Origin of the sequence: Stenotrophomonas sp. NPDC077420, from assembly GCF_044543385.1 — a bacterium.
Taxonomy (GTDB): Bacteria; Pseudomonadota; Gammaproteobacteria; order Xanthomonadales; family Xanthomonadaceae; genus Stenotrophomonas.
Genome location: NZ_JBITVZ010000007.1, coordinates 55,522 through 168,646 on the forward strand (window position 1 = coordinate 55,522; position 113,125 = coordinate 168,646).

Here is a 113,125-nt window from a genome sequence, read left to right on the forward strand (position 1 = left end):
CTACCCGCGCGGGATCATCCACGGTGAACACCAGCGCGGCATCGTCGCGCTGGCGCAGCAGCGGCAGGCAGGCCTGGGCCAGCCAGGCCGGTGCGGTCAGGTTGACGTGCACGGCGCGCGCGAAGGCGGCCGGATCGGCGTGCTCGAACGGGGTCAGGCCGGGAAAATCGGCCGCGCAGTACAGCAGGCCGTCCAGCCGCCCCAGTTCCGACTGCAGGCGCTCGGCCAGCGTGGCGTAATCGTCCGGGGTCGCCCCTTCCAGGTCCAGCGGGTACAGCAGCGGCTCGGGGCCTGCGGCCTGCACGGCGGCGTACACCCGGTCGAGCCGGCGCGGCCGGCGCCCAAGCAGGACCACCGTGGCCCCGGCCTCGGCACAGGCCACGGCGGCCGCGCTGCCAAAGCCGCCACCGGCCCCGGCGATGAGAATGACGCGGTCGGCCAGCGACCCGGTCCCGACCCCGACGGACGGGACCGCGCTCATGGCTGCGAGGCCTCTTCGACGATGCGCTTGAGCTCGCCGGACTCGAACAGTTCCAGCACGATGTCGCAGCCGCCGATCAGCTCGCCGTTGATGAACAGCTGCGGGAACGTGGGCAGGTTGGAGAAGCGCGGCAGGTTGGCGCGGATCTCGGGCTCTTCGAGCACGTTGACGGTGCGCAGCGCGACCGCACCGGCGGCCATCAGCGCCTGCACGGCGCGGCTGGAGAAACCGCACATGGGATACTGCGGGGTGCCCTTCATGAACAACACGAGGGGGTAACGCTCCACTTCGGCTTGGATCTGCTGCATCACCGCCACCACGACTCTCCCTGCGCAACGGGGCACCCGACCTCGGCGGTCGGATAGACTCCCTGTACGTTCATTGTAATCCTACTGGCCCTGCCGCGACCCATGCCCTTCGAACTGCCCCGCCTGCCCTACGACCGCACCGCCCTGCAGCCGCATCTGTCGGCCACCAGCCTGGACCTGCACCATGGCCAGCACTACCGCGCCTACCTGGACACGGTGAACGCACGCATCGAGGGCACCGAGCTGGCCGAGCTGGCATTGGAGGACATCGTGCGGCAGAGCCAGGGCAGCCTGTTCGACGCCGCCGCCCAGGCGTGGAACCACGCGTTCTATTGGCGCTGCCTGGGTCCGCGTGCCGGCGGCGACCCGCAGGGTCGGCTGGGCGAGCTGGTCAGCCGCCACTTCGGCGACCCCAGGCGCCTGCGCGAGGAATTCGACCGGGCCGCGTTGGGGCTGTTCGGCTCGGGCTGGGTGTGGCTGGTGCAGCACCCGTCCGGGGCGCTGGCGATCCAGGCCACGCGCAATGCGGGCACGCCGCTGACCGGCCAGGGCACGCCCCTGCTGGCCTGCGATGTGTGGGAGCACGCGTATTACACCGACTACCAGAACGACCGCGCGCGTTACCTCGAGGCGTTCTGGAAGCTGGTCAACTGGGACTTCGTCGCAAGCCAGCTGCGCGATTGAAGCATGTAACGACCAACGGTCGTTACCTACCCAAAAAAGGCCATCCGCCAGGTCACGACCGTTGGTCGTGACATCACGCAGCCCGGCAGGTCACGACCGTTGGTCGTGACGTCACGCATCCCGCCAGGTCACGACCGTTGGTCGTGACGTCACGCAGCCCGGCAGGTCACGACCGTTGGTCGTGACATCACGCAGCCCGGCAGGTCACGACCGTTGGTCGTGACGTCACGCAGCCCGGCAGGTCACGACCGTTGGTCGCGACGTCACGCATCCCGGCAGGTCACGACCGTTGGTCGTGACATCACGCAGCCCGGTAGGTCACGACCGTTGGTCGTGACCTCAGGCGTCGCGCAGCGACGCCGCCGCCGGGGCGACCTGCCCGGCGCGATCCAGCTGCGCGCCCACCGCCTCAAGCGCAGCGGCCAGCGCGGCGGCATCGTCCTCGCGCAGGGTGGCGTGGCCTACCTTGCGGCCCGCGCGCGATTCCTTGCCATAGTCGTGCCAATGCCCGCCCGGCTGGGCCAGCACCGCGTCCGCATCGGGCATCTCGCCGATCCAGTTGAGCATGCAGGCATGCCCCAGCATGCGCGTGTCGCCCAGCGGCAGGCCCAGCACGGCGCGCAGGTGGTTCTCGAACTGCGAGGTTTCGCTGCCTTCGATGGTCCAGTGCCCGGAGTTGTGCACGCGCGGCGCCATTTCGTTGGCCAGCAGCTCCTCGCCGCGACAGAACAGCTCCAGCGCGAACACGCCCACGTAGTCCAACCGCTCGGCCAGGGTCTGCGCGTAGCCGATGGCCGCCTGGTACTGCGCCGGTGCCAGCCGGGCAGGCGCCACGCTGGCCGAAAGCACGCCGTCGACGTGCCAGTTGCCGGTCAGCGGCCAGGCGCGGAACTCACCGTCGATGCCACGCACCGCGACCACGCTCACCTCGCGCTCGAATGCGACGAAGCCTTCCAGGATCAGGCCGGTGCGCCCGACCTGTGCGCCCAGCGCCGCCCAGGCCGCGTCGATGTCGGCGGTCGTGCGCAGGCGGAACTGGCCCTTGCCGTCGTAGCCGAAGCGGCGGGTCTTGAGGATGCACGGCAGGCCGAACGCCTCCACCTGGGCGGCGAGCTCGTCACGGCTGCGGATATCGGCGAACGGCGGCAGCGGAATGCCCAGTTCGCGGAACAGGGTCTTTTCGCTCAGCCGATCCTGGGCGACGGCCAGCGCGTCCGGATTCGGATACACCGGCACCCGCCCGGCCAGGAACTGCGCGCTGCGCGCCGGCACGTTCTCGAAATCGAAGGTCACCACGTCGACGCGTTCGGCGAATGCGGCCAGCGCCGCCTCGTCCTCGAAGGCCGCCACCTGCAGCGGCGCGAGCTGGCCCCCGCAGGCATCGGCGGCCGGGTCGAACAGCTCGAAACGCAGCCCCATCGGGGCACCGGCCAGGACCATCATGCGGGCGAGCTGGCCGCCGCCCAGGATGCCAACGGTCTGCACGGTCATTGGCGCGGGTCGTCGTGGGCCATGACGTCTTCGGTCTGGCGGGCGCGGAAGGCGTCCAGCGCTTCGCCGATGGCCGGCTGTTCCGGCGCCAGCAGGGCGGCGGCGAACAACGCGGCATTGGACGCGCCGGCATTGCCGATGGCGAAGGTTGCAACCGGGATGCCGGCCGGCATCTGCACGATCGACAGCAGCGAGTCCATGCCGTTGAGGGCCTTGGACTGCACCGGCACGCCCAGCACCGGCACGGCGGTCTTGGCCGCGATCATCCCCGGCAGGTGCGCGGCGCCGCCGGCGCCGGCGATGATCGCGCGCAGGCCGCGCGGGCCCGCCTGCTCGGCGTAGGTGAACAGCACATCCGGGGTACGGTGCGCCGATACCACTTTCACTTCATAGGGCACACCGAGCGCATCGAGCTTCTGCGCCGCATGCTGCATGGTCTCCCAGTCGGAGCGGGAACCCATGACGATGCCGACGAGCGGCGCGGATTGGTTGGGGGTCATTGGCCGTCACCTGCCTTAAAGACGTATTCTAGCCGTCTTCCACGCACGACGAAGACCCCCATGGACCGCAAAGTCATCGATCGGCTGTGCTCGCCGCACACCCGCCAGCCCCTGTCCCTCCTCGATGCCAAGGGCCTGGACGCGCTCAACCGGGCCATCGGCGCCGGGACCGTGACCAAGGTCGGCGGCAGCCCGCAGGCCCAACCGCTGCGCGAGGCCCTGCTGACGCGTGACCGCAAGCAGGTGTTCCGCGTGGACGACGGCATTGCGGTACTGCTGCCGGAAGAAGCGATCGACACCGCCCAGATCGCCGATTTCCCGGAAAAATGAGCCCCGCTCCGCTGACGCCCCCGGCCCCGGACCAGGTCCAGGCCGACGTAGCCCGTGCGCTGGCCGAAGATATCGGCAGCGGCGATGTCACCGCCGCCCTGCTTCCGGACCGTCCGGACCGTGCCTACCTGTTGTGCAAGCAGGACGCGGTGATCGCCGGCCGGCCCTGGTTCGACGCCACCCACCGGGCGCTGGACCCGCAGGTGCGGATCGACTGGCAGGTCGCCGAGGGTGACGCGGTGCGCGCCGGCACCGTGCTGGCCCTGCTGCACGGGCGCAACCGCAGCCTGGTCAGCGCCGAACGCACCTCGCTGAATTTCCTGCAGACGCTGTCGGGCACGGCCACCACCACCGCGCGCCATGTCGCTGCGGTGGCCGGCACCGGCACGCGCATCCTGGACACCCGCAAGACCCTGCCGGGGCTGCGCGCGGCGCAGAAGTACGCGGTGCGCTGCGGCGGCGGCGACAACCACCGGCAGGGCCTGTTCGACACGGTGATGCTGAAGGAAAACCACATCCGTGCTGCCGGTTCGCTGAGCGCTGCGGTGCTGGCCGCGCGCACGCAGTGGCCCCGCTTGCCGCTGGTGGTGGAGGTGGAGGACCTGGCGCAGCTGCGCGAAGCGCTGGCGGTGGGCTGCGACCGCATCCTGATTGATGACTTCGATGCCGCGACCCGGCGCGAGGCGGTGCGCATCGCCGCTGGGCGCATTCCGCTGGAGGTGTCCGGCAGCGTGGATCTGTCCGGGTTGCGCGCGATTGCCGAGGACGGGGTGGACTGCATCTCGATCGGCGGCCTGACCAAGCACGTGCAGGCGATCGATCTGTCGCTGAAGCTCGGCGACCCGCCGTGACCTGGTACCGACCAACGGTCGGTACCTACCCTTCGTACCGACCAACGGTCGGTACCTACCCTTTGTACCGACCAACGGTCGGTACCTACCCTCCGTACCGACCAACGGTCGGTACCTACCCTCCGTACCGACCAACGGTCGGTACCTACCCTCCGTACCGACCAACGGTCGGTACCTACCCTTCGTACCGACCAACGGTCGGTACCTACCCTTCGTACCGACCAACGGTCGGTGCGTACCGTCTGTGTCGACCAACGGTCGGTGCGTACCGTCTGTGTCGACCAGCGGCCGGTTCCTGCCTTGCATTCGTGCCGGCCCCTGGTCGGCGGCTGGCCCGGTAGCGCACGACCGTTGGTCGTGCGTGCGCGCAGCGCTGCCTTCACGGGCTTCCCCTGCCGGCTCTGCGACGCTTCCCCTGCCCTCACCCGGAGTGCGTGGATGCGCCCCCTGCCCCTGCTTGCCTGCCTGTCGCCCCTCGCCCTGCTGCTCCCGGGCGTCGCCGCCGCCGCCGAAGTCTGCGACATCCCGCCGCGTTACGGCCTGAGCCCGCTCGCCATGAGCATCGTGCGGACGGCCTGCAACGAGCACCGGCTGTGGTACCGCCCCTTCATCGACGGCGACGGCCGCGCCGCCAACCTGGGCGTCAGCGAGGCCGAGCGCGAGTACCTGTCCGACGATGGCATGCCCGCCTGGCAGCGCGTGGTTGCGTATTGGCGCGACAGCGGCACCTTGGGCCCGATGGGCAGCCAACCGGGCGCCACCAGCTGCATGGCGCCGTTCGGTACGCGTTACACCGACAGCGATTGCCGCGCCTTCCTGATCGACAACCCCTGGTCGGCGGCCTTCATCTCCTGGGTGATGAGTCGTGCCGGGGTGCCTGGATTCACCCGCTCGCCGCGTCACATCGACTACATCCGCGCCGCTTACCAGAACACCGGCCCCTACCGCATGACCGACCCGGCGCAGGAAAAGCCCGCGCCCGGCGACCTGTTGTGTTATCTCCGCGGCCGCAGCGAATCGCTGAGTTACGCCGGACTGGTGCAGCAGCTCAGCGGCGGCACGGTGGCGAACTGGAAATCGCACTGCGAGGTGGTGATCGCGGCCAACATGGGCGGCGACCACACGCTGTACCTGATCGGCGGCAATGTGATGAACACGGTGGCGATGCGCAAGCTGTCGCTGGACCGCAGCGGCCGCATCCAGCTGCCGCCGGCTCCCTCCAACGACCCCTATGACATGGGTTGCACCCCCGGACGCGAAGACGAGTGCAATTTCAACCGGCAGGACTGGGCGGCCCTGCTGAAGCTGGTGGCCACCACGTCGATCGCGCCGACGTCCACCTACACGCCCCCCGCGGCGACACCGCCGGCGATGGGGCCGGCACCGGCACCGGCGCAGCCCGGTGCACCGGCCGTGCCGCCGCCGCAGAAACCCACCTTCCCGCGCGTGGTCCCGCCCAGGCCGACACCGCCGCCCCCACCGCCGCCGCAGAGACAGGACGGATCGCCGGCTTGATCCGGCGCCGGTTCGTCGCCATCTTGGTCGTTCCTGACCCCGATACCGCTCCGAGCCGCCGATGCCCAGCTTGATCCTGTTGATGATTGGCGGTGCCTTCGCCTATGCGTTCTGGAATGCATCGCGGGCTGCGGCCGAGCGCGCCATCGAGCTGGGTCGCAACGCCTGTCGTGCCGCGGATGTGCAGTGGCTGGACCAGGCGGTGCATGCCAGCAGCCTGCGCGTGTGCCGCAAGGAGAATGGCTGGCTGGGCTGGGAGCGCAGCTACCGCTTCGAGTATTCGCACGACGGCATCGACCGCCACACCGGGCGCATGGTGCTGCGAGGCGACCAGCTGGTGGCATTCGTGGGGCCATCCGCGGCGCGCATCAGCGAGATCCGGCGCGGGGTGGATACCAGCGGGGCCGAAGATGCGTGACCGCAGGTGCCGACCCACGGTCGGCACCTGCCTGCGGATGTTCTATTTGACGACGCGCAGGTGCGGGCGACCGCTGGGCTTGGGCGGGGTGTCGTCCGGGGTCGGGGTATCGTCCGGCGGCACGCTGTCGTCGGGACTCGGCTCATGGCCGGGAATGTCGTCGGGCAACGCCATGCCCTGCCCGGTCTCGCGCGCGTACACCGCCAGTACTGCCGCGATCGGCACCTGCACGGGATAGCTGGTGCCGGAGAAACGCGCCGAGAAACTCACGGTGTCGTTGTCGATGTGCAGCCGCACCACCGCGCGCTCGGCGATGTTGAGGACCACCCGACCGTCCTTCACCGCGCTGGGCGGTACCTGCACCCCGGGCATGCCGGCGTCGACCAGGATGTGCGGGGTGAGCTCGTTGTCGTTGATCCATTCCACCAGCGCCCGCAACAGGTACGGGCGGTGGCTGGTCATGCGGAAAGTGTCTTCAGTCATCATGGGGCGCCGCGGGAAGGTGACGGCTCTGGTATCTGGTTGGCTGCCGCAAGTGTACGCGCCCACCCGTGCAGCGGTCAGCAGGCACGGTGCCCCACGTAAAGCGCCGATGCAGCGAAGCCGTCTTCAGACCGGCAGCTCGCGCAGTTTCTTTTCCTGGTCGGTCAGGCTGCGGATGAAGCCGGGGTGGCGGAAGATGCGGTTGCCGTAGTCTTCGATCGACTTGCCGTCCTTGGGCAGCGGCACGTCCAGCGACTGCAGGCGCCAGATGATCGGTGCCATGGCGCAATCGGCCAGGCTCATTTCCGGATTGAGGAAGAACTTGCTGGCCTTGAACAGCGGCACGGCGCTGGTCAGCAGCTCCTTCAGGCGCTTGCGTCCGGCTTCGGCCTGGGTCTTGTTGCCCAGCTGGATCGCCTGCACCTGCGGCACCCAGTCGTGTTCGATGCGCAGCATCGCCAGCCGGATACGCGCGCGCGACAGCGGGTCGACCGGCATCAGCGGCGGATGCGGGTAACGCTCGTCCAGGTATTCGCTGACCACCGACGCCGCGTACAGCACCAGTTCGCGCTCGACCAGGGTCGGCACGGAGTGGTACGGATTGAGGTCGATCAGATCCTCGGGCGGATTCTGCGGATCGACCGGGACGAAATCATAGGTAACGCCTTTGGCGGCAAGCACCAGGCGCACGCGATGGCACAGCACGTCGTCATTCGAGGAAAACAGCGTCAGGGTGTTCCGCATGCGTACGCTCGCCGCCATCAAAGGCTCTCCAGCAGCCGATATCCGTCGACTGCATCGGCGCCGCCGGCCCATTGCCGACAGTCGTCACAGGTCCCGAGTGTGCAACTGCCCATCACAAAAGCCAATAGGCCGATCGATGTAGACACATCGATCGGCAATGCCAATCGCAGAGCCTCAGTGCACGTCCTTCCAGTACTCTTTCTTCAGCAGGTACGCCAGGAAGGTCAGCAGCGCCAGGAACAGCACCACCCACACGCCCAGCTGCTGCCGCTTCAGTGCGGCCGGTTCGCCGGCATATTCCAGGAAATTGGTGATGTCACGCACCGCTTGGTCGTACTGCCCCGGGTCCAGGGTGCCGGGCTGGGCCAGCTTCAGCCCGATCACCGGAGCGTCGGCGCCCGCGGCTTCGGGTTTGCCGTGCACGGCGTGCTGCAGGCCCTGCATCTCCCACAGCGGGTTGGGCATGGAGGCGTTCGGGAACAGCGCATTGTTCCAGCCCAGCGGCCGGCTGGTGTCCAGGTAGAACGACTTCAGGTAGGTGTAGACCCAGTCGCTGCCCCGCACCCGCGAGATCAGGCTGAGATCCGGCGGCATCTTGCCGAACCACTTCTCGGCCTCCGCCTTGGGCATGGTCACCGGTACCGGTTCGCCGATCGGCACGCCGGTGAAGTTGAGGTTGTTCATCACCTCTTCTTCGCTCAGCCCCAGGTCCTGTGCCATGCGCGAATAGCGCAGGTACTTCAGCGCATGGCAACCGGAGCAGTAGTTCATGTAGAGCTGCGCACCGCGCTGCAGCGAGGCACGGTCGCCCAGGTCGTTGCCGGCCTGCAGGGTCTTTCCGCCTTCGGCGGCACCGGCCACGGCGCTGGCCAGCATCAGGGCGGCCGCACAGGCCAGCCGGACAATCCAGTGGTCAGTCATGCGTGGTCACCCGGTCCGGTACCGGCTTGGTCCTGTCCAGCTTGGTCCATAGCGGCATGGTGATGAAGAAGGCGAAGTAGAGGAACGTGAGCACGCGCCCGACGTAGGTTTCGTGCGCGTCGGTGCCTGGACCCGACCCGATCACCCCAAGCCAGATGAAGCACACCGCGAACATGCCCAGCAGGCCCTTCGACAGCAGGCCACGGTAGCGGTAGGACTTGACCCGGGCGCGGTCCAGCCACGGCACCAGGAACAGGATGGCGATCGCCGAGAACATCACGATCACCCCGCCCAGCTTGTTGGGCACCACCCGCAGCATCGCGTAGTACGGCGTGTAGTACCACACCGGCTTGATGTGCTCGGGCGTGACCAGGCGGTTGGCTTCGGTGAAGTTGTCGTGCTCCAGGAACAGCCCGCCAAAGCCCGGCGCGAAGAAGATGATGAACGCTGCCAGCACCAGCAGGAAGCCCGCCCCTACCCCGTCCTTGAGCGTGTAGTACGGGTGGAACGGAATGCCGTCGGTGGGTGCGGTCGGCGACCAGCGGTTGCCCTTCGGCCCCTTCTTGATCTCGACCCCGTCCGGATTGTTCGAGCCCACTTCATGCAGCGCACCCAGGTGCAGCACCACCAGCAGCAGCAGTACCAGAGGCAGCGCGATCACGTGCAGCGCGAAGAAGCGGTTGAGGGTGGCATCGCTGGGCAGGTAGTCGCCCATGATCCATTCGGTGAGCCCGTTGCCGATCACCGGAATGGCGCCGAACAGCGAGATGATCACCTTCGCGCCCCAGAACGACATCTGCCCCCACGGCAGCACGTAGCCCATGAAGGCTTCGGCCATCAGCACCAGGTAGATCAGCATGCCCAGGATCCACACCAGCTCGCGCGGCTTCTGGTAGCTGCCGTACATCAGGCCGCGGAACATGTGCAGGTAGACCACGATGAAGAACAGCGAGGCCCCGGTAGAGTGCATGTAGCGGATCAGCCAGCCCCACTCCACGTCGCGCATGATGTACTCGACCGAGGCGAACGCTTCAGCGGCGCTGGTCTTGTAGTGCATGGTAAGGAAGATGCCGGTCACGATCTGGTTGACCAGGATCAGCAGGGCCAGCGAACCGAAGTAGTACCAGAGGTTGAAGTTCTTCGGCGCGTAGTACTCGCTCACATGCTTGCGGTACACCGGCATCAACCCCGGTGCGCGGGCGTTGACCCAGTCGGCGACGCCGGTGGCGGTACGGGAAAGAATGTTGGCCATGATCAGGCTGCCCCCTGCGGATCGACGCCGATGATGATGGTGCTGTCATCCTGGTAATGGTGCGGCGGCACCAGCAGGTTGATCGGCGCAGGAACGCCATCGAAGACGCGCCCGGACATGTCGAAGCGGGATTTGTGGCAGGGGCAGAAGTAGCCGCCCTTCCATTCCGGGTCGAACGGCTCGGGGCGGATCTCGGCGACCATCTCGGGCGAGCAGCCCAGGTGCGTGCACAGGCCGACCAGGACCGAGACCTCGGCCTTGATCGCGCGGAATTCCGGGTTCTGCTTGAGCACGTAGTCCGGCTGCTGGTCCTTGTTCTCCGACGCAGGATCCTTCAGCCGCCCGTCCAGTCCGTGCAGGGCGTCAAGGATGGCCTTGGAGCGCTTGACGATCCAGATCGGCTGACCACGCCACTCCATGACCAGTCGCTGGCCTTCCTGCAGGGCGCTGATGTCGGCAAGCACAGGCGCACCGGCCAGTTTGGCGCGGGCACTGGGATTCCAGGACTTGATGAACGGAACTGCTGCGAAACCGACGCCGACCGCTCCCACCACTGCAGTGGTTGCTGAAAGAAATCGTCGACGTCCAGTGTTGACTGGATCGTTTACCCCATCGTTGGCCATCCGGCACTCCGATATTGATTTAGGTAGCTTGAGGCTGCCAGTAGACCGGTGGGGGCCAGTCCACAATGAATCCTGATCGACTATAGCGGAACCTGACTCGGCGACACAATGGTGGTGAGGGCACGAGGGCCGGCCAGCGGCCGGCGCTACCGGGGCATCGTCGACGTCGGTCGCGCCGGCGGTTGGCCGGCCGTCGCGATGCGGTCGAAAGCGCCTGGGGACTACTGCGTGGACGCGGTGGCGCCGCGGTAGCGGTCGGCGAGCAGGGCCACGCGCTTCACGTAGTACTGGGTCTCGCTGTAAGGCGGCACGCCACCGTGGCGGTCGACGGCGCCTTCGCCGGCGTTGTAGCCCGCGGCGGCCAGGGTCAGGTTGCCGTTGAAGCGCTTGAGCAACCATGACAGGTACTGCACGCCGCCGCGGATGTTCTGCGCCGCATCGTACGAATCGGTGACACCGAAGCGGCGCGCGGTGGGCGGCATCAGCTGCATGAGACCCTGCGCGCCGGCGCGGCTGAGCGCGGTCGGGTTGTAGGCCGATTCGGCGTGGATGATCGCGCGCACGATCGCTTCCTCCACCCCGAACTCGCGCGCGGCGGCGGCGATTTCGGACTGGAAGGCGGTGGTGTTGAGCCGCACCGAGCCGAAGTTGACCCCCGGGTTGGCGCCACAGGCATAGCAGCGCTCGATGAAGCTGTAATGGATGGTGCGGACCTGGCCGAGGCTGGCCACCTGCGCCGGGCGTCGGCTGGTGTAGTGGCGCACGCCATCCTGCATGTAGGAATAGACCTGGCCGGACACCACGCGCCCGGCCTTGGCGCCACGCGGCGCGGGCGCCGGTGCTGCGGTCAGCACGGTGGCAGGCTGGGCCGGCGGCGGGGTCGCGATGGCGGTCGCGGTCAGTGTGGTGTCGGAACGGGCACCGTCGGCGGCCGGCGCCGTGGGGGCCGCCGCGGTGGCGACCGCTGCGGACGCCGGCGGTGGAACCGGGCGGCGCGGCGTGCTGCGGTCAGGGCGATAGCTGCTGACCACGCTGCAGCTGGCGCCGGAAACACGCTTGCTGACGTAGCTGGGAATGCCGTCGGCGCCGACACACTTGTACAGGGTGCCCGCACTGGCCGGCATAGCGGTCAGCGCAGCCAAGGCCAGCGCAGCGATCCCCAAGATCCCCTTCATGGGGCGGAGTGTCCCCGTTTCGCCTCCGTTTGCCAAGTAGTGCCACGCCATGCGCGGCAACCGCGCGTAGCGCGGCCCAGGTCCCGGGGTACAATGGACGGCTACCCGGCAGCCCTCCCCGGCTGCCTGCCCGCCCACCCGACTGGAATAAGCGCCATGACCGGGACGCCAGCTTCGACCCTGCCGACCTCGGCCGGCACCGCCGTGCCCGCCATCGACTCCCCCCGCCCCGACCTGCTGCCCCTGCCCGGTTCCCGGCCGCAGGTGGCCGGCCCGGTGCGCGGCAAGCTGTACATCAAGACCCACGGTTGCCAGATGAACGAGTACGACTCGGGCAAGATGGCCGACGTGCTCGCCGCCGAGGAGGGGCTGGAGCTCACCGACGATCCGGCCGAGGCCGACGTACTGCTGATGAACACCTGCTCGATCCGCGAAAAAGCGCAGGAGAAGGTGTTCAGCCAGCTTGGCTACTGGAAGGCACTGAAGAACAACGGCCGTGGCGTGATCATCGGCGTGGGCGGTTGCGTGGCCTCGCAGGAAGGCGAAGCGATCATCAAGCGCGCCCCGCACGTGGACCTGGTGTTCGGCCCGCAGACCCTGCACCGCCTGCCCGAGCTGATCCGCCAGCGCCGCGAATCCGGGAAATCGCAGGTCGACATCAGCTTCCCGGAGATAGAGAAGTTCGACCGCCTGCCCGAGCCCCGCGCCGAGGGCGGTTCGGCGTTCGTGTCGATCATGGAAGGCTGCTCCAAGTACTGTTCCTTCTGCGTGGTGCCCTACACCCGCGGCACCGAAGTCAGCCGCCCGTTCGAGGACGTGGTGGTGGAGGTGGCGCAGCTGGCCGCGCAGGGCGTGCGCGAGATCAACCTGCTGGGCCAGAACGTCAACGCCTATCGCGGGCCGTATGGAGAGGGCGACGTTGCCGACCTGGGCCTGCTGATCCGCACCATCGCCGAGATCGACGGGGTCGACCGGATCCGCTTCACCACCTCGCACCCGCTTGAGTTCAGCGACTCGCTGGTGGATGCGTACCGCGACGTGCCGCAGCTGGCCAACTTCCTGCACCTGCCGGTGCAGGCCGGCAGCGACCGCGTACTGTCGGCGATGAAGCGCGGCTATACCGCGCTGGAGTTCAAGGCCAGGATCCGCAAGCTGCGCGCGGTGCGGCCGGACATCTCGATCAGCTCCGATTTCATCGTCGGGTTCCCGGGCGAAACCGAGGCCGACTTCGAGAAGACCATGAAGCTGATCGAAGACGTGGGCTTCGACCACAGCTTCTCGTTCATCTACTCGCGCCGCCCCGGCACCCCGGCCGCGGACCTGGAAGACACCATCAGCGATGCGGAAAAGCATGCACGGCTGTCGCGCCTGCAGGCGCGGATCAATGAGCAGGCCGCCGCGATTTCCCAGGCGATGATCGGCACCGTGCAGACCGTGCTGGTGGAGGGACCGTCACGGCGTGATCCCAACGAGCTGACCGGCAAGACCGAGAACATGCGCTCGGTCAACTTCCCGGGCCAGGCGCGCCTGGTCGGGCAGCTGGTGGATGTGGAAATCACCGAGGCGTACAGCAATTCACTGCGTGGGCGGTTGGTGGTCGCGTAACGATCCGGTGACACGCTGGGTCAATCCAGCCGCTTGCGGAACCGCAGGATCGCCAGGGTCATCATCACCACGATGAAGGCCAGCAGGGCCAGCACTTCCGGCCACAGCTCCCACCACCGGGCGCCGCGCAGCATGATGCCCCGCACCAGGCGCAGGAAATGGGTGAGCGGCAGGATCTCGGCCACCCACTGCACGACGCGCGGCATGCCGGCGAACGGAAACATGAAACCGGACAGCAGGATCGACGGCAGGAACACGAACATCGTCATCTGCATGGCCTGGAACTGCGACTGTGCCCGGGTCGAGATCAACAGGCCCATCGACAGGTTGGCGGCGATCAGCAGGACCGCGGCCAGGTAGACGTCGAACACGCTGCCACGCACCGGCACCTGGAACAGCCACATGCCCAGCAGCAGCACCAGCGTGGTCTGGACCAGCCCGATCGCCGCATACGGCAGCACCTTGCCGACCATCAGTTCGCTGCTGCTCAACGGGGTGGCGATCAGCAGTTCCATGTTGCCGCGCTCGCGCTCGCGCACGATCGCCACGGCGGTGAACATCACCATGGTCATGGTGAGGATGATCCCGATCAGTCCCGGCACGATGTTGACCGCCGAGCGCCGCTCGGGGTTGTAGAACGCCACCACGCTGATCTGGGCGCCGGTGCCGACCGCGCCATCGCGCAGCGGCCGGTCATTGCGCAGCGGCCGGGTGTCCAGTGGCACCTGGGCCAGCTGTACCGCCGCGCTCTGCACCACGGTGTCGCTGCCATCCACCAGCACCTGCACCGCCTCGCGACCTTCGAAGCGGCGGCGCTCGAAGTCGGCCGGGATCACGATGCCCAGGCTGACCTGCCCGCGACGCAGCGCGGTCATCAGCTGCTCCGGGGTATCCACGCGCAGGATCGGGGTGATCACACCGGTGGCGGCCATGTCCATCAGCAGCGCGCGCGACGCCGACGTTCCCGCCTGGTCGGCGATGCCGGCCTGCAGGTGGCGCAGGTTGATGTTGATGGCGTATCCGAACAGCACCAGCTGCATCACCGGGATGCCGACGATCATGGCCAGGGTGATGCGGTCGCGGCGCATCTGCCGCAGCTCCTTGAGCACGATCGCCCACAGCCGGCGCAGGTTCATCGGGTGGCCCCGTCGGCCGCCGACGCTTCGCGCCCGCGCGTGGCCGAGACGAATACGTCCTCCAGGCTGGCATCGCTGCGCACCACCTCCGCCTCCTGCCCGGCTGCGCGCAACGCCTGCTGCAGGCGGGCCTGCGCATCCTCGTCGGTGTCCAGCAGCACCCGCAGCGCATTGCCGATCTGCGCCACGCTGAGTACGCCCGGCAGGCTGGCCAGTGCACGCTGCGCCTGCCGCGGCTGCGCCGCATGCACCTCCAGCGTGCGCCCTTCCAGCGCGGCCGTCAGCTCGGCGGGGCTGCCATCGGCCACCAGCACCCCCTGGTCGAGGATGGCCAGCCGATGGCAGCGCTCGGCCTCATCCATGTAATGCGTGGACACCAGCAGCGTGGTGCCGGCGTCGGCCAGGTCGAACAGCTTCTCCCAGAAGTCGCGCCGCGATTCCGGATCGACCGCGCTGGTCGGCTCGTCCAGGAACAGCAGCTCGGGTTCGTGGATGACCGCGCCGGCCAGCGCCAGTCGCTGTTTCTGGCCGCCGCTCATGGTGCCGGCCAGCTGCGCCTGGCGGTCTTCGAACCGGTACTGCTGGAGCAGGGTGTCGATGCGCTGCGCGGCCCGGGCCCGTGGAATATCCTGCACGGCAGCCAGGAACTCCAGGTTCTCGCGCACGGTCAGGTCTTCGAACAACGAAAAGCGCTGGGTCATGTACCCGATCCGCCGACGCAGGGCGTCGGCCTGCTCGGGAATGCGCAGTCCCAGCACCTCGATCTCCCCTTCGGTGGGGGTGAGCAGGCCGCACAGCATGCGGATGGTGGTTGACTTGCCCGACCCGTTTGGACCGAGAAAGCCATACACGCTGGCGCGTGGCACGCTCAGGTCGACATGGTCCACGGCGGCCACGGTGCCGAAGCGCCTGGTCAGGCCACGCGCGCGGATCGCCAGCGGCGTCGGCGCGTCCGCGTCCGCGGGCACGGGTACGTTCAAAATTCGACCCGTACCGGTGCGCCGGCGGGCAGGTCGGCCAGGCCCCTGCCCCCCGCGTCGTCCAGCTCGATCTCGGCCAGCCAGCTCATCCGCGAGACGTCATCGCCGCTGAGCGCATAGTACGGGGTGAACACCGGATCGCTGCGGATGCTGCGCACGTGCCCCGGCAAGGCTGCGTCACTGCCCTGCAGGTACACGTGGGCGGCCTGCCCGACGCGCACCTGCACCCGCAGTGGCTCAGGCAGATACACCCGTGCATGTGGACGCTCGCCGACCAGCATCACCACCAGGGGCGCGCCCACCGGTGCCTGGTCGCCCAACCGGTAGGGCAGCGCGTCGACCCGGCCCGCGCGCGGCGCGACCAGATCGAGCTTGCGCAGGGTGACTGCCTGTGCGGCGACCTGCGCCTGCGCGGACTGGAACGCAGCTTCGCCCTGGGCGACCTGCTCGACACGGGTGCCATGCTCCAGCGCCAGCAGCGCCTGCTGCGCGGCACGCACCGCACCGGCCGCGCTGCCCGCAGCGGCGCGCGCACGGTCCACGTCGGCGGCGGCCACCAGCTGTCGACGCCCGAGCGGCTGCAGGCGTGCGTAATACGCCGACGCATCCGCCGCCTCGGCCCGGGCGGAGGCGAGGTTGGCGCGCGCCTGGTCGATCTCCTCGCGGCGCGGGCCGGCGCGCAGCTCCTGCAGTGCCTGTCCGGCCTGGCTGGCCTGGGCCTGCAGCGCCTGCAGCTGGGCGGCAGTGCGGACCGGTTCCAGCTGAACCAGCGCGGCACCGGCCGCGACCTGCTGACCCTCGCGTACGCCGATGCCGACAATGGTTTCCGCTGCCGGCGCCGGCACCGTGATGCGGTCCCACTCCAGGGTACCCAGGGCACTGGGCGGCGTCGGCTGGCACGCGGCCAGCAGCCCGGCAGCGGCCAGCGCGAGCGTCCGCAGCGGCAGCAAGCGGTATATGGACATCGGCGGGCCCCGGCACGACCGCAGCACTGAGAGACCGTCACCTTGCGCAGGCCCGCGTGAAGGAGCGGTCAGTGGTCAGGAAATGATCACCCCGCGCGGACCGTTGCCGCGCCTGGGACCGGCGCGGTTATCCACATGTTTCCCGCGCAGCCGCCCACAACCGGTGTGGAAAACCCCGCCGCCCCTGTCCATTTTTTGGCCACGCGTCCAACCGCATTGCCGCACTAGGGCTGCGTGCAGCTATCCACAGGTTGCTGCACCGCTGCTGCACAGCCGCTGTGGAGAACCGTGTCGCTGTGGCGGGGCCTACGGTCGCGCGCTACCCTGTCCTTCCACCTGCTGCCGCCGCACGCAATGACCGCACTGTCCCACCGCGACTTCACCCTGGCGCCTGAAGACACCGAACGCCTGGCCAACCTGGCCGGCCCCTTCGACGAACACCTGCGCCAGATCGAACTCAAACTCGGCGTGGAGATCGCCAACCGGGGCCACGTATTCCGGGTGACCGGACCGAAGGCGGTGGCCGAAGAGGCGCAGGCGCTGATCGAGGCGCTGTACCTGGAAGCGGCCGAGACCCGCTTCGACAGCCACGCCATCCACCTGCGCCTGAACCAGGCCAACGTGGAACACGTGGTGGAGCGCAGCTACGAGGCGCAGGACGTCGCGATCAAGGTCAAGCGCGGCACGGTGCGCGGGCGCGGTGCCAACCAGGCGCGCTACCTGCACCAGATCGCCACCCATGACATCAACTTCGGGATCGGCCCGGCCGGCACCGGCAAGACCTTCCTGGCCGTGGCCAGCGCGGTGGATGCGCTGAATGAATCGCGTGTACAGCGGCTGATCCTGGTGCGCCCGGCGGTGGAGGCCGGCGAGAAACTCGGCTTCCTGCCCGGCGACCTGAGCCAGAAGGTGGACCCGTACCTGCGCCCGCTGTATGACGCCCTGTATGAAATGCTGGGCGTGGAAAAGGTGATCAAGCTGCTGGAGAAGAATGTCATCGAAATCGCGCCGCTGGCCTACATGCGCGGGCGCACCCTCAACGATGCCTACGTGATCCTGGACGAGGCGCAGAACACCACGGTGGAACAGATGAAAATGTTCCTGACCCGCCTGGGCTTCGGTTCCACCGCCGTGGTCACCGGCGACCTGACCCAGACCGACCTGCCCAAGCACGTGAAGTCGGGTCTGCGCGATGCGGTGGAGGTGCTGCGCGAGGTGGACGGGGTAAGTTTCACCTTCTTCGAGGCGCGCGACGTGGTGCGGCACCCGCTGGTGGCGCGGATCGTCGGTGCGTACGACCGGCGCGATCTGCAGCAGGTGAAGCCGGATGCGTGAGGGCGTCGTCCGGCAGTGCGTGGGACCCGCGTGGCGTGTCGCTACGGGGCGCGCGATAATGCGGGCCTCCTGTAGCGAAGCACCGGAATTGCCATGACCAAGGGCCCTGTCCGCCTTGATGTTGCCGTCAGCTATGCCCTGCCCCGGGCCGGGCTGCCGTCTGCGGTGAGTTTCCGCAAGTGGGTGGCGGCCGCGCTGAAGGGCCGCATCCGGGAGGCCGATCTGGCGATCCGGGTGGTCGATGCAAAGGAAGGCCAGTCGCTGAACCGGCACTACCGGGGCAAGGATTACGCCACCAACGTGTTGAGTTTTCCGGCTGAACTGCCCGAAGGCCTGCCCAAGGGGGTCAAGTTCCCGTTGCTGGGCGACCTGGTGATCTGCGCGCCGGTGGTGGCCAGCGAGGCACTGGAACAGGGCAAGGCGCTCAACGCGCACTACGCGCACCTGACCGTGCACGGTGCGCTGCACCTGCTGGGGTGGGACCACGAGGACGACAAGGAAGCCGAAGCGATGGAACAGCTGGAACGCGAGATCCTGGCCGACCTCGGCATTGCCGATCCCTATGCGGGCGAGCGCTGAGCCGACATGAAACCGCGCATCCTCTGCCTGGGGCTGCTGGCCCTGACCTCCGCCCCGCTGGCTGCCGGGACCGCGCCGCAGCTGGACCTGGCCGCGCTGATCGAATGCCGCCAGCGGGTGGCCGACTATGACGCGGTGGCGCCGGTAGTGGCCGACCCGCTCAAGGCCGTGGCCAACGGCATGCAGCCGCTGCCGCAGAACAATCCATTCATGAGCGAGTACCGGCTGGCCAGGCCGCTGACCGTCTTCGGCCAGGCCACCGAGTACGTGGCCGTGTCCGGCGCCAGCATCATGGCCATCCTGGACGTGGCCGACCCGCGACCGATGGCCAAGGCGCTGGCGCTGGAAGACGGGGTCGACTCCCCGGAGAAGTTCATGGCCGGCCGCGAGGTGGTCAGCCGCGACGTGACCGACCCGCGCACCGGTGAACCGATGATCGAATCGATCATCCTGAGCCTGTCCACGGTCAAGACCCACCCCGGCAAGACCCTGGCCGGCTGTACCTACAGCCTGGACCTGCCGGCGGAGGACGAGGCGCCGGCCGGCGCCCTCCCCCCGGCCGTGAACACCCCACCGGACCGGGGCTGACAGCGCCCCGCATCCTGCTAGACTTGGCTCAACGCCCGGCTCGCCGGGTGCCTTTTTTGCAGAGATGTCTGAAGACGACAGTAGTGGCTCCGTTGCGGAGCAACAAGAAAAGAAGCGCAGCTGGCTTGAACGCCTGACCTCTGCCTTCTCCGGCGAACCCCACACCCGCGACGAGCTGGTGGCGGTGCTGCACACCGCACATGACGACGGCCTGATTGCCGCAGACACGCTGCGGATGATGGAAGGCGCGATCTCGGTGGCCGAGCTCACCGTCGGCGATGTGATGATTTCACGTTCGCAGATGGTCTCGCTGCCGGTGGAAGCCCCGTTCCTGGAGCTGATGAAGCAGGTGGTCGAATCGGGCCACTCGCGCTTCCCGGTGCACGGCGACAACAAGGACGACATCCTCGGCGTACTGCTGGCCAAGGACCTGCTGCGCGGCGTGGTCGCCGACAACGGGCCGGCCAACGTGCGTGAGCTGCTGCGGCCGGCGGTGCTGATTCCCGAGGCCAAGAAGCTCAACGTGCTGCTCAAGGAATTCCGGCTGTCGCGCAACCACATGGCGATCGTGGTCGACGAGTATGGCGGTGTCGCCGGGCTGGTCACCATCGAGGACGTGCTGGAACAGATCGTCGGCGAGATCGACGACGAGCATGACGAGGCCGAAGACCATACCGCGCAGATCGCGATCCAGGCCGACGGCCAGTACGTGGTCGATGCACTGACCCCGATCGGCGATTTCAACGAGCGTTTCGGCGCTGCGTTCCCCGACGACGACTACGACACCATCGGTGGCCTGGTCACCGAGGCGATCGGCCACCTGCCCGAAACCGGCGACGAGTTGACCCTGGACCGCTTCGTGTTCCGGGTGGCGCGTGCCGATGCCCGGCGCGTGCAGGCATTCCACGTGACCGTGCTGCCGCCCGACATCTCCACCGAGGATTGACCCACGCCATGCGGCCCCTGCTGATGCGGTGGCCGTTGTGCCGCCTGTTGTTCCTGCTGGTCCTGTGCAGCCTGCCGGCGGTCGTGCTGGCCGCCCCTGCGCTGGCGCCCGTGCCCGCGCCGGTTGCGGCGCCAGCGGCTGAAACCCCGCCGCCGCGCATCGGCATCGTCACCATGCAGCCGGGCGAGATCTTCTTCGAGCGTTTCGGGCATGACGCCATCGTGGTGGTCGACCCGGTCACCGGGGCAGCCACCTCGTACAACTTCGGCTACTTCGACCCGAGCGAACCGGACTTCATCAGCCGCTTCATCCGCGGCGACATGATGTATTACCTGGTCGCCCTGCCGCTGGAGCAGGACCTGTCCTACTACCGCGACAGCGGCCGTGGCGCCCACCTGCAGTGGCTGGACCTGACCCCGGAACAGGCGCGCACGCTGGCCGCGTCGCTGGCCGAGCGCGCCCGGCCGGAAAACGCCCGCTACCGATACGACTATTACACCGCCAACTGCGCCACCATGGTCCGCGACGCCATCGATGGCGCGCTGGGCGGCAGCCTGCATTCGCAGCTGTCCGGACGCTCGCGGGGCAACACCTACCGCAGCGAGTCGGTGCGCCTGGCCTCGCCCGCACCGTGGATGTGGCTGGGCTTCGACATCGGCCTGGGCCCCTATGCCGACCAGCCGCTGTCGCGCTGGCAGGAAGCCTTCGTGCCGATGCGCCTGGCCGCGGCACTGCGCGAGGTGCGCAACAGCGAGGGCCGCCCGCTGGTGCAGGCCGAGCAGGAACTGCTGCCGCACCGGATCGCGCCGGAACCGGCCGAATTCGCGCGGCAGTGGTGGCCGTGGCTGCTGTGCGGGCTGGTGCTGGCCGCCGGCGTCGTCGCGCTGCGACGCCGCCCCCGCCTGCTGGGCGGGCTGGCGCTGCCGGTGTGGCTGTTCTGCGGTATCGCCGGGGCGCTGCTGACCTTCCTGTGGGGCTTCAGTGCGCACCACGCGGCGTGGGCCAACCGCAACCTGCTGCAGCTGTCGCCGCTGTGCCTGCTGTTGCTGCCAGGGGCGATCACCCTGCTGCGCGGTCGCCCCCCGCGACGCTGGTTCGGGGTCCTGTTGTGGTCGGTGGCGGCGTTGTCCACGCTGGGCCTGGTGCTGCACTGGCTGACCCTGCAGCCACAGATCAACCTGCAGTGGATCGTGCTGATGCTGCCGCTGCACGTGGCGCTGGCCTGGGTGCTGGGCCGTCGTGACCTGGCTGTCACGCGCCCCTGACGCAGGATGTCGCCCATGCAAAGCACGACTTCCGACAATCCTGCCTGCGTCATCAACTGCGTGCATTACGACGACCAGGGCAAGCGCCACGACATCCCGCTGGATGCCATCAGCGATGTGATCGCCAGCAACAACGGTTTCGTCTGGGTGGGCCTGTACGACCCTGCCGACGCCGTACTGCTGAAGTTGCAGGAAGAGTTCGACCTGCACGACCTGGCCATCGACGATGCGCGCAACGCGCACCAGCGGCCCAAGGTGGAGGCGTATGGCAACAGCCTGTTCGTGGTGGTGACCACCGCGCAGCGGGTGCATGACCGCATTGAATACGGCGAAACCCACGCCTTCCTCGGCCCACGCTTCCTGGTGACCGTGCGCCACGGCGCGTCGCTCTCCTACGCGCCGGTACGCACACGCGTCGAGCGCGAGCCGCAGCTGCTGACCATGGGCGCGTCGTATTGCCTGTACGCCGTGCTGGATTTCGTGGTCGACAACTACCTGCCGATCACCTCCGACTTCCGCGACACGTTGGATTCGCTGGAAAAGGACATCTTCGCCGACAGCTACCAGCGCAGCACGGTGGTGCGGCTGTATGAGCTCAAGCGCGAACTGAACAAGATGCGCATGGCGGTGGCGCCGCTGCAGGACGTGCTGGCGCAGCTGCGCCGCTACCCCGGCGAGCTGATCCCGGACGAAGTGAAGCTGTACATCCGCGACGTGCACGACCATGCGGTGCGGATCAGCGATGTGATCGACACCCTGCGTGAGATGCTCGGCACGGCGCTGAACGTGAACCTGTCGCTGGTGACCCTGGCGCAGGGCGAAACCGTGAAGCGGCTCGGCGCCTGGGCGGCGCTGCTGGCCGCCCCGACCCTGATCACCAGCTGGTACGGCATGAACTTCGCGCACATGCCCGAGCTGGACAAACCGTGGGCCTACCCGGCGATGATCGTGGGGGTGGGCGCGGTCTGCGTGGGGCTGTACTGGTGGTTCAAGCGCGCGCGCTGGTTGTGATGCGTATCGACCAACGGTCGATACCTACCGCACCCGACGCGTGACGGCCGTCGGTCACGCGCACCCGACGGGACGGCCGTCGGTCATGCGCGCCCGGCCGGCCGTCGGTCACGCGCAACCCACGAGCTGAACGTCGGCCGCGCGTACGCGCTGGGGACGGTCGTTGGACGCGCAGCTGGTAGGTGACGACCGTTGGTCGTCACCCGCATCAGGCCACGTACACCGTCTTGATGTTCATGAACTCGTGGATGCCGTGGTCGGCCAACTCGCGGCCGAATCCCGACCGCTTGCTGCCGCCGAACGGCAGCCGTACGTCGCTCTTGACGATGGCGTTGACGAATGCGGCGCCACATTCGAGCTGCTGGGCGATCCGCTCGGCGCGCACCGCATCGCCGCTCCACACGCTGCCGCCCAGCCCGAAGCTGGTGTCGTTGGCCACGCGCAACGCGTCCGCGTCGTCGCGCACGCGCAGGATCGCGGCGACCGGCCCGAACAGCTCCTCTTCGTAGGCCGGCATGCCCGGCACCACGTTGTCCAGGATCGTCGCCGGATAGCCGGCATGGCTGCCCGCTACCGGCTCGCCCCCGAGCAGAACCTTCGCGCCCTTGGCCACGCTGGCCTGCACCTGCGCGTGCAGCTCGTCGCGCAGGTCCGCCCGCGCCATGGGCGCCAGCGTGGTCGTCTCGTCCTGCGGATCGCCATACACGCGTTCGGCAGCGGCCGCCACGAACTTCTGCACGAATGCATCGGCGATCGCATCCACCACGATGAAGCGCTTGGCCGCGATGCAGGTCTGCCCGCTGTTGTCGAAGCGCGACTTCACCGCAGCGGCGACCGTCGTGTCCAGGTCGGCATCGTCCAGCACCACGAACGCATCGCTGCCGCCCAGTTCCATCACGCACTTCTTCAGCTGGTCGCCGGCATTGGCCGCGATCGAGCGCCCTGCCCGTTCGCTGCCGGTCAGCGTGACCGCCTTGACCCGCTTGTCGCGCAGCACCTCGGCAGCCTGGTCATTGTCGATGTGCAGCACGTCGAACACGCCCGCCGGCAGGCCGCCGTCGCGGCACGCGGCCAGGATCAGGTCGGCGCACTGCGGCACGTTGCTGGCGTGCTTGAGCAGCGCGACATTGCCGGCCATGAAGGCCGGGGCGAGGAAGCGGAACACCTGCCAGATCGGGAAATTCCACGGCATCACCGCAAACACGCAGCCGATCGGCTCATAGCGCACATAGCTGCGCTGGGCTTCGGTATCGATCAACTGCGGCTTCAGGTAGTCGGCAGCATGGTCGGCGTAGTACTCGCAGGCCAGGGCGCACTTCTCCACTTCGGCCAGCGCCTCGCCCTTGAGCTTGCCCATTTCGCTGGTCATCGCGTGCTGGAGTTCATCGCTGCGCGCGCGCAGCTGGGCCGCGATGCCGCGCAGGACCGCGCCACGTGACTGCAACGACTCCGCCGCCCATTTCGGGAACGCCGCCGCTGCGGCGGCCAGGCGCTGCTCGATGGCCTCGCTCGTGAGCAGTTCGTGACGGTACGTGACCAGGCCGGTCGCGGGGTTGACGATCTCAACGGTCATCGCGCATCTCCAGAAGACAGGCGACCATTCTGCGCCTGCCGCCGTGAGCCGGATGTTGCCGCGTCTGGCAGACAGGGCAACATACGCGCGACATTGCGTTTCAGCAGGCTCCCGGCCGTCAGCCCTTTTCCTGCAACGCCATCTGCATGTCGCGCTGGCGCCGCTTCCCGCTCCGCGCGGTGATGAACCAGCCAATCACCGCCGCGACCGATACCGCCAGCACCATCAAGGTGGCCAGCGCATTGATCTCCGGCTTGATGCCCATGCGTACCGAGGCGAACACCTTCATCGGCAGGGTAGTCGAGTTCGGCCCGGCGACGAAGCTGGCGATCACCACATCGTCCAGCGACAGGGTGAAGGCCAGCAGCCAGCCGGCCACCAGCGCCGGGGCGATGATCGGCAGGGTGATCTGGAAGAACACCTTCAGCCGGCTGGCGCCCAGGTCCATCGCCGCCTCTTCCAGCGAACGGTCCAGCTCCTGCAGGCGCGAAGACACGATCACCGTCACGAAGGACAGGGTGAAGGTCACGTGCGCGATCCAGATGCTGCCGACACCGCGACTGGGAAACCCGGGGATGCCCCCCATCGCCACCAGCAGCGTCATCAACGAAAAGCCCAGGATCACTTCCGGCATCACCAGGGGTGCGGTGATCAGCGCCCCGAACACGGTCTTGCCCGGGAAGCGCTTGAAACGGGTCATCACCATGGCCGCCATGGTGCCCAGCACGGTGGCCGCACTGGCGGTCCAGAACGCCACCCTCAGACTGATCCACAGCGCATCGAGGATCTGCCGGTTGTTGAACAGCTCGCCGTACCAGCGCGTGGAAAAGCCCGACCACACCGTGGCCAGCTTCGACGCGTTGAACGAATAGATCATCAGCAGCAGGATCGGCAGGTACAGGAAGGCGAAGCCCAGCCCCAGCACCGACCAGCCCAGCCAGCGATTGCGGCGGACCATGCTCATGCCAGCTTCCCTTCCAGCGCACGCTGCTGCACCCGGTTGAACAGCAGGATCGGCACCAGCAGCAGGGCCAGCATCACGATCGCCACGGCCGAGGCGGTAGGCCAGTCGCGGTTGTTGAAGAACTCGCCCCACAGTACCCGACCGATCATCAGCGTGTCCGGTCCGCCCAGCATTTCCGGGATCACGAATTCGCCCACGGCCGGGATCATCACCAGCATGCAGCCGGCGATGATGCCGGTGCGCGACAGCGGCAGGGTAATCTTCAGGAAGGCCTGCCAGGGTTTGGCACCGAGGTCGTAGGCGGCTTCCAGCAGGCGGTGGTCCAGCTTGACCAGGTTGGCGTACAGCGGCAGCACCATGAACGGCAGGTAGCAGTAGACGATGCCGATGTAGGCGGCGGTCGGCGTGTACAGGATCTGCAGCGGCGCGTCGATCACTCCGATCTTCAGCAGCAGCTGGTTGAGCAGGCCGTTGCGGTCGAGGATGCCGATCCACGCATACACCCGGATCAGGAACGAGGTCCAGGACGGCAGCACCACCAGCATCATCGCCACGTTGCGCGCGGCCGGCGACAGCCGCGAGATCACGTACGCCATCGGGTAGCCGATCAGCAGGGTGAACAGCGTGGCGATCACCGCGATCTTGATCGAACTCAGGTAGGCCAGCACGTACTGGCTGTCCCTGACCAGGGTCGCATAGTTGCCCAGGCTGAGCTTGAGCGAGAACGCGCCGTCCACGTATTCCAGCAGCCAGGTGTACGGCGGCGAGCCGACCTGGGTGCGCGCGAACGAGATCATCAGGATGATCACGAACGGCACCGCGAAGAACAGCAGCAGCCACAGGTACGGCGCGGCGATCACGCCGCCGCGCGCACCGGGAAGCCAGCGCTTCCAGCCGGCGGCGTTCATGCGGTGAGCACCACGCCGTCGTTGTCGCGCCAGTGCACCCACACGCTGTCGCCCCAGGTCAGGCCGTCGCTGGCCCAGCGCTGCGAGTTGGCGAAGTTGCTCAGCACCTTGGCCCCGCTGGGCAGGCGCACGTGGTACACCGAGTGGCTGCCGAAATAGGCGATTTCCTCGATCACCCCCTGCGCCTTGTTGGTGGCGCCCGCCGGCTCTTCCTTGCCGATCATCACCTTCTCCGGACGCAGCGCGAACGCCACCTCCTGCCCTTCATAGCCGGTGATGCCGTGGGCGACGTAGATCGGCGCCGGGAACAGCGGCGTGCGCACGGTGACGTACTCGGGCAGGTCCTCGTCGATCACCCCGTCGAACAGGTTGACCGAGCCGATGAACCCGGCCACGAAGCGGTTGGCCGGCTGCTCGTAGATTTCGTCCGGCTTGCCGACCTGCTGGATCCAGCCGGCATCCATGACCGCGATGCGGGTGGCCATGGTCATCGCCTCTTCCTGGTCGTGGGTCACCATCACGCAGGTCACGCCCGAGGTTTCGATGATGTTGACCAGCTCCAGCTGCATCTGCGAGCGCAGCTTCTTGTCCAGCGCGCCCATCGGCTCGTCCAGCAGCAGCAGCTTCGGCCCCTTGGCCAGCGACCGCGCCAGCGCTACGCGCTGCTGCTGGCCGCCGGAGAGCTGGTGTGGCCTGCGCCTGGCCAGCTGCTGCAGCTGCACCAGTTCCAGCATCTCCCCCACCCGCTTGCGGATGGCGTCCTTGGACAACCCGTCCTGCTTCAGCCCAAAGGCGATGTTCTGCTCGACGGTCATATGCGGGAACAGCGCATAGGACTGGAACATCATGTTGATCGGCCGCTGGTACGGCGGCAGCGCGTTGATGCGCTGGCCGTCCAGGTCGATGCTGCCGGCGGTGGGGGTCTCGAAGCCGCCCAGACAGCGCAGCAGGGTCGACTTGCCGCTGCCCGAGCCGCCCAGCAGGGCGAAGATCTCGCCCTTGCGCACGTCCAGGCTGACGTCATCCAGGGCGACGAAGCCGTCGAATTCCTTGCGCAGCGCGCGCACGGACAGATAGCCCGGCTCCAGGGCCGGAACGACCTCGCCTTCCGGCTTGGCTTCAAATGGCATGGGCAGCGGCTCCGGGAGCGGCGTCAGGACAGGGGTCGGACGAGTCATTTTAGCGCTCGCTGGCGGCTGGGGCGATACCGGATTTTGTCCATTGGCCTTGCTGGCCAACGTCGCACTGTACCTACCTTAGTACGAGTAGTGCTGAGGGGCCGTGAATACCGAATGCGCCACGCACTGGCAAACCAGGTACGGCCAAAATTCTGAAGGGCCCTCGCCCCAAAAACTTCCACAGCGCCACGATTACTGCATGGTGGACCGGGCGGAACTCCCGTTGGTCACCCGAGAGAAACCCTTGCCATTGCTCGCGACTGTGGCTGACACAGGGAAAGCCGTGGCTGAAACGAAAAGTGCGTTTGAAGCGACAAGTCTCATTGACTTGCCCGCATTGTTCGGCACATCTTCGGCAGGCTTACTGGCAACCCCCACCCACTTCAAAATTGGTGCGACATGACTCGAATGCCGCACAAGCAACGGACGCTCATCATGATCAATCGGAAAACAGCATCCTTCATCGTTGTCCTGCTCGCCCAATCATTCGTAGCGAATGCGAATGTTGTAGCGACGCTGGAACACCAGACCATGCCCGGGAACGTAACCATCACCGTGACATACAGTAACGGCGGCACTTCGCCCGTTTCAATTCCAGTTGTAGACATTCCAAAAACAGGAGAGGATGGAAAACTCAGAGGCGATGCTCTCCACATACGTGGCATCGATGGGTCCATCCCGCCGTATACGGGTTATCGCGTCAGTTATCCGCGAGCGGCGTTGACGCAGCGTCTTGTGATCCGACCGGGCGAGTTTCTCACGCGAACCATCATTGTCTCGAAGAACTATGATCTGCACGCAGGCATGACCTATGACATAACGCCAAGATCATTCAGACAATCAGACACGGACGCCGCGCCAGGGCGAAGCGGGAGGCTCCACGATACGGACACCATCGTACCCACCTTGCGCATCACTGCGCCGAGCGGCGGCATACCGAAGCCCGCTCCAAATGTGCAAGATGGCGAACGAATTCCCACTGAGACTGCTTGCACAATCGAGCAGTTTCTGACGGTTACCAATGCCCAAGCCGCTTCCTTGAAGACTTTTTTGATCTCACCGTTTACTACCTTTTCGGTATAAAGCGATGACAGGTACGAGTAAGCGTCAACCGCCATCGAGTATTTTGCAGACAATTTTGCAAACGAGGAGTGATAAAGAGACGCCGGCTCTCGCCGGCGCTCTGCATTGACCTACAGGCAGGTGCTGAGACTCAGCGCCCGGTCTTTACCTCGGTCCACAGGCGGGTGTACAGCTTGTCCACCTCCGGCGGGTTGATCGAGTAGGTGAACATCTTCGCGGCCACCTCGGCCGGCGGGTAGATGGTCGGATCGTTGCGGATCGCGTCGTCCACCAGCGGCGTGGCCGCGCTCACCGGGTTGGCGTAGTGGATGAAGTTGGTGTTGGCCGCCGCCACCTTCGGGTCGAGCAGGTAGTTGATGAAGGCATAGGCCGCGTCCGGGTGCTTGGCATCCTTCGGGATGGCCAGCATGTCGAACCACTGCGGCGCGCCTTCTTTCGGAATCGAATAGGCCACGGTCACGCCGTTGGCCGCTTCGGCGGCGCGGTCGCGGGCCTGGATGATGTCGCCCGACCAGCCCACCACCAGGCAGGTGCCGCCGTTGGCCAGCGAGCCGACATACTGCGAGGAGTGGAAGTTCTGCACGTACGGACGGATGCCCTTGAGCAGCTCCGCCGCCTTCTGGATCACCGCCGGATCATGGCTGTGCGGGTCTTCGCCCAGGTAATGCAGCGCGATCGGAATCATGTCGGCCGGGGTATCCAGGATCGTGATCCCGCAATCCTTCATCCTGGCGATGTTCTCCGGCTTGAAGATCAGGTCCCAGCTGTTGGCGATCTCGGTACTGCCGCCGAAACGCTCCTTGAGCATCTCCACGTTGTAGCCGATGCCGGTGGTGCCGATCATGTACGGCACGCCGTACTTGTTGTCCGGATCCTGCTGCGCGATGCGCTTCATCATCTCCGGGTCGAGATTGGCCAGGTTGGGAATCCTGCTCTTGTCCAGCGGCAGGAACACACCGGCCTGGATCTGGCGGCCGAAGAAGTTCAGCGTCGGCACCACCACGTCATATCCACTGCCACCGGCCAGCAACTTGGTTTCCACCATCTCGTCGCTGTCGAACACGTCGTAGGTCACCTGGATGCCGGTGGCCTTCTCGAAGTCCGGGATGGTGTCTTCGGCGATGTAATCGCTGTAGTTGTAGACATTCAGCACCTTGCTGTCTTCCTGCTTGGCGCCACCACAGGCGCTGAGCATTGAAACGGCAATGCCGAGGGAGAGGATTCGCAGCTTCATGGGACGCTCCACGGGTCAGTGCGGGGTGGGGGAACCGGGCAGACCGGCCTGACGGGTGCCAGCCTACCGGGCAGCCGGCTATTTTCCCAGCACGCCGCCCTCACGGCCATGCCTGATCGGGCGGCTCGGCCGGGTCACACGTTCAGCAGCAGGAATTCCCGCTCCCAGGAGCTGATGACCCGGAAAAAGGTCTCGTATTCCTTGCGCTTGACCGACACATAGGCCCGGCAGAAACGCTCGCCCAGCATCTCGCGCAGCGCCGGGCAGCCTTCCAGGCCGTCCAGCGCCTCGCCCAGCGAGCGCGGCAGGTCGTAGCCCAGCTCCTTGGCGCTGCCGCTGACCGGCGCGGTCGGCGAGCCCTGCTCGCGGATGCCCAGCAGGCCGGCAGCCAGGGTGGCGGCGATGGCCAGGTAGGGGTTGGCGTCGGAGCCGGCGAAGCGGCTTTCCACCCGCATGTTCTCCGGGGTGTCCATCGGCACGCGCAGCCCACAGGTGCGGTTGTCGAAGCCCCAGTGCACGTTGCTGGGCGACACCTCGCCGAACACCAGCCGGCGGTACGAATTCACGTTCGGGGCGAAGAACGCCATCGCCGCCGGCACGTACTTCTGCAGCCCGGCCAGGTAGTGGCCGAACAGCGGGCTGAATTCCTCGCCACCGGCGTCGCCACTGAACACATTGTGGCCGTCACTGATGCGCACCAGGCTCTGGTGGATGTGCATGGCGCTGCCCGGCTCGGTTTCCATCGGCTTGGCCAGGAAGGTGGCGTACACCCCGTGGCGCATGGCCGATTCGCGCATGGTGCGCTTGAACAGGAATACCTGGTCGGCCAGGTCCATCGCATTGGCGTGGGTGAAATTCACTTCCAGCTGCGCCGCGCCGGATTCGTGGATGAGGGTGTCCACGTCCAGCTTCATCGCGTCGCAGTAGTCGTACATCAGGTCCAGGATCGGATCGAATTCGTTGACTGCGTCGATCGAGTACGACTGCCGCGCCGTTTCCGGGCGACCGGAGCGTCCGGCCGGCGGCAGCAGCGGGAAATCCGGGTCGGTGTTCTTCTGCACCAGGAAGAATTCCAGCTCCGGTGCCACCACCGGACGCAGGCCCAGTTCGGCGTAGGCGTCCAGCACGCGGCGCAGCACGTTGCGCGGCGCCAGCTCGTGCGGCTCGCCGTGCTTGGTGTAGCAGTCATGGATGATCTGGGCGGTCGGGTCCGTGGCCCACGGCACCATGCGCACGGTATCCGGGTCCGGGCGCAGGATCATGTCCGAATCCGATGGCGAGGTCAGTTCGTAGTAGTCGTCCGGGAACTCGCCGGTCACGGTGGTGGCGAAGATGCCTTCCGGCAAGCGGGTGCCATAGTCATGCGAGAACTTGTCGGCGGGAATGATCTTGCCGCGCGCATTGCCGGTGATGTCCGGCACCAGGCATTCCACTTCTGTGATGCGGCGTTCCTTGAGCCAGCGCAGCAGCATGCTTTCCTCGGGCACCGGTGCGACCGCCGCCTTGCGTGACGACGGCTTGCGTGCCGGGGCGGTCGCCTTGCGCGACGAAGGTGCAGCTTTGCGCGGACGCGATCGGGTGGCCATGCGGGCACGTTACCCCTGCCCGCCGCGCGGGCGCAACCGCGGCCGTCACCGCCCGGCCACCTGCCGTCCACGCCGGTTGCTGGCATGCTGTGCGCATGAGCGAGTCCGCGATGAGCACGGCCGGCCAGCCGCATGCACCCAGCTGGTATGCCGACAGCGTGCCGGCGCAGCCATTGCGCCCTCCACTGCGCGCCGACCAGGCCACCGACGTGTGCGTGCTGGGGGCGGGATATACCGGCCTGTCCACCGCGCTGTCGCTGGCCGAGCGCGGCTACCGGGTAACCGTACTGGAGGCCCAGCGGGTCGGCTGGGGCGCCTCGGGCCGCAACGGCGGCCAGGCCATCGTGGGCTACGGCTGCGAGGTGGATACCCTGGAGCGGCTGGTGGGCGATGCCGAAGCCCGCCGCCTGTTCGACTACTCGCGTGAGGGCATGGACCTGCTGCGGCAGCGCCTGCAGCGCTACGCGATCGCCTGCGACTGGCGCGACGGCCATGCCAGCGTGCCGATCAACCCGCGCCAGGAGCGTGCGTTGCGGCACGGCCTGCTGGCCCTGGCCGAGCGTTACGACTACCCCCTGCAGTGGTGGGACCGCAGCACCCTGCGCCAGCAGCTGGACAGTCCGCGTTACCGGGGGGCGATGTTCGACGCTGCCAGCGGCCACCTGCACCCGCTGGCCTATGCACACGGGCTGGCGCGCGCCGCGGAAGGCCTCGGCGTGGTGATCCACGAAGCCAGCCCGGTGCTGGCGCTGGAGCGCGGCCCACGCCCCCGGCTGCGCACGGCCAGCGGCACGGTCAGTGCCAACCAGGTGGTGATCGCCGGCAATGCCTGGCTGCAGGGCATCGCCCCGGAACTGGAACGCCGGATCATGCCGGTGGGCACCTATATCGGCGCCAGCGCGCCGCTGGGGGCCGCGCGGGCGCGCGACCTGATCCGCAACGACATGGCCGTGGCCGACGTCAGCTGGGCGCTGGATTACTTCAGACTCAGCGCCGACCACCGGCTGCTGTTCGGCGGCCGCGCCAGCTATTCGGCGCTGCCGCCGCCGAACCTGCGCGGCGTGATGACCCGGCGCATGCACCAGGTCTTCCCGCAACTGGCCGATGTCGGCATGGAACAGGTCTGGGGCGGGTACGTGGACATCACCCGCAATCGCGCCCCGCATTGGGGTCGGCTGACGCCCACGGTGTATTTCGCCCAGGGGTTCTCCGGCCACGGCGTGGCAGCGACCGGCCTGGCCGGAGCGGTGATCGCCGAGGCCATTGCCGGGCAGAACGAACGCCTGGATGTCTTCGAACGCATTCCACACCGGCCGTTCCCGGGCGGACGCCTGCTGCGCACGCCGCTGCTGGTGGCGGCGATGTCCTGGTACAAGCTGCGGGATGTGCTGGGGTGAATGGAGGTTGCCACGCAGGGCGTGGCACTCCGGTTTCTAGACAGCGTTTCACAGATCCGAAGAGTGACCCTAAAGTCGTGCGTGAAGACGCCGATACTGTTTCCGACCCTCTCGGATATCGAGCGTACGCACCATGCCGGTACTGTTTCAGGGCGCTTTCGACAGCGACCCCGGTGATGACCTCCCCCAGCGGATCCTGCTGGTCGAGAACTCGCGCACGTTCACCACGATGCTGAAGGAAGCCATCGAGCAGCGCCTGGAACTGCCGGTGTCCGTGGCGACCTCGCTGGCCGAAGCCGGGCGGCTGCTGGATGAGGAACAGGGCTGGTTCCTGGTCCTGACCGGACTGGTGCTGGCCGATGGCGATCGCGACAAGGTGGTGGAATACTTCCTGTCGCGCGGCCTGCGGACCGTGGTGGTCAGCGGCGTCTATGACGAGGACCTGCGCAAGCGCGTGCTGCAGCAGCAGATCATCGACTATGTGTTGAAGAATACCCCTGGCAGCATTGATTACCTGGTGTGGCTGGTGCAGCGGCTGGACCGCAACCGGCGCATCGCCGCACTGGTGGTGGACGACTCGATGTCCGCGCGGATGTACGCCGCCTCGCTGATGCGCATGTACGGACACGACGTGTACGAAGCGGCCGACGGTGCCGAAGGCCTGAAGGCGATCGAGGCGCATCCGGCGATCCGGTTGGCGGTGGTGGACCAGGAAATGCCAGGGATGGAGGGGGTGGAGTTCACCCGTCGGCTGCGGACCCTGCGCTCGCGCGACAAGGTGGCGGTGATCGGCATTTCCGGCAATACCGACCCGTCGCTGATTCCGCGCTTCCTCAAGAACGGCGCCAACGATTTCCTGCGCAAGCCGTTCTCGCGCGAGGAATTCTTCTGCCGGGTGTCGCAGAACGTGGACCAGCTGGAGCTGATCGGCACGCTGCAGGACCTGGCCACCCGCGACTTCCTGACCGGCCTGCCGAACCGCCGCTGCTTCCTGGAACAGAGCCAGCGGCAGCTGCCGCAGCTGCAGTTGAATGGCGAACAGGTGGCCGTGGCGATGATCGACATCGATCATTTCAAGCACATCAACGACACCCACGGCCATGAGGCCGGCGACGATGCGCTGCGCGCGGTAGCGGCGACCGTGGCCGACCACGCGCGCGCCCAGGACCTGATCGCCCGCTTCGGTGGCGAGGAGTTCTGCCTGCTGGTACCGGGGCTGGAAAAGGACGAGGCGGTCGGCTACTTCGAAAGCCTGCGCCAGCGCATCGCCGCGCTGCAGGTCGAGCTGGGCCACACCACCCTGCGCATGACCGTCAGCATCGGCCTGTGCTGCCTGCGCGCGCAGGGCGATTCCCTGCATGGGCTGATCTCCGAGGCCGACCGCCAGCTGTACCTGGCCAAGGCCGCTGGGCGCAACCGGGTGTGCAGCACGGGCGTGGCCACCGCCGCGCGCGAACCCGCGCTGGTGCCTTGATCGAGATCAACGCAGGGTCGCCCTGTCCTGCCTACAGTCGTTCCCAGCAAACAGCACAGGGAACGCAGCATGGCACTTCTGGTCTGGCAGGACGACCTGAACATCGGCATCGAGGTGATCGACCACCAGCACATGCGGATCGTGGAGATGCTCAACCACCTGCACGTGGCACAGAGCAGCCTGCACACGCTGGCCGTGGCCGAGGTGATCGACGAGCTGCTGGACTACACCCTGTCGCACTTCGCCTTCGAAGAAGAGCTCATGGAAGAAGCCGGCTACCCGTTCTGCGCCGCGCACAAACGCGTGCACGAGGTCTTCGGCAAGCGCGTGGCCGAGTACCGGCTGCGCTTCCAGGCGGGCGAGGACATCACCGACGAGCTGCGCACCATGCTCTCGCGCTGGTTGTTCAACCACATCCGGGGCGACGACAAGGCCTACGCCGAATCGGTCAAGCAGCACCTGAACCAGTTCGCCCGCGACCACCAGCAGGGTAGCTGGTTGGGGCGCACGCTCAAGCGGATGTTCCGCTGACCCGCACCGGTCGCCCCAGTGCCAGCAGCGCCACGATGGTCACCGCCGCGGCCAGGCACAGGTAGTAGCCCACCGCGACCAGGCCGAAGCGCCCGGCCAGCCACGTCGCCACGTACGGGGCCGGCGCGGCACCGAGGATGCCGGCCAGGTTGAACGACAGCGAGGCGCCGGTATAGCGCACCTGGAACGGGTAGATTTCGGCCAGGAAGGTGCCGCAGGGCCCATAGGTCAGCCCCATCAGGAACAGACCCAGGGCCAGGAACGCCACCACCAGCCACGGGTGGCCAGCCTGGAACAGGGGCGCGAAAAGCACGCCGAACCCCAGGATCAGTCCACTGGCCACGATCATCGTGCGCCGGGTGCCCCAGCGGTCGCCATACCGCGCCGACAGCGGAATGCCTGCGGCGAAGAACAGGATGCCGACCATCTGCAGCAGCAGGAACTGTTCGCGGCTGTAGCCGAGCACCGTGGTGCCATGGCCCAGCGTGAATACCGTCATCAGGTAGAACAGCACGAAGGTGGCGAACGCGCCCAGCGTGCCCAGCACCAGCGCCCGCGGGTGATGCTGCAGCACCGTCAGCATCGGCAGGCGCACCCGCTCGTTGCGGTCCAGCGCGGCCTGGAACTGGGGCGTCTCATGGATGTTCAGGCGTACCCACAGCCCGACCGCCACCAGCAGTGCGCTGGCCAGGAACGGTACGCGCCAGCCCCACTGCAGGAAATCCGCATCGCTCATGGCGCGACCCAGCAGCAGGAAGATGCCGGCCGAGAGCAGGAAGCCCAGCGGTGCGCCCAACTGGGGGAACATGCCGTACCACGCACGCTTGCCCGGCGGTGCATTCTCGGTGGCCAGCAGCACCGCCCCGCCCCACTCGCCGCCCAGGCCCAGGCCCTGGCCGAACCGGCACAGCGCCAGCAGCGCCGGCGCCAGCAGCCCGATGCTGGCGTGGGTGGGCAGCAGGCCGATCGCCACGGTCGACACCCCCATGGTCAGCAGCGCCGCCACCAGCGTGGCCTTGCGGCCGATGCGGTCGCCGTAATGGCCGAACACCGCCGATCCCACCGGCCGGGCGATGAACGCCACGGCGAAGGTCGCCAGCGACTGCAGCAGGGCCGCCCCCTCGCTGCTGTCGGGAAAGAACAGGTGCGGAAACACCAGCACGGCGGCGGTGGCGTAGATGTAGAAGTCGAAGAACTCGATGGTGGTGCCGATCAGGCTGGCCAGCAGCACACGGCGGGGCGAATTGACGGCAGTGGCAACGGAAGAAGTCGACATCGTTCACAGGCAGGAAGATCAGCTGCCCGATTCTGCCATGCGCGCGCCGCCGCCCGTCGGGATGGTTGCAGACGTGACGGTTGGCCGCGCGCGGCTGCGCTACATTCGCTGCATCCGCAACGACGGGGGTTGACCATGCCACGCACCGACATGCCGCCGCACGCGCTGGACGCCTGGTGGATGCCGTTTACCGCCAATCGCCAGTTCAAGGCCGCGCCGCGCCTGCTGGTCCGCGCCGAGGGCATGTACTACCACGACATCGACGACCGCCCGATCCTCGACGGTGCCGCCGGCCTGTGGTGCTGCAACGCCGGCCACGCGCGGCCACGGATCGTGCAGGCCATCCAGCAGCAGGCGGCCACGCTGGATTTCGCCCCGTCGTTCCAGATGGGGTCGCCGTTGCCGTTCGTGCTGGCCGAGCGCCTGGCCGCGCTGGCCCCGGGTCCGCTCAACCATGCGTTCTTCACCAACTCCGGGTCCGAAGCGGTGGATACCGCGATGAAGATCGTGCTCGGTTACCACCGCCTGCGCGGCGACGGCCAGCGCACCCGCTTCATCGGCCGTGAGAAGGCCTACCACGGGGTCGGTTTCGGCGGGCTCTCGATCGGCGGGCTGCCGAACAACCGCAACGGGTTCGGGCCGCTGCTGGCCGGCAGCGACTTCCTGCGCCATACCCTGGACCTGTCGCGCAACGCCTTCAGCCCCGGGCTGCCGCAGCACGGTGCCGAACTGGCCGAGGACCTGGAACGGCTGATCGCCCTGCACGATGCCTCCACCATCGCAGCGGTGTTCGTCGAACCCGTTGCCGGCTCGGCCGGCGTGATCCTGCCGGCGCCGGGCTACCTGCAACGCCTGCGCGAGATCTGCGACCAGCACGGCATCCTGCTGGTGTTCGACGAGGTCATCACCGGTTTCGGCCGGGTTGGCAACGCGTTCGCCGCGCAGCGCTTCGGGGTCACCCCGGACCTGTTGACGATGGCCAAGGGCCTGACCAACGGCGCGGTGCCGATGGGCGCGGTGATGGTGTCCGATGCCATCCACGCCGCGTACATGCAGGGCCCGCCGGGGGCCATCGAGCTGTTCCACGGCTATACCTGGTCCGGCCACCCGCTGGCCTGCGCCGCTGCGCTGGCGGCGCTGGACACCTACGCCGCCGAGGGTCTGTTCAACCGTGCCATCGAGCTGGGCGCGTACTGGCAGACCCGCCTGCACAGCCTGCGCGGCCTGCCGAACGTGGTGGACATCCGCAATTTCGGGCTGATCGGTGCGGTCGAGCTGGCGCCGCGCAAGGACGCCCCCGGCAGCCGGGGCTTCGAGGTGTTCGAGCGCTGCTTCCGCGATGGGGCGCTGCTGGTGCGCTGCACCGGCGATGTGATCGCGCTGTCGCCGCCGTTGATCGTCGAGCCGGCCCAGATCGACCGGATCGTGGAGGTGCTGGGCGAGATGATCCGGGCCACGGGCTGACGGCGGGCAGCCCGGGTCGGCGGGTACAATGGTCGGTCACGTCCCGCCTGCGTACCCGATTGCATGGAAATCGTCGTCAAAGAAGAACTCAAGGCTTACATCGACCCGCTGACTGCCGACGAGCACGAGGCGCTGGAGCGCAGCATCCTGGCCGAAGGGTGCCGCGACGCGCTGGTGCTGTGGAACGACGTGCTGGTGGACGGGCATAACCGTTACGGCATCTGCCAGAAGCACGGCCTGCCGTTCCAGACAGTGCAGAACACCCGCTTCCAGTCGATGGACGACGTGCACCTGTGGATGATCGAACAGCACCTGGGCCGGCGCAGCGTGTCCGACTTCCAGCGCGGCGTGCTGGCCCTGCGCAAGCGCGACATCCTGGCCGAGCGCCACCGCGCCGACCAGGCGCAGCTGCAGCGCGAAAGCGATGGCGAGATCGCCGATGCCGCGCCCGACGGAGAGGAGGACAGCCCACCGTGGGCGCCGGCACCGAAGGTGAGCCGCGCCGACATGGCGCGCGAAGCCCGGCTGAGCAGCAGCCAGGTGACGATGATCGAACGCATCCACAAGCAGGCCGCCCCGGAACTGGTGGAGGCGGTCAAGAGCGGGGTGATCTCGATCAGCGCGGCGGCCGCGGTGGCCGACCTGCCGGAAGAGGAACAGCGCGCGGCCGCAGTGGCCGGCAAGGATGAGCTGAAGCAGGCCGCCAAACGCGTGCGCGAGGCCAAGCGCAAGCCGCGCAAGCCGGTGCAGGAGGTGCTGCACGGCGTCGATGGCGAGCTGGCGGTCGATCCCGGCCGGGAAGTGGAGATCGCCGAGGCGCTGGACGCGCTGGGCGAAGGCCCGGCCGAACTGCGCCGGCGGGTCGTGGCGCTGACCCTCGAAAACGACGCGCTGCGCGCCCAGTTGGCGGCGCTTCGCCTGAAGGTCAGCGACGTGGCGTAATTCGTTTTGCCGGCCAACGGCCGGCGCTACCGTCGAGCGATGAAGGCGTTACAGGGTAGCGCCGGCCGTTGGCCGGCCCTCGAGAATGCGTGTCGAGACCGTGTTCGCACCCGGATGGCTACACTTGCGGCATGAACAGCACGCCATCGGTCGACCCCCGCCGCGCCCAGCTGCGCCGCCTCAAAGGCATTGCACTGGCGATGCTGCTGGCCATGCTGGCCGGTTTCGTCGTCAGCCATCTCAATGGCGAACGTGGTATCTGGGCGTGGGTGTCGGCCTTCTGCGAGGCGGCGGCGGTCGGTGCGCTGGCCGACTGGTTCGCGGTGGTCGCGCTGTTCCGGCGCCCGCTGGGGCTGCCGATTCCGCACACCGCGATCATCCCCCACAGCAAGGACCGTATCGCCGACAGCCTGGCGGTGTTCGTGCGCGACCAGTTCCTGGAGCCGCAGGCGTTGCTGGCGCGGCTGCAGGTGTTCGATCCGGCGGCACGGCTGGGCAGCTGGCTGGCCGACCCGGAGCGCTCGAAGATGCTGGCCGACATGGCCCGGGGCTGGGCCCTGCAGGCGCTGGATTTCCTTGACGAAGCGGCGGTTCGCCGCAGCATCCAGGCGTTCGTGGTCGAGCAGCTGCGTCAATGGAACGCGGCCGCCACCGCCGGCGAGCTGCTGGGCCTGCTTACCGCCGACAACCGCCACCAGCGCGTACTGGACGAGGGGCTGACCCGCGTCAGCGAGTGGCTGGACAACGACTCGGTCAAGCAGCGCGCCTCCGGACTCATCGTGCGCTACATCCAGCGCGAATGGCCGAAGCTGGCCAGCACGGTGAACTGGGTCAAGCCGATCGACGAGATCGGCGACAGCCTGGCCGAGCGCATGGCGCATGCGGTGCTGGCCGAACTGCAGCAGATCCTGTCCGAACCGGAGCACCCGCTGCGCAGGGACTATGAGGTCTGGTTGCGCGACTACATCCAGCGCCTGCGCGATGATCCGGCGCTGGCCGACAAGGTCGAGCAGCTCAAGCAGCAGGTCATCGACCATCCGGCCGTGCAGGACTACGTGCAGGGGTTGTGGGCGCGCATCCATGCCAGCCTGCGCGCCGACCTGTCCAGCGACGACTCGGCGCTGGGCGGTCACCTGCGGCGCAGCCTGGGCAAGATCGGCCAGGCCCTGCAGGACGATCCCTCACTGCGCGAGGCGCTGAACCAGCACCTGATGGACGGGGCCGAGCGCCTGACCAGCCGCCTGCGCGACGGCGTGACAACGCATATCGCGCAGACCGTGAAGGGCTGGGACGAACGCCACCTGGTGGAGCAGCTGGAGCTGAGCGTAGGCCGCGACCTGCAGTTCATCCGCTTCAACGGCACCCTGGTGGGGGGGTTGATCGGGTTGGCGCTGCATGCGCTGACCGTCTGGATGCAGTGGTAGGGCGTCACCACCAACGCTCGTGACCTGCCGGAATCGGCACCCCATCCGGCCCGTCGGTTGACACTTTGACCGGGTGAAACTGCGATGTGGTTCGCGTATTCTGCCGCGCATTCAGGGCTGGAGTGGCCCGTCGGGGGGAACCATGCGAAGGACAATCGTGACGTTGGCGCTGTGCGCGCTGGCCTGCAATGCCCATGCCGGGCGCGTGTACAAGTGCGCGAACGGCGGCCAGACCATCTACCAGACCGTACCCTGCCCGCCCGAGCAGGACACCGGCGTGACCCGCCCGATCGTCAAAGACCCCAACCTCACCTGGGAAGAACGCACCCGCGCCCAGCGCGACCTCTACCAGGCCAGGCGCCGCATGCAGGCCGACGCCGGCCGGGGAGAGCCGCCGGTGCGCGGCACCGTGATCGACGGCGCGGCCAACCCGGAACAGTGCGAAGAACTGCGTTCCCGCCGCGAGATCAGCGAGATGTTCGGGCGCCCCGCCCCGGAGCGCATCGACGCCGACATCGCCAAGGCCTGCAGCTCCCGCTGAACGTGGCCCGCACGTGTGTCGGACAGGACTGCATCAGGCCTCGGCGCGCACCGCGTCCACCAGCGAGTGCATCTGCGCGGGCGTGCTGAAGATCCCCGGCGTGACGCGTACGCAGGCGCCGGATGCCAAGCCGTCGCGGGCCACCACGAAGACACGGGAGTGCTCCAGCATCCGCCCGACGGTGGCGGTGTTGGCCTCCAGGCTGACCTGCCCGCGCAGGCGGAACGCCGCGATGGCGCTGGACAGGCGGGGGTCCGGTGATGCCAGCAGCTGGATCCGCGCGTCATCGCGCAGCGCGTCCAGCCATTGGTTGCGCAGGCGCAACAGACGGGCGCGCTTGTTGGCCACCCCGATCTGCTGGTGCAGCGACAGCGCCGCCGGCAAGGCCATGACCGCCGCGAAGTTGACCGTGCCGGTGTGGACGCGGCTGTCGATGGCGCCGGTGTCCGCCTCGCCCATGCAGGGATCCACATCCTGCACGCGTCCGCGGCGCACGTAGAGCGCGCCCATGCCGACCGGCGCGCCAATCCACTTGTGCAGGTTGATGCCGACGAAATCCGCGCCCAGTGCGTGCAGCGGCGTGTCGACCTGGCCAATGCCATGCGCCGCGTCCAGGACCACGTCCGCGCCCGCTGCGCGGGCCAGCGCGCTGATCCGCGCTACCGGCAGCAACATGCCGTTGCGGTGACCCACCTGGGTGAGCAGCAGCAGCCGGGTACGCGGGTAGCGCGCCAACGCCTGGCGGTAGGCCTCCACGATGCCGTCGTGGTCGAACGGCTCCGGCAGCACGATGCGCTGCACCTCCACGCCCCTGCGCTCGCGCAGCCACTGCATCGCGGCGATCGCGCTTTCGTGGTCGGTGTCCGCGTACAGCACGGTATCGCCGGGAGACAGGCGCCGATAGCCGGCAATCAGCACCTGCATCGCTTCGGTCGCCCCGCGGGTCAGCGCGATCTCATCGGCGCCCACGCCCAGCACCTGGGCCAACTGCGCACGCGCATGTTCAAGCAACGGCGGGAAATCCCGTCGCCCGAACCAGGCGTTGTCGCGGTTCACCCGCGCGGTGGCGCGCTGGTAGGCCTGCAGCACCGGCCGTGCCATCGAGCCCCAGTACCCGTTGTCGAGCATGACCACCTCGTCGGTGAGGTCGTACAGCGCCGCCACCCGGGACCACCACCCCTCGTCGGCCGCGAGGTCATCGGAACTCCGCCCGGCAGCATCGGGGAGTGCGTCAAGCGCGTGCAGGTCGGCGTCGGTCATGCCGCAAGTATTGCAGCCACCGCGCGAAAAGCGGGTAGCGCCATAGCTATCGATCTTGCCGAAGCGAATGATAATGACTATCATTAGCGGATTGCTTGCTCGATACGGCGCTGCTGCGGCCGCCAGGGGCAGCACCGTTCTCCAGGGATACCCCGCCCCGTGCGGCGGCTGGGCCAAGGATGGCCACCCTCCCCTTGTCACCGGCCCCGGCCGGTGATGTTCGTTGTTCGACCCCATTGCAGGTTCCCGTGGAAAGCACGCCTGATGCCCGCTGGTTCAACCGTTTCGGCGGTCTCTTCGCCCGCCCCTGGGTGGGAGTGCTGTCGCGTTCGCTGGCGGCCATCGTCGGCGGATACGCGCTGGCGGCGACCTGTTCGATGTTCCTGGCAGTGGCCCTCCCCATCGCCCGCGCGCAGGCCGTATTGACCGGCATGCTGGTGGGGATCGTGCTGTGCGCGTGCGCGGCGCTGTGGTCCTTCGCCACGCGCACCGCGCTGCGCGCCTGGATCGGCATCGCCGCGCCTGCTCTGCTGTTCTGGGTGGGCACGCTCGCGATGGGGCCGCGCGCATGAAGAACGGCTTCCGCCAATCCATGGCCTGGCTGCACACCTGGACCGGCCTGCTGGTGGGCTGGCTGCTGCTGCTCATCTTCATGGCCGGCACCGCCAGTTACTACCGCGAAGAGATCAGCCGCTGGATGCGGCCGGAGCTGCCACGCAGCAGCGTGACCGCCGACGTGGCCGCCGCCAGCGCGGTCCGCTTCCTGCAGCACAAGGCACCGCAGGCCGAAAGCTGGAACGTGACCCTGCCCGATCCACGCAACCCGGCCATGCGCATGTTCTGGCGCAACCCCGAGTCGATGGTGAAGCCACCGGTCGAGGGCGAAAAGCGCCGTCGTGGCGGTGGCCGCTTCGGCGATGCCACGGTGGACCCGGCCAGCGGCGAGGAAGTGGCCGCGCGCGAAACCCGCGGCGGCGACTTCTTCTACCGCCTGCATTTCGACCTGCACTACATCCCGGTGCTGTGGGCGCGCTACCTGGTGGGGTTCTGCGCGATGTTCATGCTGGTGGCGATCATCACCGGCGTGATCACCCACAAGAAGATCTTCAAGGACTTCTTCACCTTCCGGCCGGAGAAGGGCCTGCGGTCGTGGCTGGACTTCCACAACGTCAGCGCGGTGATGGCCCTGCCCTACCACGCGATGATCACCTACACCGGCATCGTCACGTTGATGTTCATGTACCTGCCGCAGGGCGTGAGCATGGCCTATCCCAAGGACGAGGACGCGTTCTTCAGCGAAGCCTTCGCGCGCCTGGCCGATCCGGCCGATCCCGCCGAAGGCCGCGCGGCCCCGCTGCCGATCCAGCAGTTGCTGGACAGCGCGCGCGCCGATTGGAAGGGCGCGCAGGTCAGCGGCTTCACCGTGTTCCACCCGGGCGCGGCCAATGCGGTGATCGACATCTACCAGCGCGACGGCAAGCGTCTGTCGGTCGACACCCCGTCGCTGCGCTACAACGCGGTCACCGGCGCGCTGGTCGACACCAGCCCGGTGCCCGGCGGTGCCACCCAGACCCGCGGCGTGCTGTACGGCCTGCACCTGGCCCGCTTCGCGGATTGGGGCCTGCGCGCCCTGTTCTTCCTGTCCGGCCTGGTGGGTTGCCTGATGGTGGCCAGCGGCGTAGTGCTGTGGGCGGTCAAGGAACGCCCCAAGCACGCCAAGGCCGGCAGGATCGGCTTCGGCCTGCGGCTGGTGGATGCGCTCAACATCGGCGCCGTGGCCGGCCTGCCGATCGCGTTTGCCGCGTACTTCTGGGGCAACCGGTTGCTGCCGCTGGAAATGGCGGAGCGCGCCGACGCAGAAGCCAGCGTGTTCTTCTATGCCTGGGGCGCCGCCCTGCTGGCGGCCTTCGTCTGGCCCAAGCGGTTGATGTGGGCCTGGCAGCTGTACCTGGGCGCGGCCTTGTTTGCGCTCATTCCGGTGATCAATGCACTCACCACGCAGGCGCACCTGGGCGTGACCCTGCGCACGGGCGACTGGGTGCTGGCCGGGTTTGATCTGGTGATGCTCGCCTTCGGCGCGATGCTGGCCTATTGCGGCCTGCGCATGCAGCGTTGGCAGCCGGCGCTGAGCGCGGCGGAGAAGAAGAAGCGCCAGGCAGCCGCAGCAAACGATGCGCGCGTCCCGGCCGAGGCCGGCGCATGATGCTGCTGGCGCTTGCGTTGAATTTCTCGGCGTTCACCGCGCTGTCGCTGGCAATGGAAAAACACCAGCTGGAGCTGCACGGCAAGGCGCACGCCGGCCCCGCGCGCAGGCGCCTGTGGCGATGGCTGGGCTGGACGCTGTTGGCCATCGCCTTCGGCCTGTGCGTGGCCGACCACGGCTGGGCGGCCGGTCCGGTGCTGTGGCTGGGCGCGATGACGCTCAGCGGCCTGCTGATCGCGTTCGGCCTGTATCCCTGGCGACCGCGCTGGATTGCCCCATTGGCGTGGGCGTTGCCGGTGCTGGGCCTGGGCGCCGCCGCGCTGTAGAGCCGACTGTCAGTCGGCTGCTCTTCCGGTGGCAACGGGAACTCAAGTGCAAACCGACTAACAGTCGGCTCTACATCACGCCCCGTAACGCCTCAACTCCCACGCGCGGTGGATGCGCGGGTTGCGCTCGAAATCGTCGCCGATGGTGTCGGCCGAGATCTCGCGGCACTCGGCAAACTCCTTGATCGCGTCCTCGTCCAGCTTGAAGCGGCGGAAGTTGTTCGAGAAGTACAGCACCCCTTCCGGGCTCAACCGCGCCACGGCCGCACGCAGCAGCCGCACGTGCTCGCGCTGCACGTCGAAATCCTCGGCGCGGGCGGAGTTGGAGAAGGTCGGTGGATCGCAGAAGATCACATCGAACCGGTGCCGCTCCGCTTCCAGCCAGGCCAGTGCATCGGCCTGGATCAGCTGGTGCTGGCTGCCACCCTTGCCGTTCAGCGCCAGGTTGTCGGCACACCACTGCAGGTAAGTGCCGGACAGGTCCACGCTGGTGGTGGAGGCCGCACCGGCCACCGCCGCCTGCACGCTGGCCACGCCGGTGTAGCAGAACAGGTTGAGGAAGCGCTTGCCCTGCGCCTCCTTGGCCATGTGCCAGCGCAGCGGGCGGTGGTCCAGGAACAGGCCGGTGTCCAGGTAATCGAACAGGTTCACCCGCAGCAGTGCATCGTTCTCGCGCACCAGCACGAATTCGCCACGCTGTTCGAAGCGGCCATACTTGCTGCCGCCCTTGCCGCGCTCGCGCGACTTCAGCGCCACCTGCTCGGCCGGCACCTGGAACACCTCGCGCGCGGCCGAGAGCAGCTCATTGCGGCGGCGGCGCACGTCCACGTCCGGAATGGTGGCCGGCGCGGCGTATTCCTGCACGTGCAGGAAGGTGCGGCCAGCGCCGCCATCTTCCTCGTAGACGTCGATCGCCGCGGCATATTCGGGCAGGTCGGCGTCATACACGCGGTAGCAGGTCACCTGCTCGCGCGCCTTCCAGGTCTTGAACCTGCGGATGTTCTTGCGCAGCCGGTTGGCCACCATCTGCGCGCCTTCGCTGAGCTCGCGCGGCTGGCCCGCGTTCTCGCGCTGCGGTACGGCGATGGGATCGCACACGATCAACGCGCACTCGATGGCGCCGTTGAACAGCTGGTACTTCTTGTTGGCGCGCAGCCCGGTGGCGAACGCCAGTTCGGCGCTGCCGCACAGCAGGCTGGCCCGCCACTGCGGCACGGCGCGCTTGAGCGCGTCGCCCAGGCGGCGGTACAGCACCGCGTCGGCGGCCAGGCGTTCGTCATACGGCGGGTTGCACACCACGCAGCCGGTTTCCTGCGGCGGCACCTGCACGTCGGCCACGTCGCGCACGCCGAACCAGATCGCCTCGGCGACACCGGCGGTCTCCGCGTTTTCCTTGGCCGCGCGGATCGCATGCGGGTCGATGTCGCTGCCGTGGATGACCTGCTTGAGCGCGGCGCGCCCGGCCTGCTCGCGGGTGCGCGCCTCGGCCATCAGGGCGTTCCAGGCCTCACGATCAAAGCCCAGCCAGCGGCTCGGCGGAATGCTGCCATGGCGCTGCAGGCCTGGCGCCACGTCGGCGGCCATCAGCGCACCCTCGATCAGCAGCGTGCCGCTGCCGCACATCGGGTCGAGCAGGCCACCGCCTTCGGCGTGGATCTTGGGCCAGTTGGCGCGCATCAGCACCGCAGCGGCCAGGTTTTCCTTCAGCGGCGCCTCGTTCTGCGCCATGCGCCAGCCGCGCCGGTGCATCGGGCCGCCACCCAGGTCGATGGAAATGCTGGCGCGGCCCTTGCGCAGCGACAGGTTGATGCGCACGTCCGGGAACTCGGTGTTCACCGACGGCCGCTCCAGGCCCTGCGCGCGCAGGCTGTCGACCACGCCGTCCTTGACCCGCTGCGCGGCGAAGCGCGCATGGGTGATTTCGGTGCCCGACACATGGGCGTCCACCGACAGGGTCAGCTCGGGGCTGATGTGCTGGTCCCACGGCATCGACGACACGCCCTGGTAGAGCGATCCCTCGTCCGGGCAGTCGAACTCGGCCAGCGGCCACAGCACCCGGCTGGCCAGGCGCGACCACAGCACCACCTTCAGCGCCTGCGGCAGATCGCCCTCGGCATTGACGCCGGAAATGGTGGCGGTGGCCCGGGGCAGGCCCAGCGCCAGCAGTTCGTCGGCGAGCAGGTACTCCAGGCCCTTGGCGCAGGAAACAAAGAATTTCACGGGATCGGTATCGCAGGTCAGCAGGGAGGGGGAGCCCGCGGGCGCCGCAGGCGGCCCGGGCGCAGGCGCCAGACCGGGCATTGTACGTGACCGCGCCGCGCGGCCGCGTAGCGACGGGCCCTGCCCGGCTGGCCGAACGGCCAAGGGAAGGCAGCGGGGCGGAGCCCCGCCCTACGGGAGGGTAGCGAGCAGGGCCTCGAAGGCGTGCGCGGAGGCGTCCACGTGGTTGTTCAGGCGGTGGCCGTCGTCCACCAGCAACAGGCGGGCGGACCGGGCCTGGGCCCAGGCAATCACATCGGCGGCAGGAATCAGCTCGTCGTGCCAGGCGTGGACCACGCTGGTGGGCACGCGGGCGGCGTCCAGCGCCGGCATCGGCCCCATCCGGGTCGGCGGCACCATCAGGAACAGGCCCCGGGTCGGGACCTGCAGCGAGGCGATGGCCGAGATGTAGGCGCCCAGCGAGGAACCCGCCAGCACGACCGGGCCGTTCGCAGCGGCGGCGCTGGCGCGCTCGACCAGGCGCTGCAGGCGGGCACGGACATCGCCCACGCTGCTGACCTCACGCAGGGCATCCAGGTCGGTGTAGTCGGGGCGTTCGTGGGTCCAGCCCAGTCGCTCGGCCACCTCGGCCAGGGCGGTGACCTTGGTGGCGTCCGGGCCGCTTTCGAAGCCGTGGGAAAGAATGCAGTGGCCGCGGCTCATGCAGCCACCGCGGGGAAACAAATGTCAGCGCTCATGCCCGAATGCTAGCATCGGCACATGCCCGACCGCGCCCCGCCCCGCATCGATTCGCAGCCGCTGCCCTACGTGGCGCAGCTGGGCAGGCGCGCGCCGGAGGACATCGACCTGGTCGTGATCCACTGCACCGAACTGCCCGACCTGGCCATGGCGCGCAGTTACGGCGAACGCGTGCTGTACGCCAGTGGCAGCGGCAACAGCGGGCACTACTACATCGATCGCGACGGCAGCATCGTGCAATACGTCCCGGTCGACCGCGTGGCCCACCACGTCAGCGGCTACAACCCGCGCTCGATCGGCATCGAGCTGGTCAACACCGGCCGCTACCCGCACTGGCTGGATTCGCGCCACCAGGCGATGGACGAACCCTACCCCGAGGTGCAGATCTCGGCCTTGATCGACCTGTTGCAGCATCTGTGCGACACCCTGCCCGCCCTGCACCACATCGCCGGACACGAGACGCTGGACACCCGGGAAGAAGCCGCCAGCGACGACCCGGACCGGCGCGTGCAGCGCAAGCGCGACCCGGGCCCGTTGTTCCCGTGGCCGCGGGTGCTGGCGGCGGTCACGCTGACGCCGCTGGAGGGGTAGAGCGGGCTGTCAGTCCGCTGCCGTTGGCGTGCAGCCTGCGGGTTGACGCGGAGAGCAGCGGACTGACAGTCCGCTCTACCTGTGCCATTCGTTGACGCCTTGGGTGGCGACCGATCAGGCGCCGGTCGCGACCGGTCGGTTTGAATCGCTGACCCACCCGCTCCACGAATCGGCATAGACCCGCGCGCCGTGCAGCCCGGCCACTTCCATCGCCAACAGCAGATGGCAGGCGGTCACGCCCGACCCGCACATCACCACCACCTGCTGCGGATCATGCGTTCCGATCAGCGGCCGCAGCGCGGCCTGCAGTTCGGCTGCGGGCCGCAGGCGGCCGTCGGCCACATTCAATGCGAACGGGCGGTTCACCGCCCCGGGCACATGCCCCGCCACCGGATCCAGCGGCTCCACCTCGCCCCGGAACCGCTCGCCGGCACGCGCATCCAGCAGCCAACCGGGCGCATCGTTCAAGCGCGTGGCGATCTCATCCGCCGACGCCACCTGGTCCGTGTCGAACCGTCCCGGATAGGCCGGCAGCGGCGCCACTTCCGGCACCTCCGTGGTCAACGGCAGACCGGCCGCCTGCCACGCCGCGAGGCCGCCATCCAGCACCGCCACCTGCGTGTGCCCGATCAACCGCAGCAACCACCACGCGCGCGCCGCCGCCATGCTGCCATCGCCGCCGTCGTAGACCACCACCTGGGTATCCGGACCGATTCCCCACCGCCCCAGCGTGGCGGCGAACGCATCGCTGTCCGGCAACGGGTGGCGGCCGTGGCCGACCACGCGCATGTCAGCGAGGTCGCGGTTGACGTCCGCGCGCAGCGCGCCCGGCAGATGTCCGGCGGCGTAATCGCGCGCGCCGGACTGCGGATCGGCCAGGGAAAAACGCGCATCCAGCACGCGCGGCGCGGTACTGGCGGTGGCGCGTGCATCCAACAGGCGCGCATCGCCCTGCGCCAGCGCTTTGGACAGCGTCGCCACATCGACAAGGGGGGGCCACGGGGTCGGGTTGGCGGTGCTCATTCCAGTTGCTCCAGGCGGCGACGCAGGTTGTACAGGATGGCGGCGGTGGCGCCCCAGATGCGTTGGCCCGGCCAGCCGTATTCCAGCACGTGGCGGATGCGGCCGCGGTGGTCGATCTCGACCTGGTGCAGGTTGGCCGGGTCCATCAGGTAATCGAACGGCACTTCGAACACGTCGGCCACTTCGTCCGGCTGCGGCACCGCCACGAACGCCGGGTCGATCACCGCCACCACGGGCATCACCCGATAGCCGGTGATGGTCACGAACGGATCCAGGTAACCCAGCACCTGCACCTGGTCGTGGGCCAGCGCGATTTCCTCGTTGCTTTCGCGGAGGGCGGCGGCCACCGCATCGCGGTCGTCAGGCTCCTGGCGGCCGCCGGGAAACCCGACCTGCCCGCCGTGCTGGCGCAGCGTATCGGTGCGCCGGGTCAGCAGCACCTGCGCGCCGCTGGCACGCGGAATGATCCCGGCCAGCACCGCCGCTTCCACCGGCGGGCCGGGTGGCAGCAGGTCGGCCAGTTCGCTGCGGTTCCAGCCATCGCCGGCTGGCGGTGCGTCAAGCGGGTGCAACGCGCGCAGCAGGCGCTCGTGGCTGGCCAGCGAGCCGCCCAGCGACTGCCGCAGCTGTTCGCGCAGCGGCAGCACCTGCCGCATCACATGATGGTGTTCGTGTCGGGTCATCGTCGACCAGCGGGTGATTTCATCCACGTTGCGCAGGCATCCGCCACACAGGCCGGCGCGGTCGAGCGCGCAGGTTCCAATGCAGGGGCTGGGCATGGCATGTGGGACGTTTTCCGGGGAGTGCACCGGTCAACAGTAGCGCGAATGGCGAAAACAAAAAACGCGCCGATGTTGCCATCGACGCGTTTTGTTGTTTCCAGCCGTTCTTACTTGACGCTGACCAGCTTGATTTCGAACTGCACGGCCACGTTCGGCGGGAACGGGGTGCGCGGGTCGGCACCGTAGGCCTGTTCCGGCGGCAGGGTGACTTCCCACTTCGAACCGGCCGGCATCTGCAGCAGCACTTCGCGCATGGCCTTCATTTCGACTTCGCTGACCTTGATCGACGGAATCTGCTGGGCCGGACGCGCTTCGGCCGGACGCTGGCCGTACGGGTACGGACCGGCCACTTCCAGCTGCACGGTGCTGGCCTGGGTCGGCTTGGCGCCCTTGCCGGTTTCGATGATGCGGTACTGCACGCCGCTCGGCAGCGCCTGCACGCCGGCCTTGGCCTTGTTGGCGGTCAGGAACTGGGTGCTCTTGGTCTTGTTTTCGCCGGCGGCCTTTTCATACTCGGCCTTGGCGGTAGCGGCACGACCCTGCTCGCGCTTCTGGAACGCCTCAACGGCCGGCTTGAGCTGCTCGGCGGTGATCGCCGGCTGCTTCTTGGCGTAGGCATCCTGCAGGCCCTTCACCACCGAGTTGATGTCCAGCTGCTCGCCCCGCTGGGTGAGCTCGGCCAGGTTGTTGCCGTAGTCGTAACCGAAGTAATAGCTCAGCTTGCCCTTTTCGGACGAAGTGTCCTGGGCGAAGGCATTGCCCGTCAGGGCCAGGGCCGCGACGGCGACCGCGATAGAACGCAACTTCATCAAACGTTTCTCCAGGGGTGGTAACTCAGGACGCATTGGGCCGCCCTGAGGCGACGGGTTAGGATAGCCGCCGCAACGTTGAACCGCCACTAACGACGGAGGCTTTGACCTGCTTTCGTTTACAGAGTTCAAAATCACTATTTTTTAACGTTTTATCAGGAGTTTCTGCCGTGGCCGACGTGCCCCTGACCGTTGCCGACGATGGTGCCACCGCGGCGCCCGGGGTCAACCGCCCCGTGGTTCAGGGAGGTGACGCCCCCGGGGCCGCGCCGGCGCGCCTGCTGCTGCGGGTACTGGCCGATGATCTGGACGCCGCGCTGGACGCCGGCCTGATGGACTACGTGCCCGCCGCTGGCGACGAGCGGCTGCTGCCCGATTACCCGGACCTCCCCGCCCGCCTGCTGCTGGCCCAGCGGCAGCTGCAACGCGCCTGGGCCGCGCGCGACCGTTACCGCCAGCGCGCGCAACGGCTGGCGCGCCGCGCGGCCGAACGCGAGGCGCGACGCGCACCGCCTGCCCCCACTCCCGATCTGAAGCCGGCCCTGCCGCCTGCGGCCGCCGCCATCCTGGCGCGTGCCAAGGCCAGGGCCGCTGGAAAGCTTCCCTGATGCCCACCGTTGCAAAGGCCGCACCGCGCAGCGCGCGCATGCCCAAGGCCGACGTCGTTGAAATGTTCACCCGCCTGCGCGAACTCAATCCGCACCCGAAGACCGAACTGGAGTACAGCTCGCCGTTCGAACTGCTGGTGGCGGTAGCGCTGTCGGCGCAGGCCACGGACGTGGGCGTCAACAAGGCCACGCGCAGATTGTTCCCGGTCGCCAACACGCCACAGGCGATCCTGGCGCTGGGCGAAGACGGATTGAAGACGTACATCGCCACCATCGGCCTGTTCAACGCCAAGGCGAAGAATGTGATCGCCGCCTGCCGCCTGCTGGTGGAACAGCATGGCGGCGAGGTCCCCCGTGATCGCGCCGCACTCGAAGCCCTGCCCGGGGTCGGTCGCAAGACCGCCAACGTGGTGCTCAACACCGCGTTCGGCGAACCGGTGATGGCCGTGGATACGCACATCTTCCGGGTGGCCAACCGGACCGGGCTGGCCCCGGGCAAGGACGTGCGCGCGGTGGAAGACCTGCTGGTCAAGGTAATTCCGGCCGAGTTCCTGCTCGACGCCCACCACTGGCTGATCCTGCATGGCCGCTATGTGTGCAAGGCGCGCAGACCCGACTGCCCGCAGTGCGTGATCCGCGACCTGTGCCGGTTCAAGCAGAAGACCGCCGCCTGAGCGACGGCGGCGACTGCCATCTGCGCGCAACCGGGCAGTCATCTGTTTCGGGCAGTTTTGGCAACCCCAGCAACTGCTTGCCCCGGGGCCGGGGCTGCTTTGCCTGAAACTGTCATATTTACGCAATCTTCACTAATTAGCCTGCGCAGCATCTTCCCACCTGCCTGCAAGGCTCCTTTCCATGAAACTGCATCGCCAACTCCTCACTGCGGCCGTGGCCGCTGCGCTGTTCGTGCCGGCCGCCCACGCTGAAGTGGCCATCGACGTGATCGGCGGCTCGGAGATCACCTTCGAAGGCCTGGTCCAGGCCGACGGCAACTGGTTCGACAACGATGTGACCGATCTCAACGGTGGCGATGCCGCCAACGGCAAGGACAGCGAATTCGAACTGCGTCGCGCCGAGCTGGTGCTGAAGGGCAAGGGCCCGGGCAACGTGGAATGGGTGGTCGGCTACGACGCCAAGGCCGACAAGTTCCTGGACACCAACGTCAAGTACAAGCTGGCCGGCAACGCCAACCATTTCGTGCAGCTGGGCCAGTTCAAGCAGCCCAACAGCCTGGAAGAGCTGTCCAGCACCAAGAACAACGACTTCATCTCGAAGGCTGCGGTCACCAACACCTACGCCGTGGCCCGCCGCCTCGGTGGCGCCTACAGCGTCGGCGACGCCAACTGGTCGATCACCGCCAGCGCGTTCGGTCGCGAGCTGACCCGCAACCTGGCCCACGGCAGCGGCTACGGCGCGCGTGGCACCTGGGCGCCGATCAACGACAAGGGCCAGGTCCTGCACTTCGGCCTGAGCTACGTCGACTACGACACCGACGCCGATACCCTGCGCGTGCGTGCCCGTCCGAACGCCGACCTGGCCACCGCGCGCCTGGTCGACAGCGGCAACATGACCGACACCGACCGGGTCAAGACCATCGGTGCCGAAGCCATGTACATCGGCGGCCCGTTCAAGGCCCAGGCCGAGTACTACACCAGCGAAGCCAAGCGCATGACGCGCGACAACTACACCAGCGACGGTTTCTATGTCAGCGGGCTGTGGAACATCACCGGCGAGACCTGGGGCTACAAGGGCGGCGTGCCGACCACCGGCCTGCCGGACGAGCCGGGCCGTGGCATGTGGCAGCTGGGCGCGCGCTATGACTCGATGAACCTGGACGATGGCCACCTGCGCGCAAATCCGGTCGCCGGTCGTCCGCCGATCGTGGACGGCGTGCTGGGCGGCAAGATGGATATCTGGACCGTGGGCGTGAACTACTACTGGCGCTCCAACACCAAGTTCGCGCTGAACTACGTGATGGTGGACAGCAAGAAGTACAGCTCGGCCAGCCGCACCTTCGTCAACGACGACCCGAACATCCTGGAAGCGCGCCTGCAGTTCTTCTGGTAAGCCCAGCGTCACGTGTTCGATGGAGAGGGCGCAGCTTGGGCTGCGCCCTTTTCTGTTTCAACGTCATGCGTTGCCTGCGTGGGGGCACTCGCCCTCCATGTCATGCGGTCGTCATATGACAGACGTCGCGCTGTCATTGAACCGTTATGCAATAGGCACCGGGCGGGAAACCCCGCACCTTCATCCATCCCAGGAGCCACCCCGTGATCCACGCCTTCAAGTCGCGCGCCGCAGTAGCCGTCCTCGCCGCGTCGTCCGTGTTCGCCGCCAATGCCGCCGATGTGACCGGCGCGGGCGCCTCGTTCATCTACCCGGTCATGTCCAAGTGGTCGGCCGACTACAACGCCGCCACCGGCAAGAAGGTCAATTACCAGTCGATCGGCTCGGGCGGCGGCATCGCCCAGATCAAGGCCAAGACCGTTGATTTCGGCTCCTCCGACGCCCCGCTGAAGCCGGAAGAACTGGCCTCGGCCGGCCTGGCGCAGTTCCCGTCGGTGATCGGCGGCGTGGTACCGGTGGTCAACGTTCCGGGCATCACCCCGGGGCAGCTGAAGCTGGACGGCCCGACCCTGGCCAGCATCTTCCTGGGCAAGACCAAGGCCTGGAACGACCCGGCGATTGCCGCACTGAACCCGGGCGTCACCCTGCCGAACCAGAAGATCACCATCGTGCACCGTTCGGATGGCTCGGGCACCACCTTCAACTTCGTCAACTACCTGTCCAAGGTCAGCGCGGACTGGAAGAGCAAGGTCGGTGAAGGCACCTCGGTCCAGTGGCCGGCCGGGATCGGCGGCAAGGGCAACGAAGGCGTGGCCGCTTACGTGAAGCAGATCAAGGGCGGCATCGGCTATGTCGAGCTGTCCTACGCGCTGCAGAACAAGCTGGCCTACACCGCGATGAAGAACGCGTCGGGCAAGGTCGTACAGCCGAGCGACGAATCGTTCTCCGCCGCGGCCGCCAGCGCCGACTGGGCCAACGCCAAGGACTTCTACCTGGTCATGACCAATGCGCCGGGTGCCGACGCATGGCCGATCACCGCGACCAACTTCATCCTGGTGCAGAAGCAGCCCAAGAACGCGGCCGGTGCCAAGTCCGCCCAGGAGTTCTTCCGCTGGATCTACAAGAACGGCGACGCCCAGGCCAAGCAGCTGGATTACGTGCCGCTGCCGGACGCGCTGGTCAAGCAGATCGAGACCTACTGGTCGCAGAACCTGAAATATTGATCGAAAGGGTCACGACCAACGGTCGTGACCTACCCGGCAGGTACCGACCGTGGATCGGTTCAACGCGGCATGTCCCCGGTAGGTACCGACCGTTGGTCGGTACGCATTGCAGGCAACGGCGGCGCCAGGTCCTCTCTCCCCCTGGCGTCGCCACCGGCGCGGATCGAAAGGTCCGCGCTTTTTTGCGTAGAAGCGTGGGGTAATGTCTTCGATCGACTGCTTCGCGAGCGTTGAGGGCCCCGCCGCGGCCGGCAGGCCCCTATGCAAATGTCCCCCGGCGGCGGCCTGCGGCCGCCACCTCCTCCTTTACTTTGCCAGGGACCTACCGGCCGCGACGGGGCGCGGCTTGCGGCTGGCAAGGTAAAGCGGATGCCACGGTGCCAATGCCGGTGGGGCGAGTGCGGGGCCGCCATGCCCTTGTGGCGAAGCAAAGGAGGCGGCGGCGGCGCAGGCCGCCGCCGGGGGACATTCGCAGACAAGGGTATGGCGGCCCCGCACTCGCCCCACCGGCAGCCGCTGTACCTCCCCCGCCAGGCCTTGCCCTGCGGGGCTTCAACGTGCCCACGGTCACGGCGTCATCAAGCTGTAACAAAAACATCATTTCATAGCAGCGTCAGCCGGCCAGCCCGGCACCCCATCCCCGCTACGGAGTGACGCATGAAACTGCATTCGGCCGGCTTTGCCGCCCTTTCCCTGGCCATCGCGCTGGGCCTGTCCGCCTGCAAGCCGGCCGCCGAAGGCCAGGCCACGGCACCGGCTGCCGGCGCTCCCCCCGCAACCCCGGCCGCCGGCGACAAGCTGACTGCCGAAATCTCCGGCGCCGGTGCATCGTTCATCTTCCCGCTGGTCTCCAAGTGGTCGGCCGACTACAACGCCGCCACCGGCGCCAAGGTCAACTACCAGTCCATCGGCTCCGGCGGCGGTATCGCCCAGATCAAGGCCGGCACCGTCGACTTCGGTTCCTCCGACAAGCCCCTGTCCAGCGAAGAGCTGGCCCAGGCCGGCCTCGGCCAGTTCCCGTCCGCCATCGGCGGCGTGGTCCCGGTGGTCAACATCGACGGCCTGGACGCCGGCAAGCTGCGCCTGAGCGGCCCCCTGCTGGCCGACATCTTCCTGGGAAAGATCAAGACCTGGAACGACCCGGCGATCGTGGCGGCCAACCCGGGCGTCAAATTGCCCGACGGCAAGATCACCCTGGTCCACCGTTCGGACGGCTCGGGCACCACCTTCAACTTCTCCAACTACCTGTCCAAGGTCAGCCCCGACTGGAAGAGCAAGGTCGGCGAAGGCACCTCGGTGCAGTGGCCGGACGGCGTGGGTGGCAAGGGCAATGAAGGCGTGGCCTCGTACGTGAAGCAGATCAAGGGCTCCATCGGCTACGTCGAACTCGCCTACGCCCTGCAGAACGGCATGCCGTACGCCTCGATGCAGAACGCCGCCGGCAACTGGGTGCAGCCGACCGCCGAAACCTTCGCCGCGGCTGCCGCCAGCGCCGACTGGGCCAGCGCCAAGGACTTCAACCTGGTCATCACCAACGCTCCCGGCGACCAGGCCTGGCCGATCACCGCCACCAACTTCATGCTGATGCACAAGCAGCCCAAGGATGCCCAGCGCAGCAAGGACACCCTGGCGTTCTTCAAGTGGGCCTTCGAAAGCGGCCAGGCCCAGGCCAACGAACTGCACTACGTGCCGCTGCCCGCCGAACTGGTGAAGCAGATCGAAGGCTACTGGACCGCGGAATTCAAATGATCCCGCCCGGACCCGCGCCCTGCGCGGGTCCGGTGTTTCGCATCGTGGCACCGTTCTGCCAGGCATCGCCTGGCACTACCTCACCTCATTTCGGGCCCCAGCCTTTCCCATGAATGCCATCGCCCAGCCTGTACCGGCACCCTCCACGCGCGACCTGCGTGATGCACGCAACGACAAACTGTTCCGGGGGGTGCTGATCGCCACCGTGGTCCTGGTGCTGGTCGCCCTGGCCTGCGCCGCGCTCTCGATGCTCTGGGGCGGCCGCCATGCCCTGCAGGAACAGGGCCTGAGCTTCTTCTACTCCTCCGACTGGAATCCCGTCGAAAACAAGTTCGGGGCGCTGGCCCCGATCTACGGCACCCTGGTCACCGCGCTGATCGCGATGGTCATCGCCGTCCCGGTGAGCTTCGGCATCGCCTTCTTCCTGACCGAAGTGGCCCCGCGCTGGATGCGTGGCCCGGTCGGCACCGCCATCGAACTGCTGGCCGGCATCCCCTCGATCATCTACGGCATGTGGGGCCTGTTCGTGCTGGTGCCGGTGATGACCGAGTACGTCACCCCGACCCTCAACGAAACCCTGGGCGAATGGCCGATCATCGGCCCGCTGTTCCAGGGCCCGCCGCTGGGCATCGGCGTGCTCACCGCCGGCTTCGTGCTGGCGATCATGGTCATTCCGTTCATCTCCTCGGTGATGCGCGAAGTGTTCCTGACCGTGCCGACCCGCCTGAAGGAATCGGCCTACGCGCTGGGCTCCACCAAGTGGGAAGTGAGCTGGGACATCGTGCTGCCCTACACCCGCTCGGCGGTGATCGGCGGCATCTTCCTGGGCCTGGGCCGCGCGCTGGGTGAAACCATGGCGGTGGCCTTCGTGATCGGCAACAGCGTGCGCCTGTCCCCCTCCCTGCTGGAGCCCGGTACCACCATCGCCGCGCTGATCGCCAACGACTTCGGCGAAGCCACCGAAACCTACCGTTCGGCCCTGCTGCTGCTCGGCTTCGTGCTGTTCATCGTGACCTTCGTGGTGCTGGCGATCGCCCGCCTGATGCTGATGCGCCTGGCCCGCAAGGAGGGCAACTGATGTCCACTGTCGCCACCACCGCCGCACAGCCGCTGTACCTGCGCCGCCGCATCGTCAACATCGTCGCCCTGCTGCTGTCCTGCCTGACCGCGCTGTTCGGCCTGTTCTTCCTGGGCTGGATCCTGTTCACCCTCGCCTCCAAGGGCCTGGCCGGGATCAACCTGGACCTGTTCACCAAGATGACGCCGCCGCCCATGCAGGAAGGCGGCCTGGCCAATGCCTTCTTCGGCAGCGCGGTGATGTGTGCGCTGGCCATCGCCATCGGCACGCCGCTGGGCGTGCTGGCCGGCACCTGGCTGGCCGAGTACGGCAACTTCCGCACCGCCGGCACGGTGGTGCGTTTCGTCAACGACATCCTGCTGTCGGCACCGTCCATCGTGCTGGGCCTGTTCGTCTACACCCTCTACGTGATGCAGACCGGCGGACAGTTCTCGGCCTTCGCCGGCGCGCTGTCGCTGGCCTTCATCGTGCTGCCGGTGGTGGTGCGCACCACCGACGAGATGCTGCGCCTGGTGCCCTCGCAGATGCGCGAAGCCGCGCTTTCGCTCGGCATCCCGCAGTGGAAGGTCACCGTGCAGGTGCTCTACCGCAGCGCGGCCGCCGGCATCGTCACCGGCATCCTGCTGGCCCTGGCGCGCATCTCCGGCGAAACCGCGCCGCTGCTGTTCACCGCCTTTGGCAACCAGTACTGGAACAGCAACGTGTTCCAGCCGATGGCCAGCGTGCCGGTAGTGATGAACCAGTTCGCCGGCAGCCCGTACGAATCCTGGCAGACCCTGGCCTGGGCTGGCGCCCTGGTGCTGACCCTGTTCGTGCTGCTGGTAAGCCTTTCGGCGCGCGGCATCCTGCTGCGCAACCGTATCTCCCATGACTGACCTTTCCGCGGACACCGCCATGAACGATCTTTCCAATGCCGTGCCGATGCAGCGCATCGCGGTGCCGGCCTCGCACGCGTCGCTGGGCAACCCGGCGCCGGTCAAGCTGGCCGCGCGCGGGCTGGATTTCTACTACGACAAGTTCCATGCGCTGAAGAACATCAGCCTGGAGGTACCGGAAAAGCGCGTCACCGCGCTGATCGGTCCGTCCGGTTGCGGCAAGTCCACCCTGCTGCGCATCTTCAACCGCATCTACGCGCTGTACCCGAAGCTGGAAGCCAAGGGCGAGGTGCTGCTGGACGGCGAAAACATCCTCTCGCCCAAGTACCCGATGAACCGCCTGCGCAGCAAAGTGGGCATGGTCTTCCAGAAGCCGGTGCCCTTCCCGATGACCATCTTCGAGAACGTCGCCTACGGCATCCGCCATCACGAGAAGCTGTCCAAGGCGGACATGAACGACCGCGTCGAACATGCCCTTCGCCAGGGTGCGCTGTGGGATGAGGTCAAGGACAAGCTCAACCAGAGCGCGCTGGGCCTGTCCGGTGGCCAGCAGCAGCGCCTGTGCATCGCCCGCGCCGTGGCCCTGCGCCCGGACGTGCTGCTGCTCGACGAGCCCACCTCGGCGCTGGACCCGATCTCCACCAGCCGCATCGAGCAGCTGGTCGAAGAGCTCAAGCACGACTACACCATCGTCATCGTGACCCACAACATGCAGCAGGCCGCGCGCGTGTCCGACTACACCGCCTTCATGTACCTGGGCGACCTGATCGAACACGACCGCACCGAAGTGATCTTCTCGCAGCCGAACAAGCAGCAGACCGAGGATTACATCACCGGGCGGTTCGGGTAAGTCGTTCTCCCTGTCGTCTTCGCCAGACGTTCCAGCCAGGCAGGGCCTGGCTCTACCGCAGATCAACCAGCCGGGCAGTGTCCGGTTTTACGGGAACCAACATGAATAGTCCGAACGACCACATCGTCAAGAGCTACGACGAAGAACAGCAGCGGCTGGTGGCCGAGATCGTGCGCATGGGCGAGATGGCCGTGGCGCAGCTGGAAGCGGCGCTGGACGTGATCGAGCGCCGCGACGACAGCGCCGCCCAGCGCATCATCGCCAACGACGAAGCCATCGACAGCCTGGAACAGCAGATCAGCCATGACGTGATGCGCCTGGCGCTGCGCGGCCCGATGGCGCGCGACCTGCGCGAGATCCTGGCCGGCCTGCGCATCCCCGCCGACATCGAACGCATCGGCGACTACGCGGCCAATGTCGCCAAACGCTCGATCGCGCTGAGCAAGGTGCCGCCGCTGCCGCAGATCGAGGGCCTGCGTTCGCTGGGCCGGCTCGCCGCACAGCAGGTCCGCCGCGCGATCGACGCCTACCGCGACAACGATGCCGACGCCGCGCTGGCCCTGCGTGACGACGACGCCCGCCTGGACGCGCAGTACACCGCGCTGTTCCGCGAGCTGCTGACCTACATGATGGAAGACCCGCGCAACATCACCCCGTGCACCCACCTGCTGTTCATGGCCAAGAACCTGGAGCGGGTCGGCGACCACGCCACCAACATCGCCGAGAACGTGTGGTTCCTGGTGCATGGCGAGCAGGCCCTGCCGCCGCGCGAGAAGCGCGACGAAACCAGCACCGAACCGCTGTAAGCGCGCTGCCGCCCGTGTTACATGCCGTTACAGGCCGATACCCCGTATCGGCCTTTTTTAATTGCCTATTCAGCAAAAAAATCCCACTCTGGACCTGCGTTCCACCCCACCGCTCCAGAGGGTCCAGACCATGAAACGTCTCATTGCCGCCACGCTGTCGTTGACCCTGCTCGCCGCCACCGGTTCGGCGTTCGCCGCCCCGCCCCGCCATGATGACCGCGACCATCGCGACCGCCATGACCAGCGCGACGACCGCAGCCACGGCCCATCGCGCGGACATGACCGCCATGATCCGCCCCGTCGTGGCGGTCACCTCGCCAGCGATCACCGCGGCGCCTACGTGAGCGACTACAGGCGCCACGGCCTGCATGCGCCCAAGCGCGGCCAGCAGTGGCGCAAGGTCGACGACCGCTATGTGCTGATCGCCGTGGCCACCGGCCTCATCGCCGACGTGGTCCTCGACGGACGCTGATCCCAAGCGTCATGCAGCAGCCTTCGGCGCGCCGGGACCTCCCGGCGCGTCTGCGTTTCCGGGCAGGCCAATCAGGGACGAGGGGTGTCGCCACCATCCGCTCATGTCGCAGACGCACCGGTTGCCATGAATCGTACCTGTCTCGACCGGGCACGGCGCGCATCCATTGCGCCCTGGATGCGCTCTTATCCTGTGCCACGTTGAACAGGATCGCCGCCCGCCATGCAGAGCCTCTGCCAGACCGAACTTGCCGCTGCCCATGGCGGCGACCGCGCCGCGCTGGACCGCGTGCTGCGGCATTCGCGCCAGCATCTGCGTCGCTACGCCGAATACCATTGCGTCATCAACGACGTCGAGGATGCCGTGCAGGAAAGCCTGATCACGGTATCGCGCCGCCTGTGCGACCTGCGCCTGGTGGAGTGCTTCACCTCGTGGGCATTCCGCATCGTCAAGCGCGAGTGCAACCGGCTCAAGCGCGCACGTTGCCAGTGGCGGCTTGAAGAGCTGCGCGAAGAAATCCTGCCGCCGGCCGAGCGCGACAACCTGGAGCTGCGCCGGGACTGCGCCGCCGCGCTGGAGTCCCTGCCCGCGCATTACCGCGAAGTGATCCTGCTGCGCGACCTGGAGGGGCTGTCGATCGCCGAACTGGCCGCGCAGCTGTCCACCACTCCCGAAACCATCAAGGCCCGGCTGCACCGTGCCCGCGTCATGGCGCGCGAATACCTGTCCTGATGTTCCCCGCGTGCCGGCATTCCGGCATGCTTCCCCCGCACCACCCTGCCCAGAACGGGCATTACAAGGAGCTTCCGCATGACCCTGTCCACCAAACACGCCTCCCTGCTGGCCTGCGCCGCGCTCGCCGGTGGCCTTGGCCTGGCCGGCACCGCCTCGGCGCTGTCGATGACCGACCTGGCCCAAGGCTACGCGCTGGCGGCCCAGGCCGCCCCCAAGGCCGGCGCCAAGGCTGCCGAAGGCAAATGCGGTGAAGGCAAGTGCGGCGCCGACAAGGCCAAGCCGCACGCTGCCGACAAGAAGACCGCCGAAGGCAAGTGTGGCGAAGGCAAGTGCGGCGCCGACAAGACCAAGGCCACCCCCGCGCCTGCCGCGAAGAAGACCGCCGAAGGCAAGTGCGGCGAAGGCAAGTGCGGTGCCGGGCACTGATCCCCGCGTCGCCACCCGTTCGGCCACCCCACCGTCGTTGCCTGCAACGGCGGTGGGGCTGGGGCTGCGCCGCGCCCTGCTCGACGACCTGGAACAGGCGCCGCCCGGGGACATCGATTTCCTGGAATGCGCGCCGGAAAACTGGATCGGGCTTGGCGGCGTGCCGGGCGAGCGCCTGCAGGCGCTCAGCGCGCGCTATCCACTGACCTGCCATGGCCTGTCGCTGTCACTGGGCGGGACCGCGCCGCTGGACATGGCCTTCGTCGACCGGGTCGGCCGCTTCCTGGACGCGCACCAGGTCAGCCTGTACAGCGAGCACCTCAGCTACTGCAGCGACGACGGCCACCTCTACGACCTGTTGCCGCTGCCGTTCACCGAAGAAGCGGTGCACCACACGGCCGCCCGCATCGCCCGCGTGCAGGACCGGCTGGGCCGTCGCATCGCGGTGGAGAACGTCTCCACCTACCTTACCCCGCATGCGGCGATGACCGAGCTGGAGTTCACCCGGGCGGTGCTGGAGGAAGCCGACTGCGACCTGCTGCTGGATGTGAACAATGTCTACGTCAATGCCATCAACCATCGCTTCGATCCCGCCGCGTTCATCGATGGACTGCCTGCCGCACGCGTGGCGTGCCTGCATGTGGCCGGGCACTACGACGAGGCAGACGATCTGAAGATCGACACCCACGGCAGCGCGGTCGTCGACCCGGTGTGGACGCTGCTGGCGCAGGCACGCGACCGCTTCGGTCCGCGCCCGGCGCTGCTGGAACGCGACTTCAATTTTCCCGCGTACGCGGACCTGCGCGATGAACTGCAGCGGATGCGGCGCATCCTGGCCGGCCAGGAGCCGCGGGCATGAGCGGGCAGCTGCGCGAGCAGCAGTGGGCGCTGACCCGCCACCTGCGCGACCCGGAACGGCAGGCGGCGCCCGAAGGTGCCCCGCAACGCCGCCTGCAGATCTACCGCGACCTGCTGTTCAACAACCTGCAGTCGCTGCTGGCCGGCAGCTTCCCCGTCGTGCTGCAGGTGCTGGACGACGCCGAATGGACGGCGCTGTGCAGGCGTTATTTCATCGAGCACCGCTGCGTGTCGCCGCTGTTCACCGAGGTGGCCGGCGAATTCGTCCAGTGGCTGCAGGAACAGGCGGTGCTGCCGCGGCCATTCCTGGCCGAACTGGCGCATTACGAATGGGTGGAACTGGCGCTGCAGTGCAGTGATGACCCGCCACTGCCGGCGCCTGCAGCGGCGTTTGATCCGTGGCAGGTGCCACTGCAGCGTTCGGCGCTGGCCTGGCCCTTGCTGTACCAATGGCCGGTGCCGCAGATCGGTGCCGCATTCCAGCCCGGTACCCCACCGCCCGCGCCCACCTGCCTGCTGGCACGGCGGGACGCGGCAGGCAGCATCGTGTTTTCGCAACTCAGCGCGCTGGCCTGGGCGCTGCTGGTGCAGATGGAAGCCGCGCCCGCACGCACCGGCGCGGCCCATCTGCAGCAGTTGGCGCAGACCCATGGGCTGGACACGGCGGCGCTTGAACACTCCGGGCGTGCGCTGCTGGCGCAGTTGCAGGCCACGGCGGTGATCGGCCCGGCCGCGTTCCCCACCGCCGACTGAACCGCGTGGCCCGCACGCGCATCCGCTGCCGCGTGCGCGCCCTCTTTTCCGCATCGACCTTGTCTGCGGAGTTTCCCCATGCACCTGCCCTTCCCTGCTCCCGCCCTGCGTGCCCGCCTCGACGGCCTCGGCGCCTGGCTGGCCCCGCTCGGCCTGCGCCTGCTGCTGGCCTGGGAATACATCGAATCCGGCCGCGAAAAATGGCGCGGCACGAACTGGTTCGACAGCATCCAGGGCGATTTCCCGCTGCCGCTGCGCTGGTTGCCTTCCGCGCTGAACTGGCACGCCGCGACCTGGCTGGAACTGCTGGGCGGGGCCTGCCTGCTGCTGGGCCTGGCCACCCGTGCCAGCGCCGCGCTGCTGATCGCGTTGACCGTGGTGGCCACCGCCGCGGTGCACTGGCCGGCGCAGTGGAGCTCGCTGGCCACGCTGGCCGAGGGCTATGCGATCAGCGACCAGGGTCACGGCAACTACAAGCTGCCGCTGCTGTTCATCGCGATGCTGGTGCCGCTGCTGCTGCAGGGGGCCGGTCGCCTGAGCGTGGATGCCTGGTTGCGCCGGCGGCGGCCCGCGGCGGCCGCGCACGCCGACGCGACCGCGTGGGGCGGGCTGGCGCTGGCAGCGGCGTTGCCGGTGGGCTGGCTGCTGCCCGGGCCGGCACTGCTGATGGCCGTCGTGGGCGTGGCCCTGCTGGCCCTGGCAGCCTGGCAGCGCCGCCACGGGGTGGACGAACCGCTCTGCTAAACTGCGTCGATGACTGATGACCTCCCCCAGGCCGCCGCCCCCGCGGCCGCTGAAGACGTGCCCTCTGCCGCACAGCGCATGATGGCGACCCGCTTCCGTGGCTTCCTGCCGGTGGTGGTGGACGTGGAAACCGGCGGCTTCGACTGCAACCGCAACGCGTTGCTGGAGATCGCCGCGGTGCCGATCGAAATGGACGACAGCGGCCTGCTCTACCCCGGGCAGACCGCCAGTGCGCACGTGATTCCGGCCGAAGGCCTGGAGATCGATCCGAAGTCGCTGGAAATCACCGGCATCATCCTCGACCACCCGTTCCGGCTGGCCAAGAGCGAGAAGGATGCGCTGGACCACATCTTCGCGCCGGTGCGCGCGGCGATGAAGAAGTACGGCTGCCAGCGCGCGATCCTGGTCGGGCACAACGCGCACTTCGACCTGGGCTTCGTCAACGCGGCGGTGAACCGGGTCGGGCACAAGCGCAATCCGTTCCATCCCTTCAGCGTGTTCGACACGGTGACCATGGCCGGTATCGCCTACGGGCAGACCGTGCTGGCGCGTGCGGCTGCCGCGGCCGGCCTGGGGTGGGACGCGGAGGAAGCGCACAGCGCGGTGTATGACACCGAGCAGACCGCGAAACTGTTCTGCACCATCGCCAACGCCTGGCCACGTCCCTGATCAACCGATCGCGGTGCGGTCGCGGCCTTCGCTCTTGGCCCGGTACAGCGCGCGGTCGGCGCGCTGGTAAAGCAGCATCGGGGTGCGGTCGGCCGCATCCAGTTCGACCAGGCCGGCGCTGAAGGTCACCTGCAGGCCGGGGACGCCGGCCCAGTCCGGATGGTCATGGAACAACCCGCGCAGGCGCGCGCAGACCTGCGCGGCTTCGGCCAGGCGGGTGTCATTGAGCAGCAGGGTGAATTCCTCGCCGCCGGTACGCGCCGGCATGTCCGAATCGCGGCAGGCCGAGGCGATCACCCGCGCCACTTCCACCAGCACCACATCGCCCACGCTGTGGCTGTGGCGGTCGTTCACTTCCTTGAAGTGGTCGATGTCCAGCACCACCAGGCACAGCGGGTGGCCACTGCGCTGGGAACGGGCGAAGTCGCGCGCCAGCGCCTCGTCGAACGCACGGCGGTTGGGCAGGCCGGTCAAGGCGTCTTCGCGCGCCTGCCGTTCGAACTGCTCGGCCTGCACCGCCAGGCGCTCGGCCAGCTGGGTCTTCTCTTCGTTCAACGCCTGCAGGCTGGCGGTCTGTGCCTGCAGGTCGCGGGTGGCCGCATCGACCCGGCGCGCCAGGCGCACGTTGCTGGCCTTGTAGCGGTCGATCAGGTAGCGGTACAGCGCCACCAGCCCGGCCAGCAGCAGCAGGCCGCCGATGAACTGCACGCTGCGGCGCTGCCACAGGAACGGCTCCACGGTGAACGACCAGGTGGCTTCACTGCCACTCCAGTTGCCGCCGGGGTGCGCGGCTGCCACGTGCAGGGTGTACTGACCCGGGGGCAGGCCGATGAATTCGACGTTGCGCTGCTGGCCGCGCTCGATCCAGCTGGCGTCCAGCCCATCCAGGCGGGTGCGGTAGCGGATCCGCTCGGACATCAGGTAGCTCAGCCCCACGTAGCTGATGGTGAGGCGACGTCCGCCCGGCACGGCGTGGCGCCCATTTCCCTGCCAGTGCACCGGCACGCCGTCCACCAGCACGTTCTCGATCGCCGCCGGCGGCGCAAGCCGCTCGCGGAACCGCTGCAGGCGCAGCGGATCCACCGTGCTCAGCCCGCCGGCAGTGACCACCCAGAAGGTGCCGTCCTGGCGCAGGATCGCCGACGGGCCGGAACTGCCGTTGGCCTGGGAATTGGCCATGCCGTCGATCTCGTTGTACTGGTCGACCTCGATGCGGCGCCTGCGCCCGTCAGCCACGTCGTTGAGCAGCGCCATGTCGGTGCGCAGGACGCCACGGTTGGAGCTGATCCAGACATTGCCGATGCGGTCGGGCACCAGCTGGAACACGGTATCCACCGGCATGCCCTGCTCCAGCCCCACCCGCGCCAGGCTGCCGGCACGGTAGCGGTACAGGCCACGGTCGCTGCTGATCCACATCGCATCGCCGATATGCTGGAAGCCGAACACGCTGCGCCCCCCGCCCAGCGGGGCCAGGTCGACGCTCTCCACCCGGTCGCCGCGCAGCACGCGGATGCCCTCGATGGTGCCGATCCACAGGTCGCCGGCCTCATCGTGCGCCAGCGCGGTGATCAGGCTGTCCGGCAATCCCGGCACATCCGGCACCGTCACCCCCTGCGCGTCGAGCCGGGCCACGCCTTTCTGGGTGCCGGCCCACACCGCGCCGTCGCGGTCCACGCTCATCGCGCGGATGTTGCCGCCCGGCAGGCCGTCCTCGGCGCCATAGCGGCGCAGCATGCGGCCCTGGGCGTCCAGGCGCAGGATGCCGTCGCCGAAGGTGCCCACCCACAGGCCATCGGCGTGGTCCTGGGCCAGGCTCAGCACCGACGGCGTCTTGCCACCGCTGTTGCGCAGGGGGACCGGGTGGAAGTGGCCCTCGCTGTCGCGCCGGTCCAGCCCGCTGGCACTGCCTACCCAGAGCTGCCGGCTGCGGTCTTCCAGCACGGTACGCACGTAGTCGCCGCTGAGCCCGTCGCGCTCGGTGAAACTGCTGAACAGCGTTTCGCGCAGCCGGTACAGGCCGCCATTGGCGCCGACCCAGATGCTGCCTTCGGCATCCTCGCGCAGGCTGACCACACGCCCACCCGGCAGCGACAGGCCGGCAGGCAGGCGTTCCAGGCCATGCCGCGACAGCCGCAGCAGGCCCTGGCTTTCGGTCCCCAGCCACAGGTCGCCGTGGCGGTCCTGCAGCATCGAGGTGATATGCATGCCGGTGGCCAGGCGCTGCTGCAGCTGCGGGGCGCCGTCCTGCATGCGATAGATGCGTTCGCCGGCGACGATCCACAACACCCCGTCCGGCGCGCGGTACGGCCAGACCAGGCCGCGGCCCAGGCCCCAGCTTTCCGGCGCGCGACGCAGCACGCCGTCGGCGCCCCGCACCACCAGGCCATTCAAGGTGCCGACCCAGACCCGATCCTGCGCATCGACCACCAGCTTGGTGAAACTCATCGCCATCGGCACATCCGGTGGCGTCGGCTGGTAGGCGAACTGGCCGTCACGGGTCAGGCTGCCGATGCCGCTGCCCTCATAGAGCAGCCAGAGCCGGCCGTGGCTGTCCATCTGCATGGCCTGGATCAGCACCTGCGGCGCCGGCGGCGCATGCGGGAACACCTGCCAGCGCCCGTCTGCACTGCGGCGCGTGACGTTGCCGCGCGAGTCACTGATCCACAGGCCGCCGTCGCGGTCCACGAACAAGGCGCCCACGCCGTTGTCGCGCAGGCCCGGTCGGGTGCTGCGGTCGAACACGGTGAAATCCAGGCCGTTGTAGCGCACCAGCCCTTCCCAGGTGGCGAACCACAGGTGTCCTTCCGGGGTCTGGGCGATGTCACGCAGCGAGTTGTGTGGCAGGCCGTTGCGCGAGGTCCACACGTCGATCGCGTAGTCGCGCAGCGGCGGCGGGCCGTCCTGCGCGGCGGCCGCGCCGGGCAGCCCGGCGCACAGGCACAGCAACAGCAGCGCCAGGCACAGGCGCTGAACGGTCACTGCTGCTTGTACCGGCCGCCACCGGGTCCAGTCTCCCCCTTGCCTCATCCGCGAGGATCCGACAGGGAGCTGGAAAGGAAGCCGGCCAGATCGGGCGCACTCATGCGGCAAACGCTGGCGGGGGATGCCCATAGTAGGCAAATCCGCGCGGCTTTGCCCGTGCCGGCTCACCCGGTGCGGTGGGCCGCCGGGCGTGGCGGTGCCGGCCAGTGCACGATCGCCTCCAGCCCGCCCTGCGGATGGTTGCGCAGGTGCAGGGTGGCGCCGTCCTTTTCCGCCAGCGCGCGGGCGATGGTCAGGCCCAGCCCGGCCCCGCCGGTGGCGCGCGAGCGCGAGGTTTCCAGGCGCACGAACGGATCGAACACGGTTTCCAGTTCGTCCTCGGCCAGGCCGGGGCCCTGGTCGCGCACGCGCACGCGTACGCCGTCGCTGCCCTGCTCGACCCGGACCTCGGCGGTGCCGCCGTAGCTGATGGCATTGTCCACCAGGTTCGAGAACAACCGGTGCATGGCCAGCGGGCGCAGCATCAGCACCGCACCGCTGCCCTGCGCGAAGCGGGCCTCGGCGCCCGCCTCCAGCGCGTCCTCGACGATGCTCTCCAGCAGCGAGTCCAGGTCCAGCGCCGCGCGCGGTTCGGCACTTTCCGCGCTGCGCGCCAGCTCCAAGCCCTCGCGGATCAGCGCCTGCATCGCGCCCAGGTCGCCGATCAGGCGCTCGCGCAGCGCTTCATCGCTGACGTTCTCCAGGCGCAGGCGCAGCCGGGTCACCGGTGTCTGCAGGTCATGGGTGATCGCCGCCAGCATCTGGGTGCGCTCGCCCAGGGTGCGCTGCAGGCGCTTCTGCATGGCATTGAAGGCTTCGGCCGCACGCCGCACCTCCAGCGGCCCGGTCACCGGCAGCGGCTCGCGCTGCAGGTCGTCGCCCAGCTCGGCCGCGGCCGACGCCAACCGCTGCAGCGGCGCACTGGCCATGCGCGCGACCAGGTAGGCGAGCGCGCCGATCGCCAGCACCAGCAGGGTCAGGAACAGCGGGTCGACCGCCAGGATGCCGTTGTGGGCGATGGCCGGCGATTCCAGCGCCAGCGACAGCACGGTGCCGTCGCTGAGCGGCACCTGCACCGCCCGGCACTTGGGCGGAATGAAGGCCGGGTCGCGCTCGTGCGGCGGGCGGCGCCGCTCCTGCGGCGGCGGCGGCGGCAGCAGTTCCTGGGCCTTGGCCAGGCACGAACGGAACGAGGTGAAATGGACCGTGGCGTGGGCGACCGGGCCCTGGCGGTCGTCCAGCACCGCCATCATCGCAGCGTCCTCGCGACCCAGCCGCGCGCCCGCGGGCAGGCTGCGCACGGCCGGCCCGCCCACCATCAGCAGCCGGTCGCGCAGCTCCGGGTTGCCATCGAGCATGTTGACGAAGCCCTGCAGGCGATCGGCGATGCGATTGAGGTTCTGGCGTTCGAATTCCTGCTGGCGCTTGGCGCCGGCCAGCATGGTGGCGCCGATGGCCGCCACGCTCATGCCCAGCAGCAGGATCACGAACAGGCGCCCGACCATCGAGGCGAAGAACCGGCGCAGCCGCATCATTCCAGGGTGACCGCGGTGGCCAGCACGTAGCCTTCATTGCGCACGGTCTTGATCAGTCCGTCGCTGCCGCCATCGTCGGCCAGCTTGTTGCGCAGGCGGCTGACCTGCAGGTCGATCGCGCGATCCTGCGATTCGTAGCTGCGGCCGCTGCTGAGCGAGACCAGCTGCTCGCGCGACAGCACTTTGTTGGCATGCCCGACGAACACCCGCAGCAGGCGGAATTCCGCGCCGGACAACACGACCACGCGCCCGTTGGGGTCGACCAGGTGACGGTGTTCCAGGTCGAAGACCCACTGTGAGAAGCGCGCGCGGCGGATCGCCAGCGGCTCCAGGTTGGCCGGCAGTGCCTCGGTCCGGCGCAGCACGTTGCGGATGCGGGCGAGCAGCTCACGCGGTTCGAACGGCTTGCCCAGGTAGTCGTCCGCGCCCATCTCCAGGCCCAGCACGCGGTCGATCGGCTCGCTGCGCGCGGTCAGCATGATCACCGGCGTGCTGGAGCGCGCGCGCAGGTCGCGGCACAGGGTGAGCCCGTCTTCGCGCGGCAGGTTGAGGTCGAGCACGATCAGGTCCACGTGCTCGCGGTCCAGCACCTGGCGCATGCCCTGTCCATCGCTGGCGGTGCTCACCTGGTAACCGGCGCGGCCGAGCTGCTCGGCCAGCAGCTGGCGGATGTCATTGTCGTCGTCGACGATCAGCAGGCGTTGCATCGTTGTGGTCTCCATGCGGCGATGATCCCCTGTCGGGAGCTGAACCGCATCCTCTGGTTTACGTACGCATGTTTCAGGCACGGCGCACGATACATGCCGACACGTGGATCGTCGGCGTGGTTACGTGGCGTTACACGGCGAGCGTTGAGCCCCCCTGCCCCGCTCTTCACAATGCTGACAACGCCGCACGCCGGCCTGTCGAGTTGACGATCATCGTGAAGCCCCGCCTGCCCACCACCCGCCGCGGCCGCGTGCTGCTGTCGATCACCGCCCTCGTCGTGGTCGCCGCCATTGTCGCATGGACCCTGCGCACGCCCAGCGCACCGACCCTGGCCACCAGCCCGGTGACCCGCGGCGACCTGGAACAGACGGTGGAAGCCACCGGCGTGATCGATGCCTACAAGCTGGTCAGCGTGGGTGCGCAGGCCTCGGGCCAGATCAAGTCGCTGAAGGTGCAGCTGGGCGACACCGTCAGGCAGGGCGACCTGATCGCCGAGATCGACGCCACCACCCAGCGCAATGCGGTGCTCAATGCACAGGCATCGCTGGACCAGGTGATTGCCCAGCGCGCGGTGCAGCAGGCCAGCCTGCGCCAGGCCGAGCTGGAATTCGCCCGGCAGCAGGAAATGCTGGCCGCCGAGGCTACCTCGCGTGCGGAATTCGATACCGCCGAGGCCGCGTTGAAGACCGCCCGCGCCCAGGTCAAGGCCTATGACGCGCAGATCCAGGGCCGCCAGACCGAGCTGGGCACGGCCAACGCGAACCTGGCCTACACCCGCATCACCGCGCCGATGGACGGCACCGTGGTCGCCGTGGTGGCCGAGGAAGGTCGCACCGTGAACGCCAACCAGACCGCGCCGACCATCGTCATGCTGGCGCGGCTGGACCTGGTGACGGTCAATGCCGAGGTGTCCGAAGCGGACGTGGTCAAGATCAAGGCCGGCATGCCGGTGTACTTCACCACGCTGGGCGATCCCGACCGCAAGTACCACGCCACGCTGCGCCAGATCAATCCGGCGCCCTCGTCGATCGCCAGCGACAGTTCCAGCAGCTCCAGCTCGTCCAGCTCGAGCGCCAGCACCGCCGTGTACTACAACGCCCTGTTCGACGTGGAGAACCCGGACGGCACGCTGCGCATCGACATGACCGCGCAGGTCTCGGTGCTGCTCAAGCAGGCCAAGGGCGTGCTGACCATTCCGTCGGTGGCGCTGGGCCCGAAGACGCGTGACGGCCAGTACGTGGTGCGCGTGGCCGATGCCGACGGCATGCCGCAGCCGCGCAAGGTCCGGATCGGCATCAACACCGGCTCCAGCGCTGAAGTGCTGTCGGGGCTGAAGGAAGGCGAGAAGGTCGTGGTCGGCGAAGGCAGCGCCACCCCGGCCGCGTCCGGCAGCGGCAACCGCGGTGGCGCGCAGATGCGCATGGGTGGCCCGGGCATGGGGCCGCGTCGATGAAGACCGCTCCCACGGGCGCGCCGCTGCTGCGGCTGCGCGACCTGCGCCGCGAATTCCCGGCGGGCGACGAGACCATCGCGGTACTGCGCGACGTCAACCTGGACATCGCCGCCGGCGAGATGGTGGCCATCGTCGGCCAGTCCGGCTCGGGCAAGTCGACGCTGATGAACATCCTCGGCTGCCTGGACCGCCCCACCCGCGGCAGCTACCAGGTGACCGGCCGTGAGACCGGCAGCATGCTGCCGGACGAACTGGCCGAACTGCGCCGCGAGCATTTCGGCTTCATCTTCCAGCGCTACCACCTGCTCGGCGACCTCGACGCGCGCGGCAACGTGGAAGTGCCGTCGGTGTATGCCGGCAGCCCGGCGCCGGTGCGCAGCGCGCGCGCCGAACAGCTGCTGCAGCGGCTGGGCCTGGGCGACCGCATGCGGCACAAGCCGGGCCAGCTGTCCGGTGGCCAGCAGCAGCGCGTGTCGATCGCGCGGGCGCTGATGAACGGTGGCGAGGTGATCCTGGCCGACGAGCCCACCGGCGCGCTGGACACCAGATCCGGTGAGGAGGTGATGGGCATCCTGGGCGAGCTGCATGCCGAAGGCCACACCATCATCATCGTCACCCACGACATGTCGGTGGCCGAGCACGCCCAGCGCATCATCGAGATCCGCGACGGCGAGATCATCGCCGACCGCGTCAATCCCAAGGCGCCCAGCTACCGTGCGCAGCGCACGCCGACCGTGGCCGCCACCAAGGGCCACAGCTGGCGCGCCGCGCGCGACCGCTTCACCGAAGCGTTCCGGATGGCACTGCTGGCGATGAACGCGCACCGCCTGCGTACCTTCCTGACCATGCTCGGCATCATCATCGGCATCGCCTCGGTGGTATCGGTGGTGGCGATGGGCAATGGCTCGCAGCAGCAGATCCTGCAGAACATCAGTGCGCTGGGCACCAACACCATCGACGTCTACCCCGGGCGCGGCTTCGGCGACATGCGCTCGGCACGCGTGCAGACGCTGAAGGCCAGCGATGCCGATGCGCTGTCGCGGCAGAGCTACATCGACAGCGTCACCCCCAGCGTGTCCTCGTCAGTGACCGCGCGCTACCGCAACCAGTCGGCCACCGCGCAGGTCAGCGGCGTGGGTGAGCAGTTCTTCCGGGTCAAGGGCGTGACCCTGAGCGCGGGCAGTTTCTTCGATGCCGATGCGGTGAAAGGACTGGCGCAGGTGGCGGTGATCGATGAGAACACCCGCAGCCAGTTCTTCCCCAACGGCGCCGACCCGGTCGGCCAGGTGATCCTGCTGGGCAACGTGCCGGTGCGCGTGATCGGCGTGGCGCAGCGCCAGAGCATGGGCTTTGGCAGCAGCACCAGCCTGTCGATCTGGGTGCCCTACACCACGGTGATGTCGCGCATGCTTGGCCAGAGCCATGTCTCCAGCATCACCGTGCGGGTGGACGATGCCACCCCGATGGATGCGGCGCAGGCCGCCATTTCCAGGCTGCTGGTCATGCGCCATGGCACCGAGGACTTCTTCCTCAGCAACAGCGCCGAGATCCGCGACACCATCGAGCAGACCACGCGCACGATGACGCTGCTGATCAGTGCGATCGCGGCCATCGCGCTGCTGGTGGGCGGCATCGGGGTGATGAACATCATGCTGGTGTCGGTCACCGAACGCACCCGCGAGATCGGCGTGCGCATGGCGGTGGGCGCGCGGCAAAGCGACATCCGCCAGCAGTTCCTGATCGAAGCGGTGCTGGTGTGCCTGCTCGGCGGGCTGCTGGGCGTGGGCCTGTCGCTGGGGGTGGGCTGGGTGTTCGACACCTTCGCCCCTGATTTCAAGATGCTGTTCTCGACCGCCTCGATCGTCGCCGCGTTCGCCTGTTCCAGCCTGATCGGCGTGGCGTTCGGCTTCCTTCCCGCACGCAATGCGGCCCAACTCGACCCCGTGGAGGCGCTGGCGCGCGAATGAACACACCCTCTCGTTTCAATGCGTTTGCCCCGCTGCGGCCGCTGGCATTGGCCTGCGCGACTGCCCTGCTGCTGTCGGCCTGCGTGAGCACCGGCCAGTACCAGGTCGACCCGCCCAGCGTGCCGGCCGTCTACGGCCGCGGCGACGCGCAGCACAATGCACCCACCGTGGCGTCCACTGCGCCCACCGCGCCGCGCACCGACGTACGCGACGATGCCTGGTGGACCGGCTTCGGCGATCCGCGGCTGGACCGGGTGATCGCACGCGCCCTGCAGGCCAACACCGACCTGGCCTCGGCCGGACTGGCGGTGCAGCGTGCCCGCCTGCAGGCCGGGCTGAGCGACAACGCGCTGTGGCCGCAGCCGTCGGGCAGCGTCGGCAGCAGCGGCAACCGTCCCATCGACCAGGGTGCCGACTGGAACCGCAGCAGTTCCGCCGGGGTGTCGCTGCAGTGGGAGATCGACCTGTGGGGCCGGCTGCGCGCGCAGCGCGACATCGCGCAGTGGGAAGCCCAGGCCAGCGAGGAAGACCTGCAGAACACCGCGCTGCTGGTGATCGGCGACGTAGCCACGCAGTACTGGACGCTGGCCTACCTCAACCAGTCGATCAGCGCCGGCCAGGCCAACCTGGAACGCCTGCAGCGCACGCTGGAACTGGTCCAGGCACGCTTCGACGCCGGCGCTGTGTCGCGGCTGGAAGTACGCCAGGCCACGCAGTCGCTGGAGGCGCAGCGGGCGGCGCAAAGCGCGCTCGAACAACAGCGGGTGGCCAGCCGCAATGCGCTGACCGTGTTGCTGGACGGGCAACCGTGGCCGCAGGCCGACGAGCCGCAGGTGCTGGACATCGCCGCCACCCCGGTGATTGCCGAAGGCCTGCCGGCCGAGCTGCTGGGGCGCCGCCCGGACCTGCGCGCGGCCGAACTGCGACTGCGCAACAGCCTGACCGGCATCAAGGTGACCGCGACGAGCTACTACCCGGCGCTGAGCCTCACCGGCGGCGTGAGCAGCGGCGCGACCACGTTGTCCGACGTGTTGAAGAACCCGGTGGCGTCGCTGGGCGCAGGACTGTCGCTGCCGTTCCTCAACATCCGCCAGGCCCAGCTGGATACGCAGATCGCTGGCACCGACTATCAGATCGCGGCGAACACGTTCCGGCGCACGCTGTACACGGCGCTGTCGGAGGTGGACAACGCCTTGTCGGCACGCACCCAGTTGGCCACCCAGGTGGCGGCGTCGCAGGCGTCGTATGACGAAGCGGTGCAGATCGAGCGCATGTACGAAGTGCGTTACCGGGTCGGCGCGACCGACCTGCGCACCTGGCTGGAAGCGCAGCAGACCCGGCGTGATGCGGAGCTGTCGCTGGCGTCGGTGAAGCAGAAGCAGCTGGTGAACGATGTGACGCTGTTCAAGGCGTTGGGGGGCAGCGCGGGGTGAGATCGCGTGGGACACGCAGGGCGTGTCCCACGCAGCCCCAACCGAAGGCAGCCGATCAGCCGCGCTGGCGGACCGCCTCGAACAGGGCGACGCCCGCAGCCACCGAGACATTCAGGCTCTCGATGTCGCCCGGCATCGGTATCTTGACCAGGCCGTCGCAGTTCTCGCGGGTCAGGCGGCGCATGCCGTCGGCCTCGCCGCCCAGCACCAGCGCCACGTTGCCCTTCAGGTCGATGGCATACAGCGAGGCGGTGGCTTCGCCAGCCAGGCCGTAGATCCACACGCCCTGCTTCTGCAGGTCCTTCAGGCAGCGCGACAGGTTGGTCACCGCCACCACCGGAATGCGGTCGGCGGCGCCGGCCGAAGTCTTGCGCACGGTGGCGTTCACCGTGGCCGACTTGTCCTTGGGAATGATCACCGCGGTCGCACCGGCCGCCGCCGCGCTGCGCAGGCAGGCGCCCAGGTTGTGCGGGTCCTGGACCTCGTCGAGGATCAGCAGCAGGGCCTTGCCCTCGGCCGCTTCGACCAGCCCCTGCAGCTCGTTCTCACCGTAGGTGCGGGCTGCCTGGTACCGCGCAGCGACGCCCTGGTGGCGCACCGACCCGCCCACCCCGTCCAGCGCCTGGGTGTTGACCTTGCGGACGTCGATGCCCTTGCGCCGTGCGTTTTCTTCGATTTCGGTCAGCCGCGGGTTCTTCGCGCTGGCCTCGATGAGCACTTCGCGGACGTTCTCGGCATCGTTTTCGATGGAGGAGGCGACGGCGTTGACGCCGACGATCCACTGGCTTTGCTTGCTCATTGCGGGGCGGGACCGGTACAGGGGGTGGTAATGGTAGAGCATCGGCGGCGCGACTGCCCGCGGGGTGGGGCAGCCGGGCAGAGCCCGGCTCTACCGGGGGGGCCAGCGCTCGGTATCGCGATCAGGGTGCTGGTGCGACACCAGGCTGCGCAGGCGTTCGGCGTCGGGGTCGTCCTCCTGCAGGATCACCGCCAGCGCGCCCAGCTGGTCGACGAACGACAGCTTGGACTCGGTGCCGTACTGGACAGTGGGCGGCAGCCGTTCAGGCTGGTCGAAGGCGCCGGCCGCCACCGCCATGCCGTCCTCGCCCTCGTAGGTCAACGGGGTGCCACAGTCGGCGCAGAAGCCGCGTCGGAAATGATTCGAGGATTGGAACCGGCGCGGCTCACCGCGGGTCCACTGGAAGTCCGCGCCACGCACAGACACCAGCGGTGCGTAGTAGGCGCCAAAGGCCTTCTGGCACATCCGGCAGTGGCAGATGGAGATGTCCGGCAGGGCCCCGCGGACATGGAAGCGGATCGCGCCGCACTGGCAGCCGCCGGAGAATTCGGGAACGGGGTTCATGGGTCGGTCCTCGCGTGGCGTACCGACCAACGGTCGGTACCTACCGGTTGGAAGCCAGGGTAGATGCCGACCGTTGGTCGGCATCCTGGCGCTGCCTCAATACTTCTGTTTCTGCCGCTTGGCCGGCTGCCCGCGCGGCGGGAACGCCGGTTCTTCGTCGTCCTTTTCTTCGACCAGCCGGAAGTCGATCTTGCGCTCCTCCATGCTGGCCTTGAGCACCAGGATGCGCACCCGGTCACCCAGGCGATAGCTCTTGCCCCGGCGTTCGCCACTCAGCGTCTTGCGGGTGGCGTCGAACTGGTAGTAGTCGTGCGGCAGCTGGGTCACGTGGACCAGGCCGTTGACCTTCGATTCGTCCAGCTCCACGAACAGGCCGAAGCTGGTCACGCCGCTGATCACGCCATCGAACTGACCGCCTACGTGCTTCTCCATCCACGCCGCGCGATAACGCTCGTCCACTTCGCGCTCGGCCTCGTCGGCACGGCGCTCGCGTTCGGAACACTGCAGGGCCAGCGCGGCCATTTCGCGCTGGGTATAGGTGAACTTCTCCAGCGGCTTGCCGCTCAGCGCATGCTTGATCGCACGGTGCACCAGCAGGTCCGGGTAACGGCGGATCGGCGAAGTGAAGTGGGCATACGCATCCAGCGCCAGCCCGAAGTGGCCCTGGTTGTCCGGCGAATACACCGCCAGGCTCTGGCTGCGCAGCAGCACCGACTCCAGCAGCGCGGCGTCGGGACGCTCGCGCACCTTCTTGAGCAGCTTGGTGTAGTCGCCCGGCTGTACCTTCGACCACGGCGGCAGGCTCAGCTTGAATTCCTTGAGGAACTCCAGCAGGTCGTCGAACTTGGCCTCCGGTGGCTTGGCATGGTCACGGAACGGGGCCGGCATGTGCTTGTACAGCAGGTAGCGGGCGGCCTGCACGTTGGCCGCGATCATGCATTCCTCGATCAGCTTGTGTGCGTCGTTGCGCACCAGCATGCCGGCCTGGGTCACCTCACCGGTGTTGTCCAGGACGAAGCGCACTTCGGAGGATTCGAATTCGATCGCGCCGCGGCGGGTACGCGCCTTGGCCAGCACCTTGTACAGCTGGTGCAGGCGCTCGACCTGCGGCAGCACCGCGGCAATCTGCGCACGCACGGCCGGATCGTTTTCGCCCACCGCCTGCCAGACCTGGGTGTAGGTCAGGCGGGCATGCGAGTTCATCACCGCTTCGTAGAAGCGCGAGTGCATGACCTCACCGTCGCGCCCGACCTGCATGTCGCAGACGAAGCACATGCGGTCGACCTTGGGCATCAGCGAGCAGATGCCGTTGGACAGGGTTTCCGGCAGCATCGGCACTACGAAGCCAGGGAAATACACCGAGGTGGCGCGCTTCTGGGCCTCATCGTCCAGCGGCGTGCCGGGGCGGACATAGTTGGAGACGTCGGCGATGGCCACCACCAGGCGGAAGCCGTCGGCGTTGGGTTCGCAGTACACCGCGTCGTCGAAGTCCTTGGCGTCTTCCCCGTCGATGGTCACCAGCGGGGTGCTGCGCAGATCGACGCGGTCGCCGATCATGCCCGGTTCTACCTGCATGGGGACCGCAGCAGCTTCGTCCAGCACGGCCTGCGGGAACTCGAACGGCAGCTCGTGGCCGTGGATCGCGGTTTCCACGATCAGCGAGGCGGTGAGCTTGTCGCCGAGCACGGCGATGATGCGACCTATCGGCGGGCGCCGGGTATCCGGGGCCTGGGTCAGCTCGCACACCACCAGCTGGCCGTCACGGGCGTCGCCGGTCTGGTCGGGCGGGATCTGCACGTTGCGTTGGATCCGCTTGTCGTCAGGCACCACGTAATTGATGCCGAACTCGACGCTGAAGCGGCCGATCATGCGGCTCATGCCGCGCTCGAGCACGCGCGCGATGCTGCCTTCGCGGCGGCCGCGGCGGTCGATGCCGGTGACGTTGGCGAGCACGCGGTCGCCATGCATGACCTTGCGCATTTCATAGGGCGGCAGGAACAGGTCGTCGCCGCCCCCGTCGACCGGGCGCAGGAAGCCAAACCCTTCCGGGTTGGCGATCACCACGCCGGTGATCAGGTTGGTGGCCTGGACCGGCGCGAAGCCGCCACGGCGGTTCTGGACCAGCTGGCCGTCGCGCACCATGGCGCCGAGACGCTTGCCGAGCGCATCGGCACGGTCGGGCTCGGTCAGGCCCAGCTGGGCGCCGATTTCCTCGGCGGTCTGCGGGCCATCGCAGCGGTCGAGCAGCTGCAGGATGGCTTCGCGGCTGGCAATGGGCTGGGCGTAGCGTTCAGCTTCGCGGGCCGCATACGGGTCTTCAACCGGGCTGCCGGGCGGCAGCGGGTGGGGGTTGCGGCGGGTCGGAACGGGCGCGCCCTGCTGCGGGCCGCTGCGCTTGCCGCCTCGGGGCGGCGCGGGGGTGTTCATGGACTCGGGCATCCAGGGCGGCAGCTTCTTGCCGGACTTGGCAGCAGCAGCGCGGGGCTTGCCCGACGGACCGGCAGCCTGCTTGGGCGCCGGAGACTTGGGGGCTTTCGCGCCCCGGGTCGGTTTCTTTGTTTTCATCGACCCCCATGGTACCGCGTGGCGGTGTGCAGAATGGGTCATTGCCGCCGCCCATGCAGGATTGTGAAGATATTTCACAAAACCGTTGACAACCCCCGCGGACATGCCCAGAATTCGCTCCCTGAGTCGCCCAGGTGGCGGAATTGGTAGACGCACTAGCTTCAGGTGCTAGCGGGGGCAACTTCGTGGAGGTTCGAGTCCTCTCCTGGGCACCACGACTCGGTACATGATCAAACCCGCGCAAGCGGGTTTTTTCGTTTCAGGCGTCTGCCGTGTAGAAGCGCGGCGCCAGCCCTGCGCGGCCCGGGAAGTACTGGAACCAGGGGCGCGCGGCATCCACGACGGCGGCCACGGCGGGGTGTGCCATCAAGCGCTCGACGTAGGCCAGCAGGTCTGCGTCCGTGCCGGGAACCGGCACGTAGGCGACGGCGTAGAACAAAGCGGGGGCGCCTGCACAGTCGGCCATGCTGAACGCTTCGTCGTCCAGCCACGTCCGTCCCCGCACCTGGGCATCGAGCGCGGCGTAGCTCTTCAACAGCAATGATCGCGCGGCCTCGGCGGCCTCGTCGCTGCGTTCGCGTTCGGGCTTCAGCAGCTCGGCGGTCAGCGCCTGCATCGGGGTCATCACGTAGAAGTCGCAGAACCGGTCCCAGAAGCGTACGGCCAACGCGGCGTCGGCATTCTCCGGAATCAGGCGTACACCGTGCGTGGCCAGATGCTGCTGCAGATACTCGATGATGATGCTGGTCTCGGCCACCACCCTGCCCTGGTCGACCAGCACCGGCATCTTCCGTGCCGGGGACAGACCATCGAGCAGGGTGCGCTGCGCCGGGTCGCCGAGGTTCAACAATTGCTCGTCGAGGGCAACACCGAGCACGCGCGCGGCGATGCCCACTTTCTGGCAGCAGGATGACAACGGATGGGCATGCAGGATCGGGAGTGCCATGGAAGGTCCAGACCGTGGGCGTGTGGCGAGTATGCACATTGGCATCGCCGCATGCATTGACAGCCTGAAACGGCTTCCGCATAATTCGCCTCCTGAGTCGCCCAGGTGGCGGAATTGGTAGACGCACTAGCTTCAGGTGCTAGCGGGGGCAACTTCGTGGAGGTTCGAGTCCTCTCCTGGGCACCATGACTCGGTAAATGATCAAACCCGCGCAAGCGGGTTTTTTCGTTTCTGGCGGATCGTTCACGATGGCGCTGCACGGCGCGCCGGATCGAAATTTTCTTCGACATGCTGTTGACACATTCACGCTTCTCCCGCAGAATTCTCCTCCTGAGTCGCCCAGGTGGCGGAATTGGTAGACGCACTAGCTTCAGGTGCTAGCGGGGGCAACTTCGTGGAGGTTCGAGTCCTCTCCTGGGCACCACGACTCAGTAAATGATCAAACCCGCGCAAGCGGGTTTTTTCGTTTCCGGGGTTTGCGTGTGTAGTCCGCACCCTCGCGAGGGACGATTACCTGTCCGATTGCACACATCGACGTAGAGCCACGCCCTGCGTGGCTGATTTAACTGTCGTGCGTCGCATTTGTTCGCCTGGCGCCGGGCGTTGCCCGGCTTCATGCGTTTGGGCAAACAGCTTGTGGCTGATGCGATCCCTGGCTTAGGCGGGTCGGGGCGGGCTTGTGGGGGACGCCGTGAATACGTCCGTGTAGGCTTGGTCGCGGCATCCATGCCGCTCACACCCCCACAGGCCCGCCCCGACCCACCTTTTGACAGTGTGTCGTTGCCATGGGAAACGCGGGGACGGCCGTGGGCCGTCAGACGATGTCGATCAAATTCATGCGCAACCGAACGCTGAGACGTTCACGGCGGTTGTTTGGGAACCAACCCTACCGGCGCCATGCCGACCGACGGTCGGCATTCCGCGTTTCCCTTGGCCTGCAGCCAACTATCGGAGGGTCGGCGGGGGTGGGTTTGCGGGACTGTAGAAAACATGGATGTTTTCTACAAGCCTCCAAGGATGGATTCACGGCGTGTCCCGCAAACCCACACCCGCCGGCCCAAACCAGTGACAGGCGCAGCGCAGGGCTGTTCGCCTAAATGCATGAAGCCGGGCAGAGCCCGGCGCAAAGCGAACGCGTGCAATCAAGCGCAGCCGGGCAGGGCCCGGCTCTATCAGCCAACGCAAAAAACCCGCCTTGCGGCGGGTTCCTTGCAGCGCTCCGACATCAGTGGCCGCCCGCCGAGGCCGCGCCGGCGCCTGCGCCGAACGGGGGCTTGGCCAGCCACAGGAAGGCGATGATCGCCAGGAAGATCCAGCCCAGCAGGAAGAAGATGTCGTTGAAGCCCATCTGCGACGCCTGGTGGTTGATGATGTTGTTCAACGCCGCCGCACCATGCTGCAGATCGCCCTGCCCCATCGCCGCCACCTTTTCCTGCATGCCCGGCGTGTACACCGAAATGCTTTCGGTCAGGTGCGCGTGGTGCTCCTGCGTGCGGTGCGCCCACAGCCATGTGGTCAGGGACGCCGCGAAACTGCCGCCCAACGTGCGCAGGAACGTGGCCAGGCCCGAACCGGCCGCGATCTCGCGACCGTCCAGGTCCGACAGCAGGATCTGCAGCACCGGCATGAAGAACAATGCCACGCCGATGCCCATGATCAGCTGCACCCCCGCCACGTGCGCGAAGTCCACCTGCAGGTTGAAGCCCGAACGCAGGAAACTGGTGAAGGACAGGAACACGAACGCGAACGACGCGATCCAGCGCATGTCGAAGCGCGACGCATACTTGCCCACGAACGGCGTCATGATCACCGGCAGGATCCCGATCGGCGCCGTCGCCAGCCCCGCCCAGATCGCCGTATAGCCCATGTCACGCTGCAACCACTGCGGGATCAGCAGCGACACGCTGAAGAATGCCGCATAGGCCACCACCATCGCCAGCGTACCCGCGCGGAAGTTGCGATGCCGGAACAGCCGCAGGTCCACGATCGGATCCTTGTCGGTGAGCTCCCAGATCAGGAACACCGCCAGCGCCACCACTGAAATACAGGCCAGCACCACGATCGTCGGCGAACTGAACCAGTCCTCGTCGTTGCCCAGGTCCAGCACCAGCTGCAGCGCGCCCACGCCGATCACCAGCGTGATCAGCCCCACGTAGTCCATCTTCGGCTTTTCGATCTGCTCCGGCCGCCCCTTCAGCTGGCTGCCCACCACCAGCGCCGCGAAAATGCCCAGCGGCACGTTGATCAGGAAGATCCACTCCCAACTGTAGTTGTCGGTGATCCAACCACCGAGGATCGGACCGCAGATCGGCGCCACCACCGTGATCATCGCCAGCAGCGCCAGCGCCTGCCCGCGTTTCTCCCGCGGGTAGATCGACACCAGCAACGACTGCGTGATCGGGTACATCGGCCCGGCCACGAAACCCTGCAGCGCGCGCGACACCACCAGCATGCCCATGCTCTGGGCCAACCCGCACAGCAGCGACGCGATCACGAACGACAGCGTCGCCCAGATGAACAGCTTGGTTTCGCCGAAACGCCGGCTCAGCCACCCGGTCAGCGGCAGCGCGATCGCCGTGCTGACCGCGAACGAGGTGATGACCCAGGTCGCCTGCTGCGAACTGGCACCGAGGTTGCCGGCGATGGTGGGCAGCGACACATTGGCGATCGTGGTGTCGAGCACCTGCATGAACGACGCCATGGCCAGGCCGGCCGTACACAACGCCACGTTGGCCGGCCGGAACGCGCCGGTCGCACCTGGCGCCGACGGCGCGCCCGGCTGACCGGGCGCGGCGGGAGCTTGTGCGGACATGGTGGCCTCAGCTTGCCTTTGCCGTGCGCGGCAGGTTGCTCTGGATGATCTCGTGGATCACGTCGTCGGCCTTGTGCAGCTGCTTGGCATACACATCGGTGTCGAACACCTGGCCCTTGGCCGTCGTCGTCGGCAGCACGGTGCCCTTCTGGTCGCGCAGGCTTACTTCCGCCTTCATCGACAGACCGATGCGCAGCGGATTGTCGGCCAGCTGCTTGGCATCGATGGCGATACGCACCGGCACGCGCTGCACGATCTTGATCCAGTTGCCGCTGGCGTTCTGCGCCGGCAGCAGCGAGAACGCCGAACCGGTGCCCAGGCCCAGGCTGTCGATGCGGCCCTTGTACTTCAGCTCACCGCCGTACAGGTCCGAGCGCAGTTCCACTTCCTGGCCCAGGCGCATGTGACGCAGCTGGGTTTCCTTGAAGTTCGCTTCCACCCACATCTGCTCGGTCGGCACCACCGCCATCAGCGCGGTACCCGGCTGGACGCGCTGTCCCACCTGCACCGAGCGACGGGCCACGTAACCACTGACCGGTGCCACGATGCCCGCGCGGGCATTGTTGAGGTAGGCCTGGCGCAGCTGCGCGGCGGCCGCCTGCACGTCCGGCTGGGTCGCGATCACGGTGTCGTCCACCAGCGCATTGCTGCGCTCGAAGGTTTCGCGCGACCCGGCCACGGCCGCTTCGGCAGCGGCCAGTTCGGTACGCGCGTGGGCCAGCTCTTCGTCGGAGATCGCACCGGTGGAGGCCAGCCCCTTGCGGCGGGCGAAGTCCTCGCGCACCCGGTTAAGGGTGACCTGGCGCGCGTTCAACTCGGCCTGCGCACCTTCCACGCTGCGGTACAGACCGCGGGTCTGGCGCACGGTCTTGGCCAGGTTGGCCTGGGCCTGCTGCAACGCCACTTCGGTGTCGGCCGGGTCCAGCTGCACCAGCAGCTGGCCGCGCTCCACGCGCATGCCGTCATCGGCATTGATCGCCACCACGGTACCGGTCACCAGCGGGGTGATCTGCACCTGGTTGCCCTGCACATAGGCGTCATCGGTTTCTTCGAACCAGCGGCCGAACATGAAATACCACAGCGCCGCGGCAGCCAGCAGCAGCACTACGATGGCCAACAGGCCGCGCAGCAGCTTGCCGCGACGGGACGGAGCTGCCGGCGTGGCAGCGGGAGCGGAAGTCTGGCTCATGGAAGGACTCTCAGGAATGCGTGGAAGCGGGGGCGGTGGCGAGCGTGGCGCTGTCGCCGGACGGGGTGAACCCACCGCCCAGTGCCTGGCTCAGCCGCACCGAAACAAGGATCTGCCGCGACTGCAGCGCCGCCAGCTGCTGCTGCGACTGCAGCAGCTGCGATTCCACGCTGAGCACGTCCAGGTAGCTGCCGATGCCGGCCGTGTAGCGCTGCTGTGCCAGGTCATGCGCGGCGCGTGCGGTGGCCACGGCCTGCGCCTGCGAGGCGGCCTGGTCGGCCAGCGAACGCACGGCGTTGACCTGGTCGGCCACCTCGCGCAGCGCGTCGACCACCGACTGGTTGTAGTCGGCCACGGCCAGGTCGTACTGCGCGTCGGTCTTGTCCAGGTTGGCGCGCAGGCGGCCACCGTCGAAGATCGGCAGGCTCAGCGCCGGGCCGATGAAGGCGAAGGTGGAGCCGCTCTTGAGCAGCTGGTCCACTTCACTGGACACCACCCCGCCAAGCGCGGTGAGGTTGAGGCTGGGATAGAACTTCGCCCTGGCCGCGTCGATTTCGCGGCCGGCTGCTTCCACCCGCCAGCGTGCGGCGACGATGTCCGGACGACGGCCCAGCAGTTCGCTGGGCAGTACGCCCGGCAGCTGCAGCGCCAGCGGATTGAGCGGCTGCGGACGGTCGATCTGCAGGCCACGATCCGGGCCCTGCCCGACCAGCGCGGCCAGCGCGGTGCGCGCTTCATCGATCTGCTGCTGCGCGGCCTGCAGCTGCTGCTGCGCGGCGGGAATGCGCGCTTCGGCCTGGCGGGTCTGCAGGTCGCTGTCGATGCCGGCGGCGCGACGCTGGCGGGTCAACGTGAGCGTCTTCTGCGAACGGGCCAGCTCTTCGCTGGCCACGTCGTGCAACTGCCAGGCATAGCCCAGCTGGGCGTAGGCCTCGGCGATGCCGGCCGACAGGTTCAGGCGTGCAGCCTGCGCGTCCACTTCGGCCGCATGGCTGCTGTCCACCGCCGCTTCCCAGGCGGCGCGCTTGCCGCCCCACAGGTCGATGCCGTAGCTCACGCTAAGGTACGCCTGGCCGCTGCCGGCGTAGCTGCCGCCCAGCTCCTCACCCACCATCGATTCAGGCAGCCGTACGCCGGTGTAGCCGCCCGACGCGTTCACGCTGGGCAGGCGGTCGGCGCGCGCGGTACCGATCTGGGCGCGGGCCTGGCGCAGCCGCGCGTCGGCCGCGTCCAGGCCCGGGTTGCGCTCCAGCCCTTCGGCGATCAGCGCGTCCAGCTGCGGGTCGTTCAGCGCCCGCCACCAGTCGCGGGCCGGGAACTGCGACGGGCTCAGGGCGTGGTCGGCCAGGGTACGCTGGGTCTGCAGGCTGTCGGCGTCCAGCAGCCGGCCGTGCGGCTGCAGGCCACCGGTGCTGGCACAGGCGGCCAGGGCCAGCGCCAGCACGGACAACAGCGCCGGCCGCAGCGGGCGCAGCAATGAGGTACGTTGAGTTTGGGAAGTCATGGCGTCGTCAGGGAGTCGCGAACACGGGTCAACAGGGAAAGCAGCAGGGCGCGCTCGTCGGCGGACAGGTCGCGCATGGCGTCGTCCATCACCGCATCGCCGCGCTGCTGCAGCCGGGCCCACAGCTGGCGGCCCTGGTCGGTCAGTACGATCTGCAGCGCCCGCCGGTCCAGCGCGTGCGGCTCACGGCGCACGCAGCCCAGTGCTTCCAGCTTGTCCAGCAGCCGGGTCACGGCGCTGGGCACCTGGTCCAGCGCCTGGGCCAGTTCGTTGGCGGTACACGGCGCGCGGAACGACAGCACCTTCAGGCCCAGGTAGTGGGTGAAGCCGATATCGAGGTTTTCCTCGGCCATGGACACGTCCAGCTGGCGCATGAGCCCATCGCGGACCTGGCGCAGCAACAGCCCCAGGCTGGGCGGGGTGGTGGGGTCGGGGCAGATCATGGGGTGGCACTTTACTTCCGGAAAATATATTTCTCAATGGAAATATTCGATCTGGAAGCAAATGCAGTGTTGCCCCATTCAGAACACTGCCCCTACCCGACCAATTCCTTCACGCGGCTTGGCATCCCCGGCCGCATCCGGATAATCGACCGCCTGCGAGGGCGACAGCCGTCGCCGTCCCTTGCCACAGGTAACAATCCCGCATGACCGATCTTGCCCGCCCCGCTTTCCACGGCTTTGAACAGCTGCCCCTGCGCGAATACGCCGAACGGGCGTACCTGGACTATTCGATGTACGTGGTGCTCGACCGTGCGCTGCCGTTCATCGGCGACGGCCTCAAGCCGGTGCAGCGCCGCATCATCTATTCGATGAGCGAGCTCGGGCTCAATGCCGCCGCCAAGCCGAAGAAGTCCGCACGTACCGTCGGCGACGTCATCGGCAAGTACCACCCGCATGGCGACAGTGCCTGCTACGAAGCGCTGGTGCTGATGGCCCAGCCCTTCTCCTACCGCTACCCGCTGATCGAAGGCCAGGGCAACTTCGGTTCGACCGACGACCCCAAGTCGTTCGCGGCGATGCGTTATACCGAATCCAAGCTGACCCCCATCGCCGAAGTGCTGCTGGGCGAGATCAACCAGGGCACCACCGACTGGACCCCCAACTTCGACGGCACCCTGGAAGAGCCGACCTGGATGCCGGCGCGGTTGCCCCATCTGCTGTTGAACGGCACCACCGGCATCGCCGTGGGCATGGCCACCGACGTGCCGCCGCACAACCTCAATGAAATCGTCGGCGCCCTGCTGCATCTGCTGGACGATCCGGACGCCAGCCTGGATGCCCTGCTGGAGCACGTGAAGGGCCCGGACTACCCGAGCGCGGCCGAAATCATCACCCCGGCTGCCGACCTGCGTACCCTGTACGACACCGGCAACGGCAGCGTGCGGGCGCGCTCGACCTTCCTCAAGGAAGGCACCAATATCGTGATCACCGCGCTGCCGTACCAGGTATCGCCGTCGAAGGTGATCGAGCAGATCGCCGCGCAGATGCGCGCCAAGAAGCTGCCCTGGCTGGAAGACATCCGCGACGAGTCCGACCACGCCAACCCGGTGCGGGTGGTGCTGATTCCCCGTTCGAACCGGGTCGATGCCGAGCAGCTGATGGGCCACCTGTTCGCCACCACCGACCTGGAGCGCAGCTACCGGGTCAACATGAACGTGATCGGGCTGGACGGACGGCCGCAGGTGAAAAACCTGAAGGCCCTGCTCAGCGAGTGGCTGCAGTTCCGCCAGGCCACCGTCACCCGCCGCCTCAACCACCGCCTGGAACGGGTCGAGCGTCGCCTGCACCTGTTGGAAGGCCTGCTGGTCGCCTTCCTCAACCTGGATGAAGTGATCCACATCATCCGCACCGAAGACGAGCCCAAGGCCGCGCTGATCGCGCGCTTCGGACTGAGCGATGACCAGGCCGACTACATCCTGGAAACCAAGCTCAAGCAGCTGGCGCGCCTTGAAGAAATGAAGATCCGCGGCGAGCAGGACGAGCTGGCCAAAGAGCGCGACAGGATCCAGTCGATCCTGGACAGCAAGGCCAAGCTGAAGAAGCTGATCCGCGACGAACTCACCGCCGATGCGAAGAAGTTCGGCGACGCGCGCCGCTCGCCGCTGGTGCAGCGTGGCGCCGCGCAGGCGATCGACGAATCGGAACTGGTGCCGAGCGAGCCGATGACCGTGGTGCTCTCGGAGAAGGGTTGGATCCGCGCGGCCAAGGGCCACGACATGGACCCGTCCACCCTGTCCTACCGCGACGGCGATGCACTGCTGGGCGCGGTGCGCGCGCGCAGCACCCAGCAGGTGGCATTCCTGGACAGCGAAGGCCGTGCCTACTCGACGCTGATCCACACCCTGCCCTCGGCACGCGGCAACGGCGAACCCCTCACCGGCCGCTTCTCGCCGGCACCGGGCAGCGCCTTCATGACCCTGGCCAGCGGCGAGAACGACACCCGTTTCGTGCTGGCGTCCACGCACGGCTACGGCTTCGTGACCCGCTTCGAGAACCTGACCGGGCGCAACAAGGCCGGCAAGGCGATGCTCAACCTGACCTCCGGCTCCAGGGTGCTGCCCCCGGCGGTGGTGGCCAACCCCACGGCCGACCGCATCGTGGCGGTGACCAGCTCGGGCAACCTGCTGGCCATTCCGGCCACCGAGCTGCCGGAACTGGACAAGGGCAAGGGCAACAAGATCATCGACATCCCCAAGGCCAAGCTTGCCACCGAGCGCGTGGTGGCGGTGGTCGCGGTCGGCCCGGGCAACACCCTGCTGGTACGCAGTGGCCAGCGGACCATGAACCTCTCGTACAAGGACCTGGAAACCTATATCGGGTCGCGTGCCACGCGCGGACACCTGCTGCCGCGCGGCTGGCAGAAGGTGGATGGGTTGGCGGTGGAGTAAACCTCAACGCACGCACGGTTCAATACACGAACGGCCGGGACCTGCCCGGCCGTTCTTTTCAGCCGTAGAGCGGTGCCCTGCGCGGCTGGTGCTACCCGTTGCATGCGAAACGCCCGTCAGTATCGCCGGTGTGCCGCCGCGATCACTCCTCTTACCTGCCCCGGGCCATGCACAACGATGGCGTACCGCTTCCTCACGATTGCCGCCTGCAAGCCAGTCAGGGGCATGCTTTCCGGAAGCACGACGAACTCAACGACGCCACCTCTGCGCTTGATGACGTCCGCCACCGAATGCTCGTTGACCGCGACCAAGGTATCGCCATCCATCGTGGAGAACAGATACTCCGCGATCTCACGACCACCGATGGCACCGACGATTTCCTCGCCATCCATGACAACAGATACTTTTCCGGGATTGAGGTCGCTCAAAGGAGTGGTCTCTTCTACAACATCGAAACGGTCATCGCTTCGCTCCCCAACCGTTGGGCCTGCGGCACCATGGCCTGTCGGCTTTGATCGAAGCGCCCTGCTCACCGTCGAGTGAGAGGCCAACCACTCAGATGCATCCCTCGAAATTGCAGAAGTGATGAACTCGATGTCTTTGAAGACCGCGGCCGGCGATGAATCAGCTGACAGCGCAAGGATCCCCTCGTGGTGGGCTATACGGTTGCGTAGACGCCATATTCGTTGAAGTCTAGGCTCAAACTCGCTGAACGGAAGCGTAGGCGCAGCACGGACGACCCGATGGAATCGATCCTTCCATACGGGGTAATGGTTGGATCGAAAAAGATGGAACCAGAATCCCAACGTGAGCTTGGTTACCACATCGTCGATGTTGGACGTTTTCGCTTCTGCGATCGCGTCCGTCAGGAGTTTCGCCGTCTTTGGGACCAACATCCCCGTGAACGCGGGATTTCGATGCCACGCCGGGCTGAAGTCTTCCTTGAGTGCATCATTGACCGCGTTGCGAAGTATGATTTCGCATAGATGAAACGGGTATAGAAGCGACTTGGATACCCGAGAATTGTAGAGGTAGGTTTCCATGGCCAGGACTTCATTGTTCTGAGCGCGATCGCGATAAGGCTGGAACCTCGGCAATGACAGGCATATCGCAAGCTCGTCCAACGCTGGCTTCGTGTATGAGTACTCCTTGACCGACTCAGCCACCCTCTCCTCCGTGGTTTTCTTGCACGTGCTGAAACGTGATGGTTGCCGATGCCGGGCAGCACACAAGCAGGCTCGGCATCATGGTCGCTGAGCGTATCGCTCGACCTCACAGTACAAAAGCCTGAACGCTTGCCCGGCCACCCAATACCGCAGGTTGACAGCACCGGGGAGGCAGAAGTAAGCTCTGCCCATCGGCTAGATGTCCGTTCCGATCCTTTGGGGGGAGAACGGCGGCCTCAGCAACACGACCTCGGGTAAGGTGAGTCCTCCCCGAGGTTTTTTTTGCGCCTTCCTCGAGCTTACCGGCGCCCTGAACGAGACGTCCTTCGCATGTCGCGATGGCCATCAGTCGGCAGTGATCAGGCGACCAGCCGCATCATCGGTGTGACTACCACCACCTGCGGGCAGGCCCCGCACCTTCATTCGGCGGAATCAGCTCGCGCGCCACCTGGGCGCTGCTGCCTGTCGTTCGGCATGTCCCCACAGCGGCAGGCTGAGTGCATAACGATCCTCATCGACATCCACGTAGCGCTGCATCAACAGCCGAAGCAGCAGTGAGGGTGTCTTGCCTGAGCGCCACGCGGCTTCGCGCGCCTCGACATTCAACACGCAACGCGGTGGGAAACCCAGTCTGTTCAGCCATTTGCCGCGAAGCATCACGACCGGCACCGCGCCGGAACATTCCGCGTCATCGAGCGCGGCCTGCGTCACCAGGGTCGCTTCAGGGCTGCGGTCGTCTTCGACAGCGTGGGTGTTTGCAGCGGAACAATCAGAGGGCGTGTCGGCCCGATGCGTTGGCATGGTAGACCTCCTACAGGGAATGGCCCAGGGAATGGCCCCTCGCCGGGATGGCGAAAGGCGTCGGGAGGCTACAAACCGCGGACTGAGATACGGCGTGGCTTATTCCCCTCTTGAGGGTGTTCTATTCACCACCCTCCCGACACAGGAAGTCGTCATTTCTCTCAGTAGCGGAGGTTTGTAGGCTCCGTTGACCACAATGCAAGTGACTCGGAACGAAGAGAAATCGTTTGTTCCAGTCGATTTCGTGCGTTTTGATGACGCGCCCTATGCCTGACACAATTGCCATCGCGCGTGCGCGTAGCACGTTACAGAAGATCAGAATATCCAGGCGGGTACGGGTGCAGCGGGCAAAAAAAACCGGGGACTCCCCGGTTCGTTTGTTTTCCGCTGGCTGGCGATGGTGAAAGGGCTGGCGAGCATGTGCTGGCTGGCGGAAGGTGTTGCGTGGGCCGGCCAACGGCCGGCGCTACCGGGGTCGGCACGCGGCGCGTCAATGCGCGGGTGCGCCCTTGGATTCCATCTTGCTGGTCTGGTAGAGCGCCAGGCCGATGCGCTTGATCAGGCCCAGCTGCTGTTCCAGCCACCAGGCGTGGTCTTCTTCGGTGTCCTTCAGCTGCACCAGCAGCATGTCGCGGCTCACGTAGTCCTGGTGCTGCTCGCACAGCTTCATGCCGGCGGCCAGGTTGTTGCGGACGCTGTATTCGGTGTCCAGGTCCTTCTGCAGCATTTCCTCCACGGTCACGCCCGGCTCGAACGCATGCGGGCGCATGTCCGGGTTGCCACCCAGGAACAGGATCCGACGCAGCAGCGCGTCGGCATGCTGGGTCTCTTCTTCCATTTCGTGGTTGAGGCGCTCGTACAACGCGAACAAGCCCTGGTCCTCGTAGCGGCGCGAGTGGATGAAGTACTGGTCGCGCGCCGCCAGCTCGCCGCGCAGCAGTTCCTTCAGGCATTCAATGACGTCGGGGTGGCCTTTCATGGGGGCTCCTGTGAATCGATGCGCGCATGGTGCCCTATCCCGGGCGACGATGATCGAACCGGAATCAGTCGCAGTTGCGCTTGCAGTGCCCTGCACGCGGTATTCACGCGAAACACACCGGCCCTACAATCGGGCCATCACGGACGTCGGGGAGAGGGCATGCGTCGTTGGCCGAAGCGGTTGCTGTGGGCAGGTGCGGTACTGGGGGTGCTCATCATTGTCGCGATGGGCGTGGCCTGGGGGATGCTGCGCGGCAGCCTGGCGCCGCTTGACGGCGAGGCCCCGCTGGCGGGTCTGCAGGCGCCGGTAACCATCCAGCGCGACGCGATCGGCGTGGTCACCATCGATGCCATCAGCCAAGCCGACGCCATGCGCGCGCTGGGCCTGGTGCACGCGCAGGAGCGTTACTTCGACATGGACCTGATGCGCCGCGCCGCGGCCGGCGAGTTGGCCGAGTTGTTCGGCCCGGCCGCGCTGGAGGTCGACCAGCGCATGCGCGTGCACCGCCTGCGTGCACGCACCGACGCGCACCTGGCCGAGGCCATGGGCGACCAGGCCGAGGTGCTGCAGGCCTACGTGGACGGTGTGAACCAGGGGGTGGGCGCGCTGCGGGTGCGGCCGTGGCCCTACCTGCTGCTGCGGCAGCAACCGGCCGCCTGGTCGCGCACTGATTCGATCCTGACCGGCCTGGCCATGTACGCGGACCTGCAGGACCCGGGCAACGAAAGCGAGCTGGCGATGCGCCGGATCCGCGAGGTGGCGCCACCGGCACTGTATGCCCTGCTCAGCCATGACGGCAGCGAGTGGGACGCGCCGTTGTTCGGCGCGCCGCGTGGCAATGCGGTGCTGCCCCCCCGGAACGTGCTGGACCTGCGCAGTGGCTCGCCCGCGCCGTCGGCCGCAGCGCGCGCGGAGGCCGACGTCAAAGGCAGCAACAACTTCGCCGTGGCCGGCGCGCTCACCGCCGACGGCCGCGCCATCGTCGCCGACGACATGCACCTGGGCCTGCGCGCGCCCAGCCTGTGGTTGCGCGTGCGGCTTCGCTATCCCGACCCGCAGGCGGCCGGCGGCACGGTGGACGTCAGCGGCTTCTCGCTGCCCGGCCTTCCCGCCATCGTGGTGGGCAGCAACGGGCACGTGGCCTGGGGCTTCACCAACAGCTACATCGACACCGCCGATTTCCGGCCGGTTGCGGCCGGCGACGCGGGCGTGCGCGTGCATGAAGAGCGCATCCGCGTCGCCAATGCCGCGGACGTGCGCCTGCGTGTACGTGAAACCGCGTGGGGACCGATCCTGCACGAACGCCCCGACGGCAGCGGCGAAGCATTGCGCTGGACCGCGCACCTGCCCGGCGCGGTGCGCCTGGACTTCGCCGACATGGCGCGCGCCGCCGACCTGGACGATGCGCTGAAGATCGCCGACCGCGCCGGCATTCCCACCCAGAACCTGGTGCTGGCCGACGCCCACGGCCGCATTGCCTGGCGCCTGCTGGGCGCGCGCCCGGACCGGGCCGCCGACTGCCCGCCGGCCGGCATTGCCAGCACCGCGCCTGCTACTTGTGCCCCGTGGCCGATCCGCAGCGATGGCGCACCGACGCTGGTGGATCCGCCTTCGCACCGCGTGTGGACCGCCAATGGGCGGGTGCTGGATGGCGCCGAGCTTGCCGTGGCCGGCAACGCCGGCTACGACCTGGGCGCGCGCGGCCGGCAGATCCGCGACGACCTGCATGCCAAGGCGCGCTTCACCGAAAAAGACCTGCTGGCGATCCAGCTGGACGACCGCGCGGTGTTCCTGGAACGCTGGTACACCCTGCTGCGGCAGGTGGTCACGCACAGCGACGACCCTGCCCTCAAGCGGCTGGCCGTGGCCAGCGCCCACTGGGAAGGGCACGCCTCGGCCGACGCGGTCAGCTACCGGATCACCCGCGCGTTCCGCGGCAAGGTGCAGGAGATCGTCACGGCAGGCCTGCTGGCGCAGCCGAGGCAATCACTGGGCGAACAGTACCTGGAGCCGAGGCTGCCGCAGATCGAAGCGGTGCTGTGGCCGCTGGTGACCGAACGGCCCGCGCACCTGCTGCCACCACCGTACCCGGACTGGAACGCGCTGCTGGCCGAGGCGGCGCGACAGACCGAAACGGAACTGGCCGCACTGGGCCCGGACCTGGCCCAGCGCACCTGGGGGGAACGCAATACGGCATCCATCTGCCACCCCATCAGCCGCGCCCTGCCCGCCTTCGCCCGCGCGTGGCTGTGCATGCCAACCGATCCGCTGCCGGGCGACCGCGACATGCCGCGCGTGCAGGGCACCGCGTTCGGTGCATCGCAACGCATGGTGGTGTCGCCGGGCCACGAAGCCGACGGCATCATCCACATGCCCGGCGGCCAGAGCGGCCACCCGCTGTCGCCGTTCTGGGGCGCGGGCCATGAAGATTGGGTGCAGGGCAGGCCCACGCCGTTCCTGCCGGGCGCAACGCAGTACACGTTGCGGCTCGAGCCGAAATGAAGTCAGCCACGGCAACGCACGGCACGCGCGCGGTAAATTGGACTGGGTAAATCGGACTGGGTAGAGCGGACTGCTAGTCCGCTGCTCTTCGCGCGGTAGCGCAGCCGTCAAGCCCATCGCCAACAGCAGCGGACTAACAGTCCGCTCTACCCCACGCCGTGGTCGAGCCCCACGCCGTGGTCGAAGACCCCGCGGCCCGGTGGTCAGCGACGCGCGTTCCGCCGCTCCATCAGTGCCAGCAGCGGACCGGTCATGGCGGTGGTCACCAGCGCCATGATCACCAGCACCGCGAACAGGCGGTCGCCGAGGAAGCCCAGTTCATAGCCCAGGTTGAGCACGATCAGCTCCATCAGGCCACGGGTGTTCATCAGCGCGCCCAGTTTCCACGCATCACGGCTGCCCATGCCGGCCGTGCGTGCCGCGCTCCAGGTGCCGAGCAGCTTGCCCAGCGTGGCAACCGCGATCACCACCGCGCACAGCAGCAGGTCGCTGGCGTGCAACGCGTCGGCACGCATGCGCAGGCCGGTCATGGCAAAGAACAACGGCAGCAGCAGGGTCACCGCGAACGGCTCCACCCGTGCCATCAAAAGGTGGCGCAGCTGCGCATTGGCAGACACCGCCACGCCGGCCGCAAACGCACCGAACAGCGCGTGGATGCCCAGTACTTCGGTGACCAGCGCACTGGCCAGCGACAACAGCAGCATGCCCAGCAGCCAGCGGCCTTCGCTACCGGCCTGCACGACCTGACGTGCGAACCACGGCTTGACCACGCCCAGCATCAGCGCGATGAACCCCACCACGCACAGCAGGTTGAGGCCGGCCGGCACCCAGTTGGTGGCCTGGGCGGCGGCCACGATCAGCGCCAGCAGGCACCATGCGGTGGCATCGCCCAGCGCCGCGCAGGCGATGGCGGTCTGTCCCAGTGGGGTGTGGGTAAGGCCGCGGTCGGCCAGGATCCGCAGCAGCACCGGGAAGGCGGTGATGCTCAGTGAAATTCCGACGAACAATGCGAACGCGGTGAAGCCCACGCCGCTTGGGCCGTGGTTCGGGTACATCCAGATCGCCAGCGCCACGCCCAGCACGAAGGGCACCGCAATGCCGGCGTGGCTGACCGTGAACGCAAAGCGGCGGCGGCCGCGCAGCCCGCCGAGGTCGAGTTCGGCGCCGGCCACCAGCAGGAACATCAGCACGCCGAGCTGGCTGAGCATGCCCAGCGGCCCCAGCGAACTGGCCGGGAACAAGGCACCGTGCAGCCCCGGCAGCAGGCTGCCCAGCACCAGCGGGCCCATCATCAAGCCGGCGGCCATTTCGCCGATCACCGCCGGGTGTCCGAGCCGCTTCAACAGCGCGCCCGCCCCCTTGGCCACCACCAGCAGCACCAGCAGCTGCAGCAGGAACAGGCCCAGCGGCGAGGCCAGATGGTGGGCCCAGTCGCTGCCCACCACCGGTTCGGCCTTGGCGGCCACGGCCGGCAGCTCGGGTCCGGCATAACGCGCCAGCGCCAGGCCGATGACCAGCGGAATCCCGGCCCAGGCCAGGTAGTGCCAACCCCACTTCATCCGCGGCACGCTGCCTCCGGTCTGTACGTCCATGAACATTCCCCAATGCATGAAGCGGGAATGTTACCCGGTAGCGCCGGCCGCTGGCCGGCCCACATGGACGCTGCGACCGTTGCCTGGGCCGGCCAACGGCCGGCGCTACCCGGCCAGGGCTTGCTCATGGACACCGGCAACGGCGCGGCCGGACGGATCGGCCATGCTGGCGAAACTGGCGTCCCAGGCGATCGCGGCCGGCGACGAACAGGCGATCGACTTGCCGCCGGGCACGGTTTCCGCCGCGGCCTGGGTCGGGAAGTACTGCTCGAACACGTGGCGGTAGTAATACGCCTCCTTGGTCTGCGGCGGATTGTGCACGAAGCGCTTGTCCGCTGCGGCCATCACCCGGTCGCTGATCTGGGCTTCGGCGTGCGCCTTGAGCCCATCAATCCAGCCATAGCCCACGCCATCGCTGAACTGCTCCTTCTGCCGCCACAGGATCGAATCCGGCAGGTAGCCTTCGAACGCCTCGCGCAGCACCGCTTTCTCGATCCGGCGCGCGCCACCTGCACCCTGCCCGACCATCTTGTGCTTCGCATCGATGCGCATCGCCACGTCGAGGAATTCGCGGTCCAGGAACGGGACGCGCGGCTCCACGCCCCAGGCCATCATCGATTTGTTGGCGCGCAGGCAGTCGTAGTTGTTCAGCGCATCCAGCTTGCGCACCAGCTCTTCGTGGAATTCGCGGGCGTTGGGCGCTTTGTGGAAGTACAGGTAGCCGCCGAAGATTTCGTCGCTGCCCTCACCGGAGAGCACCATCTTTACGCCCATCGCCTTGATCCGGCGCGCCAGCAGGAACATCGGAGTGGAGGCGCGGATGGTGGTGACGTCGTAGGTTTCCACGTGCCGGATCACGTCGGGCAGCGCATCCAGCCCTTCTTCGAAGGTGTACTCGAAACCGTGGTGGACGGTGCCGAGCGCTTCGGCGGCGACGGCAGCGGCGGCCAGGTCGGGCGAGCCCTTCAACCCGATGGCGAACGAGTGCAGGCGCGGCCACCAGGCCTCGCTCTGGTCGCCGTCTTCGATGCGGTGGCGGGCATAGCGGGCGGCCACCGCGGCGACCAGCGACGAATCCAGGCCACCGGAAAGCAGCACCCCGTACGGCACGTCGGTCATCAACTGACGGTGCACGGCGCGCTCGAAGGCTTCACGCAGGGCGGCGCGGTCCGCCTCGACCCCTTCCACGGCGGCATAGTCGCGCCACGGGCGCTCGTAGTAGCGGGTCAGCGTGTCGCTGGCGCTGTCGTACCAGTGGCCCGGCGGGAACTGGGCCGCGTCGGCACAGGTGTCCACCAGCGACTTCAGCTCCGAGGCCACCATGAGGCGGCCATCCTTGTCGTGCCCCCAGTACAGCGGCACCACCCCGATCGGATCGCGTGCGATCAGCACCCGTTGCTGCGCGCGGTCCCACAGGGCGAACGCGAAGATGCCGTTGAGGCGGTTGAGGAACGACGCGGGGGTATCCTGCTGGTACAGCGCGTTGATCACTTCGCAGTCCGAGCCGGTCTGGAACGCATAGGGCTGTGCCAGTTCGGCCTTCAGTTCGCGGTGGTTGTAGATCTCGCCGTTGACCGCCAGGGCCAGGCTGCCATCGTCGGACAGCAGCGGCTGCGAGCCGCCGGCCGGGTCGACGATGGCCAGCCGCTCGTGGACCAGGATGGCGCCGTCGTCGACGTACACGCCGCTCCAGTCCGGGCCGCGATGGCGCTGGCGTTGCGACAGGTCCAGCGCATGGCGGCGCAGGGCGGTGAGGTCATCGCCGGCCTGCAGGCCGAACATTCCAAAAATCGAACACATGGGAACAGCTCCTGATGATGGGGGAATACACGTAGCGCCTGCATCCGACCGGCCACCCATCCCGGGCCTGTGCTGCACCCGGAAAACAAAAAACCCGCATCGGCCGATGCGGGTTTTCTGGGGTCCGGGCGTTTGTTGCTTGTACTAGCCCTGGTCGCAGTCCCGCATTGGCCGCGCACGATTATTCGCGCGCAGATTAGTGCGGTTATTGTTGACGGCGGTGGCCAGGAGCGTGGACATGGACTGACCGTACCGCTGTTTCCGGCGCGGTGCAACTGTTGCGGACGCAACTGGTTCAGCCCCTGCCCCTGGAGGATCAGCCGCCCGGTCTGCCCTGTCGCTTCCCGCGCTGGCCGCGCGCGTGGCGACAGCGCTGTACACACATCCGGCAGGCCGACAAGACTGCCGGGGCGTGGCGATGTCGAACAGAATAGGCGCATGAACCGTGCTGTCTTCCGTGACGAAACCGTTACCCGCGCCCGCATGCAGGCGATCATCGCCGCACACCCCGGCCATGCGGTGTTCGAGAACTGCGTGTTCGACGACGGCGATTATTCCCGCCTGGACATGGACGGATTCGCGTTCGACCAGTGCTCGGTCGCCGGTGCGTCATGGCTGGCCGCGTCGCTGGAAGAAAGCCAGTGGACCCGCTGCCGGGGCGGCCAGTGCGACTTCAGCGCGGCGCAGTTGAGCGATGCGCGCTTCAGCCACTGCGACCTCAACAACAGCTGTTGGCGCCGGGCAACGCTGTCATCGGTGCAGTTCCAGGACTGCAAGCTGACCGGCGCGCACCTGCAGGAGGTGACCGGCTGGGCGCTGGAGTTCCGCGACTGCCTGCTGGTCAGTGCGGACCTGCGTGGGCTGTCGTTCCGCAAGGCCACGCTGCACGGGATGGATTTTTCCGATGCGGAGCTGTCCGGCTGCGATTTCCGCGATGCCGTATTCGAGGGCGGCAGCCTGCGCAACGCGCAGATTCGCCTGACCCGCTTCGACGGCGCCGACCTTCGCGGTGCCGATATCACCGGACTCAACGTGATGGACAGCAAACACTTCAGGAAGGCGGTGATTTCGCAGCGGCAGGCAGGCGCAGCGCTGGCCGCGTTTGGCTTGATCGTGGCCTGATGCCGGGGGAGCCGAAGGTAGCGCCGAAGGTAGAGCCGACTGTTGGTCGGCTGCCGGCCGCCGCGGGGACCTTGGTTCTGCGCGTAGAGCAGCCGACTGACAGTCGGCTCTACCATCGGCGCGCGTAGGGCAGCCGACTAACAGTCGGCTCTACCTTCGGTGAGAAGGCGCTCGATCAGGCGCCGGTACAGTTCCGGCAGCTTCTCCAGGTCGGCCACCGACACGTTTTCGTCCACCTGGTGGATGCTGGCGTTGACCGGCCCCACTTCGATGCACTGTGCGCCCAGCGGTGCGATGAAGCGTGCGTCGGAGGTGCCGCCGCCGGTGCTTTCCTCCGGCGCGGCGCCGGCGAATTCGCCCAGTACCTCGCGCGCCACGCGTCGCAGCGTGCCTTCCGGCGTATAGAACGGTTCGCCGCTGCGGTGCCACTTCAGCCGGTACTCCAGGCCATGGCGGTCCAGCAGCGCGGTGATCGCCTGCTCCAGTTTCGGCGCGTTCCAGAGCGGGTTGTAGCGCAGGTTGAACAGCACCTGCAGCTCGCCGGGGATCACGTTGTTGGCACCGGTGCCGGCGTGGATGTTGGACACCTGCAGACTGGTCGGCGGGAAGCTTTCGAAGCCATCGTCCCAGTGCCGCGCGGTCAACTCCGACAGCGCAGCCGCGGCCAGGTGGATCGGATTGCGCGCCTTGTGCGGGTACGCCACGTGACCCTGCACGCCCTGGACGGTCAGCGTGCCCGACAGGCTGCCGCGCCGGCCAACCCGCAGCAGGTCGCCGAGCACGGCGGTGGAGGACGGCTCGCCGGTGATGCACCAGTCGATCTTCTGGCCGCGCGCGCGGAACAGGTCTGCGACCCGGCGCACGCCGTCGATGGCATCGCCTTCTTCATCGCTGGTCAGCAGCACCGCCAGCGTGCCGGGATGGTCCGGATGGGCGGCCACGAACTGTTCGGCCGCGACCACGAAGGCGGCCACGCTACCCTTCATGTCGGCCGCGCCGCGCCCGTACAGCACACCGTCCCGGATCTGCGGATCGAACGGGTCGCTCCGCCATGCCTCGACCGGCCCACTCGGCACCACGTCGGTATGGCCCAACAGCACCAGCACCGGGGCGCCCTGCCCGTGCGTGGCCCACAGGTTGTCGACCTCGCCCAGGCGCAGGTGCTCGCAGGTGAAGCCGACCTGCTGCAGGCGCCCAGCCAGCAGTGCCTGGCAGCCGGCATCCTCGGGCGTCACGGACGCCCGGGCGATCAGGTCGCAGGTCAGTGCAACGACGTCGTTCACGCGCCCACTCCGAACCGCTGCTTGAACCCGTTGTCGGAAAAGCCCTGGGTCATCACGCCGTCCGCGCTCACAACGACCGGACGCTTGATCAGCTGCGGATACTCGCGCAGCAGCAGCTTCCACTCCGCGTCAGAGGCCGCCGCCTTGCGGTTCTCGGGCAGCTGCCGCCAGGTGGTGGAGGAACGGTTCACCAGCGCCGGGAACCCACCGGCCTGGGCCGCCCAGTCCAGCAGGGTTTCCGGGCTGGGCTTGACGTCGCGGTAGTCGACGAAGGTGTACGGCACCTGGAAGCGATCGAGCCACTTGCTGGCCTTCCTGCAGCTATCGCAGTTCTTCAATCCGTAAACGGTGGTGGTCATTGCCGACAGTGGGTCATGGGGACTGGCGGCCAGTATAGCCCTGCCCTGCCGAGGTGCCGGCCTCGCGGTCAGCCGATGCATCGTACGTGTTGAGTACGGTGAGCAGCGAGCGCTGCCATGACGACAGGCCGTAGTCGAACGGCACGTCAATGCCGATCAGCGGGCGTCCCTGCCGATCCACCAGCAGCGCCAGCTGCGAAGAGAGGAAGCCACGCATGCTCGACAGCTGCCACTGATACTGCGGCGCATCGAACGGATCGGCCGCGTACAGCCGCATGCACACCGCGTCCATGTCCAGCAGCATCTGCACCCGCGAGGCGTCGTTCAACGTGGTCCGCCCCGCCTCGATCGAAACGATCAATGCGTTGGTGGCCGATACCGCGTCTTCGCGGTCGAAGCGGTCGGCATCCTCGGCGAGCCGGACCAGGTCGCCCGCGGCCTGGCTGAACCGGGCCAACGCACTGGGCGGCTCGAGATGGGTGATCTCGGTGGACCGCGGCCGGCGCACCGGTGTGGCGACGAACGGTGCGGGAACCGCCGACGCCTGCTCCGTGGGTGTCGCCATCGCGCTGCGCCGCTGCACCACGTTGGCAAAGCTGCGGCCATTGGCCGGGTTGTCGGCGACCTGGCGCGGCGCCTCCTGCAGCGTCAACCGCGACTGCACCCATTCCGGCTGCTGCGTCAGCCACCGGCAGTAGTAATGCGTGGCATAGGCCAGGTAGTCCCGGAGCTGCTTGTCCTGGCCCAGGCCGCGGTAGTCGCCATCGCGCTGGTCCCATATCCGCCGCGACGGCTGGCGGGCTTCTTCGATGATCGGCTTGAGTACGCGCGCTGCGTTGATCTGCAGCGCAGTGCCCTGGGCCAGGCGCCCGCGGCCCCGGCTCAGCTGTGCCAGCCGCCGCAGGTACTGCACACCGTACTTGGCCACCAGGGCCAGGGTCCGGCTCTCCCACCCCAGCAGGAGATCCGGCTGCGCCTCCAGCAGCGACGGCACGGTCAACAACAGGCTGTCGGCGGCGGGGCGTGGCAGGGCCGCGCCCTGCGGTCGCGTCATCAGATGCTCGGACGCGCGCAGCGCGCTGACCAGACCGAAGGCCAGCGTCGCCCCCTCGATGGCGTGGATGGGATGCTGGCGCAGCAGGGTTTCGAAGATCGGGGCCAGGTGCTCGGTGATCGTCGCGCTGCAGCTGCGTTGCAGAGGCGGATGGTTGATGAGCTCACCCAGGTGGAACATCATCACACTGGCGTTTTCCAGGGTGAACTCCTGGCGGGCCCGGATCGTCTCGACACAGCGCTGGGTCGCGCGCAGCAGGCGATTTCCATCGCAGGGCGGCCCGGCAGTGCGGCGCACCTGCTGGCACAGGATGTTGAGCGCCTTGCCGACGTAGATGTTGGAGGCGCGCTGTTCGTCTTCGGTGTCGCCAAAGCCGACGCTGCCAGACATCACGCGCGCGATCGTATCCAGGTCCGCATTGAGCGTGGACAGGTCGCCGTGCTTCACGATCTTCTGATACAGCGCCGAAATGACGTAGTCGGCCTGCGTAAGGCGTACGCCATACTCGCCGGCAGGCACATTGGGCATGCCGGCGAAGCCTGGGAGGTTGTAAATGCCCGTCGGCGCCAGCGCGTTGTCGACCGTTGCACGATCCGCAGCGACCTGCGGCAGCGATTGAATCGGGTGGTGGATCACCGGCACTGCATTGCTGACGTTTTCCACGGAAGCGCCTTCTGCCTGGGGAAGCGCAGCATAGGCACGCGAAGACGTGCCCTGGGCAATGCGTGCGTCAAGCTGTGACCGCGTTTGCGAAGCCGCGCCATAGCGCGCGGCGAAAGCGTCATCGGGGCATCTGGCGATGCCCCGATTGCGTCAGCCGGTCAGTCGGCCAGGCCGCGCAGCAGGTCGTTGACGCTGGTCTTGCTGCGGGTCCTGGCGTCGACCTGCTTGACGATGACCGCGCAGTACAGGGAATGCGAGCCGTCCTTGGACGGCAGCTGCCCGGATACCACCACGCTGTACGGCGGCACCGAACCGTAGCTGATCTCACCGGTGGCGCGGTTGTACACGCGGGTGCTCTGGCCCAGGAACACGCCCATGCCGATCACGCTGTGGTGGCCGACCACGAAGCCTTCCACCACTTCCGAACGTGCACCGATGAAGCAATGGTCTTCGATGATGGTCGGGCTGGCCTGCAGCGGTTCCAGCACGCCGCCGATGCCGGCGCCGCCGGACAGGTGGCAATGCTTGCCGATCTGCGCGCACGAGCCCACCGTGGCCCAGGTATCGACCATGGTGCCTTCGCCGACGTAGGCGCCGATGTTGGTGAAGCTGGGCATCAGCACCACGTCCTTGCCGAAGTAGCTGCCACGGCGCGCGATCGCGCCGGGCACCACGCGCACCCCGGCGCGGCGGAACTTCGCTTCGTCGAAGCCGGCGAAACGCGATTCCACCTTGTCCCAGAACGGCGCCGGGCGCGCGTCGACCACCGCCATGTCGTTCACGCGGAAGTACAGCAGCACCGCCTTCTTCAACCATTCGTTGACCTTCCAGCCGCCATGGCCGTCCGGCTCGGCCACGCGGAATTCACCGGTTTCCAGCCCATCGATGACGCGGCCGACCAGCGGCTTGGTCGAGCCTTCGATCTCATGCAGGGTCAGCGTGGCGCGGCGCTCGAAGGCGCTCTCGATGCCGAACTTGAGCTCTTCCACGCCCGGCGTGGCCGGCTTGCGCAGCGACTTGCGGGCAATGGTCTCGGCGCGCTTGGCGGCGGTGTCCGCCGCGCTGCTGGCCGCACTCTTCTTCACCGGGGCCTTCTTCGTCGCCGGCGCTGCCTTTTTCGCAGCAGTCTTCTTCACCGCCGGGGCGGCGGCAGCAGTCTTCTTGGCCGCTGCGCTCTTGGCGGCGGTCTTCTTGGCAGGCTTGGTGGCCATCAGGGGGGGTCTCCGGCTTTTCGATCAGGGTCCAGGCAGGCCAGCATGGCGTCGTGCAGCTGCTGCCTGGCGGTTTCGGTCAGGGGGCGGTCGTGTTCATCGCTGATCACGAACATGTCTTCGGCGCGCTCGCCGAAGGTGGCGATACGCGCGTCATGCACGCGCAGGCCCTGGTTGCGCAGGACGAAGGCGACGTCGGCCAGCAACCCGGGGCGGTCGGGAGCGACCAGGCTGAAGCGGGTGCCGCCGGTGTCGTTGTCGTTGGCGTCGCGGAATTCGATGCGCGGGGCGAAGCGGAAATGCCGCAGCTGGCGCGGCACCACCCGCCGCGACGGACGCAGCCGCGCCAGGTCGCCGGCCAGCGCGTCGCGCAGGGCCGCTTCCAGGCGGGGCGCATCGCCGTCGGCGAAGCTGTCGGCCGGGGTCACTTCGAAGGTATCGAAAATGGTGTCCACCGGGCCGTCGAGCACGCGTGCGCGATGGATGCCGTAGCCCTTGCGGTCCAACGTCATCACGATGGCGGCAAACAGGCCGTCGCGGTCAGGGGAATGCACGAATACTTCCAGCGCATCGTCGTCAGCGGTGATCCGGCGCACCTTGACCAGGGTCTGGCCCTGCTTGATCGGCACCAGCGCCGCCGCCTGCCAGGCCAGCTGCTCCGGGCGCAGGCGGATGAAGCTCTCGTCCGGCATCACCGTGAACTGGCGGTCGATGGTCGCATCGTCGTAGCCGCGCTCGCGCACCAGCGCGCGCACCGACTCGCGCGCTTCGAGCACGCGTTCGGCGGCGGGCATCTGGTTTTCCAGGCCGTCACGCAGCGCGCGGCGCGCGGCGAAGTACAGGTCGGCCAGCAGGCGGTCCTTCCACGCGTTCCACAACTTCGGACTGGTCCCGGCGATGTCGGCGCAGGTCAGCAGGTACAGGTAATCAAGGCGGTCGCGGCTGGCGACCAGGGTCGCGAAGCGGTGGATCACGTCCGGGTCGGAGATATCCTGCTTCTGCGCGGTGACCGACATGCGCAGGTGCTGTTCCACCAGCCAGGCCACCAGCTCGGTGTCCGAACTGCTCAGCGCAAGCGCCTGGCAGAACGCGCGGGCGTCGACCGCGCCGAGTTCGGAATGGTCGCCCCCCCGGCCCTTGGCGATGTCATGGAACAGGCCGGCCAGCAGCAGCAGTTCCGGCTTGCGCAGGCGCGGCCACACTTCGTGGGCGATCGAGAAACGTTCGTCGGCGCGGCTGCTGGAGAACAGGCCGATGTTCCGCAGCACCATCAGCGTGTGCTGATCGACGGTGTAGACATGGAACAGGTCGAACTGCATGCGCCCCGATACCTGGGCGAAGGCCGGAATCCACTGGCCCAGCACGCCGAGCCTGGCCATCCGCGCCAGCGTGTCGACCGCGCGCGGGCTGCGCAGCAAGGCCAGGAACTGGTCGCGCGCGGCCGTTCCCGCCTCGGTGTAGGCCGGCAGATCGGCCAGCGCCTCGGCCAGCGCCCGCGCCGTGAGCGAATGCAGGCCGCGTACCTCCGGGTTGTAGGCCCAGCTGGAGAACAGCGCGAAGACCTGTTCGATGTCGCCGTTCGGCCACTGCGGATCGTTGGCGGCGAGATAACCACGGCGCAGCGAGAAACCCACGCTGACCGGTTCGGGCACGGCCTCGCCGTCGAACTGTTCCTCGAAGCGCTGCAGCAGGCGGTCGCTGATCCGGCGCACCACGGAGGCGCTGCGGTAGAAGCCCTGCATCATCTTCTCGACCGCAAGGCTCTCCACGTCGTCCTCGAAGCCGAGGCGGGCGGCCAGGGTCTTCTGGTAATCGAAGCGCAGGCGCTCTTCCGGACGGTTGGCGACCAGGTGCAGGCCAAAACGCAGCCGTGCCAGCGCACAACGCTCGCGGCGCAACGCCGCGGCTTCGTCCGGGCCCAGATGACCCAGCCCGACCAGCGCTTCCAGTTCGCGCACGCCGAACGCGCGCAGCGCCATCCAGCCCAGCGTATTGAGGTCGCGCAGGCCGCCCGGACCATCCTTGATGTCCGGTTCGAGGTTGTCGGCGGTATCGCCAAACCGCTGATGGCGGGCCAGCAGCTCGTCGCGCTTGGCCAGGAAGAAGGCGCGGGGCGGCCACAGGCCGTCGGTGTTCACGGCCTGCTTCACTCCCTGCCGTGCGGCCTCGTCGGCCACCAGCGGGCGCGATTCGATCAGGGCGGTCAGCACGGTCTGGTCGGCGCTTGCCTGCACACAGGCCTGCGCCGAGCGCACCGCATGGCTGACCGGCAGCCCGCAATCCCACAGCAGCGCGAACAGCCGCGCAAGCGCCGCCTCATGGGTGCGCTGGGCAGCCTCCGGTCCGAATACCAGCAGGTCGATGTCCGAGCGCGGGAACAGCTCGCCCCGTCCATAGCCACCGACCGCAAACAGCGCCAGGCCGGCGTCGGCCGGCACGCAGCGCTGCCAGGCCAGGCGGATCAGGTGGTCGGCCGCCCGCGCGCGCAGCGCGAGCAGGCGCTCGATGTTGTCGCCCTGGTCGAAGCGTCGATACAGGCGGGCATCGGCCTGCTGCAGGGTCTGGCGGGCCTCCGCCGCCCACTCGGGGTCGGCGACGGCGTCGGCCGGCGCGTCCAGGGTCGGGCTCGCCGGCAGCATGCTCAGACCTGCGATTCGCCGGGCGAGAGGGTCAGCACGTCCACGCCGGTCTCGGTAACCGCGACCATGTGCTCCCACTGCGCCGAGAGCTTGCGGTCCTTGGTGACCACGGTCCAGCCATCCGGCAGCACCTTGTTGTAGCGGGTGCCCTCGTTGATCATCGGCTCGATGGTGAAGGTCATGCCCGGCTGCAGGACCAGGCCCTGGCCCGGGCGCCCGTAATGCACGACCTGCGGCTCGTCGTGGTAGACCTTGCCGATGCCGTGGCCGCAGTACTCGCGCACCACGCTGAAACGCTCGGATTCAGCGTACTCCTGGATCGCGTGGCCGATGTCGCCCAGCGTCGCGCCCGGCTTGACCGCGCGGATGCCACGCCACATGGCTTCATAGGTCGCCTCCACCAGCCGCCGCGCCATCACCGACGGGGTGCCGACGTAGTACATGCGGCTGGTGTCGCCGTGCCAGCCGTCCTTGATCACGGTGACGTCGATATTGACGATGTCGCCGTCCTTGAGGACCTTGCCTTCGCTCGGGATGCCGTGGCAGATCACATTGTTGACCGACGTGCACACCGTCTTCGGGAAGCCCCGATAGCCGACATTGGCCGGGATGGCCTTCTGCACGTTGATGATGTGGTCGTGGCAGATGCGGTCCAGCGCTTCGGTGGTCACGCCCGGCTTCACATGCGGGGTGACGATGTCGAGCACTTCGCTGGCCAGGCGGCCGGCGACACGCATCAGTTCGATTTCCTCGGGGGTTTTCAGATTCACGCTCATGCCGGCCATTATCGCCGATCCGGGCCCATTCTGAACCGCAGCCGGCAGAACGCTGACAGCGCAGGTTGGGGTCTGCGGCCTCGCGCGGCCCCCGCACCCCGGCACTGCAACGTAAAAACTGTGATAACTGGCCAATTTCCGTCACATATCACCCACAAGCCTGCTTTTATAAGGGACCCAGCGCCGCCCCTGGCGCCCTCCCCCTGCAGTACGCCGGCATCGATCCGTTCATCCAGGACCCCCGTCCAAGGAGAAGACCATGCGATTCCTCCGCGCCCCGCGCCCCCTGCTGTTCGGCCTCGGCCTGGCCACCCTGGCCTCGCCCGCCCTCGCTGCCGACACCACCACCTTCAACGTGCGCCTGATCATCACCAAGGCCTGCACGATCACCGCGGCCGCAGCGACCGATGTCGATTTCGGCTCGGCCCTGTCTACCGCCACCACGCCGATCAACGCGCAGGGCTCGGTGACCGCGCAGTGCTCGGCGCTCACGCCGTACACCATCGCACTCAATGCCGGCTCCAATGCCGCCACCGCCAACGACGTCACCACCCGTCGCATGCGCAATACCGATACCACGGTGACCACCAACAATTTCGTTGGCTACCAGCTGTATTCCAACGCCACCCGCACCACCGTCTGGGGGGCCACGGCGGGAACCAACACCGTGGCCGGCGTCGGCACCGGCCTGGCGCAGGCGTATCCGATCTACGGCCAGGTCGCCAATCCCAGCGTGAACAACGCTGCGACGGGTAATTACCAGGACACAGTCACCGCCACCATCACCTACTGAGGCCCGCCATGTTCCAGCGACTGCGGGGGTGCGCCATGCGCGCCGCGGCGAAGCTGTGCGGCGGGGTCCTGCTCGGTGCGCTCACGCTGCCGGGGGCATGGGCAGCCAGCCTGCAGGTGGCCCCCACCTCCCTCCAGCTCACCGCACGCCAGAACGCCGAGGCCTTGTGGATCAGCAACAGCGGCTCCGCGCCGGTGGACGTGCAGGCGCGGGTCTTCCGCTGGACCCAGGCCGAGGGGCGTGATGCACTCGAACCCACCACCGAGCTGGTGGTCAGCCCGCCGATGCAGGCGCTGGCCGCCGGCCAGCAGCAGCTGATCCGGGTGGTGCGGGCGAACCCGCACGCGCCGGCGGGGCAGCTGGCCTACCGGGTGATCGTCGATGAAGTGCCCAGACTGGACCCGGGTCGCCAGGGCATGCAGTTCGTGCTGCGCTACTCGTTGCCGGTGTTCGTGCAGCCGGAAGGCGATCCGGCAGCGCCGGACCTGCAGGTGACGGTAGTGACCCCGCCTGAGGGCGCGCCCGTGCTGGAGGTGCACAACCGGGGCACCGGGTATGCCCAGCTGGCCGATCTGGCCGTGGGCCCGCTGGAGCGACCGCAGATCTTCCAGCCCGGGCTGGTCGGCTATGTCCTGGGCGGCCAGACCATGCGCTGGCCCTTGGACATCTCCGCCAGCCGCCTCGCCGGCGCGACCCTTTCGGCAAAGATCAATGGCGCCTCGCAAGCCACGCCACTGTCTTCGACGCCGCCGGCTCGCTGAGGCCTGCATGCGCGTCGCCCTGGCTGCCGGCGCGGTCTCGTCTGGAATGCCGGGCAGCGTGGCCCGCGCCGCCGACGGCCCGCTGGACGGCGCTGCGGAGATCGGCGCGTCGGCCGCGGACGACGTCATGCTGCCGGCGCCGACGCCGCTCACTGCACCGCAGACCCTGTACCTGGACGTGACCCTCAACGGGAGCCCACGCGGGCTGCTGCCGTTCACCCAGATCGGCGGGCAGCTACGCGCCGATCCGGCGGTGCTGCGCCAGCTGGGATTCGGCGCACGCGGCGATGCGCCGGTACCGCTGGCGCAGATCAGCGGCGTGGTGGTGCGCTACGACGCCGGCCTGCAGACCCTTTCGCTGGAGGTTCCGCTCGAGCAGTTGACGCTGCCCACCACCGAACTGGGCCAGGCGCTGCCCACCCCGCCCACCGCCAGCGCCTCGCCCGGCGCGCTGGTCAACTACGACGTCTACGCCAGCCACAACGAAGACGCCGGCAACCTGGCGCTGACCACCGAGTGGCGGATCTTCGGGCTGGGGCGCGGCATCCTGCGCAGCACCCAGCTGCTGCGCACCTACCAGGACGACGGGCGCGACTGGCGTGGTGAAAGCGTGCGGCTCGACAGTGCCTGGCAGCTGGACTTCCCCGACAGCGCGGTGACCCTGACCGTCGGCGACTTCTACAGCGGCTTCGTCGACTGGAGCCGGCCGGTGCGGATGGGCGGCATCCAGGTCGGACGCAACTACGGGCTGCAGCCCTACCGCGTGCTCACCCCGACCCCAAGCTTCCTGGGCGAGGCAGTGGTGCCGTCCACGGTGGAGCTGTACGTGGATGGACTGCGCCAGTACAACGGCGAGGTACCGGCAGGCCCGTTCCAGCTGGGCGCGCAACCGGGGATCAGCGGCACCGGCAACGCCCAGGTGGTCATCACCGACGCCTACGGGCGCATGCAGACCCTGGATTTCTCCTTCTATGGCACCCAGCAGCTGCTGGCGGAAGGCCTGTCGGACTGGTCGGCAGGCGTGGGCCGGATGCGTCGCGACTACGGCATCCGCTCGTTTGCCTACGACAGCGCGACGGTGGGCAGCGCGACCTGGCGGCGCGGGGTAAACAACCGCTTCACTGCCGAGCTGCATGCCGAGGGCGGTGGCGGCGTGGCCAGCGCCGGGGCCGGTGGCTGGTGGCAGCTGGGGCTGGCCGGCGTGCTCAATGCCTCCTACGCGCGCAGCCGCCGCGACGGCAGCGATGGCGGCCAATGGGCGCTGGGGTACAGCTGGAACAACCGGGTATTCAATATCAATGCCTCCACCCTGCGCACCCATGGCCGATACCAGGACCTGGGCAGCCTGCAGGGCGCGCGGCCGCCGGACGTGACCGACCAGGTCACCGCCGGCACCAGCCTGGGCCGGCTCGGGGCGCTGAGCGCCAGCTACCTGCGGCTGTCCTATCCCGATGGCGATGATCGCCGCTATGCCAGCGTGTTCTGGAACCGCACGTTTTCCGAGCGCTGGTCGGCCTACGCCTCGTTCAACCAGAACCTGGACGCCAGCGCCGACCGCAGCGTGTACGTGTCGATCACCGCCAGCCTGGGCCAGAACCGCCAGAGCAGCGTGGCCGCACAGCGCAACGGCGAGCGCATGCTGTACACCGTGGACGTGTCCAAGCCGGTGCCCGGCGACGGCAGCGAAGGCGGCGTCGGTTGGCGCGCGCAGGCGCGCCACGGCGACGACGGTACCGGCGGGCTGGCCGAAGTGGGCTGGTTGAACCGGGTGGGCCGCTACGCGCTGGGCGCCGCGCGCCAGGGCGAAGCCAGCTTCGCCTACGCCAATGCCAGCGGCAGCCTGGTCTGGATGGGCGGACATGTGTTTGCCGCACGCGAGGTACCCGATGCGTTCGCGGTGGTGTCCACGGGCGGGTTCGGCGGGGTGCCGGTGCGGCTGGAAAACCGCCCGATCGGGGTGACCGACGAGAACGGCCTGCTGCTGGTGACGCCGCTGCTGTCCTGGCAACGCAATCGCATCTCGATCGACACCCTGGACCTGCCCGCCGATCTGCGTGCCGATCGCGTGGACACCCAGGTCACGCCGCGACAGAGCGCCGGGCTGGGCGTGGACTTCGGGCTGCGCCGGACCCGCGCGATCACCCTGGTCCTGCACGACGCGCAGGACCAGTCGCTGGCGGCGGGAAGCCAGGTGCGCCTGCCCGACCAGCGCAGCGCCACCGTCGGCTATGGCGGCGAAGTCTACCTCGACGACCTGCCGGGCCGGGCCCTGCTGCAGGTGGATACCGACGACGGCCGCTGCACGGTCAGCGTGCCGCTCGGCGATGGCGCCCCCGGCACGTCGCTGCGGCTGGGCCCGCTGCGCTGCCAGCCGGACCCCGCACCATGAGCGGCCGCCTGCTGCTGGGCGTGCTGCTGGCGCTGGGCGCCCTGCTGGCGACCGACACCGCGCGGGCTGACACCACCTGCACCACGACCACCCCGGTGACCGCCGCGTTCGGCAATGTCGCCAATGCGGCCGCGGCACCGGTGTTCACCACCACCACCTTCACCATCACCTGCTCGACCGCCGCGCTGAGCCTGCTGGCCACCGCGTCGGTGCGCGCCTGCCTGGGCATCGGCGCGGGCACCACCGGCACCACGGTGTCGCCGCTGCGGCAGATGACCAGCGCCAGCGGCGACCCGATCAGCTACCAGCTGTTCACCAGCTCCGCCTACAGCACGATCTGGGGCCTGACCCCGGGCACCACGCCGGCCCCGCGGGTGGTGGACCTCAACTACAACGTGCCGTTGCTCACGGGCGGCAGCGGCGCGGTGTCGGTGACCATCTACGGGCGCATCCCGGCCGGGCAGATCCTGTCGGCCGGCGCCTACAGCAGCGCCTTCAGTGGCGGCGATGTGCGCCTGGAATACGCCTTCAACGAGGTGCTGCTCGGCACCGCGACCGCGCCACCGGCCTGCTCCAGCGTGGCCGGGGTCACCGGGCACAAGGTGGCGACCGGCGCCTTTCCGTTCACGGTCACCGCCAACGTGCTGCCCCAGTGCAGTGCCTATGTCACCACCGACATGGACTTCGGCAGCAATGCCGGTGCGGTCACCGCCAACATCGACCGCACCTCGACCATCGGGCTGACCTGCCTCAACCGCACCGCGTACACCATCGCGCTGGACAATGGCCTGTATGCCAGTGGGACGGTCCGCCGCATGCGCCACGATACCGACCCGGCCTGGTTCATTCCGTATGAGCTGTACCAGGACAGCAGCCGCACCCAGCGCTGGGGCAGCACGGTGAATGTCGATCGGGTGTCTGGCACCGGCACAGGCGCGGCACAGACGCTGACCGTGTACGGCCGCGCCCCACCGACCAGCGGCGCGGTGGCGGCGGGCAGCTACAGCGACCAGGTCAAGGTGACCATCACCTACTGAGGGCATCAAGTGCGGCGGCGGCGGGCCGATAAGGCTGGGCATGAATCCCCGTCGCCATGGTGTCGTCCCCCTCGCCCTGTTGATGCTGGCCGCACTGTCGGCAGCGCAGGCCCAGCCGGCGCCCACCGGCACGCCGACCGTCCAGGCGACGTCGGTTCGCATCCACCTGCGACTGGTGGACGCCTGCCGCATGCCAGCCACCGCCGGAACGGCAGCCTGCACCACGGTGCACCAGCGCAGCGACGCGCCGCTCGCCCCCCCGCCGCAGGTGCAGGCCCTGACGCCCCCTGCGGACGGCGGACAGGCGCCGCGCGCATGGCAGACCCTCACGTTCTGATGGCCGGCGCCGGTCGCCTGTGGCTGCTGCTGGCGGCACTGCTGCCAGCTGGCCTGGCGCAGGCGCTGGAGGTGTCGCCGCTGCGGGTCGAACTCGCTCCGGGGCAGACCGATGGCGAGCTGTGGCTGTACAACGACAGCGCGCTGCCGTGGACCGGCCAGGCACGCCTGTTCGCCTGGGCCCAGACCGTCCATGACGAACGGTTGCGGCCAACCACGGCCCTGGTGGTGAGCCCGGCCGAACTGCACCTGCCTGCGCATGCCCGCCAGCGGCTTCGGGTGGTGCGGACCAGCCCTGCCCCGGCCACCGAACAGGGCTACCGGCTGGTGCTGCGCGCGGGTGCGGACAGCCCGCCGGTGCAGCTGTCGCTGCCGGTCTTCGTGGCCGGCGCCGACGCCCCGCGGGGCCCGGCGCTGACCGTGCAGCTGCTGGAAGACAGCGATCCGGCGGTGCTGGCGCTTCATAATGGCGGCGGTCGGCACGCCCGCCTTGCCGACCTGGCCTTCATGGCCGCCAATGGGCAGTCCCGGCCGCTCCTGCCCGACCTTGCCGGCTACGTGCTCGCGGGCCAGACCCGGCACTGGGTGCTGCCCGGTCCGGCAGCGGCCTACCGCGACGGGCATTTCCAGGCCCGAATCGGCGACCAGCCCGCCCGCCGTCTGGAGCCGTCGTCCCCTTCAATTGCAACCCGGGCGCCCGCCGGGCTATAATCGATTGGATTCCTGTGCGCCCCGCGTGCCAGGACCCGTCAACACCGGACGTCACCGGTGAATACACACCTGCCGCCCTCATCCGTGCCGGGGTGCTCCGCAAGGAGTTCGGACACGGAAGCGACAGGGAAGCCAAACCCCGGAACCTCCCGCCTTGCGGCGGACCGCCCTCAATCATCCGTGGCGGCCGGTTCCCTATCAGGAGTATTGCAATGCCCCAGGTCACCATGCGTCAGATGCTGGAAGCCGGCGTCCACTTCGGCCACCAGACCCGTTACTGGAACCCGAAGATGGGCCAGTACATTTTCGGCGCCCGCGGCAAGATCCACATCATCAACCTGGAAAAGACCGTTCCGCTCTTCAATGACGCGATGAACTTCATTTCCAGCATCGCGCAGAAGCGCGGCACCATCCTGTTCCTGGGCACCAAGCGCAGCGCGCGCGAGTCGATCCGCGAAGAAGCCGAGCGTTGCGGCATGCCGTTCATGAACCAGCGTTGGCTGGGCGGCACCCTGACCAACTTCCGTACCGTGAAGCAGTCGGTTGCCCGCCTGAAGGAACTGGAAGCCGGCGAAACCGACGGCACCTTCGACAAGCTGGTCAAGCACGAAGTGCTGGGCCTGCGTCGTGAGCGCGACAAGCTGGAAGCCTCGCTGGGCGGCATCAAGGACATGAACCGCCTGCCGGACGCGATCTTCGTGATCGACATCGGCCACGAAGACATCGCCATCAAGGAAGCCAAGAAGCTCGGCATCCCGGTGATCGCGGTGGTCGACACCAACTACAACCCGGAACTGGTCGATTACGCGATCCCGGGCAACGACGACGCCATCCGTGCGGTGCAGCTGTACGCCCGCGCCGCTGCCGACGCCGTGCTGGAAGGCAAGGCTGCCGCGCCGCACGCTGCCACCGTCCGTGAAGAAGACTTCGCCGACGCCGCTGCTGCCGACGAAGCCAAGCCGGCCCGCCGCGCTCCGGCCAAGAAGGCTGCTGCCGACAAGGGCGAAGCCCAGGCCTGATCCAGGCCCGCGGTGGGTGCCTGGCGCCCACCGCTCCTGTCCGCTGCCGCTGGCGCGATGACAGGACCGTGTCACATGGGCCGGCCACCATGCCGGCCCAACCCCTTTCTTTCGTGAGGAATTCCCGTGGAAATCACTGCTTCCCTGGTCAAGGAACTGCGCGAGCGCACTGGCGCCGGCATGATGGAGTGCAAGAAGGCACTTACTGAAAACGGCGGCGACATCGACGCTTCGGCGGAATGGCTGCGCAAGTCGGGCCTGGCCAAGGCCGACAAGAAGGCTGACCGCATTGCTGCCGAAGGCATCATCGTGGCCGCACAGGACGGCAACAAGGCCGTGCTGGTCGAAATCAACTCCGAAACCGACTTCGTCGCCAAGGACAGCAACTTCCTGGACTTCTCCAAGGCCGTTGCCGACGTTGCGCTGAGCTCGGGCGCTGCCGACATCGACGCACTGAAGGCCGCCAAGCTGCCGTCGGGCGAAACCGTCGAAGAATCGCGCGCTGCGGTCATTGCCAAGGTGGGCGAAAAGGTCGACGTGCGCCGCATCGTGCGCCTGGAATCGTCGAACAACGTCGCTGCCTACGTGCACGGCGGCCGCATCGGCGTTCTGGTCGAGCTGGCCGGCGGCAACGCCGAACTGGCGCGTGGCCTGGCCATGCACGTGGCTGCAATGAACCCGCCGCACAACAAGGCCGCCGACGTGCCGGCCGAGTTCGTTGCCAAGGAAAAGGAAATCGAACTGGCCAAGATGTCCGAAAAGGACAAGTCCAAGCCGGCCGACATCCTGGAAAAGATCATCAGCGGCAAGATCGCCAAGATCGTCAACGAAGTCACCCTGTACGGCCAGCCGTACGTGCTGAACACCGACCAGTCCGTCGAGCAGGTGGTCAAGGCCGCCGGCGCTGACGTGATCGGCTTCAAGCGCCTGGCTGTTGGCGAAGGCATCGAGAAGGTGGTGGAAGACTACGCCGCCGAAGTGATGAAGCAGGCCGGCCTGGCCTGAGTTTTCGCTTGACGCGATGCAACGAAGGAGCCCGGCGCACGCCGGGCTTTTTTGTAGGCGCGTTGAAGCTCAGCCCTTGGCCTGGAAGGTGACTTCCTCGTACGGCTGCACCACC

103 protein-coding genes and 3 tRNA genes (2 of these 106 running past the window's edge) are annotated in these 113,125 nt (G+C 67.9%); 57 read left to right on the forward strand and 49 right to left on the reverse strand.

Annotated features, from left to right (window positions below):
- On the reverse strand, positions 1–481 hold the 5' portion of the coding sequence (locus tag ACIGII_RS08965) for an SDR family NAD(P)-dependent oxidoreductase (RefSeq protein WP_399636856.1). 263 nt of this gene lie to the left of the window's left edge; 481 of the gene's 744 nt are visible here — the first part of the coding sequence; the start codon lies at positions 479–481; its stop codon lies off the left edge, out of view.
- The gene (gene grxD / locus ACIGII_RS08970) at positions 478–798 is read right to left on the reverse strand and encodes a Grx4 family monothiol glutaredoxin (protein ID WP_070206960.1); all 321 of its coding nucleotides are present in this window, start codon (positions 796–798) and stop codon (positions 478–480) included. Before grxD ends, ACIGII_RS08965 begins: the two co-directional genes overlap by 4 nt.
- A 93-nt stretch (positions 799–891) precedes the next feature.
- Here grxD and ACIGII_RS08975 point away from each other — a divergent pair, with 93 nt between their 5' ends.
- On the forward strand, positions 892–1,473 hold the full coding sequence (locus ACIGII_RS08975) for a superoxide dismutase (RefSeq protein WP_399636858.1): 582 nt from the start codon (positions 892–894) through the stop codon (positions 1,471–1,473).
- A 339-nt stretch (positions 1,474–1,812) separates the two neighbouring features.
- Here the strand turns inward: ACIGII_RS08975 and ACIGII_RS08980 are convergent, their stop codons facing one another.
- Positions 1,813–2,964, reverse strand: coding sequence for a 5-(carboxyamino)imidazole ribonucleotide synthase (locus ACIGII_RS08980; RefSeq protein WP_399636861.1), 1,152 nt, complete (start codon positions 2,962–2,964; stop codon positions 1,813–1,815).
- A complete protein-coding gene (gene purE / locus ACIGII_RS08985; protein WP_399636862.1) occupies positions 2,961–3,464 on the reverse strand; it encodes a 5-(carboxyamino)imidazole ribonucleotide mutase in 504 nt (167 codons plus the stop codon). Before purE ends, ACIGII_RS08980 begins: the two co-directional genes overlap by 4 nt.
- Positions 3,465–3,524: 60 nt before the next feature.
- Here purE and ACIGII_RS08990 point away from each other — a divergent pair, with 60 nt between their 5' ends.
- The 4 genes from ACIGII_RS08990 to ACIGII_RS09005 all read left to right on the forward strand — a co-directional run bounded on the left by ACIGII_RS08990 (position 3,525) and on the right by ACIGII_RS09005 (position 6,578).
- Complete coding sequence (locus ACIGII_RS08990; RefSeq protein ID WP_399636865.1) at positions 3,525–3,794, forward strand: Trm112 family protein; 270 nt, start codon at positions 3,525–3,527, stop codon at positions 3,792–3,794.
- Positions 3,791–4,645: a carboxylating nicotinate-nucleotide diphosphorylase gene (gene nadC, locus ACIGII_RS08995; RefSeq protein WP_399636867.1), complete on the forward strand. Its 855-nt coding sequence runs from the start codon at positions 3,791–3,793 to the stop codon at positions 4,643–4,645. Before ACIGII_RS08990 ends, nadC begins: the two co-directional genes overlap by 4 nt.
- Before the next feature lie 438 nt (positions 4,646–5,083).
- Positions 5,084–6,160: a DUF2272 domain-containing protein gene (locus ACIGII_RS09000; protein WP_399636870.1), complete on the forward strand. Its 1,077-nt coding sequence runs from the start codon at positions 5,084–5,086 to the stop codon at positions 6,158–6,160.
- A 61-nt stretch (positions 6,161–6,221) separates the two neighbouring features.
- A complete protein-coding gene (locus ACIGII_RS09005; RefSeq protein ID WP_399636872.1) occupies positions 6,222–6,578 on the forward strand; it encodes a DUF3301 domain-containing protein in 357 nt (118 codons plus the stop codon).
- A 42-nt stretch (positions 6,579–6,620) separates the two neighbouring features.
- On the opposite strand, the gene ACIGII_RS09010 is transcribed toward ACIGII_RS09005, so the two are convergent.
- The 6 genes from ACIGII_RS09010 to ACIGII_RS09035 all read right to left on the reverse strand — a co-directional run bounded on the left by ACIGII_RS09010 (position 6,621) and on the right by ACIGII_RS09035 (position 11,776).
- On the reverse strand, positions 6,621–7,061 hold the full coding sequence (locus ACIGII_RS09010) for a ClpXP protease specificity-enhancing factor (protein ID WP_399636874.1): 441 nt from the start codon (positions 7,059–7,061) through the stop codon (positions 6,621–6,623).
- A 126-nt stretch (positions 7,062–7,187) separates the two neighbouring features.
- Positions 7,188–7,823, reverse strand: a complete 636-nt coding sequence (locus ACIGII_RS09015) for a glutathione S-transferase N-terminal domain-containing protein (protein ID WP_399636876.1) — start codon at positions 7,821–7,823, stop codon at positions 7,188–7,190.
- A gap of 156 nt (positions 7,824–7,979) precedes the next feature.
- Positions 7,980–8,681, reverse strand: a complete 702-nt coding sequence (locus tag ACIGII_RS09020; RefSeq protein WP_399637098.1) for a cytochrome c1 — start codon at positions 8,679–8,681, stop codon at positions 7,980–7,982.
- A gap of 37 nt (positions 8,682–8,718) precedes the next feature.
- Complete coding sequence (locus tag ACIGII_RS09025; RefSeq protein ID WP_399636879.1) at positions 8,719–9,978, reverse strand: cytochrome bc complex cytochrome b subunit; 1,260 nt, start codon at positions 9,976–9,978, stop codon at positions 8,719–8,721.
- Between the two features lie 2 nt (positions 9,979–9,980).
- Positions 9,981–10,601 carry a ubiquinol-cytochrome c reductase iron-sulfur subunit gene (gene petA, locus ACIGII_RS09030; RefSeq protein ID WP_068850670.1) on the reverse strand — a complete coding sequence of 207 codons (621 nt, stop codon included), beginning with the start codon at positions 10,599–10,601 and terminating at the stop codon, positions 9,981–9,983.
- A 221-nt stretch (positions 10,602–10,822) separates the two neighbouring features.
- The gene (locus ACIGII_RS09035) at positions 10,823–11,776 is read right to left on the reverse strand and encodes a lytic transglycosylase domain-containing protein (protein WP_399636882.1); all 954 of its coding nucleotides are present in this window, start codon (positions 11,774–11,776) and stop codon (positions 10,823–10,825) included.
- A 156-nt stretch (positions 11,777–11,932) separates the two neighbouring features.
- On the opposite strand from ACIGII_RS09035, the gene miaB reads away from it, so the two are divergent.
- Positions 11,933–13,381, forward strand: coding sequence for a tRNA (N6-isopentenyl adenosine(37)-C2)-methylthiotransferase MiaB (gene miaB, locus ACIGII_RS09040; RefSeq protein WP_399636884.1), 1,449 nt, complete (start codon positions 11,933–11,935; stop codon positions 13,379–13,381).
- A gap of 20 nt (positions 13,382–13,401) precedes the next feature.
- Here miaB and ACIGII_RS09045 read toward each other — a convergent pair whose 3' ends face one another.
- The 3 genes from ACIGII_RS09045 to ACIGII_RS09055 are packed head-to-tail and all read right to left on the reverse strand — an operon-like array spanning position 13,402 to position 16,462.
- Positions 13,402–14,517, reverse strand: coding sequence for an ABC transporter permease (locus ACIGII_RS09045; protein ID WP_399636886.1), 1,116 nt, complete (start codon positions 14,515–14,517; stop codon positions 13,402–13,404).
- The gene (locus ACIGII_RS09050; RefSeq protein WP_399637100.1) at positions 14,514–15,449 is read right to left on the reverse strand and encodes an ATP-binding cassette domain-containing protein; all 936 of its coding nucleotides are present in this window, start codon (positions 15,447–15,449) and stop codon (positions 14,514–14,516) included. Before ACIGII_RS09050 ends, ACIGII_RS09045 begins: the two co-directional genes overlap by 4 nt.
- Before the next feature lie 44 nt (positions 15,450–15,493).
- Positions 15,494–16,462 (reverse strand): HlyD family secretion protein, encoded by a 969-nt coding sequence (locus ACIGII_RS09055; RefSeq protein ID WP_399636888.1) that lies wholly within the window; start codon positions 16,460–16,462, stop codon positions 15,494–15,496.
- Positions 16,463–16,816: 354 nt separating this feature from the next.
- Here ACIGII_RS09055 and ACIGII_RS09060 point away from each other — a divergent pair, with 354 nt between their 5' ends.
- From ACIGII_RS09060 to ACIGII_RS09085, 6 genes are all read left to right on the forward strand, one after another.
- Positions 16,817–17,797 (forward strand): PhoH family protein, encoded by a 981-nt coding sequence (locus ACIGII_RS09060; RefSeq protein WP_399636890.1) that lies wholly within the window; start codon positions 16,817–16,819, stop codon positions 17,795–17,797.
- A gap of 93 nt (positions 17,798–17,890) precedes the next feature.
- Positions 17,891–18,376, forward strand: coding sequence for an rRNA maturation RNase YbeY (gene ybeY / locus ACIGII_RS09065; protein WP_399636893.1), 486 nt, complete (start codon positions 17,891–17,893; stop codon positions 18,374–18,376).
- 6 nt (positions 18,377–18,382) lie between these two features.
- Positions 18,383–18,964 (forward strand): hypothetical protein, encoded by a 582-nt coding sequence (locus ACIGII_RS09070; RefSeq protein ID WP_399636895.1) that lies wholly within the window; start codon positions 18,383–18,385, stop codon positions 18,962–18,964.
- 64 nt (positions 18,965–19,028) lie between these two features.
- Positions 19,029–19,910, forward strand: coding sequence for an HlyC/CorC family transporter (locus ACIGII_RS09075; RefSeq protein WP_399636896.1), 882 nt, complete (start codon positions 19,029–19,031; stop codon positions 19,908–19,910).
- Positions 19,911–19,918: 8 nt separating this feature from the next.
- Positions 19,919–21,175, forward strand: coding sequence for a DUF4105 domain-containing protein (locus ACIGII_RS09080; protein ID WP_399636897.1), 1,257 nt, complete (start codon positions 19,919–19,921; stop codon positions 21,173–21,175).
- 15 nt (positions 21,176–21,190) lie between these two features.
- The gene (locus tag ACIGII_RS09085; RefSeq protein WP_399636898.1) at positions 21,191–22,186 is read left to right on the forward strand and encodes a magnesium and cobalt transport protein CorA; all 996 of its coding nucleotides are present in this window, start codon (positions 21,191–21,193) and stop codon (positions 22,184–22,186) included.
- A gap of 208 nt (positions 22,187–22,394) precedes the next feature.
- Here the strand turns inward: ACIGII_RS09085 and ACIGII_RS09090 are convergent, their stop codons facing one another.
- The 4 genes from ACIGII_RS09090 to ACIGII_RS09105 all read right to left on the reverse strand — a co-directional run bounded on the left by ACIGII_RS09090 (position 22,395) and on the right by ACIGII_RS09105 (position 26,761).
- The gene (locus ACIGII_RS09090; RefSeq protein WP_399636901.1) at positions 22,395–23,759 is read right to left on the reverse strand and encodes an NAD-dependent succinate-semialdehyde dehydrogenase; all 1,365 of its coding nucleotides are present in this window, start codon (positions 23,757–23,759) and stop codon (positions 22,395–22,397) included.
- Between the two features lie 118 nt (positions 23,760–23,877).
- The gene (locus tag ACIGII_RS09095) at positions 23,878–24,723 is read right to left on the reverse strand and encodes an ABC transporter permease subunit (RefSeq protein ID WP_399636903.1); all 846 of its coding nucleotides are present in this window, start codon (positions 24,721–24,723) and stop codon (positions 23,878–23,880) included.
- Positions 24,720–25,631, reverse strand: coding sequence for an ABC transporter permease subunit (locus ACIGII_RS09100; protein WP_399636905.1), 912 nt, complete (start codon positions 25,629–25,631; stop codon positions 24,720–24,722). Before ACIGII_RS09100 ends, ACIGII_RS09095 begins: the two co-directional genes overlap by 4 nt.
- A complete protein-coding gene (locus ACIGII_RS09105) occupies positions 25,628–26,761 on the reverse strand; it encodes an ABC transporter ATP-binding protein (RefSeq protein WP_399636906.1) in 1,134 nt (377 codons plus the stop codon). The genes ACIGII_RS09100 and ACIGII_RS09105 overlap by 4 nt, the downstream gene beginning before the upstream one ends.
- 483 nt (positions 26,762–27,244) lie before the next feature.
- On the opposite strand from ACIGII_RS09105, the gene ACIGII_RS09110 reads away from it, so the two are divergent.
- A complete protein-coding gene (locus ACIGII_RS09110; RefSeq protein ID WP_399636908.1) occupies positions 27,245–27,892 on the forward strand; it encodes a hypothetical protein in 648 nt (215 codons plus the stop codon).
- Between the two features lie 130 nt (positions 27,893–28,022).
- Here the strand turns inward: ACIGII_RS09110 and ACIGII_RS09115 are convergent, their stop codons facing one another.
- On the reverse strand, positions 28,023–29,126 hold the full coding sequence (locus ACIGII_RS09115) for a polyamine ABC transporter substrate-binding protein (RefSeq protein WP_399636911.1): 1,104 nt from the start codon (positions 29,124–29,126) through the stop codon (positions 28,023–28,025).
- 134 nt (positions 29,127–29,260) lie between these two features.
- A complete protein-coding gene (locus tag ACIGII_RS09120; RefSeq protein ID WP_399637103.1) occupies positions 29,261–30,598 on the reverse strand; it encodes a glutamine synthetase family protein in 1,338 nt (445 codons plus the stop codon).
- A 209-nt stretch (positions 30,599–30,807) separates the two neighbouring features.
- On the opposite strand from ACIGII_RS09120, the gene ACIGII_RS09125 reads away from it, so the two are divergent.
- The 3 genes from ACIGII_RS09125 (at position 30,808) to ACIGII_RS09135 (ending at position 34,114) form a co-directional block, all read left to right on the forward strand.
- Positions 30,808–32,109 carry an NAD(P)/FAD-dependent oxidoreductase gene (locus ACIGII_RS09125; RefSeq protein ID WP_399636914.1) on the forward strand — a complete coding sequence of 434 codons (1,302 nt, stop codon included), beginning with the start codon at positions 30,808–30,810 and terminating at the stop codon, positions 32,107–32,109.
- Positions 32,110–32,242: 133 nt separating this feature from the next.
- Positions 32,243–33,583, forward strand: a complete 1,341-nt coding sequence (locus ACIGII_RS09130; RefSeq protein WP_399636916.1) for a diguanylate cyclase — start codon at positions 32,243–32,245, stop codon at positions 33,581–33,583.
- Positions 33,584–33,652: 69 nt separating this feature from the next.
- Positions 33,653–34,114 carry a bacteriohemerythrin gene (locus ACIGII_RS09135; protein ID WP_399636918.1) on the forward strand — a complete coding sequence of 154 codons (462 nt, stop codon included), beginning with the start codon at positions 33,653–33,655 and terminating at the stop codon, positions 34,112–34,114.
- Here ACIGII_RS09135 and ACIGII_RS09140 read toward each other — a convergent pair.
- Complete coding sequence (locus ACIGII_RS09140; protein WP_399636920.1) at positions 34,095–35,390, reverse strand: MFS transporter; 1,296 nt, start codon at positions 35,388–35,390, stop codon at positions 34,095–34,097. The genes ACIGII_RS09135 and ACIGII_RS09140 overlap by 20 nt on opposite strands.
- Positions 35,391–35,525: 135 nt before the next feature.
- On the opposite strand from ACIGII_RS09140, the gene ACIGII_RS09145 reads away from it, so the two are divergent.
- The 4 genes from ACIGII_RS09145 (at position 35,526) to ACIGII_RS09160 (ending at position 39,761) form a co-directional block, all read left to right on the forward strand.
- On the forward strand, positions 35,526–36,854 hold the full coding sequence (locus ACIGII_RS09145) for an aspartate aminotransferase family protein (RefSeq protein WP_399636922.1): 1,329 nt from the start codon (positions 35,526–35,528) through the stop codon (positions 36,852–36,854).
- A gap of 63 nt (positions 36,855–36,917) precedes the next feature.
- Positions 36,918–37,796 (forward strand): plasmid replication/partition related protein, encoded by an 879-nt coding sequence (locus ACIGII_RS09150; protein WP_399636925.1) that lies wholly within the window; start codon positions 36,918–36,920, stop codon positions 37,794–37,796.
- Positions 37,797–37,927: 131 nt separating this feature from the next.
- Positions 37,928–39,220, forward strand: coding sequence for a DUF445 domain-containing protein (locus ACIGII_RS09155; RefSeq protein WP_399636927.1), 1,293 nt, complete (start codon positions 37,928–37,930; stop codon positions 39,218–39,220).
- A gap of 142 nt (positions 39,221–39,362) precedes the next feature.
- Positions 39,363–39,761, forward strand: coding sequence for a DUF4124 domain-containing protein (locus ACIGII_RS09160; RefSeq protein WP_399636929.1), 399 nt, complete (start codon positions 39,363–39,365; stop codon positions 39,759–39,761).
- A gap of 33 nt (positions 39,762–39,794) precedes the next feature.
- On the opposite strand, the gene ACIGII_RS09165 is transcribed toward ACIGII_RS09160, so the two are convergent.
- The gene (locus ACIGII_RS09165) at positions 39,795–41,021 is read right to left on the reverse strand and encodes an aminotransferase class V-fold PLP-dependent enzyme (protein WP_399636932.1); all 1,227 of its coding nucleotides are present in this window, start codon (positions 41,019–41,021) and stop codon (positions 39,795–39,797) included.
- Positions 41,022–41,215: 194 nt separating this feature from the next.
- Here ACIGII_RS09165 and ACIGII_RS09170 point away from each other — a divergent pair, with 194 nt between their 5' ends.
- From ACIGII_RS09170 to ACIGII_RS09180, 3 genes are read left to right on the forward strand one after another with little or no spacing between them, the layout of a single operon-like run.
- Positions 41,216–41,593, forward strand: coding sequence for a DUF3649 domain-containing protein (locus ACIGII_RS09170; protein ID WP_399637105.1), 378 nt, complete (start codon positions 41,216–41,218; stop codon positions 41,591–41,593).
- Positions 41,590–43,224, forward strand: a complete 1,635-nt coding sequence (locus tag ACIGII_RS09175; protein ID WP_399636934.1) for a PepSY-associated TM helix domain-containing protein — start codon at positions 41,590–41,592, stop codon at positions 43,222–43,224. Before ACIGII_RS09170 ends, ACIGII_RS09175 begins: the two co-directional genes overlap by 4 nt.
- Positions 43,221–43,550, forward strand: coding sequence for a DUF3325 domain-containing protein (locus ACIGII_RS09180; protein ID WP_399636937.1), 330 nt, complete (start codon positions 43,221–43,223; stop codon positions 43,548–43,550). The genes ACIGII_RS09175 and ACIGII_RS09180 overlap by 4 nt, the downstream gene beginning before the upstream one ends.
- 75 nt (positions 43,551–43,625) lie before the next feature.
- Here the strand turns inward: ACIGII_RS09180 and rlmKL are convergent, their stop codons facing one another.
- On the reverse strand, positions 43,626–45,770 hold the full coding sequence (rlmKL, locus tag ACIGII_RS09185) for a bifunctional 23S rRNA (guanine(2069)-N(7))-methyltransferase RlmK/23S rRNA (guanine(2445)-N(2))-methyltransferase RlmL (protein WP_399636939.1): 2,145 nt from the start codon (positions 45,768–45,770) through the stop codon (positions 43,626–43,628).
- 171 nt (positions 45,771–45,941) lie between these two features.
- Positions 45,942–46,472 carry a hypothetical protein gene (locus ACIGII_RS09190; RefSeq protein WP_399636942.1) on the reverse strand — a complete coding sequence of 177 codons (531 nt, stop codon included), beginning with the start codon at positions 46,470–46,472 and terminating at the stop codon, positions 45,942–45,944.
- A 57-nt stretch (positions 46,473–46,529) separates the two neighbouring features.
- Between ACIGII_RS09190 and ACIGII_RS09195 the strand changes: the two genes are divergently transcribed.
- Entirely contained in the window at positions 46,530–47,099 is a 570-nt protein-coding gene (locus tag ACIGII_RS09195; protein ID WP_399636944.1) for an N-acetylmuramoyl-L-alanine amidase, read from the forward strand.
- 114 nt (positions 47,100–47,213) lie between these two features.
- On the opposite strand, the gene ACIGII_RS09200 is transcribed toward ACIGII_RS09195, so the two are convergent.
- The 3 genes from ACIGII_RS09200 to ACIGII_RS09210 form a co-directional block, all read right to left on the reverse strand.
- A complete protein-coding gene (locus ACIGII_RS09200; protein ID WP_399636947.1) occupies positions 47,214–48,122 on the reverse strand; it encodes a sulfurtransferase in 909 nt (302 codons plus the stop codon).
- On the reverse strand, positions 48,119–48,901 hold the full coding sequence (locus tag ACIGII_RS09205; protein WP_399636949.1) for a CoA pyrophosphatase: 783 nt from the start codon (positions 48,899–48,901) through the stop codon (positions 48,119–48,121). The genes ACIGII_RS09200 and ACIGII_RS09205 overlap by 4 nt, the downstream gene beginning before the upstream one ends.
- Positions 48,902–49,011: 110 nt before the next feature.
- Positions 49,012–49,713, reverse strand: a complete 702-nt coding sequence (locus ACIGII_RS09210) for an FKBP-type peptidyl-prolyl cis-trans isomerase N-terminal domain-containing protein (RefSeq protein WP_399657499.1) — start codon at positions 49,711–49,713, stop codon at positions 49,012–49,014.
- 236 nt (positions 49,714–49,949) lie between these two features.
- On the opposite strand from ACIGII_RS09210, the gene ACIGII_RS09215 reads away from it, so the two are divergent.
- The 16 genes from ACIGII_RS09215 to rnt all read left to right on the forward strand — a co-directional run bounded on the left by ACIGII_RS09215 (position 49,950) and on the right by rnt (position 63,626).
- A complete protein-coding gene (locus tag ACIGII_RS09215; RefSeq protein ID WP_399637108.1) occupies positions 49,950–50,321 on the forward strand; it encodes a hypothetical protein in 372 nt (123 codons plus the stop codon).
- On the forward strand, positions 50,321–50,995 hold the full coding sequence (gene nth / locus ACIGII_RS09220; RefSeq protein WP_399636954.1) for an endonuclease III: 675 nt from the start codon (positions 50,321–50,323) through the stop codon (positions 50,993–50,995). The genes ACIGII_RS09215 and nth overlap by 1 nt, the downstream gene beginning before the upstream one ends.
- Positions 50,996–51,176: 181 nt before the next feature.
- The gene (locus tag ACIGII_RS09225) at positions 51,177–52,388 is read left to right on the forward strand and encodes an OprO/OprP family phosphate-selective porin (protein WP_399636956.1); all 1,212 of its coding nucleotides are present in this window, start codon (positions 51,177–51,179) and stop codon (positions 52,386–52,388) included.
- 203 nt (positions 52,389–52,591) lie between these two features.
- Positions 52,592–53,611, forward strand: coding sequence for a phosphate ABC transporter substrate-binding protein PstS (gene pstS / locus ACIGII_RS09230; RefSeq protein ID WP_399636958.1), 1,020 nt, complete (start codon positions 52,592–52,594; stop codon positions 53,609–53,611).
- 657 nt (positions 53,612–54,268) lie between these two features.
- Positions 54,269–55,360: a phosphate ABC transporter substrate-binding protein PstS gene (gene pstS, locus ACIGII_RS09235; protein WP_399636960.1), complete on the forward strand. Its 1,092-nt coding sequence runs from the start codon at positions 54,269–54,271 to the stop codon at positions 55,358–55,360.
- A 109-nt stretch (positions 55,361–55,469) separates the two neighbouring features.
- The gene (pstC, locus tag ACIGII_RS09240; protein WP_399636963.1) at positions 55,470–56,438 is read left to right on the forward strand and encodes a phosphate ABC transporter permease subunit PstC; all 969 of its coding nucleotides are present in this window, start codon (positions 55,470–55,472) and stop codon (positions 56,436–56,438) included.
- The gene (gene pstA / locus ACIGII_RS09245; RefSeq protein ID WP_399636965.1) at positions 56,438–57,313 is read left to right on the forward strand and encodes a phosphate ABC transporter permease PstA; all 876 of its coding nucleotides are present in this window, start codon (positions 56,438–56,440) and stop codon (positions 57,311–57,313) included. The genes pstC and pstA overlap by 1 nt, the downstream gene beginning before the upstream one ends.
- Positions 57,314–57,332: 19 nt before the next feature.
- Positions 57,333–58,163, forward strand: a complete 831-nt coding sequence (gene pstB, locus ACIGII_RS09250) for a phosphate ABC transporter ATP-binding protein PstB (protein WP_399637111.1) — start codon at positions 57,333–57,335, stop codon at positions 58,161–58,163.
- A 101-nt stretch (positions 58,164–58,264) separates the two neighbouring features.
- A complete protein-coding gene (gene phoU, locus ACIGII_RS09255; RefSeq protein WP_399636966.1) occupies positions 58,265–58,969 on the forward strand; it encodes a phosphate signaling complex protein PhoU in 705 nt (234 codons plus the stop codon).
- 130 nt (positions 58,970–59,099) lie between these two features.
- On the forward strand, positions 59,100–59,441 hold the full coding sequence (locus ACIGII_RS09260) for an RcnB family protein (protein ID WP_399636968.1): 342 nt from the start codon (positions 59,100–59,102) through the stop codon (positions 59,439–59,441).
- Positions 59,442–59,663: 222 nt separating this feature from the next.
- Positions 59,664–60,173 carry an RNA polymerase sigma factor gene (locus tag ACIGII_RS09265; RefSeq protein WP_399636970.1) on the forward strand — a complete coding sequence of 170 codons (510 nt, stop codon included), beginning with the start codon at positions 59,664–59,666 and terminating at the stop codon, positions 60,171–60,173.
- 78 nt (positions 60,174–60,251) lie between these two features.
- The gene (locus ACIGII_RS09270; protein WP_399636972.1) at positions 60,252–60,602 is read left to right on the forward strand and encodes a hypothetical protein; all 351 of its coding nucleotides are present in this window, start codon (positions 60,252–60,254) and stop codon (positions 60,600–60,602) included.
- Positions 60,589–61,461, forward strand: coding sequence for a DUF692 domain-containing protein (locus ACIGII_RS09275; protein ID WP_399636973.1), 873 nt, complete (start codon positions 60,589–60,591; stop codon positions 61,459–61,461). Before ACIGII_RS09270 ends, ACIGII_RS09275 begins: the two co-directional genes overlap by 14 nt.
- Complete coding sequence (locus ACIGII_RS09280; RefSeq protein ID WP_399636976.1) at positions 61,458–62,213, forward strand: DUF2063 domain-containing protein; 756 nt, start codon at positions 61,458–61,460, stop codon at positions 62,211–62,213. The genes ACIGII_RS09275 and ACIGII_RS09280 overlap by 4 nt, the downstream gene beginning before the upstream one ends.
- Positions 62,214–62,291: 78 nt before the next feature.
- Complete coding sequence (locus tag ACIGII_RS09285) at positions 62,292–62,957, forward strand: DoxX family protein (RefSeq protein WP_399636978.1); 666 nt, start codon at positions 62,292–62,294, stop codon at positions 62,955–62,957.
- Between the two features lie 81 nt (positions 62,958–63,038).
- A complete protein-coding gene (gene rnt, locus ACIGII_RS09290) occupies positions 63,039–63,626 on the forward strand; it encodes a ribonuclease T (protein WP_399637112.1) in 588 nt (195 codons plus the stop codon).
- Here the strand turns inward: rnt and ACIGII_RS09295 are convergent, their stop codons facing one another.
- The 3 genes from ACIGII_RS09295 to ACIGII_RS09305 form a co-directional block, all read right to left on the reverse strand.
- Positions 63,627–66,653 carry a two-component regulator propeller domain-containing protein gene (locus tag ACIGII_RS09295; RefSeq protein WP_399636979.1) on the reverse strand — a complete coding sequence of 1,009 codons (3,027 nt, stop codon included), beginning with the start codon at positions 66,651–66,653 and terminating at the stop codon, positions 63,627–63,629. It lies immediately after the preceding gene.
- 119 nt (positions 66,654–66,772) lie between these two features.
- On the reverse strand, positions 66,773–68,182 hold the full coding sequence (locus ACIGII_RS09300; protein ID WP_399636981.1) for an ATP-binding protein: 1,410 nt from the start codon (positions 68,180–68,182) through the stop codon (positions 66,773–66,775).
- Positions 68,179–68,904 carry a response regulator gene (locus tag ACIGII_RS09305; protein WP_399636983.1) on the reverse strand — a complete coding sequence of 242 codons (726 nt, stop codon included), beginning with the start codon at positions 68,902–68,904 and terminating at the stop codon, positions 68,179–68,181. Before ACIGII_RS09305 ends, ACIGII_RS09300 begins: the two co-directional genes overlap by 4 nt.
- A 200-nt stretch (positions 68,905–69,104) precedes the next feature.
- On the opposite strand from ACIGII_RS09305, the gene ACIGII_RS09310 reads away from it, so the two are divergent.
- From ACIGII_RS09310 to ACIGII_RS09320, 3 genes are read left to right on the forward strand one after another with little or no spacing between them, the layout of a single operon-like run.
- Entirely contained in the window at positions 69,105–70,343 is a 1,239-nt protein-coding gene (locus ACIGII_RS09310) for an efflux RND transporter periplasmic adaptor subunit (protein WP_399636985.1), read from the forward strand.
- Positions 70,340–72,310, forward strand: a complete 1,971-nt coding sequence (locus ACIGII_RS09315; protein WP_399636988.1) for a MacB family efflux pump subunit — start codon at positions 70,340–70,342, stop codon at positions 72,308–72,310. The genes ACIGII_RS09310 and ACIGII_RS09315 overlap by 4 nt, the downstream gene beginning before the upstream one ends.
- Positions 72,307–73,743: a TolC family protein gene (locus tag ACIGII_RS09320; protein ID WP_399636989.1), complete on the forward strand. Its 1,437-nt coding sequence runs from the start codon at positions 72,307–72,309 to the stop codon at positions 73,741–73,743. Before ACIGII_RS09315 ends, ACIGII_RS09320 begins: the two co-directional genes overlap by 4 nt.
- Positions 73,744–73,798: 55 nt before the next feature.
- Here ACIGII_RS09320 and rlmB read toward each other — a convergent pair whose 3' ends face one another.
- The 3 genes from rlmB to rnr form a co-directional block, all read right to left on the reverse strand.
- Positions 73,799–74,542 carry a 23S rRNA (guanosine(2251)-2'-O)-methyltransferase RlmB gene (gene rlmB, locus ACIGII_RS09325; protein WP_399636990.1) on the reverse strand — a complete coding sequence of 248 codons (744 nt, stop codon included), beginning with the start codon at positions 74,540–74,542 and terminating at the stop codon, positions 73,799–73,801.
- 90 nt (positions 74,543–74,632) lie between these two features.
- Positions 74,633–75,106, reverse strand: a complete 474-nt coding sequence (locus ACIGII_RS09330) for a GFA family protein (RefSeq protein WP_399636992.1) — start codon at positions 75,104–75,106, stop codon at positions 74,633–74,635.
- Positions 75,107–75,202: 96 nt separating this feature from the next.
- Complete coding sequence (gene rnr / locus ACIGII_RS09335; protein ID WP_399636995.1) at positions 75,203–77,533, reverse strand: ribonuclease R; 2,331 nt, start codon at positions 77,531–77,533, stop codon at positions 75,203–75,205.
- Between the two features lie 266 nt (positions 77,534–77,799).
- Between rnr and ACIGII_RS09340 the strand changes: the two genes are divergently transcribed.
- Positions 77,800–77,886 (forward strand) — tRNA-Leu (locus ACIGII_RS09340).
- 44 nt (positions 77,887–77,930) lie between these two features.
- Here ACIGII_RS09340 and ACIGII_RS09345 read toward each other — a convergent pair.
- Positions 77,931–78,617, reverse strand: a complete 687-nt coding sequence (locus ACIGII_RS09345; protein ID WP_399636996.1) for a glutathione S-transferase family protein — start codon at positions 78,615–78,617, stop codon at positions 77,931–77,933.
- A gap of 99 nt (positions 78,618–78,716) precedes the next feature.
- Between ACIGII_RS09345 and ACIGII_RS09350 the strand changes: the two genes are divergently transcribed.
- Together ACIGII_RS09350 and ACIGII_RS09355 are read left to right on the forward strand one after the other, a co-directional pair.
- Positions 78,717–78,803, forward strand: a tRNA-Leu gene (locus ACIGII_RS09350).
- 151 nt (positions 78,804–78,954) lie between these two features.
- A tRNA-Leu gene (locus ACIGII_RS09355) sits at positions 78,955–79,041 on the forward strand.
- 801 nt (positions 79,042–79,842) lie between these two features.
- Here ACIGII_RS09355 and ACIGII_RS09360 read toward each other — a convergent pair.
- Genes ACIGII_RS09360 through ACIGII_RS09375 form a run of 4 tightly spaced genes read right to left on the reverse strand, consistent with a single transcriptional unit; the run spans position 79,843 to position 84,565 of the window.
- Complete coding sequence (locus tag ACIGII_RS09360; protein WP_399636999.1) at positions 79,843–81,429, reverse strand: DHA2 family efflux MFS transporter permease subunit; 1,587 nt, start codon at positions 81,427–81,429, stop codon at positions 79,843–79,845.
- A 7-nt stretch (positions 81,430–81,436) separates the two neighbouring features.
- A complete protein-coding gene (gene emrA, locus ACIGII_RS09365) occupies positions 81,437–82,618 on the reverse strand; it encodes a multidrug efflux MFS transporter periplasmic adaptor subunit EmrA (RefSeq protein WP_399657502.1) in 1,182 nt (393 codons plus the stop codon).
- Positions 82,619–82,628: 10 nt separating this feature from the next.
- Positions 82,629–84,095, reverse strand: a complete 1,467-nt coding sequence (locus tag ACIGII_RS09370; RefSeq protein WP_399637115.1) for an efflux transporter outer membrane subunit — start codon at positions 84,093–84,095, stop codon at positions 82,629–82,631.
- Positions 84,096–84,118: 23 nt separating this feature from the next.
- Entirely contained in the window at positions 84,119–84,565 is a 447-nt protein-coding gene (locus ACIGII_RS09375) for a MarR family winged helix-turn-helix transcriptional regulator (RefSeq protein ID WP_399637003.1), read from the reverse strand.
- 203 nt (positions 84,566–84,768) lie between these two features.
- On the opposite strand from ACIGII_RS09375, the gene parC reads away from it, so the two are divergent.
- The gene (gene parC / locus ACIGII_RS09380) at positions 84,769–87,012 is read left to right on the forward strand and encodes a DNA topoisomerase IV subunit A (RefSeq protein ID WP_399637005.1); all 2,244 of its coding nucleotides are present in this window, start codon (positions 84,769–84,771) and stop codon (positions 87,010–87,012) included.
- Positions 87,013–87,128: 116 nt separating this feature from the next.
- Here the strand turns inward: parC and ACIGII_RS09385 are convergent, their stop codons facing one another.
- From ACIGII_RS09385 to bfr, 3 genes are all read right to left on the reverse strand, one after another.
- Positions 87,129–88,178, reverse strand: a complete 1,050-nt coding sequence (locus ACIGII_RS09385; protein ID WP_399637006.1) for a hypothetical protein — start codon at positions 88,176–88,178, stop codon at positions 87,129–87,131.
- Positions 88,179–88,610: 432 nt separating this feature from the next.
- Positions 88,611–88,979, reverse strand: a complete 369-nt coding sequence (locus ACIGII_RS09390) for a hypothetical protein (RefSeq protein WP_399637009.1) — start codon at positions 88,977–88,979, stop codon at positions 88,611–88,613.
- 490 nt (positions 88,980–89,469) lie between these two features.
- Positions 89,470–89,958: a bacterioferritin gene (gene bfr, locus ACIGII_RS09395; protein WP_399637011.1), complete on the reverse strand. Its 489-nt coding sequence runs from the start codon at positions 89,956–89,958 to the stop codon at positions 89,470–89,472.
- Positions 89,959–90,117: 159 nt separating this feature from the next.
- Here bfr and ACIGII_RS09400 point away from each other — a divergent pair, with 159 nt between their 5' ends.
- On the forward strand, positions 90,118–92,460 hold the full coding sequence (locus tag ACIGII_RS09400; protein WP_399637014.1) for a penicillin acylase family protein: 2,343 nt from the start codon (positions 90,118–90,120) through the stop codon (positions 92,458–92,460).
- Positions 92,461–92,663: 203 nt separating this feature from the next.
- On the opposite strand, the gene ACIGII_RS09405 is transcribed toward ACIGII_RS09400, so the two are convergent.
- Both ACIGII_RS09405 and asnB read right to left on the reverse strand, forming a co-directional pair.
- A complete protein-coding gene (locus ACIGII_RS09405) occupies positions 92,664–94,058 on the reverse strand; it encodes a cation:proton antiporter (RefSeq protein ID WP_399637016.1) in 1,395 nt (464 codons plus the stop codon).
- A 99-nt stretch (positions 94,059–94,157) separates the two neighbouring features.
- Entirely contained in the window at positions 94,158–95,852 is a 1,695-nt protein-coding gene (gene asnB / locus ACIGII_RS09410; protein WP_399637018.1) for an asparagine synthase B, read from the reverse strand.
- A gap of 438 nt (positions 95,853–96,290) precedes the next feature.
- On the opposite strand from asnB, the gene ACIGII_RS09415 reads away from it, so the two are divergent.
- Entirely contained in the window at positions 96,291–96,974 is a 684-nt protein-coding gene (locus tag ACIGII_RS09415; RefSeq protein WP_399637020.1) for a pentapeptide repeat-containing protein, read from the forward strand.
- A gap of 137 nt (positions 96,975–97,111) precedes the next feature.
- Here the strand turns inward: ACIGII_RS09415 and dapE are convergent, their stop codons facing one another.
- The 6 genes from dapE to map form a co-directional block, all read right to left on the reverse strand.
- Entirely contained in the window at positions 97,112–98,257 is a 1,146-nt protein-coding gene (dapE, locus tag ACIGII_RS09420) for a succinyl-diaminopimelate desuccinylase (protein WP_399637022.1), read from the reverse strand.
- Positions 98,254–98,616, reverse strand: coding sequence for a Spx/MgsR family RNA polymerase-binding regulatory protein (locus tag ACIGII_RS09425; RefSeq protein WP_399637025.1), 363 nt, complete (start codon positions 98,614–98,616; stop codon positions 98,254–98,256). The genes dapE and ACIGII_RS09425 overlap by 4 nt, the downstream gene beginning before the upstream one ends.
- A 13-nt stretch (positions 98,617–98,629) precedes the next feature.
- Complete coding sequence (locus ACIGII_RS09430; RefSeq protein WP_399637027.1) at positions 98,630–100,333, reverse strand: hypothetical protein; 1,704 nt, start codon at positions 100,331–100,333, stop codon at positions 98,630–98,632.
- 158 nt (positions 100,334–100,491) lie between these two features.
- On the reverse strand, positions 100,492–101,544 hold the full coding sequence (dapD, locus tag ACIGII_RS09435; protein WP_399637029.1) for a 2,3,4,5-tetrahydropyridine-2,6-dicarboxylate N-succinyltransferase: 1,053 nt from the start codon (positions 101,542–101,544) through the stop codon (positions 100,492–100,494).
- Positions 101,544–104,183, reverse strand: coding sequence for a [protein-PII] uridylyltransferase (locus tag ACIGII_RS09440; protein WP_399637031.1), 2,640 nt, complete (start codon positions 104,181–104,183; stop codon positions 101,544–101,546). The genes dapD and ACIGII_RS09440 overlap by 1 nt, the downstream gene beginning before the upstream one ends.
- Before the next feature lie 2 nt (positions 104,184–104,185).
- Complete coding sequence (gene map, locus ACIGII_RS09445) at positions 104,186–104,959, reverse strand: type I methionyl aminopeptidase (protein ID WP_399637033.1); 774 nt, start codon at positions 104,957–104,959, stop codon at positions 104,186–104,188.
- A 259-nt stretch (positions 104,960–105,218) separates the two neighbouring features.
- Between map and ACIGII_RS09450 the strand changes: the two genes are divergently transcribed.
- From ACIGII_RS09450 to tsf, 8 genes are all read left to right on the forward strand, one after another.
- Positions 105,219–105,752: a spore coat U domain-containing protein gene (locus ACIGII_RS09450; RefSeq protein WP_399637034.1), complete on the forward strand. Its 534-nt coding sequence runs from the start codon at positions 105,219–105,221 to the stop codon at positions 105,750–105,752.
- Positions 105,753–105,760: 8 nt separating this feature from the next.
- A complete protein-coding gene (locus ACIGII_RS09455; RefSeq protein WP_399637035.1) occupies positions 105,761–106,513 on the forward strand; it encodes a molecular chaperone in 753 nt (250 codons plus the stop codon).
- Between the two features lie 7 nt (positions 106,514–106,520).
- Positions 106,521–108,902 carry a fimbria/pilus outer membrane usher protein gene (locus tag ACIGII_RS09460; RefSeq protein WP_399637038.1) on the forward strand — a complete coding sequence of 794 codons (2,382 nt, stop codon included), beginning with the start codon at positions 106,521–106,523 and terminating at the stop codon, positions 108,900–108,902.
- A complete protein-coding gene (locus ACIGII_RS09465) occupies positions 108,899–109,939 on the forward strand; it encodes a spore coat U domain-containing protein (RefSeq protein ID WP_399637040.1) in 1,041 nt (346 codons plus the stop codon). Before ACIGII_RS09460 ends, ACIGII_RS09465 begins: the two co-directional genes overlap by 4 nt.
- A gap of 40 nt (positions 109,940–109,979) precedes the next feature.
- Positions 109,980–110,276, forward strand: a complete 297-nt coding sequence (locus ACIGII_RS09470) for a hypothetical protein (protein WP_399637043.1) — start codon at positions 109,980–109,982, stop codon at positions 110,274–110,276.
- Positions 110,255–110,986: a molecular chaperone gene (locus ACIGII_RS09475; protein ID WP_399637045.1), complete on the forward strand. Its 732-nt coding sequence runs from the start codon at positions 110,255–110,257 to the stop codon at positions 110,984–110,986. The genes ACIGII_RS09470 and ACIGII_RS09475 overlap by 22 nt, the downstream gene beginning before the upstream one ends.
- Before the next feature lie 212 nt (positions 110,987–111,198).
- Positions 111,199–112,005 (forward strand): 30S ribosomal protein S2, encoded by an 807-nt coding sequence (gene rpsB / locus ACIGII_RS09480; protein ID WP_145478141.1) that lies wholly within the window; start codon positions 111,199–111,201, stop codon positions 112,003–112,005.
- A gap of 126 nt (positions 112,006–112,131) precedes the next feature.
- Positions 112,132–113,010, forward strand: coding sequence for a translation elongation factor Ts (gene tsf, locus ACIGII_RS09485; protein WP_399637047.1), 879 nt, complete (start codon positions 112,132–112,134; stop codon positions 113,008–113,010).
- A gap of 69 nt (positions 113,011–113,079) precedes the next feature.
- Here the strand turns inward: tsf and ACIGII_RS09490 are convergent, their stop codons facing one another.
- On the reverse strand, positions 113,080–113,125 hold the 3' end of the coding sequence (locus tag ACIGII_RS09490) for an AIM24 family protein (RefSeq protein ID WP_399637050.1). It continues 650 nt past the right edge of the window; 46 of the gene's 696 nt are visible here — the last part of the coding sequence; its start codon lies off the right edge, out of view — the gene reads right to left on this strand; its stop codon occupies positions 113,080–113,082.

Excerpts from the sequence above, each read along its gene's own strand:
- ACIGII_RS09120 (WP_399637103.1), bottom strand. The coding sequence starts at position 30,598 with ATGCTGCTGCGCTGGCTCAAGGAACGCCGCATCACAGAAGTGGAATGC.
- ACIGII_RS09005 (WP_399636872.1), top strand. The coding sequence starts at position 6,222 with ATGCCCAGCTTGATCCTGTTGATGATTGGCGGTGCCTTCGCCTATGCG.
- rpsB (WP_145478141.1), top strand. The coding sequence starts at position 111,199 with ATGCCCCAGGTCACCATGCGTCAGATGCTGGAAGCCGGCGTCCACTTC.
- ACIGII_RS09345 (WP_399636996.1), bottom strand. The coding sequence starts at position 78,617 with ATGGCACTCCCGATCCTGCATGCCCATCCGTTGTCATCCTGCTGCCAG.
- ACIGII_RS09010 (WP_399636874.1), bottom strand. The coding sequence starts at position 7,061 with ATGACTGAAGACACTTTCCGCATGACCAGCCACCGCCCGTACCTGTTG.
- ACIGII_RS09190 (WP_399636942.1), bottom strand. The coding sequence starts at position 46,472 with ATGAGCCGCGGCCACTGCATTCTTTCCCACGGCTTCGAAAGCGGCCCG.
- ACIGII_RS09150 (WP_399636925.1), top strand. The coding sequence starts at position 36,918 with ATGGAAATCGTCGTCAAAGAAGAACTCAAGGCTTACATCGACCCGCTG.
- nadC (WP_399636867.1), top strand. The coding sequence starts at position 3,791 with ATGAGCCCCGCTCCGCTGACGCCCCCGGCCCCGGACCAGGTCCAGGCC.
- ACIGII_RS09440 (WP_399637031.1), bottom strand. The coding sequence starts at position 104,183 with ATGCTGCCGGCGAGCCCGACCCTGGACGCGCCGGCCGACGCCGTCGCC.
- ACIGII_RS09460 (WP_399637038.1), top strand. The coding sequence starts at position 106,521 with ATGCGCGTCGCCCTGGCTGCCGGCGCGGTCTCGTCTGGAATGCCGGGC.
- dapD (WP_399637029.1), bottom strand. The coding sequence starts at position 101,544 with ATGGCCACCAAGCCTGCCAAGAAGACCGCCGCCAAGAGCGCAGCGGCC.
- rnt (WP_399637112.1), top strand. The coding sequence starts at position 63,039 with ATGGCGACCCGCTTCCGTGGCTTCCTGCCGGTGGTGGTGGACGTGGAA.
- ACIGII_RS09200 (WP_399636947.1), bottom strand. The coding sequence starts at position 48,122 with ATGAGCACCGCCAACCCGACCCCGTGGCCCCCCCTTGTCGATGTGGCG.
- ACIGII_RS09465 (WP_399637040.1), top strand. The coding sequence starts at position 108,899 with ATGAGCGGCCGCCTGCTGCTGGGCGTGCTGCTGGCGCTGGGCGCCCTG.
- ACIGII_RS09330 (WP_399636992.1), bottom strand. The coding sequence starts at position 75,106 with ATGAACCCCGTTCCCGAATTCTCCGGCGGCTGCCAGTGCGGCGCGATC.
- ACIGII_RS08975 (WP_399636858.1), top strand. The coding sequence starts at position 892 with ATGCCCTTCGAACTGCCCCGCCTGCCCTACGACCGCACCGCCCTGCAG.
- ACIGII_RS09425 (WP_399637025.1), bottom strand. The coding sequence starts at position 98,616 with ATGACCACCACCGTTTACGGATTGAAGAACTGCGATAGCTGCAGGAAG.
- pstA (WP_399636965.1), top strand. The coding sequence starts at position 56,438 with ATGTCCACTGTCGCCACCACCGCCGCACAGCCGCTGTACCTGCGCCGC.
- ACIGII_RS09060 (WP_399636890.1), top strand. The coding sequence starts at position 16,817 with ATGACCGCACTGTCCCACCGCGACTTCACCCTGGCGCCTGAAGACACC.
- rnr (WP_399636995.1), bottom strand. The coding sequence starts at position 77,533 with ATGAACACCCCCGCGCCGCCCCGAGGCGGCAAGCGCAGCGGCCCGCAG.
- ACIGII_RS09140 (WP_399636920.1), bottom strand. The coding sequence starts at position 35,390 with ATGTCGACTTCTTCCGTTGCCACTGCCGTCAATTCGCCCCGCCGTGTG.
- ACIGII_RS09455 (WP_399637035.1), top strand. The coding sequence starts at position 105,761 with ATGTTCCAGCGACTGCGGGGGTGCGCCATGCGCGCCGCGGCGAAGCTG.
- phoU (WP_399636966.1), top strand. The coding sequence starts at position 58,265 with ATGAATAGTCCGAACGACCACATCGTCAAGAGCTACGACGAAGAACAG.
- pstS (WP_399636960.1), top strand. The coding sequence starts at position 54,269 with ATGAAACTGCATTCGGCCGGCTTTGCCGCCCTTTCCCTGGCCATCGCG.
- ACIGII_RS09035 (WP_399636882.1), bottom strand. The coding sequence starts at position 11,776 with ATGAAGGGGATCTTGGGGATCGCTGCGCTGGCCTTGGCTGCGCTGACC.
- ACIGII_RS09270 (WP_399636972.1), top strand. The coding sequence starts at position 60,252 with ATGACCCTGTCCACCAAACACGCCTCCCTGCTGGCCTGCGCCGCGCTC.
- rlmB (WP_399636990.1), bottom strand. The coding sequence starts at position 74,542 with ATGAGCAAGCAAAGCCAGTGGATCGTCGGCGTCAACGCCGTCGCCTCC.
- pstB (WP_399637111.1), top strand. The coding sequence starts at position 57,333 with ATGAACGATCTTTCCAATGCCGTGCCGATGCAGCGCATCGCGGTGCCG.
- ACIGII_RS09125 (WP_399636914.1), top strand. The coding sequence starts at position 30,808 with ATGAGCGAGTCCGCGATGAGCACGGCCGGCCAGCCGCATGCACCCAGC.
- ACIGII_RS09415 (WP_399637020.1), top strand. The coding sequence starts at position 96,291 with ATGAACCGTGCTGTCTTCCGTGACGAAACCGTTACCCGCGCCCGCATG.
- ACIGII_RS09265 (WP_399636970.1), top strand. The coding sequence starts at position 59,664 with ATGCAGAGCCTCTGCCAGACCGAACTTGCCGCTGCCCATGGCGGCGAC.
- ACIGII_RS09405 (WP_399637016.1), bottom strand. The coding sequence starts at position 94,058 with ATGTTCATGGACGTACAGACCGGAGGCAGCGTGCCGCGGATGAAGTGG.
- ybeY (WP_399636893.1), top strand. The coding sequence starts at position 17,891 with ATGACCAAGGGCCCTGTCCGCCTTGATGTTGCCGTCAGCTATGCCCTG.
- emrA (WP_399657502.1), bottom strand. The coding sequence starts at position 82,618 with ATGAGCCAGACTTCCGCTCCCGCTGCCACGCCGGCAGCTCCGTCCCGT.
- ACIGII_RS09195 (WP_399636944.1), top strand. The coding sequence starts at position 46,530 with ATGCCCGACCGCGCCCCGCCCCGCATCGATTCGCAGCCGCTGCCCTAC.
- ACIGII_RS09105 (WP_399636906.1), bottom strand. The coding sequence starts at position 26,761 with ATGCCATTTGAAGCCAAGCCGGAAGGCGAGGTCGTTCCGGCCCTGGAG.
- ACIGII_RS09165 (WP_399636932.1), bottom strand. The coding sequence starts at position 41,021 with ATGACCGACGCCGACCTGCACGCGCTTGACGCACTCCCCGATGCTGCC.
- miaB (WP_399636884.1), top strand. The coding sequence starts at position 11,933 with ATGACCGGGACGCCAGCTTCGACCCTGCCGACCTCGGCCGGCACCGCC.
- bfr (WP_399637011.1), bottom strand. The coding sequence starts at position 89,958 with ATGAAAGGCCACCCCGACGTCATTGAATGCCTGAAGGAACTGCTGCGC.
- ACIGII_RS09320 (WP_399636989.1), top strand. The coding sequence starts at position 72,307 with ATGAACACACCCTCTCGTTTCAATGCGTTTGCCCCGCTGCGGCCGCTG.
- ACIGII_RS09025 (WP_399636879.1), bottom strand. The coding sequence starts at position 9,978 with ATGGCCAACATTCTTTCCCGTACCGCCACCGGCGTCGCCGACTGGGTC.
- ACIGII_RS09075 (WP_399636896.1), top strand. The coding sequence starts at position 19,029 with ATGTCTGAAGACGACAGTAGTGGCTCCGTTGCGGAGCAACAAGAAAAG.
- ACIGII_RS09000 (WP_399636870.1), top strand. The coding sequence starts at position 5,084 with ATGCGCCCCCTGCCCCTGCTTGCCTGCCTGTCGCCCCTCGCCCTGCTG.
- ACIGII_RS09085 (WP_399636898.1), top strand. The coding sequence starts at position 21,191 with ATGCAAAGCACGACTTCCGACAATCCTGCCTGCGTCATCAACTGCGTG.
- ACIGII_RS09090 (WP_399636901.1), bottom strand. The coding sequence starts at position 23,759 with ATGACCGTTGAGATCGTCAACCCCGCGACCGGCCTGGTCACGTACCGT.
- petA (WP_068850670.1), bottom strand. The coding sequence starts at position 10,601 with ATGGCCAACGATGGGGTAAACGATCCAGTCAACACTGGACGTCGACGA.
- ACIGII_RS09225 (WP_399636956.1), top strand. The coding sequence starts at position 51,177 with ATGAAACTGCATCGCCAACTCCTCACTGCGGCCGTGGCCGCTGCGCTG.
- ACIGII_RS09400 (WP_399637014.1), top strand. The coding sequence starts at position 90,118 with ATGCGTCGTTGGCCGAAGCGGTTGCTGTGGGCAGGTGCGGTACTGGGG.
- parC (WP_399637005.1), top strand. The coding sequence starts at position 84,769 with ATGACCGATCTTGCCCGCCCCGCTTTCCACGGCTTTGAACAGCTGCCC.
- ACIGII_RS09390 (WP_399637009.1), bottom strand. The coding sequence starts at position 88,979 with ATGCCAACGCATCGGGCCGACACGCCCTCTGATTGTTCCGCTGCAAAC.
- purE (WP_399636862.1), bottom strand. The coding sequence starts at position 3,464 with ATGACCCCCAACCAATCCGCGCCGCTCGTCGGCATCGTCATGGGTTCC.
- ACIGII_RS09175 (WP_399636934.1), top strand. The coding sequence starts at position 41,590 with ATGAAGAACGGCTTCCGCCAATCCATGGCCTGGCTGCACACCTGGACC.
- ACIGII_RS09110 (WP_399636908.1), top strand. The coding sequence starts at position 27,245 with ATGATCAATCGGAAAACAGCATCCTTCATCGTTGTCCTGCTCGCCCAA.
- ACIGII_RS09135 (WP_399636918.1), top strand. The coding sequence starts at position 33,653 with ATGGCACTTCTGGTCTGGCAGGACGACCTGAACATCGGCATCGAGGTG.
- ACIGII_RS09115 (WP_399636911.1), bottom strand. The coding sequence starts at position 29,126 with ATGAAGCTGCGAATCCTCTCCCTCGGCATTGCCGTTTCAATGCTCAGC.
- nth (WP_399636954.1), top strand. The coding sequence starts at position 50,321 with ATGCCCACCGTTGCAAAGGCCGCACCGCGCAGCGCGCGCATGCCCAAG.
- ACIGII_RS09070 (WP_399636895.1), top strand. The coding sequence starts at position 18,383 with ATGAAACCGCGCATCCTCTGCCTGGGGCTGCTGGCCCTGACCTCCGCC.
- pstC (WP_399636963.1), top strand. The coding sequence starts at position 55,470 with ATGAATGCCATCGCCCAGCCTGTACCGGCACCCTCCACGCGCGACCTG.
- ACIGII_RS09130 (WP_399636916.1), top strand. The coding sequence starts at position 32,243 with ATGCCGGTACTGTTTCAGGGCGCTTTCGACAGCGACCCCGGTGATGAC.
- ACIGII_RS09360 (WP_399636999.1), bottom strand. The coding sequence starts at position 81,429 with ATGTCCGCACAAGCTCCCGCCGCGCCCGGTCAGCCGGGCGCGCCGTCG.
- ACIGII_RS09080 (WP_399636897.1), top strand. The coding sequence starts at position 19,919 with ATGCGGCCCCTGCTGATGCGGTGGCCGTTGTGCCGCCTGTTGTTCCTG.
- ACIGII_RS08980 (WP_399636861.1), bottom strand. The coding sequence starts at position 2,964 with ATGACCGTGCAGACCGTTGGCATCCTGGGCGGCGGCCAGCTCGCCCGC.
- ACIGII_RS09155 (WP_399636927.1), top strand. The coding sequence starts at position 37,928 with ATGAACAGCACGCCATCGGTCGACCCCCGCCGCGCCCAGCTGCGCCGC.
- ACIGII_RS09315 (WP_399636988.1), top strand. The coding sequence starts at position 70,340 with ATGAAGACCGCTCCCACGGGCGCGCCGCTGCTGCGGCTGCGCGACCTG.
- ACIGII_RS09020 (WP_399637098.1), bottom strand. The coding sequence starts at position 8,681 with ATGCTGGCCAGCGCCGTGGCCGGTGCCGCCGAAGGCGGAAAGACCCTG.
- ACIGII_RS09295 (WP_399636979.1), bottom strand. The coding sequence starts at position 66,653 with ATGAGGCAAGGGGGAGACTGGACCCGGTGGCGGCCGGTACAAGCAGCA.
- ACIGII_RS08990 (WP_399636865.1), top strand. The coding sequence starts at position 3,525 with ATGGACCGCAAAGTCATCGATCGGCTGTGCTCGCCGCACACCCGCCAG.
- ACIGII_RS09305 (WP_399636983.1), bottom strand. The coding sequence starts at position 68,904 with ATGGAGACCACAACGATGCAACGCCTGCTGATCGTCGACGACGACAAT.
- ACIGII_RS09160 (WP_399636929.1), top strand. The coding sequence starts at position 39,363 with ATGCGAAGGACAATCGTGACGTTGGCGCTGTGCGCGCTGGCCTGCAAT.
- ACIGII_RS09015 (WP_399636876.1), bottom strand. The coding sequence starts at position 7,823 with ATGGCGGCGAGCGTACGCATGCGGAACACCCTGACGCTGTTTTCCTCG.
- ACIGII_RS09055 (WP_399636888.1), bottom strand. The coding sequence starts at position 16,462 with ATGTCCATATACCGCTTGCTGCCGCTGCGGACGCTCGCGCTGGCCGCT.
- ACIGII_RS09210 (WP_399657499.1), bottom strand. The coding sequence starts at position 49,713 with ATGAAGTTGCGTTCTATCGCGGTCGCCGTCGCGGCCCTGGCCCTGACG.
- ACIGII_RS09045 (WP_399636886.1), bottom strand. The coding sequence starts at position 14,517 with ATGAACCTGCGCCGGCTGTGGGCGATCGTGCTCAAGGAGCTGCGGCAG.
- ACIGII_RS09280 (WP_399636976.1), top strand. The coding sequence starts at position 61,458 with ATGAGCGGGCAGCTGCGCGAGCAGCAGTGGGCGCTGACCCGCCACCTG.
- ACIGII_RS09145 (WP_399636922.1), top strand. The coding sequence starts at position 35,526 with ATGCCACGCACCGACATGCCGCCGCACGCGCTGGACGCCTGGTGGATG.
- ACIGII_RS09450 (WP_399637034.1), top strand. The coding sequence starts at position 105,219 with ATGCGATTCCTCCGCGCCCCGCGCCCCCTGCTGTTCGGCCTCGGCCTG.
- ACIGII_RS09205 (WP_399636949.1), bottom strand. The coding sequence starts at position 48,901 with ATGCCCAGCCCCTGCATTGGAACCTGCGCGCTCGACCGCGCCGGCCTG.
- ACIGII_RS09100 (WP_399636905.1), bottom strand. The coding sequence starts at position 25,631 with ATGAACGCCGCCGGCTGGAAGCGCTGGCTTCCCGGTGCGCGCGGCGGC.
- ACIGII_RS09470 (WP_399637043.1), top strand. The coding sequence starts at position 109,980 with ATGAATCCCCGTCGCCATGGTGTCGTCCCCCTCGCCCTGTTGATGCTG.
- map (WP_399637033.1), bottom strand. The coding sequence starts at position 104,959 with ATGAGCGTGAATCTGAAAACCCCCGAGGAAATCGAACTGATGCGTGTC.
- ACIGII_RS09475 (WP_399637045.1), top strand. The coding sequence starts at position 110,255 with ATGGCAGACCCTCACGTTCTGATGGCCGGCGCCGGTCGCCTGTGGCTG.
- ACIGII_RS09095 (WP_399636903.1), bottom strand. The coding sequence starts at position 24,723 with ATGAGCATGGTCCGCCGCAATCGCTGGCTGGGCTGGTCGGTGCTGGGG.
- ACIGII_RS09180 (WP_399636937.1), top strand. The coding sequence starts at position 43,221 with ATGATGCTGCTGGCGCTTGCGTTGAATTTCTCGGCGTTCACCGCGCTG.
- ACIGII_RS09300 (WP_399636981.1), bottom strand. The coding sequence starts at position 68,182 with ATGATGCGGCTGCGCCGGTTCTTCGCCTCGATGGTCGGGCGCCTGTTC.
- asnB (WP_399637018.1), bottom strand. The coding sequence starts at position 95,852 with ATGTGTTCGATTTTTGGAATGTTCGGCCTGCAGGCCGGCGATGACCTC.
- ACIGII_RS09375 (WP_399637003.1), bottom strand. The coding sequence starts at position 84,565 with ATGATCTGCCCCGACCCCACCACCCCGCCCAGCCTGGGGCTGTTGCTG.
- ACIGII_RS09285 (WP_399636978.1), top strand. The coding sequence starts at position 62,292 with ATGCACCTGCCCTTCCCTGCTCCCGCCCTGCGTGCCCGCCTCGACGGC.
- ACIGII_RS09260 (WP_399636968.1), top strand. The coding sequence starts at position 59,100 with ATGAAACGTCTCATTGCCGCCACGCTGTCGTTGACCCTGCTCGCCGCC.